Source organism: uncultured Sphingopyxis sp., from assembly GCF_900078365.1.
Taxonomy (GTDB): domain Bacteria; phylum Pseudomonadota; class Alphaproteobacteria; order Sphingomonadales; family Sphingomonadaceae; genus Sphingopyxis.
The window spans coordinates 283,290-397,302 of record NZ_LT598653.1 but is presented as its reverse complement, the minus strand read 5'-3'; the positions used below and the strand labels follow the sequence as shown (position 1 = coordinate 397,302).

Below are 114,013 nucleotides of genomic sequence, written 5' to 3'. Positions count from 1 at the left end.
TGGCTGCACTATCGCATGCTCGACAATTGGGGCGTCGCGCGCCTCGCGCATTTCGAGCGCGAGGAATCGATCGACGAGATGAAGCACGCCGACAAGCTCGCCGACCGCATCCTTTTCCTCGGCGGCCTCCCCAACTTCCAGCTGCTCGGCCGCCTGCGCGTCGGCGAGACGGTCGAGGAGATCCTCAAGGCCGACCTCGCGATCGAGGAAGAGGCGATCCCGCTGCTCAAGGATGCGATCGCGCATTGTGAAAGCGTGCGCGACTATGTCAGCCGCGACCTGTTCGCCGACATCCTCGAAAGCGAGGAGCATCATGTCGACGAACTCGAAAAGCAGTTCGAGATGATCGAGCGCATGGGCATCGAAAATTACGTCCAGCTCCAGTCGAAGCCCGCTGGCGACGATTGATCAGTGTTGAGACATCTTCAGCCCCTCTCCTTCAGGGGAGGGGGCAACGCAGACTTGGCAGCTTGCTGCCTAGTCGCAGTGGGGTGGGGGCCATCGGCCTTGCGCAACCTCGACAGCCCCCACCCCAACCCCTCCCCTGAAGGGGAGGGGCTTGATGTCCCAAAACCGAACCGACTCCAGGAGAATCGTCGTCGCCCCGCGAAGACGGGGGCGACGTGAAACCTGCGGATTCACGTCGTTTCCAGGGGCGCTTTCGGGCGCCTCTTTTTTTGCTTGTATTTGCGAATAATTCTCAATAGCAAGGTGAGGCAGTCCCCTCCTGCCGGCCGCTGCAACTTCAAGCTGCACTCAAAGCGGCCGGCATCTTTTTCCCGAAGAGACGAAACGGACCGGGAGGCTGCACGGGCCGGGAGAAACGAACCTCATGCAAAGCAGCGAGCTGATCCGCCAACTCACCGAACAGCCGCTGGTGCACGACCTCCCGGTCGAAGCCGCGCAGGCCGTCCTCGCGCTCAGATACTGTATCCTCTGCCGCCGCAGCGAGCGCGATCCGATGCCCGAACTCGAACGCCGCTGGGGCAATATCCTCGCGGCGCGCCGCTATCGCCTCGTCGTCGAGGCGATCGGCCATGTCTGGCCCGAACCCTTCGCCGTCGCCCCGCCCTGCTGCCCGCACGTCAGCTTCGACGAAGCGCTGCTCGCCGCGATCGTCGGTGCCGCCTCGCGCCGCGACCGCGTCCACTTCGACTGGCTGGCCGCCGAAATGCTGGGCAGCGACGCCCGTGAAATGCTGTTCGTCGCCCTCGAAAACTTCATCCGCGCGCGGGCGCCGGGGCCGGTGTGATCGGCGGTTTTGGGGGTGATGAGCCGCCGTTGTGGGGTTGCACTGTTTTCCCCTCCCGCTTGCGGGAGGGGCAGCGAGACTTACAAACTTTGTTCGTTAGTCGCAGCGGGGTGGGCAATTGCACCGCCGCTGCCCACCCCCAGCCCCTCCCGCAAGCGGGAGGGGAGAAGAACGGCCGCAATCGGCCGGTCTCAGACATTCGTCATCCCGGGCTTGATCCGGGATCCATTCTTTCCACCCTCGCGTGAATGGACCCCGGATCAAGTCCGGGGTGACGATGAAACATAGGTCCACTTCCGGCCGAAACCGGTTGTTCCGCGAAGACAAATTTGCATCCGCCCTCCCGTCTCCCTACATTGTCCCCTCAACCGCACCGGAGACTTTTCGCCATGGACAGCAACCTGACCGCAACGCCGCCTCGCCTTGCCCCCAGGAAAGTCCATGCCCATGTCTCCCGTCTCCCCCTCGATCACCATCGCCAACCTCGGCTGGTCCACGCCTGACGGCCGCGCCGTCCTTTCGGATCTCGATCTCCATTTTCAGCGCGAACGCACCGGCCTCGTCGGGCGCAACGGCGTCGGCAAATCGACGCTGCTGCGCCTGCTGACCGGGGAACTTTCGCCCACGAGCGGCAGCATCGCCGTGGGCGGCAGCATCACCATGCTGCGCCAGACGGTGCAGGTCGCGGCGGACGAAAGCATCGCCGACCTGTTCGGCGCGCGCACCGGCCTCGCGCTGCTGCGCAGGGCCGAAGCCGGCGAAGCCAGCGTCGAAGAAATCGGCGATGCCGACTGGACGCTCGAAGCGCGGATCGACGAGGCGCTCGCGAGCGTCGGCCTGCCACTTCCAGCCGACACCCCGCTGACCGCGCTTTCGGGCGGCCAGCGCACCCGCGCCGCGCTCGCCGGCGCGATGTTCGCCGGGCCCGATTTCCTGCTCCTCGACGAACCCACCAACAATCTCGACCGCGAGGGCCGCGAGGCCGTGCGCACCCTCCTCGCCGGCTGGCGCGGCGGCGCGATCGTCGTCAGCCATGACCGCGAACTGCTCGAAGGAATGGACGCGATCGTCGAACTCACCCCGCTCGGCGCCACGCGCTATGGCGGCGGCTGGAGCGCCTATCGCGCGCGCAAGGAGATCGAGCAGGCGGCGGTCGCAGCCGAGCTCGCGGACGCCGAGAAGGAACTCGGCCGCGTGCGGCGCCAGGCGCAGGTCACCGCCGAGCGGCAGGCGCGCCGCGACGCCGGCGGCCGGCGCAAGGCGGCGCGGGGCGACGAGCCCGCGATCCTGCTCGGGACGCTCAAGCGCCGCGCCGAAGAAAGCGTCGGTGCGAACCGCCGCCTTGCCGAACGCCAGCGCACCGACGCCGAGCAGGCGCGCGAAGCGGCGCGCGGCAAGATCGAGGTCGTCGACCCGCTGTCGGTCGGCCTGCCTTCGACCGGCCTGCCCGCATCGCGCACGGTCCTCGAACTCGATCGGGTCACCGCCGGCTACACCCCGGACCGGCCGGTCATCGCAGGCCTGTCGCTCACCCTCACCGGTCCCGAACGCGTCGCGATCGCCGGCCCCAACGGCTCGGGCAAATCGACTTTGCTCGCGCTGATCGCCGGAACGCTCGCGCCCTGGTCGGGAACGGTGCGCGTCGGCGTGCCCTTCGCGCTGTTCGACCAGCGGGTCGCCTTGCTCGATCCGGCGCGCTCGATCGCCGACAATTTCCTCATCCTCAATCCCGGGACGACGAACAACCAGTGCCGCGCCGCGCTCGCGCGCTTCCGCTTCCGCGCCGACGCCGCCGACCGCATCGCCGGGACACTCAGCGGCGGCCAGATGCTTCGCGCCGGCCTCGCCTGCGTCCTCGGCACCCCGCACCCGCCGCAATTGCTGATCCTCGACGAGCCCGGAAACCATCTCGACATCGAATCGCTCACCGCCATCGAAACCGGCCTCGCCGCCTATGACGGCGCGCTGCTCGTCGTCAGCCACGACCGGGCGTTTCTGGAGGCGATCGGGGTCGAGCGGGCGCTTGAGTTGGGCCCGGAATAACCCGCGCCGCCTTGGTTTTCGGGCCCAGTCCCTATGGAATCGTCGGCATGTCGAGCCAGATCGTCAGGCCCGGGGGCGGATCGGCAGGCGGCGCATCGGAGACATGGCGCGCGGCGTCGGCGCGCGCGCGATCGAGGATCGCCGGCGCGACGGCCGCCGGATGGAAGACATGATCGGCCTCGCCGAGCAGACGCGCGGCGCGCAGACTGAGGTCGTCGGGATCGGCGCTCGTCAGGCGGATGGTTTCGAGGCGCGACGGCGAAGCGGGCGTTTCGTCCGCGAGCCAGTCCTCCACCGCCTCCGCCGCATCGCCGTCAAGCGGATCGAGCGCGCCGCCCGGCGCGAGCGCGGCGTCGATCGCGCGGCGGCGACCCGCGGCGTCGGGCCAGCGCGCGGTCATCGCGCCGCGCGCGGTGTGGAGCGCCGAAGCGAGCGCGCCGAGGCGTGACGGCAGCAGGGCTTCGATGCGCTGGCGGATCGCTTTCGCGAGCCCCGCCGACGCGCCGCCCGTGCCGATGGCGATCGTCACCGGCGCACGGTCGACGATCGCGGGGGTGGTGAAGTCGCAAAGGGCCGGACGGTCGACGACATTGACGAGCAGCCCGCGCGCGCGCAGTTCCTCGGCGGCGGCGCGCGCTTCGCCTTCGTCGTCGAGCGCGACGAAGGCGATCGTCGCGCCCTCCTCCCACGCCGCGACGATCCGGCCGCCGGCGCGGACGATCAGCCGCGCCTTGGCGTCCGCCGCCGCCCCCTTCCCGACCAGCACGACCGTGCGACCGGCGAGGTTCAGGAAGATAGGGAACTGGTGCATGACGATGTTCTTAGAGCATGGACGGCCACTTAAAAAGCGGTGCGCACCCGCGAAGGCGGGTGTCCATCACCAGCCGCCTGATCTCGCGCCGTCCGGTGATGGGTCCCCGCCTTCGCGGGGACACAGGGGTATTCGGCCGATCTGATTGGGCCCGATCGACTCCTAGTCGATCCAATCCGGCACGCGCTCGGCGGCCATGATCGTGCCCGCGGCGATGCGGTCGGCGACGACGACATAGCGGTCGCCGTCGACGAGCACCTCGGGAACGAGGCTGCGGCTGTTGTAGGTCGACGCCATCGTCGCGCCATAGGCCCCTGCGCTGCGGAAGATTGCGAGGTCGCCCGATTCGACCTTGTCGATCAGCCGGTCGCGCGCGAAGGTGTCGCCGGTTTCGCAGACCGGGCCGACGACCGAGGCGGTCATCGTCTCGCCCGACGGCTTCACCGCGGCGAAATCATGCCAGGCGTCATAGAGCGCGGGCCTGGCAAGATCGTTCATCGCTGCGTCGACGATCACAAAGGGGTGGTTTGCGCCGGGCTTGACCCACAAAACTTCCGTCAGCAGCACCCCCGAATTGCCCGCGATGACGCGGCCGGGCTCGAACATCAGCGTGACGTCCCAATCGCGGGTGACCCGCGCGACCATCGCGCCATAGTCGGCGGGCGACGGCGGAAGGATATTGTCGCCCGCGCGATAGGGCACGCCGAGCCCGCCGCCCAGGTCGACATGGGTGATGCTGTGCCCCGCGGCTCGAAGGTCGGCGACGAGCTGGCCGACGCGCTTGAACGCCGCCTCGAACGGGGCGAGGCTGGTGAGCTGGCTGCCGATATGAACCGCGATGCCGCGCAGGTTGAGCCCGGGCAGCGCCGACAGGCGGGCGAAGATGTCGGGCGCGGCGTCGATGCCGACGCCGAACTTATTCTCGGCCTTGCCGGTCGAAATCTTGGCATGCGTGCCCGCATCGACGTCGGGATTGACGCGCAACACCGCGGGTGCGGTCATGTCCTTGCGCGCGGCGATTTCGGCAAGCGCGACGCCCTCGGGCTCATGTTCGATGTTGAACTGGCCGATGCCGCGATCGAGCCCCTGCGCGAGCTCTGCGCGCGTCTTTCCGACGCCCGAAAAGACGATGTCTTCGGCCGCAATGCCCGCGGCGAGCGCGCGTTCGAGCTCGCCGCCCGAGACGACGTCGGCGCCATAGCCCTGCCGCGCGAGCACGCGCAGCACGCCGAGATTGGGGTTGCTCTTGATCGCGAAGGCGATGTGCTTCTTCGGAATATCCTTCAGCGCGTCGCGAAACACCTGCGCATGGCGCTCGAGCGTCGCGCGCGAATAGACATAGACGGGGGTGCCGATTTCCTCGGCGATCCGCGGCAGCGGAATATCTTCGGCGTGCATCACGCCGTCACGAAGTTCAAAATGGTCCACAAACAGATCCTAATATATGCGCCGTTCGCCCTGAGCTTGTCGAAGGGCCGTCCTGTCCTCTTTCGCGTTCAGAAAATACGGTGCTTCGACAGGCTCAGCACGAACGGAAACAGGAGGGTAGCCTTTGGACTCAGCCCGGCGGGGGCAAGTCGAAATCGTCGGTTTCGCGTTGTTCAGACCGTTTGAGAAGTTCGTCGCTGCGCGCGGGCCGGGCCTGCGCGTCAGGCGTCGTAAGCTCCTCCGTGGTCGGGGCGCGGGTCGCGCCGACGGGAACGACCGGGGCGGGCTGGCCCGCCACCGGCTTCAGATCCTGCTTGCTGCCGCACGCGCCGAGCAGCGCGGTCGCGGCGAGTGTCGCCATGACGAGGTGGTTCTTCACCGTAAATTCGTCCCTTCGAGCGCCGCGCGGGCCGCGGCGACGGCCTGCCTTACCCGTTCGGGCGCGGTGCCGCCATAGCTCATGCGACTGGCGACCGACGCTTCGACGGTCAGCGCAGCGAGCACGTCGGGCGTGATCGCCGCATGGATCGCGGCGGCGTCGGCCGCGGGCAGCGCCGACAGTTCGACGCCGAGTTCCTCGGCGCGCTTCACGCAGGCGCCGACGACATGATGCGCCTCGCGGAACGGCAGGCCGTTTTCGCGCACCAGCCAGTCGGCGAGATCGGTCGCGGTCGAATAGCCCGAAGCGGCGAGCGCGCGCATGCGGTCGGTGCGAAAGGTCAGCGTTTCGACCATGCCGGTCATCGCGGCGAGCGACAGCGCGAGCGCATCGAAGGCGCCGAACACCGTCTCCTTGTCGTCTTGCAGATCCTTCGAATAAGTGAGCGGCAGCCCCTTCACGATCACCGCCAGCCGCTGGAACGCGCCGAGCAGCATCCCCGCGCGCCCGCGCACCAGTTCGGCGGCGTCGGGGTTGCGCTTTTGCGGCATGATCGAGCTGCCGGTCGACCAGGCGTCGGGCAAAGCCACGAAACCGAAAGGCTGGCTCGCCCAGATCACCACCTCTTCGGCAAGACGCGACAGGTGGATCGCGGCGATCGACGCCGAGGCGCAGAATTCGAGCGCGAAGTCGCGGTCCGAGACCGCGTCGATGCTGTTCGCCATCGGGCGGTCGAAGCCGAGCGCCGATGCCGTCGCGTCGCGATCGAGCGGAAAGCTGGTGCCCGCGAGCGCCGCGGCGCCGAGCGGCGATTCGTTCAGGCGGCGGCGCGCATCGGCGAAACGCGAGCGGTCGCGGGCGAACATTTCGACATAGGCGAGCAGGTGATGGCCGAGCGTCACCGGCTGCGCGACCTGCAGGTGCGTGAAGCCCGGCATGATGCTGTCGGCATGTTCGTCGGCGCGCGTCAGCAGCGCCGCCTGGATCGCCTTCAGCCCCGCATCGATGCGTTCGCACGCGGTGCGCGTCCACAGGCGGAAATCGGTCGCGACCTGATCGTTGCGCGAACGCGCGGTGTGGAGCCGCCCGGCGGCTTCACCCACCAGCTCCTTCAGGCGCGATTCCACGGTCATGTGGATGTCTTCGAGCGCGAGGTCGACCGGAACGCCGGTCGCCGCGAACTCGTCGGCGATCTGAGCAAGGCCCCGGTCGATCACCACGGCGTCCTCGGCGGCGATGATTCCGGTCGCGCCGAGCATCGCGGCATGCGCGCGGCTGGCGATGATATCTTCTTCCCACAGGCGCTTGTCGACGGGGATCGATGCGTTAATCTCTTGCATGATCGCCGCGGGTCCGCCACCGAAGCGGCCGCCCCACATGCTGTTGCTGTCCGGAGTATTCGCCATCCGCCGCGTCCCGAATCCGTCCCTTGCGATCCTTGGCCTTCTTCTGGCCGGATCAATCGCGGGCTGCGATAGGGAAAAGGCAAGCGGCGGGCAAGCGGCGCAAGGCCAAGCAAATGTTTCGGCGGGCCAAGCGAAGGGCGTCGGCCAGTTCGAATATGTGATCGACCGGAGCCACAAGGGGACGGCGGCGCCCACCGCGACGTTTCGCGGTCCCGACGATGCGCCAGTGACGCTGGCGTCGTTCCGCGGGCGTCCGCTGCTCGTCAACCTGTGGGCGACCTGGTGCGCGCCATGCGTCGCCGAAATGCCGACGCTCGACGCGCTCGCGGCGAAGAATGGCGAAGCGATGAGCGTGATCGCGGTCGCGCAGGACCTGCAGGGCGCGGCGGTGGTCGATCCCTGGTTCCAGAAAGCGGGGCTCAAGGCGCTCCAGCCCTATATCGATCCCGAAAACGGCCTGCTCGACGCCGCGAACAGCGCGCTGCCGACGAGCATCTATTACGACGCCGAGGGCCGCGAAATCTGGCGCGTGATCGGCGCGATCGACTGGCAGGGCAAGGAAGCGCAAGCCTTGCTCGAAGAAATCTGATCCTCCCCGTCGCGCAGCGATGGGGAGGTGGCAGCGGCGCAGCCGCTGACGGAGGGGCCGATAGCGCGACGGCGCGGCCCCTCCACCACCCTTCGGGCGGTCCCCCTCCTCACGGCTTCGCCGCAGGGAGGATTATGACGCAAAGAAAGGGCGGGTGCCCCATGACACCCGCCCTTCCCTGCGACCCGAGCAGGGCTCGGGGAAATCGGAGGCGTTAGCCGCCGACCGTGACGCGGCCGACGCGATAGCCCTTCCCTCGCATTTCCTTCACATAATCCTTGTCGGCGTCGACGACCTCGACGGTCCATTCGTCCCAGGCGTCCCAGCGGTCTTCGCGGTCGGTCGCATGGCGAAGGTCGCTGTTGAGCTCCTTCTCCGCCTCGAGGATGTCGGCTTGGTAATTATACCAATATTGGTTCACGATGCCCGCGATCGGTTCGGCGCGAATCTGCGGCGCGTCGAAGCCCGGGGGCATCGCATGATAGGGAACGGCGGCCACCGCGGCCGTCGCGGGGAGAGCGGCGAGCATCGCCAGAGTCGTCCATTTTTTCATTTTTCGTCTCCTTCTGGACCCGTTGGACAGGAGAGAAACGAAGGAGCGGCGCCTTTTATTCCCAGCTCGACGATGATTCGGCACGTTTCGCGGTAGAATCATCGGTATCAACGGATTTCAGCCGGGATGCGCCTCGTCGCCGACGCTCGATTTGAGGAGGCCGCGGAAGACGTCGAGCGCGGTGCGCCGGCCCTGCGTCACGTCAAACACGTCGCGCGCGATCGGCATGTCGAGACCATATTTGTCAGCGAGCGCCATCACCGTCGGCGCGCTCTTCACGCCTTCGGCGACCATGTTCATGCCCGCGATGATCGCGTCGATCGGTCGCCCCTTGCCGAGTTCGACCCCGACATGGCGATTGCGCGACAAGGGGCTGGTGCAGGTCGCGATCAGGTCGCCCATACCGGTGAGCCCGGCGAAGGTCTCTGGCCGTCCGCCCATCGCGACGCCGAGCCGCGTGATCTCGGCGAGCCCACGCGTCATCAGCCCGGCGCGCGTGTTGTCGCCCGCGCCGAGCCCGTCGCCCATGCCGACCGCGATCGCGACGATATTCTTGAGCACTCCGCCGAGCTCGCAGCCCAAGAGGTCGGTGTTGGTGTAGACGCGGAACAGCCCCGAGTGGAATATCGGCTGGAGCGCGCGGACGACGATCTCGTCCTCCATCGACAGCACGCTCGCCGCCGCCTGTCCGGTCATGATCTCGCGCGCGAGATTGGGTCCGGTGAGCACGCCGACGGGGTGGCCGGGCAGCACCTCCTCGATCAGCTCGGTCATCCGCTTGCCCGAGGCGAGTTCGAGACCTTTGGTGAGGCTGATCACCGGCACCCACGGGCGCAGATGATTACGCGCCTCCTCCAGCACACTGCGGAAGCTGTGCGAAGGAACGCCCATGACGAGCACGTCGGCGCCCGCGACCACTTCGGCCATGTCGTTCGTCGCGCGGAGCGCCGAAGGCAGCTTGATGCCGGGCAGATATTTGCGGTTCTCGCCGGCGCGGTTGATGCTCTCGACCGTTTCGGCATCGCGCGCCCAGAGCGCGATCGGCGCGTTGCGCGACACCACCGCCGCGACCGTCGTTCCCCAACTGCCCCCGCCGAGCAGCCCCACTTTGAGGCGCATATCGCTCTCCCCCTGTTTCGAGGGAGAGTGGCGGGGGATTTTAGGGTTGGCAAGGCTTCGCACGATACCGTCGCCCCCGCGCAGGCGGGGGCGACGGGGGCAGGTCAGCCAAGGCCGGCAAGAAAGTCCTTCATCACCGCGGCCGTCGCCTTTGGATCCTCGATCATCGGGACATGGCCGACATGCTCGAAGATGTGGCTGCGGCTGCCCGCGATGCCCGCTTCGAGAACCGGCACGCAGCTGACGTCGATCAGCTTGTCGTGGCGCCCCCAGATGATCAGCGTCGGCACCTTCACCTCGCCGAGCCGCCCGTTGAGCGGATGGTCGCGCCCCTCGGTCGCGATCGTCCAGAAAATGCCGTCGAGCTGGTCGCGATAGCGGAGCGCGTCGGCATAAAGAACGGGCTTCAGCCGCGCCGGGATATGGGGCGGCTTGTGGACGACCATCGCCACCAGCCGGTCGGCATCGGCCAGATTGGCAAGGACGAGCGGGTTGTAATCCTCGTTCGCCGCCTGTTTCTGCAGGTCGCTTTCATTCGCGCCGTTGACCCCGGCATTGTTGAGCAGGATCAGGCTGGCGAGCGCATCCGGATAGTCGATCGCATAGCGCAGCGCGATCCAGCCGCCCATGCTGTTGCCGCCGACATGCGGGCGGCGGAGCCCGAGCGCGTCGGCGAACGCCTTCAATCGCGCGGTCTGCGCCTGCAGGTCGTAGGCGAGGTCGGGATTGCGTTCATTCTCGCCGAACCCCGGCAGGTCGGGGGCGATGACATGATAGTCCCGCGTGAGGTAGGGCGCGATCATCGACCAGTTATCCTTGTCGCCCGCGAAGCCGTGGACGAGCAGCAGCAGCGGCTTCGCGGGATCGCCGCCCTCCAGATAGGGCCAGTCGCGGCCGTCGACGGCGACGCTTTTCTGCACCATCCCGCCGCGCTTGCGCAGCGCCCAGCGGCCGAAGGCGACGAGGCGCCCGGGAAAAATGAAATAGAGCAGCGCCAGCGCGATCAGCGGGGCGAAGAGGAGGATGAGGAGGATTTTCGTCATCGGCAGAGCTTCCCTCTCAGTCCGTTCGTATCGAGCGAAGTCGAGACACCCATCGACCTTGCGCCGCCCCGATATGTGTCTCGACTTCGCTCGACACGAGCGGAATCCGAGTTCGCTTCAGTCTTCGACATGCGCGTCGAACCAGCCGACCAGGTCGCCCAGCACCGCATCGCGTTCGGGCTCGTTATAGATTTCGTGGAACAGGCCCGGATAGATTTCGAGGCGCTTGTCCTGCGACGCGACATTGGCGAACAGATAGCGCGATCCCGCGGGCGCGGTGAGGCGGTCGGCTTCGCCGTGCTGGATCAGGATCGGCAGGCGGATTTTCGGCGCGTCGGCCTGCGCGACCGCCATCGCGTCCATGAATTCCTTGCCCAATCGCGCACCGATCTTGCCGTCATAGACGAGCGGATCGGCCTTATAGGCCTCGACGACCGCGGGGTCGCGGCTGACGCCATTGGCATCGAGAGACAGGACGCCGAGGCGCGGGAAGAAGCGCGAGAGGAAGCGGCTGATCCAGACGGTGAAGCGCGACGGTGGCTCGGCCGGCAGGATCGCGGGGCCCGAAAGCGCCGCGGCGACGAACGCCTGCTGGCGCTCGATCAGGAACAAGGTCGCGATCAGCCCGCCCATGCTGTGACCGAGAAGCAGGCGCGGCGTGTCGCCATGGTTGATCTCGACGAGCGTGAGCAGTTCGGCCATGCCGTCGAGAAAGACCGAGAAGCGGGGCACATAGCCGCCCTCGCCGTCCGACGCGCCATGGCCCCAATGATCGACGGCGTAGACGGCATAGCCGGCGCCGGTCAGCCGCTTCGCGACATGGGCATAGCGCCCTGCATGTTCGGCATAGCCGTGGGCGAGCAGCACCACGGCGCGCGGCGGTCCTGCGGGGAGCCAGTGCGTGACGTGGAGCGCCGCACCCGCCCCTGCCGATCCATGCGGCAGAACGAGCGCGCCGGTAGCCATGATCAGCGCACCGCCTTCTTGAGCGCGGCGCTGCGATGGCCCGGGCCGTCGTCCCCCGCCTTGTCTATTTTCGCCAATATCGCTTCGAGCGCGCGGCTGATCGCGGTCTGCGTGCGCACCATCTCGATCTTGGGCCAGGCGGTGCGCATGCCCGTATCGATCAGCTCGTCGATGTCATCCTGCGCGAGGTCCGAGAGGATCTTGGCCGGCGACCAGAATTTGGGCGGGCGGATGATGTTGATGTCGCCGGTATAGTCCTGATTGATCACCGAGCGCGCGAGATTGGCGACGCTGTTGAGCGGCGGGATCAGCTCGAGCGGCTTCTGGAAGATCACCATATTGGCGTTGAGCCACGCCTTGAAGGTCGCCATCGACGCATGCTGGATCGCCTCGATCGGCGCCATCTGCTTGCGCGTGTCGGTCGCGAAGGGCAGCGCGATCGGGTTCGCCTGGCTGACGATATGATGATTGACGCCATAGAGGCGTTCGAGGCGCTTGGCCGGAATGTCGTGCGTCACCGATCCGTCGACCCAGCGCCGGTCGGGCTGATAGGGGACGCGGTTGCCGTCGTCGTCGCGCGCCATCAGCATCACCGGCGGGAACACGCCGGGCACCGCGCACGAGGCGAGCACCGCCTCGCGGATCAGCACATTGGGCGCGGTGATCGCATTGAGGAGCCGGCCGTTCTGATGCTTTTCGGCGGGCGCGACCGAGACGTTGAGATGGCGCCCGCTGATTTCATATGCCTCCTGAAAGGTCAGATCGGGGATCAGCTCGGCGTGGCGCTCGCGCACCGCGTCGGGGGCAAGGCGGCGCCCTTCGGGGTCGCGGTCGGGGTTGGCGAGCCGCTCGCTCTCGAGGAAGGCGCCGATGTCGCCGTCCTTGCGCGTGCAGACGATCGCGGCGACGATCGACCCGCCGCTCGCGCCCGACATGATCGCGGGCAGCACGCCTTCGGACCAGAGCGCCTTAACCACGCCGATGTGAAAGAAGAGGAAGCTGCCCGAACCCGAGAGCAGCAGCGCCGAGCGGCCGTAGCAATGCTGGGCGCGGCGGAAGAAGTCGCGCTTTTCCTCGCGGCCGATGCTGCGCGCGGCGGCGATCTTGTCCAGCGAGGCGACGACCTCGGCGACATAATCCTCGATCAGCTTTTTCGTGCCGAAGCGCGCCTTCTGGTACAGCCGCTCGTGCCCCATGCCGTCGATATTGCCATGGATGCCCTCGTTGAGGACGAAGAGCAGTCCCTTGACGTCGTTCGCGGCGGACAGCTTGCGGAGTTTTTCGAGCCGCGCGCGGATCGCCCTATGGTCGAAATGCTCGCTCTCGTCGGCGTCGCGCCACGCCTGCAATCCCGATTTCTTGTCATGTTCGCGGGCAGCTTTGGACCATGCGGCATAGTCGGGCGCGGTCGCAAGATCGCGGTCGGCGCTGAGCGTCGGGGTGAAGAGCATTCGGTGGTCCTGCGAGAGCATCGTTATTTTCTCGATTCTTGCGGCTTACGTTGCCTTTGGCAACTGTTTTGACGCAGCCCCTTACCCTCGTCACCCCGGACTTGATCCGGGGTCCCGCTCGGCGGCGGTGAAAGCGGGACCCCGGATCAAGTCCGGAGTGACGAAGAGGAAAGCTTTTTCTTTCCTTTTATCGTCGCCTTCGGTTTCGCCTTGGGCTTGCTTGCAGCTTTGGACCGCACCTTGGGCTTCGCCGCCGCTTTCGGCTTCGCCGTAGCGGCTTTGGCCTTCTCCGCCTTCGGCACCGCCGCCATCAGGTCGGCGAAACTTTCGTCGATGCACTCGCGGAAAAAGGCGATGTCGGGCATGATCGAGCGTTCGCAGACGATCGAAAAGGCGATGCGCCCGTTGTAGCTCGGCGTCGCGACGAACAGCCCCATATTGTTCGCGAGCGGCGCCATGCCGTGCTGCTGCACGAGCTGCGCACCCGCGAGATAGAGCGGCACCTGCGCGCCCGGAACGTTCGAGATGAAGAGGTTGGTGCCGCGCACCGCGAACCGCTCGCTGGTGACGAGCCGCGCGACCGCGGCCATCGTCGCGCCGGGAATATGCTGCGACAGGTCGGTCATGATCCGCGCGCTGACCCCGGCCTTGGCCTCCTTCGCCTCGACCGTATAGTCGCGCACCGCCGCGAGCCGGTCGAGCGGGTCCGCGATGTCGGTACGCACCGGCACACTCATCGCCGAGACCTGGTTGCCGGGCGTCGACGCCTTTCCTCCCTTGCCGCGCAAATTGATCGGCGCGACCGCGACGAGGCTCTCCTTCGGCAGTTCCTTGTGCTTCGAAAGATATTTGCGCAGCGCGCCGCCGACGGTGGTCAGCACGACGTCGTTGACCGTCGCGCCGGGCACCTTCTTCCGGATTTCGGCCACGTCGGCGAGCGCGACGGTGGTCGCGTCGAACATCTTGTGCGGGCCGACGGGGACGTTGAAGCGCGTTTCGGGGACGCCCGCCGCCATCCCGCCCTCGGCGATCGATTTGCGCGCCGAAGCGACGATCGCGGGCGACATCTTCATCAGCGCGTTCATGAACTTGACCGGCGACTGCATCGAAGCCGACCAGGCGCGCGCGATGGTTTCGGTGCTCGACGGCGCCGTGCCCAGCTCCTCGACCGGCGGCGGCTCGGCGATCGCCGGCGTGCCCTGCGCGTCGATGTCGCTCATCGCGATGAAAGCGTGCGCGCCCGACGCGCCGTCGACCGCGGCGTGATGGACGCGGTGGAGCATCGCGAAGCTGCCCTTGGGAATGCCCGGAATCCGGTCGAGCCCCTCGATGATATAAATGTCCCAGAGCGGCCGGTTCATGTCCATCGGCTTCGAGAACCAGCGCGCGACCGCGATGCAGAATTGCCGCCAGTCGCCCGGTTCGGGCAACCGCGCGTGGCTCATATGCGCCTCGATGTCGAAATGCTCGTCCTCGACCCAATAGGGATGGTCCATGTCGAAAGGCAGCCGGTGCAGGCGGCGCTTGAACAGCGGCGAGGTGTCGACGCGGCTTTCGACGTGGCGGATGATGTCCTTGAAGCGCACGAAACCGCTCGGCGCGGTCGAAGGGTCGTAGATATAGACGCCCATGATGTGCGTCAGATTGTTCGCGGTCTGCGTGTAGAGGAACTGGGCGTCCTGCGCGCTGAGCTGTTTGAGCATTTGGACCTATCCACTGAAACCAAAAAACATCTCGTCATTCCCGCGGAAGCGGGAACCCAGCGAACTGCCGTTGCAACTGGGTTCCCGCTTTCGCGGGAATGACGAAGGAAGGAAAGTCACGCCCGCTCTCCTGAACCCTGCAATCGATCCGCCAGCGCCACGGTCGAAAGCCGCATCGCCTCCATCACATTGGCGAGGCCGCGCAGTTCGGCGAGCAGCGCGCGGCGCGCGGCGAGAATTTCCGGCGTCGCTTTGCCGGCGAGCCCCATGTGACGCATCAGCGACAGGCCGTTCGCGAAAAGCAATTTGCCGATCGCCGCCTCGCTGCTGATCCGGCGTAGCAAATACGCCTGCCGCCCCTCGACGAGCGCCGCATCGAGCAGCGCCTTTTCATCGACCGTCTCGCCGGGCTGCGCGCGCGCGAGCTGTTCGGCGACGACCGAATAGGCCTCCGTGAACGGAAGCAGGATCGCATGGCCGACGACGGGCTGACAGCGACGGAGCAATTGCGCGATACCGCGGTCGCCGCTCGCGAGGCGGCGGTCCCACACCGGGTCGATGCGCGTCAGCTCGGTCTCGATCGCCGCGCGGTGCTCGTCGCGCGGCGGATAGAAGAATTCGAACTTGAACAGGTCGCGGAGGCGGTCGATCTTCGCCCAGAAAGCTGCGGTTGCGTCGCCCTTGTCGGCGTCGCGCAGTTCGAACAGCGCAAGCTCGATCATCGCGCGATCCAGGAAATGATGCGCGATGATGTTGCGGTAGTAACTCGCCATCGGGTGCTTGGCGGGGTCGATTGAATAGACATTCTCTTGGCCCGCCTCGTAGCGCGTCAGCAGCCCGCTCGCGACGAGCGTATCGACGGTGGCCGACAGCGCGGCATCGTCGCCGCTTTCGAGTTCCCTGCTGAGCCTGATGCCGCGCGCCTGCGCCCAGCCGGTGACGGCGCCGATCGCGCCGAGCAGCTCGGCCGAGGTCGCACCGCGCGGCGCCATGCCGAGCAGGATCAGGCACATCACCGAAGTGACGGTGAGCGGCGTCACGCGGTTCGCCTCGACCGCGACCGCGAAGGCGATCCTTTCGAGCGCGCGCCGGTCGTCCGGGCCCGGCGCCGCGTCGATGACGACGGGCTCGCCGATGTCGAGACGAATGCGGCCCGACGGCTCCTTCAGGCTCTTCATATAGCCGATGAACCACGACAGGCTTTCGGGCTTCTTGTTCCGTCCCGTCTGTTCGGCAGCATATTCCTCGACGTCGCGGATCAGGTCGAAGCTGGTGACGAAGGGCACGAAATGGACGCCGCGCGTCCCGGTCGCATGCGCCGCGTCGAGCACATATTTCATCAGGCCATATTTGGGCGGCATCAGCTTGCCGAGGCGCGAGCGCGTCCCCTCGAACGCCCAGGAGAGCGGGAAACGCTTGGCGAGAAGCCAGGCGATATAATGGCGCAGCACCAGCTTGTAGACCGGCTGGTCCTGAAAGCTCCGCCGGATGAAGATCATCCCCGAGCGGCGGAAAAATTCGCCCATGATCGCGAAGTCGAGGTTCGCCCCGCCGAAGCTGTGGAGCATCGGCAGGTCGCTCTCATAGGCGAGGCGGCTCGGCGTCGCGCCGTCGATATAGGTCTTGTGCGTGAAGAGGATGCAGGTCGGATGTTCGCGCAGGACGGCGCGCAGCTTCGCGAGCTCGGCGGCGTCGATTTCCATGCCGGGCGCGTAGCCGCCGAACATCATGCGGTCGAGCCGGGCGCGCAGGTCGAGGAAGAGCGCCGACGGCCGCGCAATGACTTCCTTCATCAGCGGCCGTGCTTCGCGGAACAGGTCGGCGACCGGACGCCCCGTCTTCTCCGAAAGCTCGGCGAGCGCGGTGCGGAATTTGGGGCTGGTGCGCAAGCTGTCGGCGACGAAGCGCGGCACCTTGTATCGCGTTCCCCGGATGCCGCGTTCGGCGACGTCGAGCGCGAGCGCCGCCTGCCGCGCGACGAAGCCCGCGAATTCGGGGCTGTCGGCGCCCTCGCCGTCGCCGCCTCCGGTCTGCGCGCAGAAGCGTGTCCTGAGCGCGTCGAGTGTCGCCGCCTCGCCGACCAATATCTGCGCGCGGCGCCGGTCGCGGAGCAGGATCAGCCGCGACCGCAGCGGCCCCGGATGCCGCGGATCGCCGAAGATGAGGTGGCGAAACTTGAGCGCGCGACCCTTGTCGAAACCCGGGATACGCCACGCGACGCGCAGCGGCACGACGAGCCGCGAGGACGTATCGCCGAGCCGCGCCTGCAGCGCCTCGACGGGCAACGCATGGTCGCCGTCCTCGATGTCGAGGCTTGCCCAGGCGGGCGTGTCGTCGCCCGAAGTCGCGTGGATCCAGTCGAGCAGGATTCGCCGCTCGACCCCGCCCCGCGCATCGATGATGTAAAGCCGGTCGGCCGCCTGCTCCGCCATGATCAGGGTGCGGGGCGTGCCGTCGGCCACCGCTTATACTCCCTCCGTCATTGCGAGCGAAGCGAAGCAATCCAGGGTTGAGCAGACCGCTCTGGATTGCTTCGCTTCGCTCGCAATGACGATGTGGAACATGCGCTAGGCTTTCCTTCCTTTTCGGGGAGTAGCCTCCTTCTCGGCGGGTCTTTTCTTCGCGGGCGCTTCCTTCACCGCCGCCTTCTTCGCCGGCTTCTCGGCTGTCACCACCGCCGCGACGCTCTCCTCCGCCTGTCCCAGCGTGCGCAGGAACATGTTGCGCACCTCGCGGACATGCGCACCCAATGTCTTGACGCTCCACTTCGACGTATCGACCGGCGGCAGCACGGTCACCCGCACCGTCGCGGGGCGCATGACGAACTCGTTCTTCGGCGCGACGTCGGTCGCATTGTGGATCACGATCGGGACGATCGGCACCCCCGCCTGCATCGCCAGGTGGAACGCGCCCTTCTTGAACGGCTCGAGCTTCGGCGTCAGGCTGCGCGTCCCCTCGGGCGCGATGCAGATCGACTTGCCTTCCTTTTGAATCGCGTCGACCAGCGGCTCCATCGCCTTGATCGCGCTCCTGCCGTCGGCGCGGTCGACGAACACGGTGCCGCCCCATTCCATCAGCTTGCCGAGGATGGGGATGTCCCTGATCTCCTTCTTACCCACTCCGCCCATGTCGCGGCGGATGAGCTTGGCGAGGATCATCACGTCCGCCTTGCTCTGGTGATTGAAGATGAAGACGCAGGGGCGCGACGACCAGAGATAGCGCTCGTCCTCGACCTCAAGCTCGACGCCGGTGATCGCCGTCGCGAAATCACCGAACAGCCCCATCGAGAAATTGACCGCCTCGCGCTGCGAGCGGGTCAGCGCCCAGATCGGCAAGCCGGCGGCGAAGGCGCCGACGAGCGAGCCGGTGGCGTAGATGGTGCGCGTATAGTCGATCCACGATGGCGTCCCGCGGCTCGCGAAACGCTGCACCGGCCAACCCCGCTCGTCGGCGATGCCCTTCAATTTCATATTGGGATTGAGCGGGCGCGGCTTGCCGACGCGTTCGAGCAGTTCGATGTCGTCGTCGCTGTCCGAGTAGAAAAAGCTTTGATCGAGATCGAGGCCATATTCGGCGGCCAGCTCCTCGGCCGCGAGCACCTTGCCCTCGCCGAAGCAGAGCGGCCGGACGATCTCGCCGGTGAAGACGCCATCCTCGATCTCATAGGCCGAACATTTGATGTCGGCGATGCCAAGGTCGCGCGCGGTCGGCTCGATCTGGTAGATCGTCGCCGACGAGATGATCGCGACGCGATGCCCCTTCGCCTGATGCGCCTCAATGATCGCGCGTGTCTCGGGATAGATTTTGCGCGCGATATGCTTCTTGTAGAGTTCCTCGCCGAACTCGACGAAGCTTTCCTCTTCGACGCCCTTCATGAATTTGGCGGCGGCGGTCATCAGGCCCGAAAAGCCGATCTGGCCGAGGCTGTGCTGCGCGAGGACGTTCGCGGTCTCGGCAATTTCCTCGACCGACATTTCGCGGCGCTGGAATTTCTCGCGCAGCATCGCGGTCGCCGAATAGCCCGAGATGATCGTTCCGTCGAAATCGAAGAGCGCGGCGATATGCGGTCCGGGTTCGGACGCGAGGACTTCTTCCAAATGCGGCTGCGGCCTTGGCACGCGCATCTCCCCACCGACGGCTATATTGCAGTTTGTCCCTGCACGATGACAGGTAAAATGGGGTTAATCAATGCGCCCAATTCGTCGCCCCTGCGAAGGCAGGGGCCGCTGGCAACCTGGTGCGAGGCCGATGGAGATCCCAGCTTTCGCTGGGATGACGATTATTATTTGAGCGCCGCCGCCTCGCGCGCCAGCGCCTCGACCCGCGCCGGATCGAGCGGACCCGTCGGGACGACCCAGCTGCCGCCCACGCAGAGCACCGGATCGAGCGCGAGCCATTCGGGTGCGGTCGCGGCGCTGATGCCGCCGGTGGGGCAGAAATTGATCCCGCCGAACGGGCCGGCGAGCGCCTTGAGCGCGGGGATGCCGCCGCTCGTCGCCGCGGGGAAGAATTTGAAGCTGTCGAGACCGATGTCGAGCCCCATCATGATGTTCGACGCATTGGCGACGCCGGGCAGGAAGGGAATGCCGCTCGCCACCGCCGCCTCGCCGAGGCTGTCGGTGAGGCCGGGCGAGACGATGAATTCGGAGCCCGCGTCGATCGCGTCCTTGAGCATCCGGGGATTGAGCACCGTCCCCGCGCCGACGACCGCGCCGGGCACCGCCTTCATCGCCCTGATCGCGTCGAGCGCGGCGGGGGTACGCATCGTCACTTCGAGCACCTTGAGCCCGCCCGCGACGAGCGCCTCGGCCATCGGCACCGCATCCTCGACGCGGTCGATGACGATCACCGGGATGACCGGCGCTAGCGCCATGATCTGTTCGATACCGCTGTCGGACATTCTATCTCACTTTCTTCGTCATCCCGGCGAAAGCCGGGATCTCACCCTATCGTTATAACGCACCATCGAGATCCCGGCCTTCGCCGGGATGACGGAAATTAAATGACGGTCTCCATCGCCGCGAGCATCGCCGACCCGCCCTTCTCGGCTTCGTCGGCGTGGTGGCGGAAAAGCGCGAAGAGTTCGCGGCCGACGCCGAGCGCCGGCGGCGGGGCGGCGGCGGGCCGGCGCGACGTCCATTCGGCTTCGTCGACGAGCGCGATCACTTCGCCCTTCACCGCGCAGACGCGAACGATGTCGCCGTCCTGAAGATAGGCGAGCGGGCCGCTCACCCCGTCGGGGCCGGGCAGGGCTTCGGGCGAGAGGTGGATGACGGCGGGCACCTTGCCGCTCGCGCCCGACATGCGGCCGTCGGTGAGCAAGGCGACGCGGAATCCCTTGTCCTGCAGCACACCGAGCGCCGGGGTCAGCTTGTGCAGTTCGGGCATGCCGTTGGCGCGCGGGCCCTGAAAGCGGACGACGACGACGACGTCGCGTTCGAGCTCGCCCGCCTTGAACGCGGTCAGCACCTGATTCTGGTCGTCGAAAATCCGGCACGGCGCCTCGATCGTCCAGCGATCCTCGGCGACCGCGCTCGTCTTGATGATCGCGCGGCCGAGATTGCCCGCGAGCAGGCGCATCCCCCCGTCGGGCGAGAAGGGCGTAGCGACCGGACGCAGCATCGTGTCATCGCGGCTCGTCGCGGGCGCGGCCTGCCAGTGAAGCTCGTCGTTCACCAGCACGGGTTCGGCGGCATAATCGGCCATCGTCCCGCCGACGGTCAGCACATCGCCGTGAAGCAGCCCGGCGCCGAGCAACTCGCGCGCAACGAAGCCGATCCCGCCCGCGGCATGGAAATGGTTCACGTCGCCCGCGCCGTTCGGATAGACGCGCGCGAGCAAAGGCACGGCGTGGCTCAGCTCGTCGAAATCCTGCCAGTCGATGACGATCCCCGCCGCGCGCGCGATCGCGGGAAGGTGGATCGCATGATTGGTCGAGCCGCCGGTGGCGAGCAGGCCGATCGCAGCGTTGACGATCGCCTTTTCGTCGATGCAGCGCGCGAGCGGGCGATAATCATCGCCGTCCCAGCCGATCTTGGCAATCCGGTGTGTCGCGGCGCGCGTCAGCTCCTGCCGCAGCTTGGTGCCGGGATTGGTGAAGGCGCTGCCGGGGACATGGAGCCCCATCAGTTCCATCATCATCTGGTTCGAGTTCGCGGTGCCGTAGAAGGTGCAGGTGCCCGCGCCGTGATAGGAGGCGGCTTCGGCCTCGAGCAGTTCGTCGCGGCTCGCCTTTCCTTCGGCATAGAGCTGGCGGACGCGCTGCTTTTCCTTGTTCGCGAGCCCCGAGGGCATCGGGCCGGCCGGCACGAGGATTTGCGGCAGATGGCCGAAGCGCAGCGCGCCGATCAGCAGGCCGGGGACGATCTTGTCGCAGATGCCGAGCAGCAGCGCGCCCTCGAACATCGCGTGGCTGAGCGCGATCGCTGTGCCCTGCGCGATATTGTCGCGGCTGAACAGCGACAGGTCCATGCCCGCCTGTCCCTGCGTCACCCCGTCGCACATGGCGGGCACGCCGCCCGCGACCTGCGCGGTGACGCCCGCCTCGCGCGCGAAGAGTTTGATCTGCTCGGGGTAGCGGCCATAGGGCTGATGCGCCGAGAGCATGTCATTATAGGCGGTGACGATGCCGATGTTCATCGCCGCGCCGGTGCGGATGGCGGGCTTGTCCTCGCCCGACGCGGCGAAGCCGTGCGCGAGATTGCCGCACGACAGGTTGCCGCGATTGGTGCCGGCGTCGCGCTGGCGCTCCATGAGATCGAGATAGGCGGCGCGGCGCGGCGCGCTGCGGGCGATGATGCGGTCGGTGACGGCGGCGATGGTGGGGTGGAGAGTGGTCATGACAATTCCAAAACCCTCTCCCCTTGGGGGAGAGGGATGCGCAGACTTGCGAGCTTGCTCGCTAGTCGAAGCTGGGTGAGGGTGTGAACGGCAGCGGCGAAAGCAACGGCGGAGACCCTCATCCAACTGCGCCTAGCGCCTGCGGCGCAAGGCTTCGTATCCTTCTCCCCCAAGGGGAGAAGGTTTGGGGCAGTCTCAATCATGCCAGCTCGCTCCGTCGCGCTCGATCAGCGCGATCGCGCTCGACGGGCCCCAGCTTCCCGCGGTGTAGGTCTGCGGCGCCATGTCGACCGCCGCCCAGGCGTCGCGGATCGAATCGATCCACTGCCATTGCGCCTCGACCTCGTCGCGGCGCACGAACAGCGTCTGGTCGCCCTCGATGAAATCGAGCAGCAGGCGTTCATAGGCGATACGGCGGCGTTCCCCGGCAAAGCTGTGCGAGAGCGAGACGTCCATCGTCACTTCCTTGAGCTTCACCCCCTCGCGGTCGAGCCCGGGCTGCTTCGCCATCACCTTGACCCGGATATTCTCCTCGGGCTGGAGGTTGATGATCATGCTGTTCGCATTCAATTTGCCCGCACCGACGCGCGCGAAGATATTGTGCGGCACCGGCTTGAACTGGATCAGCACTTCGGACTTGCGCTGCGGCATGCGCTTGCCGGTGCGCAGGTAGAAAGGCACGCCCTTCCAGCGCCAATTGTCGATGAACGCCTTCAGCGCGACGAAGGTTTCGGTGTTCGACGGATGGCCGAGCTCGTCGGCATAGCCCGCGACCGCGCCGCCATTGACCGCGCCGCTGCTATACTGGCCCTTGACGCTGTGCGCCTTCACATCCTCGGCGGTCATCTTGCGAAGCGAGCGGAGCAGCTTGACCTTCTCGTCGCGCACCGCGGTCGACGAGACGCTCGCGGGCGGCTCCATCGCGATGATCGCGAGGAGCTGGAGCATATGGTTCTGCACCATGTCCTTCAATGCGCCGACGCCGTCATAATAGGAGACGCGGCCTTCGAGGCCCACCGTTTCCGCGACGGTGATCTGGACATGGTCGATCGCCTGCGCGTTCCAAAGCGGCTCGAACAGCATGTTGGCGAAACGCAGCGCGAGGAGGTTCTGGACCGTTTCCTTGCCGAGATAATGGTCGATGCGGAAAACGCGGTCCTCGGCAAAGGCGTCGCCGACCTGCTCGTTGACGTCGCGCGACGAGGCGAGGTCGTGGCCGATCGGCTTTTCCATCGCGATGCGGCAGTCGGCGCACGCGATGTTCGCGGCCTTAAGGCCCTGCGCGATCGGGCCGAACATCGACGGCGGGGTCGAGAGATAGACGCCGATCGGGCGGCCCATGCGGTCGCCGAGCAGCGCTGCGAGCTCGTCATAGCCGGTGCCCGCGCCGGCATCGATCGCGCAATAGTCGATGCGTTCGAGAAAGCTTTCGACCCCGGCGTCCTCGATGCGGTCGGCGGGCAGATGTTCGGCGAGCGCCTCGCGCACCTGCGCCTGAAACGCCGCGCGGTCCATCTTCGAACGTCCCGACCCGATGATCGTCAGCGCGCCGGCGAGCAGGCCGTCGAGATGGAGATTGTAGAGCGAGGGAAAGAGCATGCGCTGCGCCAGGTCGCCCGTCGCGCCGAACAGCACCAATGTTTCGACTTTCACGCTCACATTCGTCCCCTTGGATAGATGCTCAGAATTGGGGGATACACGAAGCGAATGCAACGCGCATACGTAAGCCGCACCGTCTCGTCATCCCGGCGAAGGCCGGGATCTCGCCCTATCGCCATCACGCACCGGCGAGATCCCGGCCTTCGCCGGGATGACGATTTGTCCGGGCGTGATTCCTTTTCGTTCGCAACGGCGATAAGACCCCGCCATGACCGAACCGCAATCCCCCTATGATGTCATCGTCGTCGGCGGCGGGGTCAATGGCGCGGGCGTCGCGCGCGACGCCGCCGGGCGCGGCGCGCGGGTGCTGCTGCTGGAGGCGGGCGACCTTGCGCAAGGCACGTCGTCGAAATCGACCAAGCTGATCCACGGCGGGCTGCGCTATCTTGAACATTATGAATTCGGCCTGGTGCGCGAGGCGCTGAAGGAGCGCGAGCGATTGTGGGGCATCGCGCCGCATATCATCCATCCGATGCGCTTCGTCCTGCCCTATCGCGACGGGCTGCGCCCGCGCTGGCTGCTGCGGCTCGGGCTCTTCCTCTACGACCATATCGGCGGCCGCAGGAAGCTGCCCGCGACGCGGTCGGTCGATCTCACCCGCCATGCCGCGGGCGCGCCGCTGCAGCCGCAATATGCGAAGGGCTTCGAATATTCGGACGGCTGGGTCGACGATGCGCGGCTCGTGATGCTCAACGCGCGCGATGCCGCCGACCGGCGCGCGCGGGTGCGGACGCGGACGCGCGCCGACATGCTGCACTGCGAGGATGGGCTTTGGATCGTCGATGCGGTCGGCGAGCAGGGACATCATTATCGCTTCGCGGGGCGCAGCGTCGTCAACGCCGCGGGCCCCGCGGTGCTCGACCTGCTGCGGCGCGCCGATGCCGAACCCGACCACCGGATGCGCCTCGTCCGCGGCTCGCACATCGTCGTGCGCCGCCTGTTCGACCATGATTATGCCTATTTCTTCCAGCTGCCCGACGGGCGCATCTTCTTCGCCATTCCCTATGAGCGCGACTTCACGCTGATCGGTACGACCGACCAGGATCATGACGGCCCGGCGGACGAGGCGGAAGCGAGCGACGAGGAGATCGCCTATCTCTGCGAAGGCGCGAGTCTCTATTTCCGCGAGGCGGTGACGCCCGCCGACGTCGTGTGGACCTATTCGGGCGTGCGGCCCCTGGTCGAGGACGGATCGGGGCGCCCCGAAGCCGCGACGCGCGGATACCGGATCGACCTCGACATGGACGAGGGCGCGCCGTTGCTCACCATCTATGGCGGCAAGATCACGAGCTATCGCCATGTCGCCGAGGAAGCGGTCGACGCGCTCGCGGAACATGTCCCCGCGCTGGCCGGCGGGCACTGGACCGCGCGGGCGCCGCTGCCGGGCGGCGATTTTCCGGTCGAGGGCGCCGCGGCGCTCCGGGCCGAATATAAGCTCGCCTACCCCTTTCTTTCCGCCGCGACGGTCGACCGCATCGTCCGGGCCTATGGCACCGACGCGCGCCGCTGGCTGGCGGGCGCGGGCGACTGGGACGCGCTCGGCGGCGAGATCGCGCATGGCCTCAGCCTCGCCGAGCTGCGCTGGATGGCGATGCGCGAATGGGCGCGCACGACCGACGACGTCCTCTGGCGGCGCAGCAAGCTGGGGCTGCTTTTCACGGCGGCGGAAACCGGGCGACTTGCCGGCCATGTCGAGCGCGTCGCGGCCGAAGCGCGGCAGGCCGACACCGAATTTTTCGAGGACGAGCGAACGCGCTAATCGGCGCCGAACTGCTCGGCGAGCTTGGCGCGGCGGACTTTCCAGGTTTCGGCGAGGACGGGCACGTCGCGGAGCGCGCGGAGATCGGCGACGCGATCCTTCGCCTCGCCGCCGATCAGCAGGCCGAAGAGCGAGGCGAGCAGCCATTCGGGATACGGCCGGTCGACAAGCTCGAGCGCATCGCCCGCGCGCACCGTGCCGGGTTCAAGCACGCGATAATACCAACCCGACCGCCGCGTCTTCACCACATCCGCCATCACGCCCTTCGCCCCGAAACGATGGTCGAGCTTCCAGCACGGCTGGCGCGCCTGCGTCACCTCGACGAGCGCGGTGCCGAGGCGGAAGCGGTCGCCGAGGCAGACGCTGTTTTCGTCGAGGCCGGCGGTCGAGATATTCTCCCCGAACGCGCCCGGCGCATCGAGCAGCGGAACCTGGCCCAGCCGGTCGCGCCACCAGTCATAATGGTCGGCGGGATAATGGTGGATCGCCTTGTCGATGCCGCCATGGACGCTGCGGTCGGCCTGCTCATCGCCGACGAGGCCCATCGCATCGATCGCGACCGCGTCCGCGACCGGCAGCTTGCCGATCGCGCTCGGCTCGTCGCCGCGAAAGGGGCGGGCCTTGCCCGTGAGAACGGCGAGGATTTCGGTCTTCATCTCCGCGATTGCATAGGGTGCGCGGCGCAAATGGCAATCGTCATGCTTTGGCGACGAGCGGCGACGCGGCGGGACGCGCCCGCGTCGCGAGCACGATCGCGAGCCCGGCGAGCGCCATCGCCGCGCCCGCGACCGACACCGCCGGATAGCCGAGCCCGAGCCCGATCACCCCGCCCCCGACCGCGGCGCCGACGGCATTGCCGAGGTTGAAGGCGCCGATGTTGACCGCCGAGGCCAGATTAGGGGCATCGGACGCCGCCTCCATCACGCGCATCTGGAGCGGCGGGACGATCGCGAAGGTCGCGACGCCCCAGGCGAAGATGGTGATCGCGGCGGCGAGCGGCTGGAACATCGCGCCCGCGAAGACGACAAGCGTCGCGGCGAGCCCGGCGAGCGAGACGATCAATGTGCGGTCGATCGAGCGATCGGCGAAAACGCCGCCGAGCCAGTTGCCGGCGGTGAGGCCGAGGCCGTAGATCACCAGCATCGCGGTCACGAACAGGGTCCCCGCCCCCGCCGCGCCCTCCAGGATCGGCGCGATATAGGTGAAGACGGTGAACATCGCCGACGATCCGATCGCGGTCAGCGCGAGCGCGATCAGCACCTCGCGGCGCTTGAGCACACCGAGTTCGGCGAGCATGTTGCCGCCCTCGGCACGCGAAATGTCGGGAAGCGCGAAGCGCAGCGCCGCCATGGTGACCAGCCCCCAGACAGCGATCGCGCCGAACGCGGTGCGCCAGCCGAACGTCTCGCCGATCCATGGCGCCAGCGGCACGCCGATCACATTGGCGAGCGTCAGCCCCATGAACATCGCGGCGACCGCGCTCGCGCGCTTTTCGGGAGGCACGATGCTCGCCGCGACGACCGAGCCGACGCCGAAGAAGGCGCCGTGATTGAGCGAGGTGATGACCCGCGCGACCATCAGTGTCGTATAATCGCCCGCGACGGCGGACAGAAAATTGCCGAGCGTGAAGATCGCCATGAGGCCGATCAGCAGGGTACGCCGGTTCATCCGCGCGGTGGTGAGCGTCATCAGCGGCGCGCCGAGCATCACGCCGAGCGCATAGGCCGAGACGAGCAGCCCCGCGGCGGGGATCGACACGCCCAACCCCTCGGCCATGTCGGGGAGCAGCCCCATCGGGGCGAATTCGGTGATGCCGATGCCGAAGGCGCCCGTCGCGAGCGCGAGCAGCGGGAAATTGATTTTCATGGGCTTGGTTCCTGTCAGACCAGCGGCGGGTTCAGGCGCGCGAAGCCCGCCTGCTGCCGGTAGGGGGCGTGCGGATAAGGCGGCAGGACGCCGCTCGCGGCGTCGAGCGCCGCCACTTGGTCGGCGGTTAGCTCCCAGCCGACCGCGCCGAGATTCTGGCGAAGCTGTTCCTCGTTGCGCGCACCGATGATCACCGACGACACGGTCGGGCGCCGGAGCAGCCAGTTGATCGCGACCTGCGGCACGGTTTTTCCGGTTTCGGCCGCGACGACTTCGAGCGCGTCGATCACCCGGTAGAGCAGCTCTTCGGCGACCGGCGGCGCGAACTGCTCGGTTTCATGGAGGCGGCTGCCCGCCGGAATCGGGCGCCCGCGCCCGATCTTGCCGGTGAGACGTCCCCAGCCGAGCGGGCTCCAGACGAGCGCGCCGATCCCCTGGTCGGCGGCGAGCGGCATCAGGTCGGCTTCATAGGCGCGGCCGATCAGCGAATAATAGACCTGATGCGCGACGAAGCGCGGCGCGCCGAGCCGGTCGGCGGCGGCCTGCGCCTTCATCAGCTGCCAGCCGGGATAGTTGGAGACGCCGGCGTAGCGCAGCTTGCCGGCGGCGATCAGCGTGGCAAGCGTGTCCATCAGCTCGTCGACCGGGGTCGAGGCGTCGAAGGCGTGGAGCTGGAGCAGGTCGATATGGTCGGTGCCGAGCCGGCGGAGCGCATCCTCGACCGCGCCGATCAGGCGGCTGCGCGAGGCGCCCCAGTCCTGCGGCCCGTCGCCCATCGGCAGCCCGGTCTTCGTCGAGATCAGCACCATGTCGCGGCGGCCCTTGATCGCCGCGCCCAAAATCTCCTCCGACGCGCCGTTCGAATAGACGTCGGCGGTGTCGAACAGGGTCACCCCGGCGTCGAGGCTGATGTCGATCAGACGCCGCGCCTCGGCCGCGTCGCTCGCGCCCCACGCGCTGAACAACGGCCCCTGGCCGCCGAAAGTCCCCGTTCCGAAGCTCAAGGCGGGAACGCGAAGTCCCGACGATCCCAGCTGACGATATTCCATGATCTACCCTTTCGGTTGCGTTGAACGCATAGATGGACTCGCGGCCTTGGCCGGAGTAGCGCCAGCGCAGGCGAAGGATTTTTGAAATGAACGCAAAGATGGATGGCGGCGGCGACCGTGCGCGATCGATGGAAGTGTTTGCCGCGACCATTGCGGAGGGCAGTTTTTCGGCGGCCGGCCGCTGCCTCGGGCTCACCCCCTCGGCGGTGAGCCGCACGATCGACCGGATCGAGGCGCGGCTCGGTGTGCGGCTGCTGCTCCGCTCGACCCGCGCGCTGACGCTGACCGCCGAGGGCGAGGCCTATCTGCGCGCCGCGCGGCGCATCCTCGCCGATTTGGGCGATGCCGAACAGGCGATCGCCGATCAGGGCGCGCCGCGCGGGCGGCTGCGCGTCAGCGCGGCGCAGGCGCACGGGCGGCTGACCATCGTGCCGCTGCTCGGCGAGTTCGTGACGCTCTATCCGCACATCCTCGTCGACATCAGCCTTGCCGACCGGCTGGTCGATGTTGCGGCGGGACAGGCGGATGTCGCGATCCGCTTCGGCCCGCTCGCCGACAGTCCGCTCACCGCGCGCAAACTCGGCGAGAGCCGCCGCGTCATCGTCGCCTCCCCCGCCTATCTGGCGGCACACGGCACGCCGCGCGTGCCCGAGGAACTGCACGACCACAACTGCCTGAACTTCAACTTCCGCCGTGCCGAGCCGGTGTGGCCGTTCCGCGACAGGGAGCGCGACTATGCGCTGTCGGTGCGGGGCAATATCGAGGCGAATAACGGCGAGACGCTGGGGCAGCTCGCCGCCGCGGGGGTCGGCATCGCGCGCGTCGGCGCGTTCAGCATCGCCAACCAGATCGCCAGCGGCGCGCTCGTCCCGATTCTCGAAGAATATAATCCCGGCGATATCGAGATGATCCACGCGGTGTTCGCAGGCGGCGCGAATACCCCGGCGCGGGTGCGCGTCTTCGTCGATTTCCTCGCCGAGCGGCTGGGGCGCGGCGGTTGAGAGCGGCGGCTTGGCTTCGCGGCGGAGGGGTGAGAGACGGGAATGACGGCGAATGGCCGGGAGCGGCCATAGCTGAAAAGCAAGCCCCTCCCCTTCAGGGGAGGGGTTGGGGTGGGGGCCATCGGCCTTGCGCAAGGCCGGTGGCCCCCACCCGCTGCGTCTAGGCAGCAAGCTGCCAAGTCTCGCTGCCCTCCCCTGAAGGGGAGGGCATGATTTGGATCAACCTCCGTTCCCTACCCCAAAGCCGCCACGCCGGAATGCGCCGGGTTGAGGAAAATCCAGCCGATGGGCTATCATGCCATGATGACTAACGACATGATCGACCTTCCCGTCCGCCGTCTCGGCCTCGCCGAGCCCGGCGATGCGGCGCTGTTCCGCAGCATCGCGGTCGAAGCGCCGGTCTCGGTCGAGGTCGGCGGCATCGGCTATGCGGTGATGATGGCGACGCCGGCGGACCTCGACGATTATGCGGTCGGCTTCGCGCTCGGCGAAGGGCTCGTCGAAACGCCGGAGCAGATCGGCCGCATCGACGCCCACGCCATTGAGGGCGGCTGGGCGCTGCGCATCTGGCTGCCGCCCGAACGCAACCGGATCGCGCTCGAACGCGCGCGCAAACGGGTGAGCGAGAGCAGCTGCGGCCTTTGCGGGATCGAGAATATCGAGGAGGTGCTGCGCCCCCTGCCCGCCGTCACCGCGCGGATCAAAACCGGCCGCCGCGCCATAGCGGCGGCGCTGGCGGCGCTCGGCGATCACCAGCCGCTCGGGCGGGCGACGGGCGCGGTGCATGCCGCGGCTTTCTGTGCGCCCGATGGCGCGATCCGGCTCGTGCGCGAGGATGTCGGGCGGCACAATGCGCTCGACAAGCTGGTGGGCGCGATGGCGCGCGCGGGCATCGACCCGGCGACCGGTTTCATCCTGCTGTCGGCGCGGTGCAGCTATGAGCTCGTCGAAAAGACGGTGCGCGCGGGCTGTCCGATGCTCGTCACCATCTCGGCGCCGACGAGCCTCGCCGCCGAGCGCGCAGCCGCGGCGGGGCTGACGCTCGTCGCGCTGGCGCGGACCGACGCGGCACTGATCGTCGGCGACCCGCACGGGATGATCGCGTGAAGACGCTCGGCGCGGTGCTCGCGGGCGGGCGCTCGCACCGCTTCGGGTCGGACAAGGCGCTGGCGATGCTCGATGGCCGGACCTTGCTGGATCATGCGCAGGACGCGCTCGCGCCGCACTGCGACGCGCTCGTCATCGTCGGCCGCGATGGCGGCATTGCCGACTGGCCGCGCCCCGGCATGGGGCCGCTCGGCGGTATCGCGGGCGCGCTGGAGCATGCGGCGACGCGCGGCTTCGACCAGTTGCTGACGGCGCCGGTCGATTGCGTTCGCCTGCCGGGCGACCTGCGTGCGCTGCTGGCCCGGCCGCCCGCCTTTCTCGCCAGCCAGCCGGTGATCGGACTGTGGCCCGTCGCGGCGCTCAGCGAACTCCGGGCGATATTGGAGGCGGACGGCGACCTTGCGGTCCGCGCCTTTGCGCGGCGGATCGGCGCGCGCGCCGTGACGAGCGATTTCGTGCCGCCCAACGTCAACAGTGCCGCCGACCTCGATAGGTTGGCGGACGGAGCGAGTTAGCGCATCGCGACGACGCGCACCGGGATCGACTTCGCCGCGGGGCAGCCGCTGGTCCGGTCGTAGAAGGCGAGCGGAAGCAGCGGGTTGAGCTCGGGATAATAGCCCGCGACCGAACCGCGCGACATCGGATAGTCGAGGATCGTGAGCCCGTCGACACGGCGCGCGATGCCGTCGGCGCCGATCGTTTCGAGCGCGACCTTAGCGCCCGCGGCGAAGCCGCGGTCGGCGATGTCGTCAGCGTTCATGAACAGGATCATCCGGTCGTTATACACGCCGCGATAGCGGTCGCTGTAGCTGTAGATGGTCGTGTTGAACTGGTCGTGCGAACGGACGGTAGCGAGCCGCAGCATATCGGGATCGTCGACCGGCGCGTTGACCGCAAGCCCCGGCAGCACGAGGAAATTCGCCTTGCCGTTCGGGGTCGCCCACGCGCGGCGGCGCGGCGGGATGTCGAGATGGAAGCCGAGCGGCGCCTCGATGCGTTCCGAAAAGCCTTCGTAGAGCGCGGGATAGACTTGCGCGATCTTGTCGCGGATCAGGCCATAATCGTCGATATAGCTCGCCCAGCCGATTTTGCTCTCGGGCAGCGTCGCCATTGCCATCCGGCAGACGATCTCGGTTTCGGGGAGCAGATGTTCGCTCGCGGGGTCGAGCACGCCGCGCGAGGCGGTGACGTTCGACATCGAATCCTCGATCGTGACGAACTGCTCGCCCGCCGCGGTCTCGATGCGTTCGGAGCGTGCGACGACGGGCAGGATCAGCGCATCCTTGCCATGGACGAGGTGACCGCGGTTGAGCTTGGTCGCGATGCCGACGGTGAGGTTCAGCTTTCGCATCGCGGCATAGGCACGGGTCGTATCGGGGACGGCGCGGACGAAATTGCCGCCGAGGCCGATGAAGACCTTGGCGGTGCCCGCCAGCATCGCCTCGACCGATTCGACCGTGTGGTGACCATGCGCGCGCGGCGGGTCGAAGCCGAAGACGTCGCGGACGCGGTCGAGATAGGCCTGGGCTGGCTTCTCGTCGATCCCGACGGTGCGATCGCCCTGGACGTTCGAATGGCCGCGGATCGGCGAGATGCCCGCACCGGGCTTGCCGAAATTGCCCTTGAGGAGGAGCAGGTTCGCAATCTGCTGGACGAGTTGCGACCCCTGCTGATGCTGGGTCACCCCCATGCCGTAGCAGATGATCGTCGCGTTCGAGCGGATGTAGATTTCGGCGCAGCGGCGAATCTGCGCCTCGTCGATCCCGGCGGCGGCGGCGAGGTCGGGCCAGTGCTGCGCCTCGATGTCGGCCTTCAGCGCCGCAAAACCCTCGGTGTGCTCGGCGATGAAAGCGTGGTCGAGCACCGGCTCGCCCGCCGCCTCGCGCTCGAACAGGGTCTTCATCATGCCCTTGAGGAGCGCAAGGTCGCCGCCGACCTTGATATGCACGAACTCGCTGCTGATCGCTGTCGAGCCGAAGGTCGCCATCTGCATGATGTCCTGCGGCTCGGTGAACTTGATCAGCGCGCGTTCGGGCATCGGGTTGACCGCGACGATCGGCACCCCGCGCTTCCGCGCCTCGACGAGCGGAGTCATCATCCGCGGCGCATTGGTCCCGGCGTTGTGGCCGATCAGGAAGATCGCCTCTGCATGTTCGAAATCGTCGAGGATCACCGTGCCCTTGCCGACCCCGATCGACGGCGGAAGCCCGCGGCTCGTCGGTTCGTGGCACATGTTCGAACAGTCGGGGAAATTATTGGTGCCATATTCGCGCACGAAGATCGAATAGAGAAAAGCCGTCTCGTTCGCCGTGCGGCCCGAAGTGTAGAATTCGGCCTGATCGGGGCTTTCGAGCGCACGGAGGTGACTGCCGATCAGCGCGAAAGCGTCGTCCCAGCTGACCGGCACATAATGGTCGGTCGCGGCGTCGTAGCGCATCGGCTCGGTCAGCCGCCCCTGCATTTCGAGCCAATAGTCCGACTGTTCCATCAGCTCGGTCACGCTGTGCTGCGCGAAGAAGTCACGCGTGACGCGGAACTTCGTCGCTTCGTGCGCGAGCGCCTTTGCGCCGTTTTCACAAAATTCGAGCTTCTTGGTGCAGGTCGCGTCGGGGAAGGCGCAGCTCGGGCATTTGAAGCCGCCGGGCTGGTTCATCGACAGCAGCGCGCGCGACCCTTTGGTGACGACGCTCTGCTCCATCAGCACCTTCGCGGTCGCCGCCGCCGCGCCCCAGCCGCCGGCGGGGCTGTCATAGGTCCTGTAGCGGGGTTTCTGCTCGGCCATCGTCTCCCGAATAAAGCACAGCGGCCGATGTTAATCCACGGATCTTTGGCGTGGAACGGGACTCCCGTTGGTGAACCATTGCTCGCCCGCACCGCGACGGCGCTGCATGATTTCCTCCTGAAATTCGAACATGCCGGGCAGCATATCGCGCTCCGCCACGGGGCGGGCGCCGAAGCGCATGAAATTTTCCGCTTCGCCATAGGCGGGCCATTCCGGCGCTCCGTCGGCCGCGGGGACGCCGTGCGCGGCGAACGCCGTCCAATAGGCGATCATCCGCCGCGCCAGCGCGCGATCCGCTTCGCCCGCCGGCATCGGCCAGTTGGCGAGGCCCCCGAGCGGACCTCCCGCAACCCCGAAAGCGAAGGGCAGCTCGCTGGCGTGGAAGGCGCAAAGGCCCCGCGCCCGCGCCGCGGCGTAGCAATGATCGAAAAGATAGAGATAGGCGGGCTGCCCGGCGCGCGCCTGCCCGCGCACGAGCCGCTCGGTCGCCCAGCCATAGACGGCGTCGCGCGTCGCCGCGAGCAGGCTCTCCTCGCGGTCCGACGCCGGGTAGAGCCGCAGGAAGGCGGGCGCGAGGTCGCCGTAGCGCCGCGCGGCCTCGGCCTCATAGGTCGCGGCGTCGGCCGGCGCGGGGGAGACCAGCGCGCGCTGGCTGCGCACCTCGCCGCTGTTGAAGCCTGCGAGCACCGGGACTTTCACCTGTTCGCCGCGGTCGAAAATATCGACCAGCTGGCCGGGCACGACCGCCCCGTCGACCACCGGCTGCGCGATGAAGCGCACGCGCCGCCCGGCGGCGGCGAGCGCCTGCGGATCGGCGCGCCGGAGCGCCGCGAGGTCGGCGGCGCCCGCGCTGTCGGCGAGCGCGCTTCCGGTCGCCTCGGCCGATGGCAGGCCGAAAGCCGCGTCGCGGAGATGCGGCACGGCGCGCATGTTGGTGCTCTGGACGATCGCTTTCGCGAACAGCCCCTTCGCGCGCGGGCTGGCGAGCAGATAGGTGATGCTGAGCGCGCCGGCCGATTCGCCCATCACCGTGACATTCGCCGGATCGCCGCCGAAAGCGCCGATATTGCGCCGCACCCATGTCAGCGCCGCGATCTGGTCGAGCAGGCCGTAATTGCCCGACACGCCGCCGGGCGATTCGGCGCTGAGCGCCGGATGCGCGAGCCAGCCGAGGACGCCGAGCCGGTAGTTGATCGACACGAAGACGATGCCGCGCTTCGCAAATTCACGCCCGTCGTACATCGGGCCGGCGCTCGATCCATATTGCAGCGCGCCGCCGTGGATCCAGACGATCACCGGCGCGCCCTCGGCGCGTTCGGGCGCCCAGATGTTGAGCGTCAGGCAATCCTCGCGCATCGGGCGCGGCGGCTCGAAATAGACGCTGGCGGCGGGATAGGAGGGCTGGACGCAGTCGGGACCGAAGGCGCGGGCGTCGCGAATGCCCGCCCACTTCGCCGGGGGTGCGGGCGGGCGCCAGCGGCGTTCGCCGACCGGCGGCGCGGCGTAGGGAATGCCTCGGAAGACGCGCAGCCCATCCTCCCACGCGCCCGCGACGCGGCCCTCGGCGATCGTCGCTGTCGGCGCTTCGGCGGCGAAGACAGGACCGCCCACTGCGACCGCGAGCAGGAAAAGGGCGGCGACGAATAGCTGGCCGGACGCCGCGATGTCCTTCATATATCCTCCCCTTCCCTTCCGTTTGACTTTGAAAGGTCCGACGACCCTCCTCGTCACCCCGGACTTGATCCGGGGTCCCGCTCAGCGACGGTGAGAAGCGGGACCCCGGATCAAGTCCGGGGTGACGAAGAAAGAAAAATCACGTCTTGCTTTTCAAACTGCGCCACCAATTCCCTTCGGCGATGCTTGCCATCGTCCCGTACCAGACTTACGCTCACACGTGAGTTAATATCAAGCGCGGGAGAGGCGAGATGACGAGACCCACGCGGCGCGGCTTTCTGGCCGGGGCGACGGCGCTGCCGCTCGCGGGCACGGCGAACGCGCGAGGAGCGGCCACTGCGCCGGACACGGTCGCCGCCGATCTTTCGGCCTATATCGGCTTCGGCAACAAGCGGTCGGGCGGCGCGGGCGACACGGCGTGCGGCGGTTGGCTGGCCGCCGAGCTCGAACGCGCGGGCTTCGCGGTCGAAAAGCTGCCGATCAGCGTCCCGTGGTTCGAGGGAGAAGGCTGCGAGATCGTCGCGGGCGCAGCGCGCGCGCCGCTGCATCCGCAGCCGATCGTCACCCCGACGCCCAGCGAAGGCGCGACCGGGCCGCTCGTCCGCGTCGATGCGCAGGGCAAGGCGGACGCGCCGCTCGCGGGCGCGATCGCGCTCGTCGACCTGCCCTATGGCCGCTGGTCGTCGGCGCTCGCCAAGCCGGTCCGCGCGCCGGTCGATGCCGCCTTCGCGGGCGGCGCAAAGGCGGCGGTGATCGTCACCAACGGCCCCACCGGACAGGTGATCGCGCTCAACGCCGACGGCCGCGCGCCGATGTTCGCGGGCCCCGTCGGCTTGCTCGCGCCCGCCGAAGCGGCGCCCTTCCTCGATGCCGCGATGCGGCGCGAGGCGGCGCGCGTGACGCTGGCGGGCCGCGGCGGGCGCCGCGCGGCGTTCAACCTGATCGGACGGCTCGACCGCGGCAAGGGCCGGTGGATCACCGTGTCGACGCCGCGGTCGGGCTGGTTCGGCTGCGCAGGCGAGCGCGGCGGCGGCATCGCCGCCTGGCTCGAACTGGCGCGCGCGGCGCCCGAACTGCTGCCCGATCACGACCTCTTCTTCCTGTGCAACAGCGGCCATGAATATGAAAATCTGGGCGCCGAGGAGGCGCTCAAGGCCGCCGCGCCCAAACCCGCCGAGACGCATTTCTGGCTCCACCTCGGCGCCAATGTCGCGGCGCGCGACTGGCACGAGGGCCTGTTCGGGCTCGCCCCGCTCGCCGGCAGCGATTCGCAGCGTTACCTGGTCGTCAGCCCGCCGCTGCTGCCCGCCGCGCGGCGGCTGTTCGCCGGGCTGGCGGGTCTCGAATCGCCCTATCCGAGCGACCGCTTGTCGGCGGGCGAACTCACTGCGATCATCGCCGCGGGCTATCCGTCGGTCGCCGGGGTCTTCGGGCTCCACCGCTTTCACCATGTCGCGGGCGACGATGCGCGCTGCGTCGACGCCGCGGCGGTGGCGGCGGCGACGGCGGCGTTCAGGCAATTGCTCGTCACCGCCGCCGCGTAGAGTTTGCCCATTCTTACCTGAGCGTCATCCCGGCGAAGGCCGGGATCTCGCCGGTGCGTCAGGCCGAGGCGATAAGATCCCGGCCTTCGCCGGGATGACGAGCCAAGGAAGGCGGTATTTCGGTCCAGCCCGGTCAGGCCTCGATGTCGCGCTTGTAGGTTTCGGGCAGGAAGAGGATGCCCACGACCGCGGTGACCGCCGCGATCGCGACCGCATACCACAGCCCCTGATAGATATTGCCCGTCGCCGCGACCATCGCGAAGCCGATCGTCGGCATGAAGCCGCCGATCCAGCCGTTGCCGATATGATAGGGCAAGGACAGCGAGCTGTAGCGGATGCGCGCCGGGAACAGCTCGACCAGCAAGGCCGCGAGCGGGCCGTAGACCATCGTCGCGAGCAAGCCGAAGATACAGAGGATGCCGATGACCTTGACCTTGTCCACCTGCGCCGGATCGGCCTCGCCCGGATAGCCCGCGGCGTCGAGCGCCGCCTTCGCCTCAGCGCCGAAGGACGCGACCGCCGCGGCGCGCGCGTCCTTGTCCAGCCCCGCGGGATCGGGAACCGCGACGACCCGGTCGCCGACCCGCACCGACGCGACCGTGCCGGCGGGCGCGGCGACATTCGCATAGTTGATGCCATTCTTCGCCAGATAGGATTTGGCGATGTCGCAGCTCGTTTCATCGAAGCTGTTCTTGCCGATCGGGTCGAACTGGAACGAACATTCGCCGCCATCGACGACGACCGCGACCGGCGCGCGCTCGATCGCCGCCGCCATCGCCGGGTTCGCCGCAACGACGAGCGCCTTGTAGAGCGGAAAATAGGCGAAGACCGCGATGACGCAGGCGGTCATCATGATCGGCTTGCGCCCGATCTTGTCGCTGAGCCAGCCGAAGAAGACGAAGCTCGGGATGATGATCGTCAGCGCGGCGGCGACGAGGAAATTGGCGGTCGCGCCGTCGACCCGCGCGATCCGTTCGAGATAGAAGAGCGGGTAGAGATGCGCGGCGAAGCCGATCACCGCCTGCCCCGCGACCGCGCCGAACAGCGCGATCAGCACGATCTTGAGGTTGCGCCATTCGCCGAAAGCCTCCTTGAGCGGCGCCTTCGAGGTTTCGCCCGCCGCCTTCATACGCTGAAAGACCGGGCTCTCCTCGAGCTGGAGGCGGATCCACAGTGCGACCGACAGGAGCAGGATCGAGAAGATGAAGGGCAGGCGCCAGCCCCATTCGTCGAAGCTGTCGGCATCCATGAAGAGGCGCAGCGACACGACGAAGGTCGAGGCGAGGATGAGCCCGATCATCGCGGTGGTCTGGATGAAGCTGGTATAGAAGCCGCGCTTTCCGGGCGGTGCATGTTCGGCGATATAGACCGCCGCGCCGCCATATTCGCCGCCGATCGCCAGCCCTTGGAGCAGCCGCAGGATCATCAGGATGATCGGCGCCGCAACCCCGATCGTGTCGTAACCCGGCAGGAAACCGACCGCGAAGGTCGACAGCCCCATGATCGCCATGGTGACGAGGAAGGTGTTCTTGCGCCCGACGATGTCGCCGACCCGCCCGAAGACGAGCGCGCCGAACGGCCGCACCGCGAAACCCGCGGCAAAGGCCATCAACGCGAGGATGAAGCCCGTCGTCTCGTTCACGCCCGAGAAGAAATGATGCGACAGGGCGCTGGCGAGCAGCCCGTAGAGGTAGAAATCATACCATTCGAAAACCGTCCCCAGCGACGACGCGCCGATGACGAGCTTTTCGTTCTGTTTCTTGTCCCCGCCGGCCGGCAAGGCTTCCGCGTCGGTAGCCATCTTCCTTCTCCCATCTTGCCCGGCAGCGGCGGCGGACTCTCTGGCCCGTCCGCGCGCACCCCCGGGGAATTTCAGCGCGCGGCCGCCATCGTCGGCGCGGTGAAGCCCGCGCTTGCCAGCTCGCGTTCGGCCTGCGTGAAGCCGTAAGCCGGAACGATTTCGCCGCCGCGATCCACGACGCGGTCCCATTCGGCGGCGACGCGCTGCGCCGCCCCTTCGCCCTGCCCCACGTAGATGCCGCCGGTCAGCGTCACATGCGCTGCCGCGAAATGCCCCGCCCCGGCGCAAAGGATCGCGCGCGTCGGCGCATCTTCGCCCACCAGCGCGAGCAGGCCGGGGCTCACCGCTTCGGGCGCGAGCCGGGCCAGCGCGTCGGGTGCGAGCACGCCGTCGGTCATCGCCGTCGCCGCGGTCGGCGCGAGGCAGTTGACGCGGACATCATATTTCTCGCCCTCGATCGCCAGCGTCTGCATCAGCCCGACGAGCGCCATCTTCGCCGCGCCGTAATTGGCCTGCCCGAAATTGCCGTAGAGGCCCGACGAGGAAGTCGTCATCACGATGCGGCCGTAGCGCTGTTCGCGCATGATCTCCCACACCGCCTTGATACAGTGCACGCTGCCCATCAGGTGCACGTCGAGCACTTGCCGGAAATCTTCCAGGCTCATCTTGGAAAAGCTCTTGTCCCGCAGGATGCCGGCGTTGTTGATCAATATATCGACGCCGCCCCACGCCATCGTCGCGGCATGGACCATCGCCGCGACCTCGGCCTCGTCGGTCACCGACGCGGCGGCGGCCATCGCGAGGCCGCCGGCTTCGGCGATCTCCGCCGCGACGCGTTCGGCGGCGTCGCCGTCGCGATCGTTGACCACGACGCGCGCGCCATGCCGCGCGAGCAACAGCGCATGCGACCGGCCGAGCCCGCCGCCGGCGCCCGTCACGATCGCCACCCTGTCCTTGAGTTCGTCCATCATTCCGCTTTCCTCATTATCATAACTCACTTGTGAGTGAATATATTTCATCTCGCAGTCGGGCCGATGTGCCCCCGCCGCCAAGCCCTTTATGGCTTGGGTAGCCCGAAACTGCCTTTCTTTCCCGTCATCCCGGCGAAGGCCGGGATCTCACCGTCTCGGTCTGAGGCACCGGCGAGATCCCGGTCTTCGCCGGGATGACGGACCGAGGGGGAAGGATCACGCCTAGCCCCTGTCCTGCTTGCGCTGGTCGCAGATTTCGCGGAAGCCCGCGGCCATGAAGCGCGCCATGCGCGTCTTGACCGCTTCATAATCGTCCGAGTGGCAGAGGCCGTGCGACAATTTGTCGATGCGCCCGGTGCGCGCGAGCGTCAGCATCAGCGCGCCGGTGACGAAATGATAGCCCCAGAAAATATCTTCCTCGGCCGCGTCGGGCAGCGCCTTTTTCAATATCTCGATCAGGCGGAGCACGACGGGGTCGAAATATTTGTCCATGAATTCGGCGCCCTCTGGGCTGTTCGACGCCTGCGCGCCGAATGCGCCGTAATTCTTCCAGCCTTCGCCGCCCTGGATATAGAGATCGAGGTCGGTGTCGAGGAAGGCGTGGAGCGCGCCTTCGACCGTCGGCTTGCCGCCCGCCGCGCGGTCGTAATCGTCGAGCGCCTGCATCCGTTTGTCGATCGTCACCACGGCGCGCCGCGCGAACACCGCGTCGAACAGCCTCCTTTTGTCGTCGAAATAATAGTTGAGCAAAGTGTGGTGGACCCCGACCTGTTTCGCGACATCCTTCAGCGTCACGCCGTGAAAGCCGTGCTTCGAAAACAGGAGTTCGGCGGTGTCGAGGATCTGCTCCATCATTTCGGCGCGCTGTTCCGCCTTCGACGGGCGCTTCACCGCACTCTTTGCCTTCGACGCCAAATTCCTGTCCTTCCGCACTTCATCCGCACTTGTCATATCGCGGCCCGACGGGCCTACACCTGACCGTAATCGGCCCGCAATTGCATTTTGTCGATCTTGCCGGTCGGCGCGAGCGGCATCGCGTCGAGCCGTACGATCGCGTCGGGAATCCACCAGGAGGCGACGCGTTCGCGCAGCGGCGCGAGCAGGTCCTCGTCGCTGATCGACGCGCCGTTGGTCTCGACCAGCAGGATCGGCCGCTCGCCCCATTTGGGATCGCTGCGCCCGATCACCGCCGCGAGCGACACCTGCGGCAGCGCGCCGACCAGCGCCTCGATCTCGGCGGGGTTGATCCATTCGCCGCCCGATTTGATCAGGTCCTTCGACCGCCCGGTGATCGTCAGATTGCCGGCGCGGTCGAGCCGCGCGAGGTCGCCGGTGTCGAACCAGCCATCGGCGTCGGTCGCGGGCTCATCCTGCCCGAAATAGCGTTCGACGACGCTCGGCCCGCGGACGCGCAGATGCCCCTCGGCGCCGCGCTGCTCGGCGAGCGCGCGTCCCTCGGCGTCGGTGAGCAGCAGGTCGATGCCGATCGCGGGTTTTCCCGACACGCCGGCGGTGCGATCGGGATCGCCAGGGACCGCCGCGGTGCCGAGCGGCGACAGCTCGGTCATGCCCCAGCTCGTCTGCACCTCGGCGCCCAGCCGTCGTTCGATCCGTTCCATCAGCGCGGGCGGCATCGGCGCGCCGCCCACGAGGATGCGCTCGAGCGTCGGCACGTCGCCCCCCTCGCGCTCAAGATGTTCGACAAGGCCCAGCCACACGGTCGGCACGCCGACCCCCGCGGTCACCCCCTCGCCGCGGATCAGCGCCGCCAGATGCGCGCCGTCGCTGTGGCGGCCGGGCAGCACGAGCTTGCCGCCGGCGGCGGGAACCGAAAAGGGCAACCCCCAGGCGTTGGCGTGGAACATCGGCACCACCGCGAGCACCGCGTCGCGCGCGCGCACGCCCATCACATCGGCCTGCAACTGCCGCATCGTGTGGAGATAACAGCCGCGATGGGTGTAAGTGACGCCCTTCGGCGCGCCGGTGGTGCCCGAGGTGAAGCAGAGCCCCGAGGGGCTGTTCTCGTCGAATTGCCCCCAGGCGACGTCGGCCGAGGCCGCCGCGAGCGCCGGTTCGAGCGCGCCGACCGCGACGCGGCCATCCCCCTCGCCCGCATCGGCTTCGGCGGTGTCGAGCAGCAGAATCCGCCGCACGCTCCCGACATTGCGCGTCGCCGCTTCGGCGAGCGGCAGCAGGTCGGGGCTGACGAGCAGGACCCCCGCTTCGGACTGCACCAGCATCGCGCCGATCTGCGCCGCGGTCAGCCGCGGGTTCAGCGTGTGGCACACCGCGCCCATGCCGATGATCCCGTACCAGCTTTCGAGATGCCCCTGCGTGTTCCACGCGAGCGTCGCGACGCGGTGCCCCGCACGCACGCCCATCGCATGCAGCGCCCCCGACACCGCCCGCGCGCGTTCGTAAAGCGCGGCATAGCCGATCCGCGCGATGCTTCCGTCCGCCGCGGCCGATACGACCTCGGCTTGCGCGTGCCATTTGGCGGCGTGGGAGAGGAATTTGTCGAGCGTCAGGCCATAGGATTGCATCGAACCGTCGATCATTGGCACCCCGCGGCTTTCGGCGGCAGCGGCGGCGAGATGACGCCGACGTTCCAGTTCCACGCTATGTCGCCCGCCGCGCGGCGGCGGCACATCACCGCCTCGTGCAGCGCCGCGGTGCCGGGGAGCAGGCGGTGCCCCGCCTTCGGCGCCTCGACGATATGGAGGAAACCCGCGTCGTCCGAATAGTCGGGCCAGTCGGGCTGGCCCTCCGCCTGCGGGCGGCCGCTGCGCGCGAAGCTCGCCCAATAATCGCCCATCGCATCGGCGAGCCAGCGCTCGGTCAGGTCGTCGGGAATCTTCGGCCACAAGGGCGGCGTCTTGCCCGCGGTGCCGAAAATATAGGGCAGCTCGGCGGCATGGAAGGCGTGGAGATTCCATTCGGCGGTCGCCGGATAGCCATGGTCGAAATAATAGAAATAGGCGCCCTGCCCCAGCGCCGCCTGGTTCGACACCAGCCGTTCGGAGGTCCAGCCATACATCGCGTCGCGCGTCGCCGCGAGCATGCTTTCCTCGATATTCTTCGCCGGATAGCGTGCGAGGAAGGCGTCGGCGAACTCGCCGTAATTGGCGCGGATCGCGGCTTCATAGGCCGCGGCGTCGCCCGGCGGCTTGGGCAGTAGAAAGCGCAGCGAGCGGATTTCACCGGCGTTGAAGCCCGCGAGGATCGGCACGGGCGCCTGCTCGTTGCGGTCGAAGCTGTCGACCAGCTGGCGCGGCACGATTTTGCCATCGACGGCGGGGAACGGGAAATAGCCCGCCCTCGGCGCCTTTTCGGCGATTTCCTTCGCGGGCAGTGCGCGCAGCGCCGCGAGGTCGGCGGCGCCGAGCCTGGCGGCGAGGTCAACGCCCTGCGCCTCGGCGGGCACCATGCCGTTCAGCGGCGCACGCAGCCCCGGCGCCGACACCATATAGGCGCTCTGCGCGACCGCCTTGTGGAACAGCCCGCGCGCGGCGGGCGCGGTCATCAGATACATGACGCTGAGCGCGCCCGCCGACTCGCCCGCGATCGACACATTGCCCGCGCTGCCGCCGAAGGCGCCGATGTTGCGCTTGACCCATTTGAGCGCCGCGATCTGGTCGAGCAGCCCGTAATTGCCCGACACACCGTCGGCCGATTCGGCGCTGAGCTGCGGATGCGCGAACCAGCCGAGCGCGCCGAGCCGGTAGTTGATCGACACGACGACGATCCCGCGCTCGGCGAGCGCGCTGCCGTCGTAGATCGGATCGCCCCCCGACCCGCCGGTCAGCGCGCCGCCGTGGATCCACACGAACACCGGCGCATCCTTTGCTTGCCTGGGCGCCCAGATGTTGAGCGACAGGCAATCCTCGCTCATCGCCGGTAGGTCCCAGGCATAGATGCTGGGACCGCGCGGTCCGGGCTGCATGCACGCCGCGCCGAAGCGCGTCGCGCCGCGCACGCCCGCCCAGTGCTCCGCCGGCTGCGGCGGCGCCCAGCGCAGCTTGCCGACCGGCGGCGCAGCGTAAGGAATGCCCTTGAAGACGCGGATGCCCTTCGTCTCGCTGCCCTCGACCTTGCCCGCGGGCGCGTCGACCACCGGCCCCGCCGCCGCGACCGGCGAGGCACAGAGCGCGGCGACGGCAAGCGCGAAGCCGGACAGGCGGCGGATCATCGGACCTTTCATCTCCTCGCCCCGGTTAGAAGCGGTAGTTGGCGCGGACGCCGATCGTGCGCGGACGCATGCGGGCGTAGCGGCCGTCGAGGAAGGCCTCGGGATGGACATAGGTGATCTTGCTGTCGTCGAAGAGATTTTCGACATAGGCGCCGAGGTCGATCGCCCCCAGCTTCGCCCCGGCATAGAGGTTCACATTGGTCCACGCCTCGGTGAAATCGTAGGTCGGGCTGACCGCAGCGGGATTGCCCGGCACATTGGGGAACTGGTTCGGGAAGGAACCGGCGTGCGATACATTGACCGCGGCATAGGCGCTGTCGCCGCCGCCGATCGCGAAATCATAGCGCAGCGTGCCCGACCCCTGAAAATGCGGAGAAGCCAGGCGGGTGCCGAGCTCGGCGCCCGAAATCGCCGCCTCGCCGGGCGTCAGGTCGGTGACCTTCGCGCGGTTGAACGAACCGTTGAGCGCGAGGCTCAGACCCTGGACGGGCCGCGCGAGAAACTCGAATTCGAGGCCATAGCTTTCGGCGCCGCCAATGTTGGTCGCGAACTGGATCGAGTCCGAGACGCGGTTCGCCTGAACCTGAATATCCTTCCAGTCGATATAATAGGCCGCGATATTGGCAACGAGATCGCCGCCGAGCCAGCGGCCCTTCAGCCCGAGCTCGTAATTGGTCACGCTGTCCGACTTCGCGCCGTCGGGGATGATCAGGTCGTCGGGATCGATCGCGCTGACCAGCCCGGCGCGCGCGTTGACGACCGGCGTGCGGAACCCCGTCGACACCGTGGCATAGGTGGTCAGGCTGTCGACCGGCTTCCACGACACGCTGGCTTTCCACGACAGGCGGTCGTCCTTGACCTTCAGCCCTTCGGAATAGGGAATATCGGTGACGGTGAGCGGGAAATTCTGCACGCCCAGGAAAGCGAGCGTCAGATAATTGCTGTTATAGCCGCCGCCGCGGGTGAAGCTCTGCACCTCGGTGCTGCCGTAGCGCAGCCCGCCGGTGACCCAGAAACTGTCGCTGAAGCGCCCGGTCACTTCGCCGAAGCCCGCGATCTCCTTCTGGTCGGTATAGCTGTTGAAGCGCTGGTAATATTCGTCGGGCAGCCCGGTCAGATTGTTATCGGTCAGATATTCGAGGCTCGAGCGATAGGCGAAATCGACGGTGCGGCGCTTGTCGTAATAGAAGAAGCCCGCGACCCATTCGATCGGCCCGTCGTGGCGCGACACCAGCCGCGTTTCCTGAACGAACAGGTCATCGAAGCCATAGGCATCGAGCGCGAAGGGAAAGGCCTGCGCAAAAGTGCCCGCAAGGTCGACATAGAAGGAGGCGTCATAGTCTGACAGCGTCGTCGAGCTGATCAGCTCGGCGAAATCGAACTCGTAATTGATCGTCACATTATAATTGGTGAGCTTGCCCTGGAACAGGTCGGGGCGGTCCGAATTGCGCACGAACTTGCCGAGCAGCGGGTTGGTCAGCGCCGAGTCCGCGGGCTTGCTGTTCTCGTAGGAGGCGAGCAGCTTGACCTTCATCCGGTCGCTCGGCTGGAGGAGCAGGATCGCGCGTCCGCCGAACGCCTCGAGGCTGTTCGAATCCTCGATCCCGGTGCCGATATTGTCGACCCAGCCGTCCTCGTTGCGGTAATAGCCGGTGACGCGCAGCGCGATCTCATCCTTCATGATCGGCAGGTTCACCATCGCATTATAGCGTTGGCGCACCGAGCTCGACCCGGTGAGGCCGAGGTCGACGCTCGCCGAAGCCTCGAAATCGTCGAGGTCGGGGCTCTTGGTGATGATCCGCATCGCGCCCGCGAGCGAGTTCGACCCGAACAAGGTGCCCTGCGGCCCGCGCAGGAACTCGACGCGCTCGACGTCGTAGAGATTGGGATCGAGGATCGTCGAATTGCCGTTCGCCGAGATCGGCAGTTCGTCGACATAGATGGCGACCGCGCTCTGGAGACCGGCCGAATAGCCGTTGGTGTTGATGCCGCGCGCGGTGAAATTGTTGAAATTCTGCGTCGGCCGGTTGACGACGATGCCGGGCGTATTCTGGGCGATCCCCTCGAACCCGACGATGCCGAGGTCGTCGAGCTCCTCCTGCCCGAACGCGGTGACGCTGAGCGGCACGTCCTGCAAGCGCGCGGTGCGGCGGGTCGCGGTGACGATGATGTCGCGATCATCGCGCTGCTGTTCCTGCGCGGTGGTATCGGCGGATGGCGTCTCCGCCTCCTGCGCCATGACCGAAACGGGCGATGCGAACAGGGCGGCCGCCGAGGCGGACACAAAAAGCTGAGCCTTCATATCAAACTCTCCCTCCCGTCAGCGGTCGTTGCCGCCGATCTGGGCCCAGCTTATCGGCAAGATTCTCACGCGAGTCAATATTCACTATCGCGTGTGTGAATAAAATGGAGAAAGCGGGGAAATTCGTTCCTTATCGTTGAAATTGCATGGAAATTGGCGCCGATTTCCGGCTCAGCCGTTGCAAATCCCCTCTGTGCTCCCGCGAAGGCGGGAGCCCATCTCCGACCGGCGCCATTTTCAACCGACCGGAGATGGGTCCCCGCCTTCGCGGGGACACGCGCGGTTTTTCAAGGATGATTCCGCTATCGCCGTTCCGTCACTCCCCGATACGCGCCAGCCCGTCCATCACCGCGGTCAGCGCCAGCGCATTCTCGCGCTCCATCGCGCTATGTCCGGCGTTGGTCACGACGTAAGTGGCGGGCTCCGCCCCGGCCCCGCGCAGCGCTGCGACGAGCCTTGACGCCTGCGTCAGCGGGCACACCTCGTCGAAGCGGCCGTGGACGATATGGGTGGGAATGCCGGCGAGCGTGGCGATATTGTCGAAGAAATGCCCCGCCGGGAGGAACAGCGCGTTGGCGAAATAATGCGCCTCGATCTGCGCGAAGCAGAGCGCGAAATCGGCTTCGCCGAACTTGCCGGTGTCGGCCGTCTCGGGAATCATGTTCGAAATCACGCCCTCCCACAAGGACCAGGTCAGCGCCGCCTTGAGCTGGCGCTCCGTCTCGGCTTCGGTCGCGGGGACCATGTCGAAGATCGCCTTGTAGGATTTCATCACGTCGCCGCGCTCTTCGGGGGTCAGCACCGACAGGAGTTCGGCCCATTCCGCGGGATATTTCATATAAGCGCCGGGTTCGGTGAGGGCGTAGGGATCGTCGGCCCACGTCGCGGCATTGCCCTGATAGAGATAGAGCAGATCCTCGGGCGCCCCCAGGAAGATGCCGCGCAGGATCAGGCTTGCGCAATGCTCGGGATGCGCGATGGCATAGGCCATCGCAAGCGTGCTGCCCCAGCTGCCGCCAAAGACGTGCATCGGCCCCGCGATCTCCAGCTTGTCGCGCAATTTCTCGATGTCGCCGATCAGGTCGGCGGTGGTGTTTTTCGCCAGCGCCACCGCGGGGCCCGCCGAGGCGACATTGGGCTCGCTCTTGCCGCAGCCGCGCTGGTCGAACAGGATCACGCGATAACGTTTCGGGTCGAAGAAGCGCGCCATGACGGGGGCGCAGGCGCCACCCGGACCGCCGTGGAGGAACATCACCGGTTCGCCCGCGGGATTGCCATATTCCTCCCAATAGATGCGGTGCGCGGGATCGCGGTCGACTTCGAGCCAGCCGAAATTCAGGCACGGCGGCTGCGGATAGACCCAGTCCTCGCCGATCTTGCTCGACGCCTGCAATCGCGAAAAATCCATGTCTTTGCCCTTATTTGTGATCGAGCCGCCGCCCCGAACGGGGCGCGGGGAACTTATGGCGCAGATCATCGTTCAAAAACCACCCCTGATCGCGGGATGGACGACGTGCCGCCGGCCGTGGGCATGGCAGAGATCCCGGGGTTGGGCGCTCGCGCCCGGAAAGCGATTTCCGGCCGTATCAAAAAGGAGTGGTCTCATGCGTTTCCAACCCGTCTTGATAAGCGCGCTCGGCGCGCTCGCACTCTCCGCCTGTTCGCAGCAGGAAGAAATCGCCGCGGCCCCGCCGCCTCCGCCGCCGGGCGCGGTTCCCGGGAGCATCGCCGCCGACCGCGACGGCGACGGCATCATCGATGGCTATTACACCGCCGACGGTATCTATCATCCGAACTACACCCCGCCGCCGCCCCCGCCGCCGCCCGCCCCGACGCAGGTGGGAGAACGCGGCTGATGGCGCCCGTTCGGGGGGCGCGGCGCCGCTGCGCTCCCCTGTTCCTGACCCTGCTGGCGCTCGGCGGCACGCTCGCGCCGCCCGCGCTTGCCGCGCCCGCCGCCCAAAGTGCCCCACTGGCGGGCGCGATCCGCGAGGAGGCCCGCGGCGACGTCAAACGCTTCTATGCCGCGCGCGGCTACAAGCCGCTATGGGTTCGCGCGGGCAAGATCGGGCCCGAAGCCGCGATATTGCTCGGCTATCTTTCAACCGCGCGCTTCGACGGCCTCAAGCCCGCATCCTATGACGTGCGCGATCTCGAGGGCGCGATCGCCCGTTCGCGCGGCGGCGATCCGCGCGCCCTCGCGCGCGCCGAGGTCGAATTGTCAAATGCCTTCGCACGCTATGTCCGCGACATGCGCCGCCCCGGCGATGCGAAGATGGACTATGCCGACAAGTCGCTGAAGCCGAGGAAGGCCGACACCGAAACCACCCTCCGCGCAGCCGCCTTTCCGAAGGATTTCGGCGACTACATGAAAAATATGGGCTGGATGAGCGAACATTATGTCCGCCTCCGCACCCTGATGCGCCGCGCGCAGGGCGGCGGCGCGCCCGAGGAGGTGATGGACCGCCTTCGCCTCAACCTCGACCGCACCCGCATCCTGCCCGGCCCCTACACGCACCATATCGTCGTCGACGCTTCGTCGGGCCAGCTCTGGTATTATGGGTCGGGCAAGCGCGTGGGCGTGATGAAGGTCGTCGTCGGCGCCCCCGAAACGCAGACGCCGATGCTCGCGGGCAAGCTGCAATGGGCGATCCTCAACCCCTATTGGAACGTTCCCGACTATCTCGCGCAAAAGAGCATCGCGCCCAAAGTGCTCGCGGGACGCAGCCTCGCGTCGCTGCGCATGGAGGCGCTGTCCGACTGGGGCCCCAATCCGCGCAAGCTCAAATCGTCCGAGATCGACTGGCCCGCCGTCGCCGCGGGCCAGCAGGTGCTGCGCCTGCGCGAACTGCCCGGCAAGAGCAATTCGATGGGCAAGGTGAAATTCCTCTTCCCCAACGACGACGGCATCTATCTGCACGACACGCCCGATCGCGCGCTGCTCGCCAAGCCCGACCGCCATTTCTCGAACGGCTGCATCCGGCTCGAAAATGCGGCCAGGCTCGGCCAGTGGCTGCTCCACCGCTCGATCAACACCAAGTCGAAGGCGCCCGAACAGGCGGTGCCGCTGCCGGTCGAGGTGCCCGTCTACCTCACCTATATCACCGCCAAGGCGACGGAGCGCGGCATCGCCTTCCGCGACGACGTTTACGGGCGGGACGGGTAGGCACTTTTCCCAAAGCCCGCTTTCGTCATCCCGGACTTGATCCGGGATCCATTCTTCCCGACGTCGCGTGAATGGGCCCCGGATCAAGTCCGGGGTGACGATGGAACGGGCGGTTGACCCGCATCCTCGAAAAGTCCAGACCACCTCCGTCGCAAAAAGGGGAAATATTTCATGCGCAAACTGGCATTGTTCGGGGCGAGCCTCCTCGCCCTCACCGCGCAGATCAGCCTCGCGCAGGAAGAACAGCCACCCGCCGCCCCGCCGTCCGAAGCCGCCGCGCCGGCCGAGCCTCCCGCCGCGATGTCGGCCTCCGCCGTCGGCAGCGCGAGGCTCGCCCCCAACCGCCGCTTCACCGGCGCCGACCTGTTCGACCTCGCGATCGCCGCCGATCCGCAGATCAGCCCCGACGGCCGCCATATCGCCTATGTCCGCCGCGCGAACGACATCATGACCGACCGCGCGGTCAGCTCGATCTGGCTGATCGATACCCGGACCGGCGCGGAAACGCCGATCGCCGGCCGGCAGGGCGGTGCCTTTTCGCCGCGCTGGTCGCCCGACGGCAAGCGCCTTGCCTTCGCGTCGACCGAGGGCGGCAGCGCGCAGCTCTGGGTCCGCTGGATGGACGGCGGCGAAGCGGTGCGCCTCACCGGCCTGCCGACCAGCCCGTCGAGTATCGCCTGGTCGCCCGACGGCCGCTCGATCGCCTATACGATGCTGGTCAAGGACGAGGGACCGAAATTCGGCAGCGCCCCCGCGAACAAGCCCGAGGGCGCGAAATGGGCCGAACCGCTCGAAGTGCGCGACCTCCTCACCTATCGCGCCGACGGCGAGGGCTATCTCGAACCCGGCTTCGAGAAAATCTTCCTTGTCCCCGCGACCGGCGGCTCGCCGCGCCAGCTGACCTTCGGCCCCTATCACGACGGCGGCCCCCTGAGCTGGTCGCGCGACGGCCGCACGCTCTATTTCGCCGCCAACCGGCGCCCCGACTGGGAGAGCGATCCGGTCGAAAGCGAAATCTATGCGCTCGACGTCGAGAGCGGCGGAGTCACCGCGCTCACCGACCGCAACGGCCCCGACGCGAACCCGATCGTCTCGCCCGACGGCGGCAAGATCGCTTACCTCGGTTTCGATGACAAACTGCGCGCTTATGAAAACACCCAGCTCTATGTGATGAACCGCGACGGATCGGGCCAGCGCAGCCTGACCGCCGATTGGGACCATGGCATCGACGCGATCGAATGGGCCGGCGACGGACGCAGCGTCTATGCGCAATATGACGACCATGGCGAGACGAAGGTCGCGCGCATCGCCCTCGACGGATCGGTGCGCACCGCCGCGACCGGCCTGTCGGGCGGCGGGCTCGACCGCCCCTATACCGGCGGCAGCTTCACCGTGTCGGACGACGGCGCGATCGCCTTCACCGGCGGCACCCCCACCCGCCCCGCCGAAGTTCAGCTGGCGCGCGGCGGATCGGCGCGCATGCTCACCGATCTCAACCGCAGCTTGCGCGAAGTGAAATCGCTCGGCGAGGTCCGCAAGATCACCGCCGCCTCCAGCCACGACGGCAAGACGATCGAGGGCTGGCTGACGCTGCCGCCCGGCCATGTCGAGGGCCAGCGCGTGCCGCTGATCCTCGAAATCCATGGCGGCCCTTTCGCGGCCTATGGCCCGCATTTCGCGACCGACAACCAGCTCTACGCCGCCGCGGGCTATGCCGTGCTCTCGGCCAATCCGCGCGGTTCGACGAGCTATGGCGCGGCCTTCGCGAACGAGATCGACAAGGCCTATCCGGGCAATGACTATTTCGACCTGATCTCGATCGTCGACCGCGCGATCGAACTCGGCGTCGCCGACCCGGATGCGCTGTTCGTCACCGGCGGCTCGGGCGGCGGTGTGCTGACGAGCTGGATCGTGGGGAAGACCAACCGGTTCAAGGCGGCGGTCACGCAAAAGCCGGTGATCAACTGGACGACGCAGGCGCTCACCGCCGACGGCCCCGCTTTCTTCGGCCGCTACTGGCTCGGCGCGCAGCCGTGGGAGAATCACGAGCTTTACTGGTCGCGTTCGCCGCTGTCGCTCGTCGGCAATGTCGAAACCCCGACGATGGTCGTGGTCGGCGCCGAGGATTATCGCACCCCGGTCAGCGAATCCGAACAATATTACACCGCGCTCCGCCTCCGCGGCGTGCCCACCGCGCTCGTCAAGGTGCCCGGCGCCAGCCACGGCGGCATCGCGGCACGCCCGTCGCAATCGGCCGCCAAGGCCGCGGCGATCCTCGCCTGGTTCGAGAAATACCGGAAGGGCTGGACGCGGCCGGCGGGGAAATAGGCGGGCGATCGATCGGGTCCGCTTGAGGGTAGGAAGCGGACGTTGCCTATAACCGTCGCCCCCGCGAAGGCGGGGGCCGCCAGCGGCCTTAATCAGCGGCGCCCGCGTAAACCGACAGCGGCCGCCCGCCTTCGCGGGGGCGACAGCTAGTTTCGGCCGTTCGCGCCCTTCACGCCGCGTCGTGGAAGATCAGGCCCAGCGTATGCCGCCGCCCCGACCGGATTTCGCTGACCCCGTGGCGCATCGTCACGCGATAGTCGCCGCGCGATCCCCGCACCGGCCGCGCATTCACCGCGAAGACGGCCGCGTCGCCCTTCCACAGCGGCACGACCGCGGCTCTCGATTGCATCCGCGGCCGCTGTTCGGTCAGGATGAACTCGCCGCCGGTGAAATCGCGTTGCGGCTCGGACAGCAGGATGGCGACCTGCAGCGGAAACACATGCTCGCCGTAGAGATCCTGGTGCAGGCAATTATAGTCGCCCGCGCCATATCGCAGCAGCAAGGGCGTCGGCCGCCGCTGTCCCGCATCGTGGCAGCGCGCGAGGAATTCGGCATGATCGGCCGGAAAGCGTGCCGCCATCCCCATCCGCTCGTGCCAACGGTTCGCGATCGGCGCGAGCCGCGCATAGAGCATGCCCCGCAAAGCCTGAACCAGCGGCGGCAGCGGATAGGCGAAATAACGATATTCGCCGCGTCCGAAGCCGTGCCGCGCCATGAACACATGGCTGCGGAACCCCGCATCCCGCGCATAGAGCGCCGCGGTGCCGTCGCATTCGGGGCCGCTCAGCAACCCCGGCAGCATCGCCCATCCGTCACGATCGAGCGCCGCGGCGATCGGGTCTCCTTTCGGCATTTCGATAGGCGCGCCGATGCGTGTTTCCATGATCTTCGTCATGCGCCGGCAATGCCATTGCGCACGCCGGTCCGCGCTCCGTTTCTTGCTTTCAAACCCGAAGTCCCGGGCCGCGCCACCGTCCGGCGTATCCGGGGCACAGCGGGCCGGATCGGGGCTTCCGCGCCCGCGCATCTTCTCTCTAGTCGGTCGCACGGGGGCGGGTGAAGACAGGAGCAAGGATCATGAGCGCCCTTTCGACCCGGCACGAGCCCGACCCGGTCCGTCACGGCGGCCCGCCGACGGCGGAAGACTACGCACTGGGGCTCCAGTTCTGCCGCGTCGGCCTTCTGTCGCTGACGCGGCTGCAACTCGCGCTCGAACGCGGCGACCGGTCGCGCGCGATGGAGGCGATCGACGACCTGCACGCGCTCGATACCGAGGTCGAACGCCTCGTCGGCGCGCTCCCCGTCTCGTCACACGATTCGCGACAGGCGCGTGTCGCCGGCATTCTCAAGCAAGAGAAGATGGCGGTCGCCTTCGAAAAGCTCGCGCTGGCGAGCGGGATCAGCGGACCCGACCTTTCGTCACGCCCGGGCGTTCCGGAGCGCCTCGCCAACGTGCGGGAGGAAGCCGGTCCCGCTGTCATCGCCGATTGGCCGCCCGCCGAGCCCCGAACGGCGCGCCTCCTGCGCGTCTATGGACCGCGCGTGGCGGTGCTGTTCGCGATCACGGCCGCGACGCTGGCGGCGTTGCTGGCGGCGCTTTAAGCCGAACCCCGCCACACCGCGCGCCCGACAGCCCGCGCCAGCGGTTCACAATGCGCCCTGCCATGCTAAGACCCGGCTTTCCAACCGCCTCGACCGCTGACAAACCGGAAAGCTTCCATGAAAACGCACCTTGCCGCCGCCCTTTTCCTCACCGCCATCGCCGCGCCGGCCGCAGCCCAAACGGGTATCGACGCCGCCAATCTCACCGAAACCGTGCGCACGCTTGCTTCCGACCAGTTTCAGGGCCGCGCCCCCGGGACGGTCGGCGAGGAGCGCACGGTCGGCTATCTGATCGGCCGGCTGGAGGCGATGGGGCTCGAACCCGCGGGCGTCGACGGCGGCTGGACGCAGCCGGTGCCGCTGCTCCACACGCGCCTCGGCGCGCCCGAAACGCTGGCCTTCGGCCGCAAGGGCGCCGCGACGCCGCTGACCTTCGGCACCGACATCTATGTCTCGACGCTCCAGCCCAAGGACAAGGCGGTGGTGGCGAACGCGCCGATGGTCTTCGTCGGTTATGGCGTCAGCGCCCCTGAGCGCGGCTGGGACGATTTCAAGGGGCAGGATTTGAAGGGCAAGGTCGCGGTCTTCCTGATCAACGATCCCGATTTCGTCGCGGCCAAGGGCGAGGATCCGTTCGGCAAATTCGGTGGCCGGACGATGACCTATTACGGCCGCTGGACCTATAAGTTCGAGGAAGCCGCCCGCCGCGGCGCGGTCGCGGCGCTGATCGTCCACGACGCCGAGGGCGTCGGCTATGGCTGGAACGTCGTCAAGAGCGGCGGCGGCGAAAATTACGGTCTCGTCGTGCCGCCCGAAAAGGTGACGAGCCTTGCGCTGCAGGGCTGGATCTCCGGCGAAATGGCGACGAAACTCTTCACCGATGCCGGGCAGGATCTGGAGAAATTGCGCGTCGCGGCGCGCCGCAAGGATTTCACGCCCGTAGACCTCGGCACGAGCTTCGACGCCGCGATCCCCGTGACGCAGGAGGTCGTGCAGAGCCAGAATGTCCTCGCCAAGATTTCGGGCGCGAAACGCCCCGACGAGGTCGTCATCTATGGCGCGCATTGGGACGCCTATGGAGAAGGTCCGCCCGACAGCGAGGGCCGCATCTATCGCGCGGGCGCCAACGACGACGCGCTCGGCGTCGCGGGGCTGTTCGAGATCGCGCGGCTGTTCAAGGCGGCGCCGCCGCCCGACCGCACGATCGCCTTCGCCTTCTGGACCGCCGAGGAGCGCGGGCTGCTAGGATCCGAAGCCTATGCCGAAAAGCCGCTCTTCCCGCTCGAGAAGACCGTCGCCAACCTCGGCCTCGACATCCTTCAGACCGCCGGCCGCGCCAAGGACGTCGTCCTCGTCGGCAAGGGACAGGGCACGCTCGAGGACGATCTCGCTCGCTTTGCGGCGGCGCAAGGGCGCACGGTCAGCGTCGAGAGTCTGCCCGAACGCGGCCTCTTCTACCGTGCCGACCATTTCAGTCTCGCCAAGCGCGGCGTGCCCGTCCTGTTGATGATGGGGATCGCGGGCGCGTCGGATCTCGTCGAGGGTGGCAAGGAAGCGGGACAGGCGTGGGTCGATGCCTATACGGGCAAATGCTATCATCAGGCGTGCGACGCCTGGGGACCCGACTGGAACCTCGACGGCGCGGTGCAGGACATCGAGATTTTCCATCGGATCGGTAATGAATTGGCGCGTTCGGCACGCTGGCCCGGGTGGAAAGCCGGCAGCGAGTTCAAGGCGATCCGCGACAAGAGCGCTGCGGTGCGGAAATAGGGCGTCATGCGCTGAAGACGGCTGGCGGCCGGTAGCGGCCGAAGCGCGATTGCTCTCTCCCCTTCAGGGGAGAGATACGAAAGCTCGCCGGCTTGTCCGGCTAGCCGAAGTTGAGAGGGGTATGAGCCGCTTCGGCCCCCTCTCCCAACCCTCTCCCCTGAAGGGGAGAGGGCTATGGCAACTCCCCACCCCAATACCGCCCCATCTTGCGGCGTCCCGCCCGGAAGATTACTCCGCTCTCCATGAGCGACGACAAAATCTTCATCAGCGCCAACGAACTGCTCGCCGACTCGCTGCGTCTCGGGATGCAGGTGGTGGGCAGCGATTTCAGGCCGACGCACCTCGTGGGCATCTGGCGCGGCGGCGCGCCGGTCGGGATCGCGGTGCAGGAACTGCTCGACTATCACGGCCACCATTGCGACCATATCGCGATCCGCACCTCCTCCTACAAAGGCATCGACCAGCAGGACCCGCAAGTGAAGGTGTTCGCGCTCGGCTACCTGATCGACACGCTCAATCCCGACGACCGGCTGCTGATTATCGACGATGTCTTCGACAGCGGTCGCAGCATCCGCGCCTTCATCGCCGAATTGAAGGCGCGCTGCCGCCACAATATGCCGCGCGACATCCGCATCGCGACCGTCTGGTTCAAGCCGGGGCGCAATGTCACCGACCTCCGCCCCGATTTCTTCGTTCACGAAACCGACCGGTGGCTGATCTTCCCGCACGAGATCGACGGGCTGACGGTCGAGGAAATCCGCCGTCACAAGCCCGAGGCGGCGATCATCCTCGGGCAAGCGAAGGCGCCAAATGCCTGAGGGTTTCGCCTCGCGCGAGGAACGCGCCGCCTTTATTGCGGGCCTGCCCAAGGCCGAACTGCACCTCCATATCGAAGGATCGCTCGAACCCGCGCTGATGTTCGAGCTGGCGCAGCGCAACCGGGTCGCGATCCCCTTTGCCAGCGTCGAGGAAGTGCGCGCGGCCTATGCCTTCTCGAACCTCCAGGATTTTCTCGACATCTATTATCAGGGCATGGGCGTGCTCCACCGCGAGCAGGACTTCCATGACCTGACCGCCGCTTACCTCGCGCTCGCGCATGCCGACAATGTCCGGCACGTCGAGATTTTCTTCGATCCGCAGGGGCACACGGCGCGGGGCGTCGCCTTCGGCACCGTTGTCGCGGGCATCACACGCGCGCTCGACGATGCCGAAGCGAGCTACGGCATGACGTCGAAGCTCATCATGTGCTTTCTCCGCCACCTCAGCGAGGACGAGGCCGAAGCGACGCTCGACGCGGCGCTGCCATATCTCGATCGCATCGCCGGCGTCGGGCTCGACTCGTCCGAAGTCGGGCATCCTCCCGCCAAGTTCGAACGCGTCTTCGCACGCGCGAAGCGACTGGGCCTCAAGACCGTCGCGCACGCCGGCGAGGAAGGGCCGCCCGAATATGTCCGCGAAGCGCTCGATCTCTTGAAGGTCGATCGCATCGACCATGGCAATCGCAGCCTCGAGGACCCCGCGCTCGTCGCGCGGCTCGCCGCCGAAGGCATGACGCTGACCGTCTGCCCGCTCTCGAACCTCAAGCTCTGCGTCGTCGGCGACATCGCCGCCCATCCGCTGAAGACCATGCTCGATGCGGGCCTCAAGGCGACGGTAAACAGCGACGATCCCAGCTATTTCGGCGGCTATGTGGGCGCCAATTACCAGGCGGTCGCCGATGCGCTCGACCTGTCGAAGGACGAACTGCTGACGCTCGCGCGCAACAGCTTTACCGGCTCGTTCCTGAGCGATGCCGACAAGGCGAAGCATATGGCCGCGATCGACGCCTGCGCCTGACTGGCGGCGATGATCGGTTGCGACTAAAATGCGACGCTTGGTATCCCATAACTCGTCATTCCCGCGAAAGCGGGAACCCAGTGCGGGGTCAGCCGACGCACGCTCTGGGTTCCCGCTTTCGCGGGAATGACGAAGATAGGAAATGGCAGCTCTCTACCCCGAACCAGCCATTCACGGCCGCTCGGAACCCTGTCAAGCCGCGATCAGCACGCCGTGATAGGTGCGGTCCTCGAACGCGCGTCCCGCACCCATCGCGACGCACATCAACGCATCGTCGGCGACCGTGACCGGCAGCCCGGTCGCGCGCGCGATCGCCTGATCCATGCGGCGTAGCAGCGCGCCGCCGCCGGTCAGCGTGATGCCTTCGTCGATGATGTCGGCCGACAGTTCGGGCGGCGTCTGTTCGAGCGCCGCGCGCACCGCGCCGACGATCTGCCCGACGGGTTCGGCGAGCGCCTCGGCGACCTCGGCCTCGGTCACCCGCACCTCGGCGGGGCGGCCGGTGACGAGGTCGCGGCCCTTGACGCCCATGACCATGCCGTCGCCCGCCGGCGGGGTCGCGCAGCCAATCGTCATCTTCACGCGCTCGGCGGTCATTTCGCCGACCATCAGATTATGTTTGCGGCGGATGAAGGAGGAGATCATGTCGTCCATCTTGTCGCCGCCGACGCGCACCGAATTGCTGTAGGCGATGCCGCTCAGCGACAGCACCGCGACCTCGGTCGTGCCGCCGCCGATGTCGACGACCATGGCCCCCCTCGGCTCGGCGACCTGCAGCCCGGCGCCGATCGCGGCGGCGAGCGATTCCTCGATCAGTTGCACCGATGCCGCGCCCGCATTGCTCGCGGCGTCGCGGATCGCGCGGCGCTCGACCATCGTCGATCCCGACGGCACGCAGATCACGACATGGCTGCGCTGGACGAAGCGGCTCGCACCGCCCTGCGCCTTGTCCATGAAGTGCTTGAGCATCTGCTCGGCGACGTCGATGTCGGCGATGACCCCGTCGCGCAAGGGGCGGATCGCCTGGATATTGTCGGGGGTCTTGCCCATCATCGGCTTGGCTTCGTTGCCGACGACCTTGACCCGGCGGACGCCGTCGCGCGTTTCCAGCGCAACGACCGAGGGTTCGTTGAGGACGATGCCCTTGTCGCGCACATAGACGACGGTGTTCACCGTCCCGAGGTCGATAGCCATATTGTGCGCGGCCGACGCAAACCGATTAAAAAACTTCATATGCGGGGCGAATGCCTTCGGGGTTTGAATGGAAGAATCAGGCGTGCTGGCCCTTCGGCGCCCTCAACGTCTGGTCCCGTGATCGACTGCGTCGAAGCCGCGAACGCGTCAACGAAAGCGGCCGCCAATACTGCCAGAACGGTTGTTTCTCAGGCTCGGTTGATCGAACGGTTCAAAATTCGGGGTCAGCCGAGCCCGGAAGGCGCAATTTGAGGCCCTGCAGCCTGACGATCCGATCGCCCTCGCACAGCGGCGCCGCGATCAGCCGCATCCAGCGGCGCGGCGCCTCTGCGGGGCAGATTTCGACGTCGAGTGTGAAGCCGCGCCGGTGACGGATCGCATAGGCGCGCAGTTTCTCCATCGCCGCGCGCGATCCCTCGGCATAGAGCCCCGCCGCCTCTTCGCGCCGGACGGACGCCCCGCGCGGGATGCCAAAAATATCATAGACCTCGTCCGACCAGCTCAGCCGGTCATTGTCGGTGAGGTCGCATTCCCACTGCCCGATTCCGATGCGCCCCGGCCCCAGCCGCGCCGCGACATCGACGACGTCGGGGATCGGATCGAGCGTCTCGCACCGATGCAACTGCCCCAGCTCGAAAAAACGCGTGCGTTCGTAGAGCGGCCAGCTGTGATGGACGGGCAAGGGATGGGTTGGCTTCAACGCGCTGGTCTTCCATTGAATCAGCCAAGGATAGGCGACCGGCATTTAACAGTTTGTGAGGCTTTTTGACAGCCTTTCGGCGCTATCGCCCGCGCGCCAGCGCGATCCCCGCCAGATTCTGCGTCCGCTTGATATGACGCACGGCGGGCGCCGGCCCGCCTTCGGCGAGCGCGCGGAAACGGGCGAGATGCTCCGCCGCCCCGCCGCGGGCGCGCACCGCGCCGTTCGCTTGCGCCACCACCCCCGCCGCGTCGCCGAGCAGGATGAAATTCTCCAGCGCCAGGTCGCGCGCCAGCCGCAGCGCCGCGATCAGCGCGAGCCACTCGGCATCCTGGCTGCTGCCGATCCCCGCGTCGCGCACGACGACGGCCGCGCCGCCGGTGACGACGGCGGTTTCCATCCTGCCCGGGTTGGGCCGGCATCCGCCGTCGAAATAGATTTTGATGCGGCGCGCCGTCATATGAATCCTAACATTATCGGGTCAGGCTGAAACACCGTCTTCCTTGTTTCGTCATCCCGGCGAAGGCCGGGATCTCACCATCTCGACCTGACGCACCGGCGAGATCCCGGCCTTCGCCGGGATGACGATTAGGCCAAGACAAGATCAGAGCCCAACCCGTCAGAATGTCCCGCGCACCGAAAAGACGAAGATCGGCCCGATCAGCCGGTCGCGCTGCTCGATGAAGGAAACCGGGCTGTCGCCGCGCACCCCGGTATAGACGGTGCGGTCGCGTTTCGACCGGGCGTTCACCATGTTGGAGATCTGGGCGCGAACGGTGAGGCCGAACACATCCTTGTTCTCGACGAACAGCGACGCCCATATGGGTCCTTCCCAGACCTTGTCGGTCTGGTTGCGGCGGTAATTGGGCTGGTAGTGCGAATATTCGAGGTCGCCGCCCCACGCCCAGTCGCTCGCGGGAATGTCGTGGCGCAGGCCCAGTTCGACGACGGTGTCGGTGAAGCCGCTCCACTGCCGCTTCTCGCCGGTGAAGGGATCGCGCAGCGAGCTTTTCTGCAGCAGCAGGCGCGTGTTGAGCCGCACTCCCTTCAGCCCCGCGGGGTCGAGGTTGATGGTCGAGGTCCAGTCGATCGCGCCCGCCCTCGCCTTCGCGATATTGCCGACCGCCTCGCCCGTCTCGCCGATCGGGATCACGTCGACGCGATCCTCGACGTCGCGGTAGATGAAGATCAGCTTGGTCGACCCCCAGGGACCCAGCTTCTTGTTGATCTCGCCCTCGTAGGTCCAGTCCTGCTGGGGGCGCAGGTCGTTGTTGCTCGCATTCTGGTTGCCGTCGTTGAGGAAGGCGCGCGCGAGAAAGTCGTAGAAGGAAAGCTGCAGCACGCGCCGCCTGAGCTTGACCGATATATCGAAATCGGCCGAGGGCGCCCAGGCGAGCGAAATCGATCCTTTGGGCCGGAAGAAGCTGCGCGTCAGGCCGTTCGCGCCGGTCTGGGTGATCGTCGAATGTTCGGCGCCGGCGATGATCTGGAAATTGAGCTTGTCGGTCAGCTTGCGGCCGAAGCTCAAAAGCCCTTCATAGCGATCCTCGCTCACCCCGCCGGTGCCGCCTTCGAAGGGAATATCGACGAAATCGCCCGAGGGATCGAGCACCGCGAGCGACGCGACATTGTCGAGCGTGTTGAACGCCGCCTCGCCCGAGAGCTGCCAGTCGCCGCCGAACATCTTCCATTGATATTCGCCGCGCCCGATCGTCTCGCCGAGGTCGCCCGTCTGCATGAAGCGGTCGCCGGTGGCGATACCGCCTTCGGGGGTGGTCACGATTTCCTGGCGATAGGGTTCGTGGCTGAAGCGGCGGAGCCCGATCAGCTTGAGCTTCCCCGGTCCGAGCCCGAACTGGTAATCGCCGCCGATCTCGTAATTCCAGCTGTCGGCCTTTTCGCGCACGGTGCGGATGCTGTCGGGCAGCCCCGGGCCGCTGCGCACGCCATCCTCATAATAGCGGTCATATTTGCGCTGATAATGGCCGCCGAAATTGGCGACGGTGTCGCCCGCCGGATCCCATGTGATGCGCCCCGACAGCTTCGGCGTGTCATAATGGGTGTGCCAGATATCCTTGCGCCGCTCGATGATATGGCCCGCGCCATCGTAAATGAGCGTGGGGCCGCCCGCGCCGCTGCGCGCCGAATCGTCGTTGTTGAGCGACGCCTCATATTCGATCTCGCCCGACCGCCCGCGCACCGACACGTCGGCGCGCGTGAACAACGGGTCGGTGTAGTGCGGGCGGAACTGCGGCTTCCACGAAAACTGCCCCGAAATGCCGTCGGCGCGATAGACGATATTGGCGACCTGCCCCGACAAGCCCGGAATATCGAGCGTCGCGCCATCGACGATCTCGATCCGCTCGACATTGCCCGCGGGGATGCGCGAGAGCTGCGTATACATGTCGTCGGCCTTGTTCGATGGCCGCTTGCCGTTGAACAGCACATTGCCGGTCGCCTGTCCCAGCCCGCGCAGTTCCTCGCTGTCGCGGATCTGGAAACCCGGCACCTGGTTCAGCATGTCATACGCGTTGACGGGCGCGTAGCGCGTGAAGTCGGCGGGGGTGTAGACCTGCCGCGCCGGCATGGTCGCGGTGGGCGCGATCTCGGTCGCGGCGGGCGGCGGCGTATCGCCGCTCGGCACCGCCGTCTCCTGCGCCAGTGCCGGGTTGGAAAGCGCGGCAGCGATCGCCGCGAGGCTGGTCGCTCGCCTCACTTGGCGCCCCCCGCCGCGCGGTTCATCGCCTGCGCATATTCGCCCGTCACGCCCATCGCCTTCATGCCCACGACCTCGTCGGCGCTCAATTTGCGATACCCCGCCGCGGCGAGCCCGCGCACATAGGCGCCATCGACGCCGAGCGCCTTGCACGCGATCGCATCCTCGACGTCAGTGAGCACCAGTGCCTCGGACTTGAGGTCGCGCACATATTCGGGCCGCACATCGAGCGCGGCGGCGGCGATCAGGTCGTCGGCGTCCTTCGGCCGCACGCCCTCGCGCGTCAGCCCGTCGGCCAGCTCGATAGAGGCATCGACGAGCAGCATCGCGAGCAGCGACGAACGCTGGTCGGGCGCGAGGCCGCGCTCGGCGAGCTGGCGTTCGAACGCGGGATCGGAGGTGAAACGGCATTCGCCCTGCCCCTCGAAAGCGCGCGTCAGCGTGCCGGTGCAGGACAAGGTGCCCGCGTCGTGCGCGACCCGAAAGCTGACGGGTCCCGGCGTTGTCCGGCGAAGCGCCGCTTCGGCGCCGGCGAAATAGGGGCGCGAGCCATCGAAACTCTGGTCGCTGCTCGATTTCCGGTGCTGGATGCGGATGCGCGGGGCGTCCTTCTTCCCGCTTGAAGGCTCGGCAACCCAGCGCACGTCGGTCAGCACCAGCGGATCGGCGGCGGCGCTCGGCGCCGAACAGGCGAGGATCGACAGCAGCGCGGTACCGCCGGCAAAAAACAGGGCCTTCATATGGTGCACTCCTCCCTCCGTGCGCCAGGCGAGCGTCATCGCTCGCCGCCGCAGCGGCGTTTTTCAAACAAGGTTTCGATCAATCGTCGGCGCGTTCGGACGAACGTCCGGGCGTCAGTCGTCGGGCGCGGTAGGCGGCGCCGGGGGTTCGGGCGTTGCGGGTATTTCGATCCGGGCGATCCGGCCATCGGCGCGGCGCGCCTCGATCACGCCGCGTTCCATGTCGAGGACCGCGACATCGCCGCCGCGCACCGCCTTTGCGACCGGTCGCGGCGTTGCCGGGGGACGGGCCTTCGCGCTGGGCCGGAACGCGCCCACCGCGCGCAATTCGATCGCATCGTCGGCATCGCGCATCCTGACGCCCGACCGCTGCATCTCGGTGACGAAATCGCAGTCGACCCCCATCGCCTTCAGCGCGATCAGATCGTCAATCCCCACCCCCGGAAAATGCGACCGCATGTCGCGGGCAAAGGCCGCATCGACGCCGACATGGCGCGCGCCGACCAGATCGTCGAAGCCGGCGCCGGGAATGATGGCGCGCATCTGCCGGATATAGGCGGGGTCGATCCCGCTTGCCTTGGCCGAGATGATGTCGTCGGCGTCGATCGATCCGCCGCTTTCGCGCAATTTCTCGACATATTCGGGGGTCACGCCGACCGCGCGCATCCCGACGAGCTGTTCGGCGGTCAGCGGCTTCGACGTGGCCGTCGCGGCCCCCTCGACCGTGGCGTCGCTTGCAACCGCAGCCGCCTGCGACGTCGCGCTTGTCTTTGTTGTGGTGGAGGCGGCGACAGCGTGGACATCCGCCGCCGCCTCGGGCTTCGCCGTCGCCGAAAAGGCGGCGAGCGGCGCGGTGACGCCGGCGAGCAGCACGAGGCTCATCAGCATCCAGCTCGCGCTCGCCGGGCCGCGCCGCAGGCTGCCGTCGAGTACGCGAGTGATCCGGCGCTTCAGGCTGTTCTTGCCCGGCGCGACGCCATGCGCGGCGAGCAGTGCGCCCTGATTGTCGTGGCGCGCCGCGCCGACCAGCAGCGTCGCATAGTCGGGGCCGTCGATGTCGGCCATCAGCACCGCGTCGTCGGCGGCTTCCTCGCGCAATTGATGGCTCTCGCGCGCCAGCATCCACACGAGGGGATTGAACCAGAAGACCGCGCAGGCGATGCGCGCGCCGAGCAGCTTCGCCCAGTCGAGCCGCGCGACATGCGCCAGCTCATGCGCGATGATCGCCTCGGCCTCCCCCGCCGCCGCGACGGCTTTCGGGCTCAGCACGATCGTCGGGCGCAGCACGCCCCAGCTGATCGGCGAACGCAGCTCCTTGCTGACCAGAAGCGCGGTGCCATGCTTGAACCCCATCCGCCGCTGCGCTTCGGCAAGCGCCGACAGCCACGAGCGTTCGACCAATATCTCGGCGCGTCCGCGCATCGCGAACAGCCGCACGACCGCGAGCGCCATCACTCCGCACAGCAGGACGAGCGGGACAAGATAGAGAAAGGGGGCAAGGTCGCTCCAGTCGACGACGATCGGCGTCGATCCGGCCCGATCCACCACGACAGGGACTGAAGCCGTGGCGGCGGCCGGATCGATCGCCGATCCCCCGGTTGCCCCTGTTTCGAGAGCGGACGCGGCAAACCAGCTCGCGGGCAGCGGCGCCCATTGCGGCAGCAGCAGAATCGCGGCAGGCAGCGCGAGCAGCGCCGCGAGCCCCGCATGCGCGATCATCGACCGTTCACCCGCCGAGCGCGCCCGCGCGAGGCGGAGCAGCGCCAGCGTCAGCGCCGCGACGACGGCCGATTTCCAGGCGAGGCTCAGCAATATGGCGGCGGTCAGCATCACCCTCTCCCTTCGCGTGCCTTGGCGATCATCTTTTCGAGCTCGTCGAGTTCGTCACCCGTCATCTCGTCCTGCATCCCGAGCAGCGCCGCGGCGGCGCTCGTCGCCGATCCGTTGAAGAAGACCCGCACCACCTGGCTCAGCGCCGATTTGCGCGCGGTCTTGTCCGACACGCTCGGCGCATAGACGAAGCCGCGCTCCGACCCTTCGCGCACAACGAAACCCTTGGTCTCGAGCCGCTTGAGCATCGCGCGGATCGCCGACCCCGACAGCGGGTCGGCGAGCGCATCGCCGATCTCGGTGACCGTGGACGCGCCGCGCTCGTACAATATGTCGACGATTTCGCGTTCCCGCGGGGGCAGACTGGACAGCATTCGAATCACCTCATGCGCTACATTTGTAGCGTGCTACATTTGTAGCGCATGCTTGGCAAGGGGTTTTATTCGAATAATACAGGCGCGGCTGCCCGAAAGCCCGCACCGCCCAAGAAGGAGGGCGATTATATCGATCGCAAACGTGCCGCAGGACGGCGCTTTTGGGGTGGGGAGCGACGTTAGGTTCCATCAAGCCCCTCCCCTTCAGGGGAGGGGCAACGAAGACTTGGCAGCTTGCTGCCTAGTCGCAGTGGGGTGGGGGCTATCGGCCTCGCGCAAGGCCGATGGCCCCCACCCCAACCCCTCCCCTGAAGGGGAGGGGCTTTCTTCTCTCAACGTCCGCTTCCGGCCATACCATTACCCTGTTTGCAAACGACATAATCGCCAAAGAAAGAGCCCGGCGGATCGCTCCGCCGGGCTCGCTGATGTCGTCCGTGTCCGGTCCGCTTATTCGCGGCTGCCCAAGAGGTTGAGCAGGAAGGTGAACATGTTGACGAAGTCGAGGTAGAGCGTCAGCGCGCCCATCACCACCGACTTGCCGACAAAGTCGGTCCCGCGGACATAGAAATACATGCTCTTGATCTTCTGCGTGTCATAGGCGGTCAGCCCTGCGAAGAGCAGCACGCCGATGACGCTGATCGCGAGGCTGAGCGCGGTCGACTGCACAAACATGTTGATCAGCATCGCGACGAGGATGCCGACGACGCCCATGATCAGGAAGGTGCCGAAGCCCGACAGATCCTTCTTGGTCGTATAGCCATAGAGGCTGAGACCGAGGAACGCCGCCGCGGTCGCGAAGAAGGTTGTCGCGATCGACGTCGCGGTAAAGGCAAGGAAGATCGTCGACATCGACAAGCCCATCACCGCGGCATAGACCCAGAACAGCGCCTGCGCGGCGCCGGTCGAGAGCTTGTTGATGCCGAAGCTCAGCACCAGCACGAAGGCCAGCGGCGCGAGCATCACCACCCACATCAGCGGGCTGCCGATCATCGAGGCGGTAAAGCCGCTGTTGAACGCCAGCATCGCGACGATGCCGGTCAGCAGCACGCCCGAGCCCATATAATTGTAAACCGACAGCATGTACGACCGCAGACCGGCATCGACGGCCTGGTCCATTGCGTTCGCGCCGGCCCCGAAACCGGAAGCCGCCATATTGGGGTCGTTCCAATTCGCCATTTTGCATCTCCATAACCGGCCAGCCCATACCGGCCGTGTCGACAATATCGGGGGTTTGCCCGCGGGTTTCAAGCGAAACCGGACGTCAGCAACATTCCAGCAACATTATTGCCCCGCGCGCAAACGGGGGTCGCGGTGCGACGCATCGCCGCCTATGCTGTCGGGCATGTCCACGCACCGCCTGTTCGTCGCGCTGCGCCCGCCGCGTCCGGTCCGCACCCTGTTGCTCGCGGCGATGCACGGCATTTCGGGCGCGCGCTGGCAAAGCGACGAGCAGCTTCACCTGACGCTGCGCTTCATCGGCGAGGTCGATCGCCATCGGGCCGAGGATATTGCCGCGGCGCTGGGCGCGCTTTACGCGCCCGCCGTGACCGCGCGGATCAACGGAGTCGGCCTGTTCGAGCGGCAGGACCGGCCACATATGGTCTGGGCGGGGGTCGAACCGCACGAGTTGCTCGCCGCGCTGCACCGCAAGGTCGATCAGCTGCTCGCGCGCGTCGGGGTCGCGCCCGAAACGCGCGCTTTCGTTCCGCATATCACGCTCGCGCGGCTGAACCGGGCGTCCGGGCCGGTCGCGCCCTTCCTCGCGCAGAACAGCGATCTTGCGAGCCCGCCGTTCGCATTCGGCCATGTCACACTCTATGAAAGCGAAATGGGCCATGGCGGCTCACGCTATCATCCGGTCGCGCGTTATCCGTTGGACGAAAATTCGGCGACGAGCGCCGCGGCGACCGCCGAGACATCGTCCCACGTCGCCGCGAAGCCGTCGTCCCTGCCATAATAGGGATCGGTCACGCCCTCTCCGCCGCGTCCGGGGAGGAGATCGAGCATCAGCCGGAGGTCGGCGGTCGCATCGGCCGGGCGAATCGCCCGCGCGTCGCGCAGGTTCGCCTCGTCGGCGGCGAGGATCAGGTCGAAATCGTAGAAATCGTCCGCCGACAACTGGCGTGCGCGCAATCCCGATATGTCGATGCCGCGGCGCCGCGCCTCGGCCTGCGCGCGGTCGTCGGGCGGATGGCCGACGTGCCAGTCGCCCGTCCCCGCCGAATCGAGCCGGACGTCGATCCCGGCACGGGCGAAAGCGGCGCGCGCCGCGCCTTCGGCGAGCGGCGAGCGGCAGATGTTGCCAAGGCAGAGGAAGAGGATCGCGGGTTTCGCAATGTCTCCATCTTCGCGCATGTTCGATTTGCCTCCGTATAAAGTTGAACCGACTTTCAACTTGCGCCCGCGCCCGGCTCTGCTAGCGATGGATCGCAAACAGATAATGGATGAGGGAGAGGGTTGCCAGATGGCCGATACCGCCAGCGAAAACGACATGTCCGGCGTCCCGGCCCCGGCCGAGCCGAAAGCCACCGGTTACAGCTGGTACGTCCTGTCGGTGCTCGTCGTCGTCTATATCCTCAATTTCATCGACCGACAGATCATCAGCATCCTCGCAGTCGACATCAAGGCCGATCTCGGCCTCTCCGACGGCGACATGGGCTTCCTCGGCGGCGCGGCCTTCGCGGTCTTCTATGCCCTGTTCGGCATCCCGCTCGGCCGGCTCGCCGACAATTGGAGCCGCGTCAAATTGCTGTCGATCGGGCTGACCCTGTGGTCGGCGATGACCGCGGCATCGGGCCTCGCCTATAACCAGCTCACCCTGACCTTCGCGCGCATGGGCGTCGGCGTCGGCGAGGCGACCGCGAGCCCGACCGCCTATTCGCTGATCTCCGACTATTTTCCGAAGCGGCAGAAGGCGACCGCGCTCGCCATCTATTCGTCGGGGCTTTACCTGGGCGGCGGCGTGTCGCTGTTCATCGGCGCGCTGGCCCGGCAAGCGCTCCTCGGCCACCACCTTCCCGCTGTTCATCGGCGCGCTGATCGTCGAGGCGTGGAACAACGCCTATCCCGCGGGCGGGCCCATGGGGCTCGTCGGCTGGCAGGCGGCCTTCCTCGCGGTCGGCGTCCCCGGGCTGCTGCTCGCGCTGTGGGTCGCGAGCCTCCGCGAACCCGTGCGCGGCGCGATGGACGGGACCCCGAGCCCGAGTTCGCCGACGCCCTTCCGCGAATTCGGCAAGGATTTGTCGATGATCGTGCCGCCGCTGACGCTGATCGGCGCCGCGAAGCGCGGCCCCGCGGCGCTGGCGATCAACCTCGGCTTCGCCGCCGCGATCGCCGCCTTCGCCTGGTGGATGATCGAGCTGACGGGCAATCTCCCGCAATGGTCGGCGGTCGGGATCGGCTATTATGCGGTCTTTTCCTGGGCATGCACGCTGCGCGCGCACGACCCCGCGACCTTCCGGCTGATCTGGGGCACCCCGGCGTTCCTCTGCACGACGCTGGGTTATGGCCTCGTCGCGCTCGCGGCCTATGCCATCGCCTTCTGGTCGGCCCCCTATGCCGAGATCGTGCTCGGGCTGCCCAAGCAGGAACTCGCCTTCATCCTCGGCGCGAACGGCGCGGTCGCCGGCTTCGTCGGGGTGATCATCGGCGGCCGCGTCGCCGACGCGCTGCGCGCGCGCAATCCCGCAGGGCGCATCCTGATGATCCTGTTCGGCGTCGTCGCGCCGATCGTCCCGATCTGGATCGGCTATACGACCGCGAACGGCACGCTCTTCTATGTCATGAACTTCCTCGCCGGCATGTTCGGCGCGGCGGCGCTCGGCGCCGCGGCGGCGACGACGCAGGATCTGGTGCTGCCGCGGATGCGCGGCACGGCGACCGCCGCCTTCTTCCTCGGCACCACGCTCGTCGGCCTGTCGTTCGGCCCCTATATGGTCGGGCAGATTTCGGACCTTGCCGGGACCATCGTCGACGGCAAGCCGGTCGGCGACCTGCGCACGGGCATATTGTCGCTGATCGGCGTCGCGCCGATCGCCGTCGCGCTCTTGCTCTATGCCTATCGCGCGGTGCCGGGGGCAGAAGCGACGATCGCCGAACGCGCCGCCGCGGCGAGCGCGCCGGCCTAGGGCCGGCGCGCGGGCGGCGAGTTTACTCGCCGCCGCCGCGGACGATCACGCCGCAGGCGACGCGGCCGCCGCTGTTGCCGCTGGGGTCGGTCTTGTAATCGTCGGGCCCGGCGTGGATGACGAAGGCGGCGCCGTCGGCGTCGAGCAGCCCGCCGTCGCCCTCGAAGCGCGAGCCGACGAGGCGCAGCGTCGCACGGCCGATCTGGTCGGGTTCGATCACGAGATTGGGCAGGTCGCCATGATGCGCGCCCATCGGATTTTCGCGGCCATGCTGTGCGCCGGTCGGGTTCCAGTGCGGGCCCGCGCTCGCGAAGTCGGGCGGAACGCACTGACCCACCGCGTGGACGTGCATGCCGTAAGTGCCGGGACCGAAGCCGCGCGCGACGAGTTCGATGCGCAGGCCCGAGGCGTCGCGATAGATGTCGGCGCGGCCGCGATCGGCGCCCTTCGAATCGGTCAGCTGGGCATGGGCGTCGGCGGGCGGCAGCGTGCTCGTCGCCTTCCCGCCCGTCCCGGCGCATCCGGCGAGCGCCAGCGCCCCGGCGAGGACGAAGCCCCCCGCGATGAAATGCTTATGGTGCGAACGCGTCGTCATCTTGCTGCTCCCTGTCTTGACCATCGGAATCGGAACGCCATGGCGGCGCATTTCGATCCGTTCGCCGACGATGCCCGTATTTGCCGCCGGTTCCAAGGGCATAGTCGGATTTCGGGGGCAGGACGGCGGCGTGCGGATTCCGGATGTTGGGGTCGGCCGGGCTGGAATGGCCGAAAGGGGGGTGGTGAGCGGCCATAGCCCTCTCCCCTTCAGGGGAGAGGGTTGGGAGAGGGGGCCGAAGCGTTTCAAGCCCCTCTCAACTTCGGCTAGCCGGTAAAACCGGCAAGCCTTCGTATCTCTCCCCTGAAGGGGAGAGAGCAATCGCGCTTCGGCCGCTTTTCGGCGGAAAACCGCCATCCGCCCCGAACGCCGCTGGTCAGCTTCCCGCCTTGTCGCTCACCGCCTTGATCACCAGCGCCTTGTCGTCGGCGAGGTAGCGGCGTGCGAGCGCCTGCAGTTCGGCGGGCGTCGCCGCCTCGACCTCGGCTATCCCGTTGCGGCTGCGGTCGAGGCGGTCGGCGTGAGTCGTGGCTTCGGCGACATAGGTCAGCCAATAGCTGTTCTCGCGCCGCGCCTTGACCATCGCCTCGACGAGCGGCCGGCGCGCGCGGTCGATGAGGTCGGCGTCGACCGGCTTGTCGCGCAGTTCCTTCGCGATGGCGAAGATCGCCGCGCGCGTCGTCGCCAGATCCTTGTAATCGACGTTGCTCGCCGCGAAGAGATGACCATAGCCCGGAAATTCGTCGGACAGGCTCGCCGCGGCACGCGGGCTATAGCTTTCGCCGAGCCGCTCGCGCAGTTCCTCGGTCAGCATCAGCTGCATCACGCGCGCGAGCAGGTTGAGCCGCATCGCCTCGGCGAGGTCGCTGTCGTCGCGCGCCGGCCAATAGACGCGCAATTCCGCCTGCTCGGCGGGCCCCTTGTGGATCAGCGTGCGTTCGCTGCGGTCGGTCGCATATTGTCGGACGCGCGCGTCGGCGCGCGGATCGAAGGCGGCGCGACGTTCGGGCAAGGCGCCGAAGGTCGCGGCGATCGCGTCGATCGCCGCCTGTTCACCGATGTCGCCGACGACGCCGATTTCGATCGCGCCATGCGCGAAGCTGTCGGCGATGACGGGTTCGAGCTGTGCCCAGTCGAGCGCCATCACGCTTTCCAGGGGCGGGGTCTGCGACCGCGGATCGTCGTTGGCGAGAATGCCCCCCGCATCGCGGCCGAGCACCGCCGCCGGGGTCGCGTCGTTCGCGGCATATTGCTGCGGCAGCACGCGGCGGATGAGCGCGAGGCCGTCGGCGCGATAGCCGGGGTGCGTGAGATAAGCCGCCATCAGCTTGGCCTGCAGCGCAAAATTCTCGGGCGAGGTCACCGCGCTGCCGCCGAAGCTGTCGGTGGCGTTGCCGAAGACCGGGCTGATCGTCTTGCCCGCGAGGATCGAGCGCAGCTCGTCATAGCTGTGCGCCTCGAGTCCGCCCAACATCAGTGAACCGGCTAGCGCAACTTTGGTCGGATCGTCGCGTGTCGCGAGCAGATTGCCGCCGTCGACGCGCAGCGACAGCATGACCTTGTCCTTCTGGAAATCGGTCGTCTTGATGTTGAGCATCACATTGTTGGCGAAGCGGATGCGGCGGATGCCGAGATCGTCGACGCGTTCGTCGCTGACGATCTTCCCCGGCGTGCCGAAATCATCATAGGCGAAGGCGGCGTTCGCGGCTTCGGTCGGCGCAGCGACCGCCACCTTCATCGAAGCCTGCAGGCCGGCGAGGATCGCGGCGGTGCCGCCCTCGACCGGGACCTTCGTCGTCACGCGCGCGAGCGGCGGGCTCAGCCCCTCCATACGCGCCCGAAAGGCGGCGGTCACCGCGGCGGCATCGAGCGACGGCGCCGCCGCCTCGAACAGCGCCTGCGAGGTTTCGGGGCGCGTGAAGACGAAATCGCCCTCGGCCGCCGACACCAGCGCGTCGGCGAGCGTCTCGCTGCGCCGCGTCGTCACGCCCGCGACGGCATTGCGGAAGGCGGTGCGGCGGATCGCGAGCTGCTCGTCGACCTCGGCCTGGGTGAAGCCATGCTCGACGGCGCGGCGCTGTTCCTGCTCGACGAGCGCGAGCGCCTCTTTCCACGCGCCTTCCTTCGCGACCGCTCCGACGGTGACCTGGTCGAACTTCTTCCAGCCCGACGCGTCGCTGAAATAGCCGGTCAGGATCGGCGAATCCTCGGTGAGCGCGATCTTCGCGAGCCGGCGGCTGACGATCGCCTCGCCGACATCCTCGGCGAGCTTGCGCGCGCGTTTCGCCTTGGTGTCGGGCTCGTCGGCCCAGGGCTTGAAGCGCGCGATCGTCACCGAATCCTGGATCGCGGGGTCGACGAAATCGTCTGCCGCCGCCGCGCGGTCGTAATCGACATCGCCGATGTCGGGATCGGCGCCCGCGGGGCCGCGCCCTTTCCAGTCCGAGAAACGCGCCTTGATCTTCGCCTCGACCGCCGCGGGATCGAAATCGCCGACCATCACCAGCGTCGCACGCTCGGGGCGGTAATAGCGGTCGTAGAGGTCGCGGATGCGCGCGGCGGGCGCGGTGCGGATTACCTGTTCGGTGCCGACGGGGATGCGGCTTGCCACCGTCATTCCCCGCATCTGGAAGTCGAGCTGGTCGATCAGGCTGCGCAGCTGATAGGTGTCGCGCGCGCGCCGTTCGGAAAGGATGATGCCGCGTTCGCGGTCGACCGCCGCCGGGTCGATCGTCAGTTCGCTCGCGGTCTCGCGCATCAGCATCAGCCCGGTGTCGATCAGGTCGTCCGAAGCGTTCGGCAGGTCGAGCTTGTAGATCGTCTCGTCGAAGCCGGTCGAGGCGTTGGTGTCGGCGCCGAAGGCGAGGCCCTTGCGTTCGAGCAGCTTGATCATCTCGCCCTCGGGCACGTTGGTCGATCCGTTGAACGCCATATGTTCGAGGAAATGGGCGAGGCCGCGCTGGTCGTCGGCTTCGGCGAAGCTGCCGACGTCGAAGCGCATGCGGAGCACGACGCTGTCCTTGGGCGTGCTGTTTTTGAGCAGCGCATATCTCATCCCGTTGGGCAGCACGCCGAAGACGATGTTCGGATCGACCGCTATGTCGCTGGCCGCGAAATTCCAGGCCTTTGCGGCCTCGCCCTGCGGGTTGACGGGGGCGCTCGCGGCGGGCTGTGCCGCTTCCGTAGCGAGGAGCGGCGCGGAGCAGACGGCGAGAAGGGCCAGCGGCGACAGCGCGACAGAAACGCGCCGGAAGATGCGGATGGTCATCGCCCCGTTCTGGCTGCCTTTTCCCGGGCGTCAAGGCGCGATCAGGGCTCCGGCGGACGTTTTTCGATGAGCGACATGCGCCACCGACGGGCGATGAGAAGCGGCATCGAAAGAAAAGGACCGCGCCTCCCGCGAAGGCGGGAGCCCATCTCCTGCCGGTTCGATTTTGCGCGATCCGGAGATGAGTCCCCGCCTTCGCGGGGACACACCATTTTCTGACCACAGGGTGAGGCCTCAGCCCTTCTTCTTGCGGTGGCTGTCGAGGTCGAGCACGGCATTCTCGCCGCCCTCGGGCAGCAGGCCGAGCCGGCGCGCGACTTCCTGATAGGCTTCGACCTCGCCGCCGAGGTCGCGGCGGAAGCGGTCCTTGTCGAGCTTTTCGTTCGTCGTCATGTCCCACAGGCGGCAGCCATCCGGGCTGATCTCGTCGGCGAGGATGATGCGGCTGAAATCGCCCTCGTAAAGACGGCCGAATTCGAGCTTGAAGTCGATCAGGCGGATGCCGACCGCGGCGAACATTCCGCTCATGAAGTCGTTGATGCGGATCGCCATGTCCTGGATGTCGTGGAGCTCGTCCTGGCTGCACCAGTTGAAGCAGGCGATATGCTCCTCGGCGACAAGCGGATCGCCGAGCGCGTCGTCCTTGTAGCAATATTCGATCAGCGTGCGGGGCAGCTGCGTCCCCTCTTCGATGCCGAGGCGCTTCGACAGCGTGCCCGCGGCGACGTTGCGCACGATCACCTCGATCGGCACGATCTCGACCTGGCGGATGAGCTGTTCGCGCATGTTGAGGCGGCGGATGAAATGCGTCGGGACGCCGATATTGCCGAGCAGCGTGAAGACATGCTCCGAAATGCGGTTGTTGAGCACGCCCTTGCCGTTGATCGTGCCGCGCTTCTGCGCGTTGAACGCGGTCGCGTCGTCCTTGAAATACTGGATCAGCGTGCCCGGTTCGGGGCCTTCGTAGAGGATCTTGGCTTTGCCTTCGTAGATCTGGCGGCGGCGGGCCATGGCGGTCAACTTTCTGTCGGAACCAAATGAATGACCCCGGCAAGGCGACTCATGGACGAGGCGCGGCGCCGGGGCGGTCGCGCGCCCTATAGCGGCAAAGGTCGGGCGCGTCATCCCCGGCTTCTCCATCCCATCTTTTGTCATTCTCCCCTTCGTCATTCCCGCGAAAGCGGGAACCCAGCAGCAACGTTGGACTGGGTTCCCGCTTTCGCGGGAATGACGAAATTTTAACGACAATCGCCGGTCAATGCCGCCCCTAGCTTTACGTTTACGTAAAGTGCTTGCAATCATGCGCACCGCTTGCGACGCTGACGGAAAGCCAAGGAGAGAGAATATGAGCTTCGACCAGATTCGCCTCGACCGCCACGAAGGCATCGCGCTGCTGACGCTGCACCGCCCCGACCGGATGAATGCCTTCACCACCGAAATGATGCTCGAGATTGTCGCGGCGCTCGACGAATGCGACGCCGACGACGGTGTGCGCGCGGTGATCTTCACGGGGGCGGGCGACCGCGCCTATTGCGCAGGGGCGGATCTGGGTCAGGGCGCGGCGACCTTCGATTATGACAAGCGCACCGACAAGCAGGCGATCCTGCCCGACGGCATGGCGGCGAGCCCGGTGGCGGAGGATGGCACGATCGACTGGTCGCACCCGCTGATCCGCGATTCGGGCGGGCGCGTGTCGATGCGCATCTTCGACTGCAAGAAACCGGTGCTCGGCGCGATCAACGGCGCCGCGGTCGGCATCGGCGCGACGATGACGCTGTCGATGGACGCGCGGCTCGCGAGCGAAACCGCGCGCTACGGCTTCGTCTTCGCGCGGCGCGGGATCGTGCCCGAGGCGGCGTCGAGTTGGTTCCTGCCGCGCCTCGTCGGCATCCAGAACGCGGTCGACTGGTGCTATTCGGGGCGGCTGATCCCCGCGCAGGAAGCGCATGAAAAAGGCCTCGTCCAGTCGGTTCACGCCCCCGGCGCGCTGATCGACGCCGCGATCGCCAAGGCGCGCGAGCTGACCGAGCATAGCGCGCCGGTGTCGGTGGCGCTCACCCGCCACATGCTGTGGCGGATGCTCGGCGCACCGCACCCGATGAGCGCGCACCGCTGGGACAGCCGCGCGATCTTCGCGCGCGGGCGCAGCGCCGACGCCGCCGAGGGCGTGTCGAGCTTCCTCGAAAAGCGCGACGCCAACTTCACCGTCAGTGTCGCGAACGATTATCCCTGGTTCGCCGAATTCGAGGATGCGCCGCCCTATAGTTGAGCCCGCCCAAGCATCCATAACGTCATCCCGGCGAAGGCCGAGATGACGATTCAAGCGACGTTGGCGCTGCCACGCTTCCTGAAATAAGGCCGGAAGAACATGTAAAGGCCCGAGAAGGTCAGCAGGAAGAGCGGCGGGAGCGGCAGGTAATAGACCCACTCCGCCGGCTCGCGCCCAAGGCCGAGCGTCGCGAAAATGGCGAGGACGATCACGGTAAAGAGGATCGATACCCAGCGATGGAACTGCCGTATCCAGAGGTTCCAGTTCATAAGATTCCTTTCTTACTTCGATCCGTCATCCGGCGAAGGCCGGGATCTCACCCTACCGGTATAACGCAAAGGCGAGATCCCGGCCTTCGCCGGGATGACGTAAGAACAATGGTTCAGTCGAGACCGGCCACGACCTTCTCGAGATTTTCGAGATGGATGCGCCAGCCGCTCTTGGCGCCGCCGAAGGCCTGCTTCTGGTCGGGACGGAAGCCGACCTGTTCGAGACGCAGCAGCGTTCCCGCCGCCGTCGGTTCGAGCGTGAACATCACCGTGCTGTCGAGCCGGTAGGCCGGATCGTCATGCGCGTAATTCCAAGTGTAGGAGAGGCTCCGTCCCGGCTGGACCTCGAGGATCTCGCAATCGACATGGCCCCAGTCGCCGCGCAGCTGGAAACGATGGCCGAGGTCGAGGCCGAAGTCGTTCTTCATCAGCCATTCCTCGATCAGGTGCCGCGTCGTCAGCGCGCGCCAGATCTTTTCGGGCGGGTGCGGGATTTCGCGCTCCACGGTAACACTACGCACGTCGGTATTGGTCATTGATCCATCCTTTTGAGCAAATCTTCGAGATCGTCGAACCGCGCTTCCCAGAAGCGGGTCATGCGCCCGGTCCAGTCGACCAGCGGCGCGAGCGCGCGCTGCTGCGCGCTGTAGTGCGTCTGGCGTCCCTCGTGTCGGTCGAGGACCAGCCCCGCCTGCTTGAGTATGCCGAGATGCTTCGACACCGCGGGTTGCGAAATGCCGGCGCCCGCGGTCAGCGCGCCGACCGTCGCTTCGCCGTCGAGGCAAAGCCGCTCGAACAGCGCGCGCCGCGTCGGGTCGGCGAGCGCCCGGAACAACAGGTCGGGTGACGATGTCATTTAATCCATAACTCCTTGGCTATGGATTTTTCATAACCATCTAGTTATGAATATGTCAAGCGTCGTATTTTCGATGGCCGCGCGTCGCCGTCATGCTGTGGGTGCCTTTGAGCCCCGGCCTATGGCTGCGGATCGTTTCGACGCTGTGCCAGTTCGCGGTCACCCGCTCGCGCGTCAGCTGCACGGTGACATAGCCGCGATCCGCGGTGTTCGCCCATTTGAGCTGCGGCGATGCGGCGCGCAGCGCCGACACGCGCGCGGCGTCCGAAATGCCGGGCGTATAGGCCTCGAACCCGGGCGAGGTGACGCTGTGCCCGGCGATCTCGATCCCGGCCGGGCGGCCGCCGTGCGTCAGGTCGAACGCCCATGCGTTGTGGCTGTCGCCCGACAGCATGACGAGATCGGCATCGGCGCGCTGCGCCGCCGCGAGCAGGCGGCTGCGCGCCGCGGGATAGCCGTCCCAGCTGTCCATGTTGAGCGGCAGACCGACGCGGGCCGCGAGTTGCGCCGTCTCGACGCGGCGCCGGACGGTATCGGGCTGGTCGGCCCCGAACCAGTTCCGCGATTCGGGCGGCGTGAACAGGCTGCCCATCACGATCTGCTGCGCGCAGACCTGCCAGCGCGTGCCGTTCTTCACCGATTGCGCCAATCCGTCGAACAGCCATCGCTCCTGATCCGCGCCCATCAATTGCCGCGCCGGATCGCGATAATCGCTATCGGCAAATTGCCTCAGCGCCGCCAAGGGATCGCCCTTGCCCGCCAATATATCGCCGAGGTCGAAGGGCCTGTCGCGCGCGGTGATGCGCGTTTCGGGCAGGAAGATCGTCGCGAGATCGCCGGCCTGATAATGGCGCCAGCGCATGTCGGCGACCGGCATCCATTCGCCATGCGCGCGCTCGGCGGCGGCTTCGCGGACGCGCCAGTCGCCCTCGCCGTCATTGTGATTTTCGGCGCCGCCCTTCCAGACGTCGTTCGCGAATTCATGGTCGTCCCACTGCGCGATCATCGGGAACAGCGCATGGAGGCGCTGGAGGTCGGGGTCGGCACGATAGGCAGCGTAGCGGAGCCGATAGTCGGCGAGGCTCACCATCTCGTGCGTCGGCTGGATGTCGCGGCCGGGCAGCGCGTCCTTGAGCGAGGGATAGTCGCCGGCCCGATATTCATAGAGATAGTCGCCGACGTGCGCGACGAGGTCGATGTCGCCCCGCGCCGCGGCGTGGGCATAGGCGTTGAACCAGCCGAAGGGCAGGTTCGCGCAGGAAAAGAGCGCGATGGTGAAGGCGCGCGTCGGACCGGCGGGAAGCGTGCGGGTGCGACCGGTGACCGACATGGCGCCATCGGGGGCGACGAAGCGGTAGAAATACCAGCGGCCGGACGCGAGCCCGTCGACGACGATCTTCGCGCAATGATCGCGCTCGCCCTTCGCAGTGACGCTGCCGCCCGCGACGATGCGCGCGAAATCGGCGCTTTCGGCCAGCTCGACGGTCAGCGCGGTGTCATTCGCCGCGGCATAGCGCGTCCACAGCAGCACCGAGTTGGCGCCTGGCTCGCCGCTCGCGACGCCGTGAGTGAAACCCTGCGCCAGCGCCGCGGCCGCTGCGCCGGGCAAGGAAAGCGCGGCGAGTCCCGCGGTGCCGAGCTTGATGAGCAGACGACGATCGATCTCGTGCCACAATGGATGCACCGCATGTCCTCCCGCGTCGCCGGTTCTGTGGCCCGTTTTTGTTACAGCTTTCCTGTCTATCCGCTGATCCCGACCGCGAGCAGCAGCAGCATGAACCCGATCACCGCGAACAGGCTGAAATAGAGGAGCAGCGTCGCGCGCACGAGCGATGCGAGCCGCGACGAGCGATAGGCGCCGCGCAGCTGGCGATACATGTGAAAGGGCGCATAGAGCATCGCGAAAAAGGTCGCGAGTTCGCCGAAGATCGTCAGGTTCAAGAGCCGCACGACGACGAACAGCAGCAGCATGAAGGAGATCGAATAGGTGACGAAGACGAAATGATCGTAGGTGTGGAAACGCCGGCTGAACGGAAAGAGCAGCCACATGAAGGGCAGCGACAGCGGGATCAGCGCCCAGGCGAATTTATAGGCGTTCGCCTGGAGCTTGTAGAGGACGAGCGCGGGATTGGCGAACGCCTTTTCGAGCCCATGGTCGATGAATGGCACGCCCGTGTCGACCTTGTTCCGCGAGACGAAATCGACGCTCGTCATCACCTGCTCGGCGGGATTTTTCAGCACCGGCGGACCGGCGGCGCGGTCGGCGTCACGCTCGGCCTTGCTGCGGCTGCGCGCGACGCCGAGATAATCGGCGCTCTTTTGAAGGACCTGGCGTTCGGCCTGCAGCGCGTCGCGCCTGGCGGCGGGCAGGTCGGCCCGCGCCAGCTCGGCGTCGATCCGGTCGACCTCCTCCTGCATGCTGTCCTTGATCGCGGCGGCGCGCGTCTGTTCGGCCGCCTCCCTCGCGATTTCCTCGCCGACCCCGCCGCCGGCACCGACGATCGAAAGCACCGCATAAGTGAGGAAGACCGCGAACAGGAACAGCGCGAGCGGCGAAATGAAACGCGCGCGCTCGCCATGGATATAGCGCCGCGTCAGGTCGCCCGGCCGCCACGCCAGCAAGGGGAGCGTGTTCCAGATCTTGCCCTCGAAGTGGAAGATCGCGTGGACGAGGTCGTGCCCGATCGCGCCGAAGCTGCGATGCACGTCGGCGCGCTGTCCGCAATGGTGGCAATGCGAACCAGTGAGGCTGGTGCCGCAATTGAGGCAGCGTAGCGGCGCGTGCCCGTGCGCTTTGCCCTCACCATGCCGCGATTCGACCGCGCGCGCCGCAAGGCCCGCGGTCACCGCGCTGCCGATACCCTCGATATCCCCTGTCATGGCGCCCTGCCTAAAGCCGCGCGGCGCAGGGCGCAACGGGGCTTTCGGGAGTCGGGCGAAACATGATAGTGGCCGCGCCATGAACGCCGAAGCCCTGACCGCCCCGCCGCTGCCCGGCGATGCCGCCGCCCTGATCGCCGACATGGGCGCGCGCGCGCGCGCCGCGGCGAAACGGCTCGCGCTGACGCCGACCGCGGACAAGGCGGCGGCGCTGCGCGCTGCGGCGGCGGCGATCCGCGCACGGTCGGCCGAGATACTCGCCGCCAATGAAGAGGATATGGCGGCCGGGCAGAAGAACGGCCTGTCGGGCGCGATGCTCGACCGGCTGCGGCTCGACGACACGCGGCTCGGCGGGATCGCCGGCGCGATCGACGCGGTCGCGGCGCTGCCCGATCCGGTCGGCGTCGAGATCGACCGCATGACGCGCCCCAACGGGCTGATGCTGAGCCGTGTACGCGTGCCGCTCGGCGTCGTCGGCATCATCTATGAAAGCCGCCCCAATGTCACCGCCGACGCCGCGGCGCTCGGGCTGATGTCGGGCAATGCCGTGATCCTGCGCGGCGGCAGCGAGGCCTTGCATTCCAACGTGGCGCTGGGCCGCATCCTGCACGGCTTCGGCCGGCAGCGCGGCTGCCTGCAGGCCGGCCTGCACGACGCGGCCGCGCTGTGCCTGAAGTCCGGCAACGCCACCATCCTGCGCGGCGGCAGCGAGGCGGTGCATTCGAACCGCGCGATCCACGCGGCCTTCGCGGCGGGGCTGGTCGAGACGGGCCTCTCCGCCGACGCGGTGCAGCTCGTGCCCACGCAGGACCGCGCGGCGGTCGGCGCGATGCTGCGCGCGCAAGGGCTGATCGACATCATCATACCGCGCGGCGGCAAGGGCCTTGTCGCGCGCGTGCAGGACGAGGCGCGCGTGCCCGTGCTCGCGCATCTCGACGGGATCAATCACCTCTATATCGACGGCGCCGCCGACCCCGCGAAGGCGATCGAGCTCGCGGTCAACGCCAAGATGCGCCGCACCGGCGTCTGCGGCGCGACCGAGACGATCCTGATCGATCACGCCTATCCCGCCCCGCTCGCGATCGTCGACGCGCTGGTCGCCGCGGGCTGCGAAGTGCGCGGCGACAAGGACATCGCGGCGCTCAACCCACATGTCGAACCCGCAAGCGCCGGCGATTGGGACTGCGAATATCTCGATGCGATCGTGTCGGTCGCCATGGTCGAGAGCCTCGCAGGCGCGCTCGCGCATATCGACGCGCATTCGAGCCGCCACACCGACGCGATCGTCACCGAGGATCTGGCGGTTGCCGACCGCTTCCTGACCGGCGTCGACAGCGCGATCGTCATGCACAACGCCTCGACGCAATTCGCCGACGGCGGCGAATTCGGCCAATGGGCGCAGGCCTGCACCTGCTGCACCGCCCGGCACAGCTCGGGCTGGACTCGCACCCCGATTCCGTGCTCGTCTGCGACGGCGGCGAATTCGGCCTCGGCGCCGAAATCGGCATCGCGACGGGGCGGCTGCACGCGCGCGGGCCGGTCGCATTGGAAGGGCTGACTACATACAAATGGCTGGTGCGCGGGGATGGGCAGGTGCGTCCTTGAATCATTTGTATACAAGTGATACAAGCATTTCATGGACTCGACATCGCCTATTACGACGCGGCTGGACGCAGCCACGCTCGAAATACTGGACCGGCTGGCCCAGCGTTATGATCGCTCGCGATCTTGGTTGGTTGCCCAAGCCGTCCGACAGTTCGTCGAACGCGAAGCCGAGATGCTTGCGATCATCGAGGAAGGCGAGCGGTCGGCCCGCGAGGAGCCGCTGATCTCGCATGAGGAAATGCTGCATTTGATCGACGCAAAACGCGCCGAACTGCGCGCGCGTCGAGATAAAGCCGCGGCGTGATCAACGTTCAATGGTCGCAGGCCGCGACCGAGGACCTGCTTAAAAACGCCGACAGCCTTTTTCTGGTGGATTTCGATATCGCCGATGCGCTTTTGACCGAAGCCAGACGTGCAAGTGATTTTCTCGCCCTGACGCCCCATGCCGGATCGCTTGTCGATGCAACGGGGCTTCGCAAATGGCGCCTCGGCCAGCTACCTTTTGCCTTGCTCTACGATGTTAGCGCCGAACGACTCCTCGTCCTGCGCGTGATCCACCTGCGCAGCGACTGGCAGTCGCTCCCATGATTCCCACCGGCCTCCTCGGCGGCAGTTTCAATCCCGCGCATGGCGGGCATCGCGCGATCAGCCTCAATGCGATCGAGGCGCTCGGGCTCGACGAATTGTGGTGGCTCGTCTCGCCCGGCAATCCCTTGAAGCCAAAAGCGGGAATGGGACCGCTTCGCGCGCGGCTCGGTTCGGCGCAGCGGATGGCGCGGCGGTCACCGATCCGCGCGACCGCGATCGAGGCCGAACTCGGCACGCGCTATACGGTCGATACGCTCAAAAAGCTCGTCCGGCGTTACCCGAACCGCCGCTTCATCTGGATCATGGGCGCCGACAATCTGGTCCAGCTGCCCCAATGGCGCGACTGGCGGGAGATCGCGCGATTGATGCCGATTGCGGTGATCGCGCGTCCGGGCTATAATGACCGCGCCCATGCAAGACGTGCGATGGGATGGCTGCGGCGATTTGTCCGGCCCGCAGACCAGAAAAGCCATTGGACAGACTGGAGACCGCCCGCCCTCGTGTTCCTGCGATTTTCGCCCGATGTGCGATCCGCGACTGCGATACGGCAGGCCAACCCCCGCTGGTTCGAACGCTATGAAGGCCGCGCGCTGCGCGACCCGCTGACGCGTTCATGGCTGGTGGAACCGACCGAGAAAGGACGCATTTGATCTCCGCCGACAAGGGTGACGCGCCTGGCGCCGCACCCGCCCCGACGTCTTCGGACGACAGCGTGGACGCGCTCCACGCGCTGATTCTCGACCAGCTGGACGAGGATCAGGCCCAGGAAACCATCTCCATCCCGCTTGCCGGCAAGAGCAGCATCGCCGACCATATGGTGATCGCGAGCGGCCGTTCGACGCGCCACGTCTCGGCGATCGCCGAGAAGCTGGCGCAGCGGATCAAGCAGGAAGCGGGCCGCAGCGTTCGCGTCGAAGGCCTGCCCAACGCCGATTGGGTGCTGATCGACGCGGGCGACGTCATCGTCCACCTGTTCCGCCCCGAGGTGCGCAGCTTCTACAACCTCGAGCGCATGTGGTCGTTCGGCGACGCGCCGCCGGTTGCGGCCGCGAATTGACGCTGCCGCGCTCCTCCGACTAAGGACGGAGCGCAAGCACCAAAAAAGCTCGTCATTCCCGCGAAGGCGGGAATCCAGCTTTTTAAGTGCTCGGACGCCGCGGCGACGCTCGAAACCGCGACGCCGCAAAGCGGGATTCCCGCCTTCGCGGGAATGACGATTGGGGGTGTCATGGACCGCTGTAGACAGCCCGATGGAGGCTGAGACCCCATGCTTCTCCACATCATCGCGCGCGGGCGCATCGGGCGCGGGCCCGAGGCCGAGCTGGTCGAACGCTATATGAAACGCGTGACCTGGGCGCGGAAGATTTCCGAACTTCCCGACACCGGCGGGCGGATGCCCGCCGCGGCTGACAATAGCCGCACGATCCTGCTCGACGAGGGCGGCGAGCAGATGTCCTCGCTCGAATTCGCAAGGCTCCTCGAAAAGTGGCGCGACGGCGGGGTGCGCGAGGCGCGTTTTTGTCTGGGTGCCGCCGACGGCTTCACCGCGCAAGAGCGCGAGGGCGCGGACAAAGTCATCGCCTTCGGCCGCGCGACCTGGCCGCATCTGATGGCGCGCGCGATGCTCGCCGAACAATTGTGGCGCGCGACGAGCATCGTCGCCGGCCACCCCTATCACCGCGAGGGCCGGCAATGAGGCGCGCGTTTGCCGCGCTTGCGACGACCGCCGTCTTCGCGGGCGGTGCGCTCGCGCTCGCGCAGGGCGATATTTTCGACCCCGCGGCGATCGCCGCGCACGAGCGCGAACAGCTGATCGACGCAAAGCAGCAGTCGGCGGCGGCGATGGCGCGGAGCGCGCTGCTCGAAAAACAGGCGGCCGCCGCAAGCAGCGAGGCCGATCGCCTCAAGAAGCGCAGCGCCGCGCTTGCCGCGCGCATCCAGTCGGCCGAGGCCGACATCAGCGCCGGCGAGGCGCGCGTCGCGCTCGTCGCGCGCCGGCTGTCGGCGCAGCGCGCGCGGCTCGCCGAGCAGCAGCAACCCTTGCTCGAACTCGCCGCGTCGCTGCAGCAACTCAGCCGCCAGCCGCCGGTCAGCGTGCTCGCGCAGCCGGGCTCGCTTTCCGACATGGTTCATGCTCGCGCGGTGATCGACGCCGCGATGCCGGTGATCGAGCGCCGCACCGTCGGCGTTCGCCGCGAACTGACGGCGCTCGACACGACGCGGCGGCAGCAGGCGATCGCGCTCAAGGCGCTGTCGGCGAGCAAGGCGCAGCTCGCGCACCGCCGCGACGCGCTCACCCGGCTCGAGAATGAAGGCCGGCTGCGCTCGCGCGAACTGATGAGCAGCGCGCAGCTCGAGGCCGACCGGGCGTTGGGGCTCGGCGAGAAGGCGCGCGACATCGTCGAACTGATGGATTCGCTCGAGGCTGACGGCGCGGTGCGCGCCGAGCTGGCGCAGCTCGCGGGGCCGATCCCGCGGCCGCGCAATCCCGAAAGCAGCATCTCCGCCGCCGCCGCACCGCCTGCCGCGACGGACGCCGAACTCACGCGCGGCGCCTATCGCCTGCCGGTCGTCGGACGCATCGTCACCGGACTTGGCGAAGTCGACGAAAGCGGCGTGCGGTCGCGCGGCATCACGATCGCGGCGCGACCCGGCGGACAGGTGATCGCCCCCGCGCCCGGCCGCGTCGGTTTCGCCGGCGATTATCGCGGCTATGGCAAGATCGTCATCATCGACCATGGCGGCGGCTGGGTCTCGCTGCTCACCGGCATGATCGCGCTGTCGGTGGGAGTCGGCGATACGGTGGACGCAGGCGCGCCGGTCGGCCGCGCGGGATCGGACGACAGCCGCATCACGGTCGAACTTCGCCGCGCCGGGCGCCCCGTCGACGTCGTCGCGATGATCGGCTGATCCTTGGGGTTTGATCATTCTGGATCGAAGCGCCGCCTTCTTCTTCGTCATCCCGGCGAAGGCCGGGATGACGATTCAGGAGTGCTTTTGTCGCTGTCCCGCATGGGGATGCGCCGCTTGACCCGCGCAGATTTGCATAGGATGATGGCGCGCCGGGGTTTATAAGGCGGGCTTGCTCTCGCCCGAGTGAAAGATGGAAATGACCGACTCGACCAAGACCGCCGCTTCTCCGAAACGCCGCTTCGCGCTGTGGCAGGGCGCCGCCGCGCTTTCGACGCTGGCGCTCGTCCCGCTCGCGACCGGCGCAATGGCGAGCGTCGATTCGAAGACGCAGGAAGAAATCGCGCGCTTCATGGACGTCTATCTCGAAGTGAAGGCGAATTATGTCGAGCCGGTCGAGGATTCGAAGCTGATCGAGGGCGCGATCAACGGCATGCTCGCCAGCCTCGACCCGCATTCGGGCTATCTCGACGCGCGCGGCTTTTCGAACCTGCGCACCCAGACCGACGGCGAATATGGCGGGCTGGGCCTGTCGGTGACGATGGAGGACGGCGTCGTCAAGGTGATCGCGCCGACCGCCGACACCCCGGCCGACCGGGCTGGGATCAAGGCGGGCGATTATATCACCCATATCAACAAGGAACTGATCTTCGGCATGACGCTCGACGAAGCGGTCGAGCAGATGCGCGGCCGCCCGGGCACGCCGATCGACATCACGATCGTGCGTGAGGGTCAGGATAAGCCGATGGAGATGACGCTGACCCGCGAAATCATCGACCTGAAACCCGTGAAATGGGAAGTCAGCGGCGACGTCGGCGTGCTCACCGTCACCAATTTCTCGGCCGATGCGACCGCCGACCTCAAGGCCGCGATGATGGCGGTCGAAAAATCGCTGGGCAAGAAGCCGCGCGGCTGGATCCTCGACCTGCGCTCGAACCCCGGCGGGCTGCTCGACGAAGCCGTCGGGATCAGCGACCTGTTCCTCGAACGCGGCGAGATCGTCTCGCAGCGCGGGCGCAAGAAGGGCGACATCGAACGCTATTTCGCCGAGCCGGGCGACGCGGCGGGCGGCGCACCGGTGATCGTGCTGATCGATTCGGGATCGGCCTCCGCCTCCGAAATCGTCGCGGGCGCGCTGCAGGACCAGCATCGCGCGGTCGTGATGGGCGAACGCAGCTTCGGCAAGGGATCGGTGCAGACGGTGCTGCCGCTGAGCGACACCACGGCGCTGCGCCTGACCACCGCGCGCTATTACACGCCGTCGGGCCGCAGTGTGCAGGAAGGCGGGATCGACCCCGACATCGAGGTGCCGCAGCTCAGCGACCCCGACTATGCCTCACGGCCCAAATTCCGCGAAAGCGACCTGCGCCGCCATCTGATCAACGAGAAGAAGGTCGACGACGGCCTGCTCGAAAAGGATGAAAAGGCCGATCCGCGCTTCACCGCGACCGCGGCCGAGCTCAAGGAAAAGGGCATCGAGGACTTCCAGCTCCACTATGCGCTGCAGACGATCGGACGGATCGGCCCGGGCACGGCGCGCATGGCGCAGGCCGGCAAAGCTGGCGCCAAGCCCGCGCGCCGCAACTGACGCCCTCTTTGCCCATGTCCTCCTATTCGTCATCCCGGCGCAGGCCGGGATCTCGCCGGTGCGTCAGGTTGCGAGGTCGAGATCCCGGCCTGCGCCGGGATGACGATCTGATTTCCGGGGTTCTTATATGCTGAAATCGCGTCTCGCCGCGCCCCTCGTCGCATTCGCGGCGCCGCTTTTGCTCTACGGCGGCGCCCTCGTGTCGCAATATGGCTTCGGCCTTCATCCCTGCGAGATGTGCTATTGGCAACGCTGGCCGCATCAGGCGGCGATCCTGCTCGCGGTGCTGGCGCTGCTGATGCGCCGCAACGACAAGGCGATGCGCGCGCTCACCCTGCTCGCTGCGATCGCGATTGCGGTCAGCGGCGCGATCGGCGTCTTTCACGCCGGGGTCGAATATGGCCTTTGGGAAGGCGTCACGACCTGCGCGACCGGCAGCGCGGGGCCCGTCACACTCGATTCGATCATGAACGCGCCGCTGATCCGCTGCGACGCGGTGCAGTGGTCGCTGTTCGGCATCTCGCTGGCGGGGTTCAACGCCATCTTCTCCTTCGCCGCCGCTGCGCTCGTCTTGACCTTGCTGCGCGGCAGGCGCACATCGGCCGCATGACCGAAGCCCCGGAAAAGAGCAATCGGCGCACCGCATCGATGATCCGCGTCGATCAGGCGGGAGAATATGGCGCGACGCGCATCTATGCGGGCCAGCTCGCGGTGATGGGTGACCGCCACCCGATGGCGCGCGAGATCGCGCATATGGCCGAGCAGGAAGAGCGGCACCGCAAATTCTTCGACGCGATGATCGCGCGGCGCGGGGTGCGCCCGACCGCGCTTCAGCCGGTCTGGAACGTCGCGGGCTTCGCGCTCGGCGCGGTGACGGCCGCGATGGGCCCCAAAGCGGCGATGGCCTGCACCGCGGCGGTCGAGACCGAAATCGACCGTCACTACCGGCATCAACTCGACGAACTCGGCGACCGCGACCCCGAACTCAGCGCCGCGGTCGAGGATTTCCGCGCCGAGGAGCTCGAGCACAAGGAAGCCGCGCTGAAGGCGGGCGCCGAAAGCGCGCCGGGCTACCCGATCCTGAGCCTCGCGATTCGCGCGGGTTGCCGTGCAGCCATCGCGCTGTCGAAACGTATTTAGAGCGACGAGCGATTAATATGAACCGTTTGCCCTGAGCTTGTCGAAGGGCTGTCCTTCTTCCGGACGTCTGAAAGAAAGAACGGCCCTTCGACAAGCTCAGGGCGAGCGGATATGAGATTGTTCATTGCTCGTGCAGCGATGACATGCCATCCGGAATGAAACGACCAAGGAAGATCCGATGACCCGCCTCCCCCTGTTCGCGCTGATCCTCGCCGGCAGCGCCGCCGCCCTGCCCGCCGCCGCGCAGGAGGCCACCGTCGAGGCCGAAAAGATCAACCAGGTCATCGTCTATGGCGACGACAAGTGCGAACAGTCGAGCCCCGACGAGATCGTCGTGTGTAACCGCCTGCCCGAAACCGAACGTTATCGCGTGCCCGAAATGCTGCGCGGCAACCCGCTCGATCCGCGCAACGAGGCGTGGGCGAACAAGGTCGTCGCGCTCGAACGCGTCGGCCGCTTCGGCACCGACAGCTGCTCGCCGGCCGGCCTCGGCGGCTTTACCGGCTGTACGCAGGCGCTGCTCGCAGGCGCACGCGCCGAACGGCGCGCCGCCGACAAGACCGACTGGCAGGCGATGATCGCCGACGAGCGCGCCAAGCGCCTCGCGGGCATCGACGCCGCGGCCGAAGAGGTCGAAGCCGCGGTCGTCGCCGAAGAGCGCGCGCTCGCCGAACGGCAGAAGGCGGCCGAGGAACTCGAACGGCAGGCCAATGGCGAGGCTCCGGCCGCGCCGGCCGCTCCCGACGAAGCCGACGCCGAGCCGCTGCCGACCCCGCCGCAGTTCTAGGAAAGGCCCTAACGCTCGCGCGGGGTCCAGAGCCTCGCGCCGCGTCCTTTCCACCAGCGCAGGATGAAACCCAGCGCCACGCCGGTGCCGATCGCGATCGTCAGGTCGGCGAATACCGTCAGCAGCAAGGTGACGAGCAGCAGGATGAGTTCGTCCCGCGGCAGCGCCGCATGTTCGCGCCATTTCCCGGGCTCCGCCATATTATAGGCGGTCACCAGCAGCACCGCCGCCAGCGCGGGCAGCGCGAGCGCGCCCGCGAGCCCTCCGGCGGCGAGCACGACGATCAGGATCACCGCCGCATGGACCATGCCCGCGACCGGCGTGCGCCCGCCCGCGCGGACATTGGTCGCGGTGCGCGCGATCGCGCCGGTGACCGGCAGCCCGCCGAACAGCGGGGTCACGACATTGGCATAGCCCTGCGCCAGCAGTTCGGCGCTGGGGCGGTGCCGGCCGTCGAACATCCTGTCGGCGACGATCGCCGACAACAGCGATTCGACGCCCGCCAGAAAGGCGATGGTAAGCGCGGACGGGAGCAAGGCGACGATCCGGTCCGCCGTCACTTCGGGCCAGTGCGGCGCGGGAAATCCGCTCGGCAACGCGCCGAAGCGCGAACCGACCGTATCGACCGGCAGGTGGAACAGGAGCACCGCGAGCGACGCCGCGCCGACGGCGATCACCAGCACCGGCCAGCGCGGACGCCAGCGGCGGAGCAGCAGGATCGCGGCCACCGTCGCCGCGGTCACGCCCAGCGCCGCGAGGCTGAGCGTGGCGCGCGCCGCCCACAGCGCCTCCAGCTTCGGGATCATGTCGGCGGGGACCTTGCCCGCCGACAAGCCGAGCGCGTCCTGGAACTGGCTGGCGGCTATGATCACCGCGATGCCGATGGTAAAGCCGTCGATCACCGGTTCGGGGACCAGCGCGATCAGCCGCCCTGCGCGGAAGAAGCCGGCCACGATCAGCAGGATGCCCGCCATGATCGTCGCGACGATCAGCCCGTCCATGCCATGATCCTGAATCACGCCATAGACGACGACGATGAACGCCCCGGTCGGCCCGCCGATCTGCACCCGGCTGCCGCTGGTCGCCGAAATGATGAAGCCGCCGGCGATCGCGGTGACCAGTCCGACGAAAGGCGTGCTGCCCGATGCGATGGCGATCGCGATGCAGAGCGGCAAGGCGACGAGCGCGACGCTGATCCCGGCCAGCGCATCGGCGCGGAAGAGCGGCCAGCTATAGTCGCTTGCGGTATCGAGCAATTTGGGCCGGCGCATCGCGTCTCCGTCGATCGAGGGAACGCAATCGCGCTACGCCGCGTCCTGCGGCGCGGTCAAGCCCGCCGCATCCATTCGGCTGATGGCATTTTTCACCCTTCCTGTCGCGCCGGACGGGGCAAATGGTGCCAGATTCGTAGCGATTTCAGCGATCGGGCGCGATTTTGTTACGAATCCGCGCCGAACCGAGTGCAAAAATTAACGAATCACGGGCAAGCTGTCTTGACTTGGGAATTTTTGGGGCAAAACGTGCGGTTCTGGGAATCGCCAGCCTAGGGGGCTGTAATATGGCATCAGCATTCGAACCGCGCCTGTGGAGGCGCACGGCAGTCAGCGTGCCGCCGGCACGAAGCCTCGGCCGCCGGATGACGTGGCATGCCGCCGCTGCCCTCCTCGCCTTCGCCGCGCTGCAGATCTGGCTCGTGATGAGCGTGGTCGCCGCCGGGGCGCCCTCCGCCTTCATCGTCGTCGCGCTGGTCATGCTGCTCGCGCTCGCGCTTCCGGTCGCGCGCTCGACCGAACGGCACTGGTATCATCTGAGCCGCCAGGCGCTCGCAAGCTGGGGCCTGCACGCGCGCTTTCGCCGCGACGTTCGCCGCCTGTGGTTCGCCGCGCTGACCCTGCCCTTCCTGTGGATCAGCGGCGCGATCGCCGCCACCGACGCGATCGCGGCGATCATCAAGTAGGGCTGGAAACATTGCCGTCGCCCCCGCGAAGGCGGGGGCCGCCAACGGTTTTACGCAGCTACGCTGGACAAACCCTCCAGCGGCCCCCGCCTTCGCGGGGGCGACGAAATCACTTAGATTTTGACCCCCGCCCGCGCGCCGTATAGGGCGCGGCAATGCTGACCGTTTCCGAAGCCCTCGACCGCGCGCAGATGCTGTGCGACGCCGCGGCAAAAGCCGGCGCCGACGCCGCCGACGCTCTCTATTACTGCAATGCCGCGACCTCGGTCTCGATGCGGCTCGGCGCGCTCGAGGATGTCGAGCGGTCGGAGGGGCAGGATATTTCGCTGCGCGTCTTCGTGGGGCAGCGCAGCGCGAGCGTGTCGACTGCCGATATGGACGCGGGCGAACTTGCGAAACTGGTCGAACGTTGCGTCGCGATGGCGCGCGAGGCGCCCGAGGACCCCTATGCCGGCCTCGCGCCCGAAGAATTGCTGTTCAAGGGGCCCGTTCCCGACCTCGACCTCGACGACGACAGCGACGCCGACCCGCGGGCGCTGCGCGAAGCCGCGCTTGGCGTCGAGGAGGCGGCGCGCGCCGTCGCCGGGGTCACCAACAGCGAAGGCGGCAGCGCGAGCCACAGCCGCACACGCTTCGCGCTCGCGACGAGTCACGGATTTGCCGGCGGCTATGGATCGAGCGGCCACAGCCTCTCGGCGAGCGTGATCGCCGGCGAAGGCGCCGCGATGCAGCGCGATTACGGCTGGCACAGCGCCCACCACCTCGCCGACCTCGAAAGCGCCGCCGACATCGGCGCCCGCGCCGGGACGCGCGCGGTCGCGCGGCTGAATCCCGGGAAAGCCCCGACCGGCAAGCTTCCGGTACTGCTCGACCCGCGGGTCAGCGGCAGCATCGTCGGCCATCTGCTCGGTGCGATCGCCGGCCCGGCGATCGCGCGCGGGACGAGTTTCCTGCTCGGCAAGGAAGAGGCGATGCTGTTCGACAGCGGCATCGTCATCCGCGACGAACCGCATCGCCCGCGCGGCCTGCGCAGCCGCGCTTTCGACGGCGAGGGCCTGCCGACCGCGGCGCGCGACATCGTCGCCGATGGCAAAATCACCGGCTGGCTGCTCGACACCGCGTCGGCGAAGCAGCTCGGCCTGACGCCGACCGGCCACGCGAGCCGCGGCGGCGGCGCCTCGGGGGTCGGCGCGAGCAACCTCCACCTCGCCGCGGGCAGCGCGACGCCGGCGGCGCTGATGGAGGGCATATCCGAGGGCGTGTATATCACCGAGCTGATCGGCCAGGGGGTCAACCCCGTGACCGGCGATTACAGCCGCGGCGCGTCGGGATTCCTGATCCGGGATGGCGTGATCGCGGGGCCGATCGCCGAATTCACGATCGCGGGCAATCTGATCGACATGTTCGCCGCGCTGATCCCCGCGAACGACCTCGAGTTTCGCCACGGCACCAACGCGCCGACGCTGCGCATCGACGGCATGACCGTCGCGAGCAGCTAGACGCGATGCCCGCGCGCAACCTCGAAGCGATGATCGCCGCGACGCGCGAGGTCGGCGACATGGCGATGGCGCGCTGGCGCGGCGAGGGCAAGGCGGTCGACGTGTGGCACAAGTCGCACGACAATCCGGTGAGCGACGTCGACCTCGCCGTCGATGCGCGGCTGAAGGCCGTGCTCGGCGCGATGGTGCCCGAGGCGGGGTGGCTGTCCGAGGAAACCGCCGACAATGAAGATCGCCTGTCGTGCCGCGCGATGTGGTGCGTCGACCCGATCGACGGCACGCGCGATTTCATCCGCGGCCGTCCGGGCTGGTGCGTCTCGGTCGCGCTCGTCGTCGACGGCGCCCCCGAACTCGGCGTGCTCTACGCCCCCGCGCTCGACGAGCTGTGGGTCGCGCAAAAGGGCAAGGGCGCGACGCTCAACGGCGAGGCGCTGCGCGCCAGCCGCCGCATGATCTTCGACGGATCGCGCGTTCCCGCCGACAGCCTGCCCAAGATCGACCGCGACCTGATCATGGTGACCAAGCCGAACAGCATCGCGCTGCGCATGGCGCTCGTCGCCGACGACCGCGCCGACCTCGTCGCCACGCTTCGCTGGGGTTTCGAGTGGGACGTCGCCGCCGCGGCGCTGATCGCGGCCGAAGCGGGGGCCGCGGTCACCGACGCCTTCGGCGAGCCGCTCAGGTTCAACACCCCGCGCGCGCAGGCGTTCGGCGTCATCGCCTGCGCCCCCGGGATTCACCGGGCAGTCGTCTCCCGCTTGCACGACCGCGCGGTCGCGCTGACGGCGCAGCCCTGATCCACCGCTTATATATCGTCATCCCGGCGAAGGCCGGGATCTCGCCGGTGCGTTTTGCCGATAGGGTGAGATCCCGGCCTTCGCCGGGATGACGATGAAAGGGAAGGCCCGTCTTCAGGCCGCAATCCACCGCAGTTCGCTTGACTTTCCGCGCGACTCACCCTAATTGCGCGAGCATTCCGACAGCCTGACCGGACGGCGAAGCGCCTTCATGCGCATCGTGGTCCGTTTTTTGCGTTGGAAATTCAGACGCTTTGAGATGGGGCCGATTGCCAGCGCGCCCTGTGGAGCAGGAGAAAGTTACCAATGGCACGTATCGCGGGCGTCAACCTGCCCACCAACAAGCGCGTGATCATCGCGCTCACCTACATCCACGGCATCGGCCGCAAGACCGCCGTCGACATCGCCGACAAGCTGGGCATCGACCACAGCCGCCGCGTTCAGGACCTGTCGGACGCCGAAGTCCTCCAGATCCGCGAAACGCTGGACGCCGACCACACGGTCGAGGGCGACCTGCGCCGCAACACGGCGATGAACATCAAGCGCCTGATGGACCTCGCCTGCTATCGCGGCCTGCGTCATCGCAAGGGTCTTCCCGTCCGCGGCCAGCGCACGCACACCAATGCGCGCACCCGCAAGGGCAAGGCGAAGCCGATCGCCGGCAAGAAGAAATAAGGTCGAGCGCGCCTCCCCGGCGCGCTTCCTTGTTTCTTTCCCTGCCGGAGCGCGGCGATCCGTCCGCCACCGGCCATTCAGGATACAGGTTAGGATTTCATCATGGCTCGTGAACCGCAGCGCCTTCGTCGGCGCGAACGCAAGAATATCTCGTCGGGTGTGGCCCACGTCAACGCGACCTTCAACAACACGATGATCACCATCACCGACGCGCAGGGCAATGCGATTGCCTGGTCGAGCGCCGGCATGATGGGCTTCAAGGGCAGCCGCAAGTCGACCCCCTATGCGGCGCAGGTCTGCGCCGAAGACGCCGGCAAGAAGGCCGCCGAACATGGCGTCCGCACCCTCGAAGTCGAAGTCAAGGGCCCCGGCGCCGGCCGTGAATCGGCGCTCCGCGCCCTGCAGGCGGTCGGTTTCCACATCACGTCGATCCGCGACGTGACGCCGATCCCGCACAATGGCGTCCGCCCGGCCAAGCGCCGCCGCGTCTGACGTCCTTTCGGGCGCGCCTCACCGCCGGGGCGCCGCCCGCATAAAACTCCTCGCTGGACAGGCAAGCCGACCCCCGCCCGTCCCGCCCAAAGCAAAGGGAAATCCATGACTGTCAATATCCGGAACTGGCAGGAATTGAAGAAGCCCAGCAACCTGGAAATCAAGGCTGGCAGCGACGGCAAGCGCAAGGCGACCTTCGTCGCCGAACCGCTCGAGCGCGGCTTCGGCCTGACGCTCGGCAACGCGCTGCGCCGCGTGCTGCTCTCGTCGCTCCAGGGTGCGGCCATCACGTCGATCAAGATCGAGAATGTGCTCCACGAATTCTCGAGCCTCGCCGGCGTGCGTGAAGACGTCACCGACATCGTGCTCAACGTGAAGCAGATCGCGCTCAAGATGGAAGGCGAAGGCCCGAAGCGGCTCCAGCTTTCGGCGACCGGTCCCGCGACCGTCAAGGCGGGCGACATCATGGTGTCGGGCGACATCAAGGTGATGAACCCGAACCATGTCATCTGCCACCTCGACGACGGCGCGACGCTGAACATGGAACTCGTCGCCGACACCGGCAAGGGCTATGTCCCCGCGACCGCCAACCGTCCGGTCGACGCGCCGATCGGCCTGATCCCGGTCGACTCGCTCTATTCGCCCGTGCGCCAGGTCGCCTACAAGGTCGACAATGCGCGCATCGGTCAGGAACTGGACTATGACAAGCTGAACCTGACCGTCGAAACCGACGGCACGGTCACCCCGGAAGATGCCGTCGCCTATGCCGCGCGCATCCTCCAGGACCAGCTCCAGGTCTTCGTCCACTTCGAAGAAGCGATGAACGACAGCGGCCTGATCGGCATGGCGGCGCCGTCGGCGGCCGCCGACGAGTCGGACGTCAACCAGCTCAACCGCTTCCTTCTGAAGAAGGTCGACGAGCTCGAATTGTCGGTCCGTTCGGCGAACTGCCTCAAGAACGACAATATCATCTATATCGGCGATCTCGTTCAGAAGACCGAAGCCGAAATGCTCCGCACCCCGAACTTCGGCCGCAAGTCCCTGAACGAAATCAAGGAAGTGCTGTCGTCGATGGGCCTGCGCCTCGGCATGGACATCCCCGGCTGGCCGCCCGAGAATATCGAGGAAATGGCTAAGAAGCTCGAACAGGAGCTGCTGGGTTAAAAATCGCCGTCGCCCCAGCGAAAGCTGGGGTCGCTATCGTGGTGACACACTGCGAGCGATCCCAGCTTTCGCTGGGATGACGATTTCGGGAATGGGTTGCCCCGCAAGCAACCTGGTCTGGGCTACCTCACACGGGCCCTTAACGAACGAAGGAAAAGATCATGCGTCATAAATCGGGTGGCCGGAAGCTGCAGCGCACGAGCGCGCATCGCACGGCCCTGTTCCGCAACATGTCGGCCTCGCTCATCAAGCATGAGCAGATCACGACGACCGTCGCCAAGGCGAAGGAGCTGCGCCCCTATGTCGAAAAGCTCGTCACGCTGGCGAAGCGCGGTGGCTTAGCCAACCGCCGTCTCGCGATGAGCCGCCTGATGGACGACACGCAGCTCGTGAAGCTGTTCGACGTCCTCGCGACACGCTACAAGGACCGCAACGGCGGCTACACCCGCATCATCAAGGCCGGCATCCGCGCCTCGGACGCGGCGCCGATGGCGGTCATCGAATTCGTCGACCGCGACGTCGACGCCAAGGGCCAGGATTCGGGCCCGGTCGAACAGTTTGACGAGGATATGGCGGAAGCCTGAGCTTCGTCACTTCGCTGAAAGATCAAGGGCGGCGTCCGAAGGACGGCCGCCCTTTTTTTATATGCGGCGGTGTCGGCTTTGGGGCGTGAGCGGCCCTTCCCTACCTTCGTCATTCCCGCGAAAGCGGGAACCCAGAGCGTGCGTCGGCTGACTCCACACTGGGTTCCCGCTTTCGCGGGAATGACGAAGTTATGAGATACTCAACGTCCGCTCCCGGCCGGTCTCGGACATTCGTCATCCCGGACTTGATCCGGGATCCATTCCTTCCACGCTGCGTGAATGGACCCCGGATCAAGTCCGGGGTGACGATGTAAGATAGGTCCGCAATCGGTCGAAACCCGCCGCCGCCTCACCCACCGAAAAACTGTCCCGCCACCGGACAGAATCGCTACCCACGTCGCGATTTTAACCCGATATTAGCTATCCCGGCCCCATAGCGGCGCCATGCAACGGCGGGACCAGAGCCGATACCGCTGGCTGGGGGGCCAGTGTTTGCAGTCTGCGCGAGCCTGTATCCTGCTCGTCTGGCTGGCGTTGACGCTTGCCGCCAATCCCGCCGCCGCGCAGACCACGACGACCTACAGCAACACCACCACCGGCACCATCAACGCCGCGACGAGTTGCACCGCGCCGCTCGTGCGCAATTTCACGGTCAGCACAAGCTATGTCGTCGGCGACGTCGATCTCGGCCTGCTCGCGACGCACAGCTGGCGCGGCGACCTGCGCGTCACGCTGCAATCGCCCGCGGGAACGCGCGTCCAGCTCGTCGACGGCGATACGGGTTCGATCGACGGCAATAATTTCAACGTCCGCCTCGACGACGACGCCGCGCAGACGGTCAATACCGACGGCAACGGCACCAATCATGCGACCGGCGCGCCGCCCTATCAGAACGGCTTTCGTCCCAATGCGCCGCTGTCGGCGTTCAACGGCCAGAATAGCGCCGGAACCTGGCGGCTCGAGATCTGCGACCAATATCCGTCGGCCGACAACGGCAATTTCGTGCGCGCCGACCTCTATCTCACCAGCCTGCCGACGAACTATGCCGACCTGTCGCTGACCAAGTCGGTCAGTAACGCGGCGCCGGCGTTCGGGGCGAGCCTCAACTATGTGCTGAGCGTCACCAACGCGAGCGGATCGCCGCTCACCGCGACCGGGGTGACGGTGCAGGACACTCTGCCCGCCGGGTTCAGTTTCACCGGCGCCTCGGGTTTCGGCAGCTATAACAGCGCCACCGGCGTGTGGAGCGTCGGCAGCATCCCGCCGGGGGTGACGCGGGTGCTGACGATCAGCGGCACCGTCGCGGCGACCGCGGGTGCGAGCGTCACCAACAGCGCCGAGATCAGCACCTCCTCGGCCTTCGACTTCGATTCGGCCCCCGGCAACGGCGCGGCGGGCGAGGATGACTCTGACAGCGCGAGCTTCACCGTGTCGGGCACGCGCGTCGCGGGAACGCCGCCGGCGCTCGTCTGCCCGGTCGGCACGACGGCGCTCGACTGGGATGGCGTCGGCTGGCCCGCGGGCACGACGAGCCGCAGCCAGGTGCTGACCGCGATCGGCACGGCGAATGTGAACATTGCGATCAGCGGCGGCAGCTTCCTCAGCAACGCGACCTATGGCGGCCAGTCGCCGACGCGTCAGAATGTCGTCACCGGCGGGCTGGCGCCGGCGCAATATTCGATCTTCGAGATCCTCGATTTCACCAGTCAGGCGGGGACGGTCACTTCGACGATTGCGCTGCCGACCGCGGTTCCGGGCGCGCAGTTCCGGCTGTTCGACGTCGATTACGCCTCCGGCCAGTTCGCCGACCGGGTCACCGTCACCGGCACATATAACGGCGCCACCGTCTATCCCGTGCTCACCAACGGCACCGCCAATTATGTGATCGGCAACAGCGCCTATGGCGACATATTGTCGGCCGACGGCAGCGCCGACGGCACCGTCACCGTGACCTTCGATACGCCCATCGACGGCATCGCCATCGAATATGGCAGCCACGCCCTCGCCCCCGCCAATCCGGGCCAGCAGGGCATGGCGCTCCACGACATCATTTTCTGCCGCCCGACGACGAACCTGGCGATCGCGAAGACGAGCAGCGTCGTCAGCGACCCGGTCAACGGCACGGCCGATCCCAAGGCGATTCCGGGCGCACGGATGCGTTACTGCATCCTCGTCACCAACAATGGCAGCGGCACCGCGACGGGCATCAATCTCGCCGATCCGCTACCCGCCGGCACCAGCTTCGTCCCCGGCTCGCTGCGCAGCGGCACGAGCTGCGCGGGCGCGGCGACGGCCGAGGACGACAATGCGAGCGGCGCCGACGAAGGTGATCCGTTCGGCGCGTCGATCACGGGCGCCACCGTCGCGGCGACCACCGCGACGCTGCTGCCCGCGGCCGCCATGGCGATCACCTTCGAGGTCACGATCAACTGATCTCCGGCCCCGATTGCATTCTATACCGGATAGTCTAAATGCGCGGCATGAGCACGCGCACCGCCTCCGACCGCGACGATCCGATCGTCGAAACCCGCGACCAGCTTGCGGCGCCGATGATCAAGGGCGAAAAGCCGAAGGACCGCTGGCGCATCGGCACCGAGCACGAGAAATTCGTCTATCGCACCGCCGACCACCGCGCGCCTTCCTATGACGAACCGGGCGGCATCCACGACCTGTTGATGGCGCTCACCCGCTTTGGTTGGGAACCGGTGGTCGAGGGCGGAAAGGTCATCGCGCTGGCGGGCAGCGACGGCACCGTCAGCCTCGAACCCGCGGGCCAGTTGGAGCTTTCGGGCGCGCCGCTCGAAAATCTCCACCAGACCTGCGCCGAAACCGGCCGGCATTTGAAACAGGTGAAGGAAGTCGGCGCCGAGCTCGGCCTCGGCTTTCTGGGGCTCGGCATGTGGCCCGACAAGACTCGAAGCCAGCTGCCGATCATGCCCAAGGGACGCTACAAGATCATGCTCGAACATATGCCGCGCGTCGGCACGCTCGGGCTCGACATGATGCTGCGCACCTGCACGATCCAGACCAACCTCGATTATGCGAGCGAGGCCGACATGGTGCAGAAATTCCGCGTCAGCCTCGCCTTGCAGCCACTCGCGACCGCGCTCTTCGCCTCCTCGCCCTTCACCGAGGGGCGGCCCAACGGCTATATGTCGTACCGCAGCCACATCTGGACCGACACCGACCCCGCGCGCACCGGCATGCTGCCCTTCGTGTTCGAAGAGGGCTTCGGCTACGAACGCTATGTCGATTATATGCTCGACGTGCCGATGTATTTCGTCTTCCGCGACGGCAAATATATCGACGCCGCGGGACAGAGCTTCCGCGACTTTCTGAAGGGCGAACTACCCGCGCTGCCCGGCGAGAAGCCGCGCCTCTCCGACTGGAACGACCATCTCTCGACCGCTTTCCCGGAAGTGCGGCTCAAAAGCTTTCTCGAAATGCGCGGTGCCGACGGGGGGCCGTGGAACCGCATCTGCGCGCTGCCAGCGCTGTGGGTCGGGCTGCTCTACGATCAAGGCGCGCTCGACGCCGCCTGGGATCTGGTCAAGGGCTGGAGCATCGCGGAGCAGCAGAGCCTGCGCGACGCAGTGCCCCGCGAAGGGCTCTGCGCTCCCGCGCCGGACGGCGGCACGGTCGGCGAGCTGGCGCACCGCGTTCTCGACATCGCGGCGGCGGGCCTCGCGGCGCGCGGCGAGGTCAATTCGATGGGCGACAACGAGGTCGGCTTCCTCGAACCGCTCCGCCGCATCGCCAAAAGCGGCAAATCGCCCGCGCACGACCTGCTCGACCGCTACGAAGGGTCGTGGAATCACGATCTTTCGAAAATATACGCTGAGTTGAGCTTCTGAGGCTGCGTCGGCTTTTGGGATGGTGAGCGGACGTTGAGGTCGTGAGCTGATTTCCCCTCCCGCAGGCGGGAGGGGCAGCGAGGCTTACGAGCTTGCTCGTTAGCCGCAGCGGGGTGGGCAATCGCAACGTTGCTGCCCACCCCCGACCCCTCCCGCAAGCGGGAGGGGAGAAGAACATCCGCAACCGGTCGACAACTGCCCTCCAGCGCGCAAGCCACCACCGCCAAAAGGAAAACCGGCGCGGATCGCTCCGCGCCGGTTTCCCTCGGGTAATATGTGAAGCCTGACGCGTCAGGCGACGCGGCGCACCTCATTGCCTTCGTCGTCGATGTCGCGAAGGACATAACCGCGGCCCCAGACCGTCTCGATGTAATTTTCGCCGCCGCACGCGAGCGCCAGTTTCTTTCTGAGCTTGCAGATGAAGACGTCGATTATCTTCAACTCGGGCTCGTCCATCCCGCCGTACAGGTGGTTGAGGAACATTTCCTTGGTCAGCGTCGTGCCCTTGCGCAGCGAAAGCAACTCGAGCATCTGATATTCCTTGCCGGTCAGATGCACGCGCACGCTGTCGACCTCGACCGTCTTGGTGTCGAGATTGACCGCGAGCTTGCCGGTCTTGATCACGCTCTGGCTGTGGCCCTTCGAGCGGCGGACGACCGCATGGATGCGCGCGACCAGTTCGTCGCGGTGGAACGGCTTGGTGACATAATCGTCGGCGCCGAAGCCGAACGAGCGCACCTTCGAATCCATTTCGGAAATGCCCGACAGGATCAGCACCGGCGTCTGCACCTTCGCGGTGCGCAGCTTTTTCAGCACGTCATAGCCGTGCATGTCGGGCAGGTTCAGGTCGAGCAGGATGATATCGTAATCATAGAGCTTGCCGAGATCGAGGCCTTCCTCGCCCAGATCGGTCGTATAGACGTTGAAGCCCTCGGTGGTGAGCATCGTGTCGATCGCTTTGGCGGTCGTCGGCTCGTCCTCGATCAGCAGTACGCGCATTGGGCACCCCTTTTTCCCACGATAATCCCGCGAACCGATCGCATGACCATCAAGGATGTCACCGACCAACCCCCGTTGCAGGACTGCCGGAACATTAACCATGAAAGCAATGAAGGGAAAAGGTTAATTTTGATTTAACTCGCGAAAATCCACGAGTCGCGCCCTATTTGCAACAGTCGTCCAGGCGCGTTTCATCCTTTACGCAGCGCCGGATATTGATCGTGCGCGCCGGTGCAGGAGATTTTCAGCGTATCGACCAGATGGTCCGAAAGCGCGCGCACGCGCGCCGGGCGCAGCCGCGAGGGCGGCGACAACAGGTGGAGATGAGCCTGGGGCGGCGACCAGTCGGTGAGGATTGGAACGACCGCCCCCGATGCCAGTTCATCGGCTGCGATGAAGTCGGGCAGCAAGGCGATTCCGACCCCGGCGACGACCAGCGGCACCGCAATATCGCCATTGTTCGCGAACAGCGGTCCGGTCGGCAGCACGGTCGCTTCCTCGCCTTCGCGATGAAAATGGAGCGGCATCGCGCGCTGCCGGTGGCCGTAGCCGATCAGCCGGTGGCCCGCGAGGTCGAGCGGATGCTTGGGCACGCCATGCTTTTCCAGATAGGCGGGGCTCGCGATCACCGAAGCCGCGACCGGTGCGATCGTCCGTGCGAGCAGGCTCGAATCGGCGAGCGGCGCGATGCGCAAAGTCAGGTCGATCCCTTCCGCCACCGGGTCGTTGCGCGCATCGCTCAGCACCACCTCGATCTCGACCGCCGGGTGCCGTTCCAGAAAGGCCGCGAGCGGCGGCCCCAGCACCTTGATCCCGAAGCTCATCGGCGCCGCGAGGCGGATCGGGCCCGCGAGATCGACGCGGTCGCCGCGCGCCGCCTCGGTCGCCGCAGTCGCGGCTACCACCATCGCGCGGGCTTCGTCGAGGAGGCCGGCGCCGGCGGTCGACACCGCGACGACGCGCGAACTCCGGTGCAGCAAGGTGATGCCGAGCGACGTCTCGAGCCGGGTCACCGCCTTCGACACGCTCGCCTTCGACAGACCGAGCGCCGCTGCCGCCGCGGTGAAGCTGCCGCCGTCAGCGACGGCAACGAAACAGGCCCAGCCTTCATAGTCGGGAAGCGCCATATATTTCCTTTCTAGTTCCGTTCGTGCTGAGCTTGTCGAAGCACCGTCCTTCTTCTCGCAACGTCCCAAAAAAAGGACGGCCCCCTTCGACTGACTTGTCAGTCGCTCAGGACAGGCTTCGACAAGCTCAGGGCGAACGGATCGGGTGCGCAAATATCTGCAAATTGGAAACGATGATTTTCCATCTACGCTATTTGCGAAACGATCCCAATGCCTATTTTGTCCTCAACAGATGAACGCCGCGGGGCACCCGAACCCCGGAGTGGCGGCAAGGAAAGGACAAGGCCAATGATCGATATTCGCAAATTCGATACGCTGGGCCACGCCGACCATGGCTGGCTCGACGCCCGTCACCATTTCTCCTTCGCGAACTATCATGATCCGAAGCGGATGGGCTGGGGGGCGCTGCGCGTCTGGAACGACGATGCCATCGCGGCGAGCCGCGGCTTCGGCCCCCACGGTCATCGCGACATGGAAATCATCACCTATGTCCGCACCGGTGCGATCAGCCACCGCGACTCGATGGGCAATGCCGGCCGCACCGCCGCGGGCGACGTCCAGGTGATGAGCGCCGGCACGGGCGTCACACACAGCGAGTTCAACCTCGAGGATGAGGAAACGACGCTGTTCCAGATCTGGATCATTCCCGATCGCGAAGGCGGCAACCCCGGCTGGGGGGCGCGCCAGTTTCCCAAGGCCGACCGGTCGGGGCAGTTCGTGACGCTGGCGAGCGGCATCGAGGGCGATGATGACGCGCTGCCGATCCGTGCCAACGCTCGCGTCGCCGCGGCGACTGTGAACGCCGGCGGACGCGTCTCCTACGACCTCGACGCCGGGCGCCACGCCTATCTGGTCGCCGCCAAGGGTCGCATCCGCGTCAATGGCGAGGAGGCCGACCCGCGCGACGGCATCGCGCTCCGCGATGTCGGCACGATCACCGTCGAGGCGCTCGACGATGCCGAACTGGTGCTCGTCGACAGCCTCTGACGAGCCGCCGGGCCGCCGCCCTCCCCCTCCCCCGGCGGCGGCCCACCCCTTTTCCCCTCCACCAAAGCCAAGGAGCCATGCCATGACCAATATCCTCCGTATCGACACCAGCGCCCGCACCAGCGGATCGACGACGCGCCAGCTTTCGGACCAGCTCGTCAACCATCTGATCGAGCAGGGCTATGGCGCCAGCGTCATCCACCGCGACCTCGCGCTCACCCCGCCCGCGCTGCTCACCGAAAACTGGGTCGGCGCCAATTTCACCGACGATGCCGAGCGCAGCGACGAGCAGCGCGCCGCGCTGGCGGGCTCGGACGAGCTGATCGCCGAACTCGAGGCCGCCGACACGATCGTCATCGGCGTGCCCGTCTATAATTTCGCGATCCCCGCGTCGCTGAAGGCCTGGATCGACCTGATCGCCCGCGCCCGCCGCACCTTCCGCTACACCGAAGCCGGCCCCGAGGGGCTGCTGAAAGGCAAGAAGGCCTATCTCGTCGTCGCCTCGGGCGGCGTGCCCGTCGGCAGCGACTATGATTTCGCGACCGGCTATCTGCGCCACGTCCTCGGCTTCGTCGGCATCACCGACGTCACAATCATCGCCGCCGACCAGCAGATGATGGACGGCGAAGCGATCAGCCGCGCGACCGCCGCGATCGGCGAGCTGAAGCGGGCCGCCTGAACCGATGCGCCGTCTTCCGAGCCTTTTCCTTTCGCACGGCTCGCCGATGATGGCGCTCGAGCCCAGCCCGGCGCGGGATTTCCTCGCCGGGCTGGGTGCCCAACTGCCGCGCCCGCGCACGATCCTCGTCGTATCGGCGCACCATGATGCGGCGTATGAGGGCGGCCGCGCCACCGTCACCGCGTCGCCCGCGCCGCCGACGATTCACGACTTTCGCGGTTTTCCCGACGAGCTGTTCGCGATGCGCTATCCGGCCCCGGGCGACCCTGTGCTGGCGAGCCAAGTTGCCGAGCTTCTCTCGGCCCACGGTCTGGCCGTTACCGCCGACCCCGAGCGCGGGTTCGACCATGGCGCGTGGGTGCCGCTGTCGCTGGTTTACCCCGACGCCGATATTCCCGTGATCCAGCTTTCGATCCACTCCAACGCGTCGCCCGAATGGCACCATGCGCTCGGCCAGGCACTCGCTCCCTTGCGCGACGAGGGCGTGCTGATCGTCGGGTCGGGCAGCATCACGCACAACCTCCGCGCCTATTTCACGACACGCCCGCCGATCGACGCGCCTGCTCCCGCGTGGGTGAGCGGCTTCACCGGCTGGATCGCCGACCGCATGGCCGAAGGCGCGGTCGACGACATTCTCCACGCGGTCGAGCGCGCGCCGCACGGACGCGACAATCATCCGACGCCCGACCATATCCTGCCGCTCTTCGTCGCGATGGGTGCGGGCGGGACGCCGCTCGAGGCCGAGCGGCTGCACGCGAGCACGACCTATGCCGTGCTCGCGATGGACGTTTACGCTTTCGGCGAGGAATGAGGGATTCGCGCGAAGGCGCTGGCGGTGGGTTTCGAGCGGGAGCTGACCTATCTTTCATCGTCACCCCGGACTTGATCCGGGGTCCATTCACGCAGCGTGGAAGGAATGGATCCCGGATCAAGCCCGGGATGACGAATGTCTGAGACCGACCGATTGCGGACCTCTCCTTGTCAAGCCCCTCCCCTTCAGGGGAGGGGCAACGAAGACTTGGCAGCTTGCTGCCTAGTCGCAGTGGGGTGGGGTCTATCGGCCTTGCGCAAGGCCGATGGCCCCCACGCCAACCCCTCCCCTGAAGGGGAGGGGCTTGATGGATCGCAATGGCAACTCACCACCTCCAAGCCGATCTTCCCTTGCACGATTCCGTCGCCGCGGCGGTTTCCGCTTTCGACCGAGCGGCGCGCGCCCTATAGCGCGCCATGCTCCTTTCAGATCGCGTTCTTTTCCTCGATGGCGAGGCGCTCGTCATCGACAAGCCCGCGGGGCTTCCCGTCGACGCGCCGCGCGACGGCAGTCTCAGCCTGGAGAATCATCTCGATTCGCTGCGCTTCGGTTTCAAGCGTTGGCCGCTCGCGGTCCACCGGCTCGATCGCGACACCTCGGGTTGCCTGCTGCTCGCGCGCAATCCCAAGGCGCACGGCCGCTTCACCCGCGCGTTCGAAAGCCGCGAGGTCGAGAAGCAATATCTTGCGATCGTCGATGGCGTACCCGAAGCCGATAGCGGCACGATCGACCTGCCGCTCGCCAAGGTCTCGACCGCCGAGACCGGCTGGCGCATGGTCGGCGATCCGAAAGGCAAGCCGTCGGTGTCGCACTGGGAAAAGCTCGCCATCGCCCAAGGCCGCAGCCTGCTCCGCTTCCGCCCCGAAACCGGCCGCACCCATCAGCTGCGCGTCCACGCGCTCGAAGGGCTGGGCTTTCCGCTCGCCGGCGACCCCGTCTACGGCCGCGGCGGACCGAAGACGCGCACCCTGCTCCACGCCGAACGGCTGGTCGTGAAACGTGACGTCAAGCCGTCGATAATCGCCGAGGCGCCCTTCCCCGACGCCTTCGTCGCACTGGGCTTCGCCGCCCCCGAAGGCGCATCGCCGACCCGTGGCTGACATCCCCGAAAGCGCGATCACCGAGAAGTTTCTCGCGGGGTCGGGTCCGGGGGGCCAGAATGTCAACAAGGTCGCGACCGCGTGCCAGCTACGCGTCGATGTTTTCGCGCTCGGGCTCGCGCCCGACGCCTATCGCCGGCTCAAGACGCTCGCCGGAAGCAGGATGACCGCGGCGGGCGAACTCGTCATCCTCGCGCGCAGTTTCCGCACCCAGGAAGCGAACCGCGCCGACGCACGCGCGCGGCTGAACGAGCTGGTCGATGCCGCGCTCGTTCGCCCCGAACGCCGCATCAAGACCAAGCCGAGCAAGGCCGCCAAGGCGAAGCGCGTCGACAGCAAGAAGGCGCGCAGCAGCATCAAGGCCGGACGCGGACGGGTGCGCGGCATCGACTGACGAAGGACCGATGACGAGCCTATACCGCCTCGACGCCCCCGCAAGCGCGATCGCCGCCGCTTTCAGCGCCGAGGCGGGAGGCGACCCGTGGACGGGCGACTATGTCGCGCCCGCGCGCCCCGCGCCGGTGATCGTCAGCGACGGGCGCGGCGGATCGCGGCGCTGGCTGCGCCCCGCATTGTGGGGCGTGCCGCCCCCGCCGCAGGGCAGCCGGCCGGTCACGCACGTCCGCAACCTGACCAGCCCCTTCTGGATCGGCACCTTGCGCCATGCCGAACTGCGCTGCCTGATCCCCGCGACCGCCTTTTCCTGCTGGTCGGGAAGCGAAGGCGCGCGACGCCAGCTCTGGTTTTCGGTGCCGTCGCAGCCGGTCTTCGCCTTCGCCGGCATCCTGCGGCAAAGCGAGGACTGGCCGTGCTTCGCGATGCTGACGACCGAGGCGAACCGGCTGGTCGCGCATCATCAGCCAAAGGGGATACCGGTGATCCTGCATCCCGGCGATCATGCGACCTGGCTGAGCGGCGAATGGCGCGCCGCGGTGGCGCTTGCGCGCCCTTTTCCCGGCCAGTCGATGGCGGTCGGCGACGCGCCGCCGGTATAGACGAACTTCACCATATCGCTTCACTTTGCGGTAACCAGCGGGCCCGTAAATCCCGCTCGACCAAGCAGGAAAAGCAGGGACCGGATCCGTGTTGGGGAATCGCACCGTTGAAACCAGAAAGGCGCCCAAGGGTGGGCGCGGCGCCGAGCGAGCGCCCGTGACCGCCCGCGCGCGCTTTCGCGAGCCGGGGCTCAACCCTTTCGACGTCGAATTGTTCGACCTGTCGTCGACCGGCTTTCGCATGGTGACGTCGTTCCGGCCGCAGATCGGCAAGCATGTCTGGGTGAACCTGCCCGGGCTCCAGCCCCTCGAAGCGATCGTCCGCCGCGCCGACGGCAATAATTACGGCTGCGAGTTCGTCCACCCGCTCCATGTATCGGTCGCGCAGCATCTGCAGGCGAAATTGCGGCAAGGATAGAAACGGCTCCCTTCCCCCTTGATGGGGGAAGGATATGGAGCCTTATCGCGAAGCGATTAGGCGGAGTTGGATGGGGGTGACGGCGCGTTCGCGCACCGTCGTTTCGGGACGAGGCCCCACCCCCACCGCTGCGACTAGCGAACAAGTTCGCAAGTCTCGCTGCCTCCCCCATCAAGGGGGAGGGAAGCCGGAAACCCCATATCCTCCGGTTCAGCCCCCGGGCTTTTCCGACTTCTTCAAGATATGCTTCCATTCGGCGGGCGTCACCCGCCCGACCGACAGCCGCGACTGGCGGATCAGGTCCATGTCGGCGAGCTTCGGGTCGGCCTTGATCGCCGCGAGCGTCACCGGATGCGCGAGCGCGCGCACCGGCGCGACGCGCACCACCACCCAGGGCGAACCCTCTTCGGCGGTCGGATCGGGGAAGCTTTCCTCGGTGATCTCCATGATCCCGACGCATTCCTTGCCGATATTGCTGTGATAGAAGAGCGCCTCGTCGCCCTTCTTCATCGCCATCATGTTGAGCTTGGCGGTGTGGTTGCGCACCCCGTCCCAGATGCCAGTGCCGTCCTTGACCAGCTGGTCCCACGCATAGGCGTCGGGTTCGGATTTCATCAGCCAATATTGCTTTGCCATGGCGGCGGGCTTAGCCGAAGCGCGCGCGGGGCGGAACCGCCTTTTTCCCTTTAACCCGCGCGCACCAGCGCCTAAATCGGGGTGCATGACGCGCCCGCGGGCGCCGCCTCTTTTTCAGATGGACTTCAATCGCATGACCGCTGCCGTTCCCGTCATTTCCATGTCGCTTCCCGCCGACCGCTTCGCAAAGGATTTCGGGGCGTCGTTCGAACGCTTCGGCTTCGCGATGATCACCGATCACGGCATCGATCCGGTGCTGATCGACGACGCCTGGGCGAGGGCGAAGGCGTTTTTCGCGCTGCCCGAAGAGACGAAGCGCGCCTACCACATCCCCGGCGGCGGCGGCGCGCGCGGCTATACGCCGTTCGGGACCGAGATCGCCAAGGGCGCGAAGGAGGTCGACCTCAAGGAATTCTGGCACGTCGGCCGCGACCTGCCCGCCGGCCACCGCCTCGCCGCGCAGCAGCCGAACAATGTCTGGCCCGCCGAAGTCGACGGCTTCCGCGCCGTCTATGACAAGCTCTTCGCCGAGTTCGATCGCGTCGGCGGCCGCCTGCTGTCGGGGATCGCGCGCTATCTCGGCCTCGCCCCCGATTTCTTCGACGACACCGTCGCCGACGGCAACAGCGTGATGCGCCTGCTCCATTATCCGCCCGTCGAGGCGCCCGCGAAGGGCATCCGCGCCGAAGCGCATGAGGATATCAACACGATCACGCTCCTGCTCGGCGCCGAGGAAGCGGGGCTCGAAATCCTCGACAAGGACGGCAGCTGGCTTCCCGTCTCGCCGCCACCGGGCGCGATGGCGGTCAATGTCGGCGACATGCTCCAGCGGCTGACCAACAACCGCCTGCCCTCCACCACGCACCGCGTTCGCAACCCCGATGCGGGCCGCGCGAGCGTCGCGCGCTATTCGATGCCCTTCTTCCTCCACTTCCGTTCGGACTATGTGATCGAAACGCTCGCAAGCTGCATCGACGCGTCGCATCCGAACCTTTATCCGACGCCGATCACCGCCGACGATTACCTGCAGGAACGGCTGCGCGAGATCGGGCTGAAGAAATAGCGGCGCTGGGTCACCGGGGCTCGAGCAGCACCACCGTTCACCGGCGGGAGTCGAACGTTCGCCGATGACCGGTTGGCGTTCGCCGGCCCCGCTGCAAGAAGGGCCGCTCCTCACCGCGTCCCGCCGACAGGCCGTTCCTGGAGACATTCTATGCGACCCGCCGCCATCTGTTTCGCCTTCGCCGCAGCCCTCGGCGTGCTGCACCCCGTGGCAGCGGCGGCAAAGCCCTCCAGCCTGCCGTGGAGCGCGCCCGCGACGACCGAGGTGGTGACCGAGGATCGCCGGTTCACCAGCGGCGATGCCGAGCTGTCGGGAACGCTCCACCTGCCGGTCAGCGGCAAGCCCGTCGCCGCGATCGTCGTGACGCACAGCGCCTCGTCGCCGCTGCGTTCGGCTTCGCTCTACGATCATCTGAAGACGATCCTGCCCGCGCTGGGCATCGCCGTCTTCACTTACGACCGGCGCGGATCGGGCCAATCGGGCTCGAAAGATGCCGGGGGCGACTTCACCATCCTCGCCGACGATGCGATCGCCGCCGTCCAGAGCCTGAAAACCGATCCGCGCATCGATCCGCGGCGCATCGGGACGTGGGGGCTGAGCCAGGGCGGCTGGATTTCGCCGCTCGCCGCGTCGCGAAGCCCTGACATCGCCTTCGTGATCGCGGTGTCGGCGCCGGTCGTCACCGCCGATGTCCAGATGATCTTTTCCTCGACCAATCATCTGAAGGCCAATGGCTATTCACAGGCCGACATCGACCAGATGGTCGCGGCGCGAAAGGCCGTCGACGATTATATGCGCGGCACGGTAAGCCGCGCCGAGGCGCAGGCGAAGCTCGACGGAATCAAGACCAAGCCGTGGTTCAAATATCTCTACATGGGCGAAACCTTCCGCGACCGCGACGTGTCGGGCTGGCGCAAGGAGATCGAAAATGATCCGCTGGTCAATCTGAAGGCGGTCGCCGTGCCGACGCTCATCCTCTTTGGCGCCGACGATGCGGTGGTCCCGGTCGCCGATTCGGCCGAGCGCCTGAAAGCCATCGCGCCGCAGATGCCCAATATGGAGGTGCATGTGATCGCGGGCGCCGACCATGCGATGCAGATGTCGGTCGACCTCAAGACGTCGCTCGACCCCAAGCACGACGGCACCGAACGCCCCGATTCGCCCGAATATTTCGCGCTGCTGGCGAGCTGGCTGGCGGCGCGGGGCTTCACCGGCGACTGAGGCCTACCCTATCGCCCAGCCCAATAATCGAACACCGCCTGCTGCTGCTCGCGAATGAAGCGCGCCGCCGCGGCGCCCTCCCACGGCCCGTCGTAGCCGAGGAGCAGCGCGGTGCCGCCGACCCACCAGCCCTGCCCCGGCAAGCGATCCGATTCGCGCACCACCAGCACCGCAAGGTCGGGCTCGCCGTCCGCCGCGCTCAGCCGGTCGACCTCTTCGAGCGTCCGGCACACCGCGCGCATCTTGGGCCGGGTGAAACGGAAGCCCAAATCGCCGAGCAGTTCGGAATAGCTGACGCTGCGTCCCGCGCGCGCCGCCTCGATCAGGATCGCGCGGATGCGCGGCGCGTCGCCGAGCGCCGAGACGTCGGCGGGGTTTTCTGCGTCGCCTAACCCTTGGTCTTTGGCGGCCATGGAATGAAGCCCGAGGTGCGTTTGACATAGTCGGCATAAGCGGGCCGCGTCTTGTGCAGCCCCTTTTCGAGCAAGGCCTTGCCCGACCATCTGGTGAGGGTGAAGGTCAGGAAGACCGGCCCGATGACGCTCGCGAGCGCGGGTTCCCAGCCGAGATCGAGCACGACGAGCCAGATGCCCCACCAGCTCAGCGCGTCGCCGAAATAATTGGGATGGCGCGTATAGCGCCACAGGCCGGTGTCGAGCACCCTGCCCCGGTTCGCGGGATCCTTGCGGAAGGCGTCGAGCTGCGCGTCGCCGATGCTTTCGAACGCGGTGCCGGCGAGTGCCGCGGCGGCGCCGAGCCATCCGATAAGACCGACGTTCTGCGGGGTGCCCGCGCTCGCCCAGATACCGATTTGCGCGGGCAGGCAGGTGAGGAAGAGCAAGGGCGCCTGTGTCAGGAAGACGGTAAGCAGCGCGGTCTTCGCCCAGCTCCACTTCCGCTTCTCGATCCGGTTCGCGAGCATTTTCCGGTAGCGCGGATCCTCGCCGTCGCGCGCCCAGCGGATCATGAGGTGGATCGCGAGCCTGAGCCCCCACAAAGTCACGAGGCCGAGGAGCAGCTTCGCATGCGGCGCCTCGATACCGGCCTGCCACGCCGTTCCCCATGCAAGCAGCACCATGCCGAACGCCCAAAAGGCATCGATGAAAGAGACGTCGCGGATCAGCGTCGCGACGCCCCACAACAGCAGGATCAGCGCGAGCAGCCCCGCGAAATTGATCGCGAGATGCAGGATTGCGTCAGTCATGTCCGCCCGTCCGGTTCGTCATCGGCGCCGACTATATCATCGATCGCGCGCACCGCACGCTCGCGATGGCGAAATCTTTACGGGGTTTCAGGCCGCCAGCGGCCGTCGGCGGCCGTCGAACCTCAGCCGACGAAGGCGCGCTCGATCACGAAGTCGCCGGGCGCCGCGTTCGACCCTTCCTGGAAGCCGAGTTCCTCGAAGCGCGCCTGAAGATCGCGGATCATCGCCATGCTGCCGCACATCATGACGCGGTCGGTCGCAGGATCGAAAGCGGCCGGGCCAGTCAGCGGGTGACCGAAGAGCGACCCGTCGGCGATCAGCGCGTCGATGCGGCCGGTGGTGCGGAAGGGCTCGCGCGTCACCGTCGGCAGGTAATGGAATTGCAGCAGCGCCTGATCCTGTACCAGCGGGTCGCCGGCGAGCTGGCTTTCGAGCTCTTCGCGGAAAGCGAGGTCGCTGACCTGCCGCACGCAATGGACGATGACGATCTGGTTGAAGCGGTCATAGATGTCGGGATCGCGCGCGAGACTGAGGAAGGGCGCGAGCCCGGTGCCGGTCGACAGCATGAACAGCCGCTTGCCCGGCAGCAGCGCGTCGGCGACGAGCGTGCCGGTCGGCTTGCGGCCGAGGTAGACGGGATCGCCCGGCTGGATTTTCTGGAGTCGCGAGGTCAGCGGGCCGTCGGGCACTTTGATCGACAGGAATTCGAGCTCATCGGCATAGGCGGGGCTGGCGATCGAATAGGCGCGCAGCAAGGGGCGTCCTTCGCCCGGCAGGCCGATCATCACGAACTCGCCCGAGCGGAAGCGGAAGCTCGGCGGGCGGGTGATGGTGAAGCTGAACAGATGCTCGTTCCAGTGGCGCACCGAGCGCACCTCCTCGACGGTCAGCGAGGCGGAAGGGGCCAGCTTGGCGGCTTCGGCAATACGGTCACTCATCACTTTGGACTTTCCTGATGTGTCATGGCGCCGGCCGCGAGAGCCGGCATGTCGAAACCCGCCGCGAGCAACCGGTCGATCGCGGCGCCCATCGCCTTTGCGATCGGGCCGGCGCTGTCTCCCTCGGCCAGCAAGGCCAGCGTCGCATGGGCATTTGCGGTGCTCTCAAGCGAAATATCGCGCCAGAGTCCAAGCAGAATTGCTTCATCCTCTGAAATCTGGAGGCACGGCAGAGGTGCGAGGACGAGCGTTTCGACGGCGTCGCCGCCGAGCAGCACCATCGCGACATGGAAATCGGGCAGCGCGCGCGCCGCATTCACGGCGGAAAACCCGCGGTGCAGCATCTGCGGCGGACACCGCCCGCGCTCGGCGGCCGAGACCCACGCCCGCATCGCCCAGAGCAGGAAACGCCCGCTGTTGCAGAGGCTTTCCACCGGCCGGTCGACAAAGGCGTACATCGATTCCCTTTCCAACGCGCATCGGCGCAACGTCGGCGGGCTTATATGTTATTGCGAGTCATTTGCAATTTATAATTTGTGGCCGGCGCCTTCATAAGGTGATTGGGGGCGTTCGCGCGGTTTCGATCCGTTGCGAACGTCAAGTTGCCTGATCCGTTCGCATCGAGGACGGTCTGGAAACGAGCGAAGGCGGCCGTTCCCTCACTTCGTCATCCCCGCGAAAGCGGGGACCCAGAGAATGCGTAGGTTGATCCCACACTGGGTTCCCGCTTTCGCGGGAATGACGAACATTGAGATTGAGATTGAGTGTCCGCTCACCACCCCAAGCCGATTTCCTTGGCGGCAAGAACGCGCATGGCCGCCTCTCAGGCCGGCATCACTTGATCTTGTCGCGGTTTACATAAAGCAGCGCGGCGATCACCGCCGCCGAACCGATGCCGAGCCCCGCCGCCGCCGCCGTCTTCCAGCCGCGCTTGCCCTTGGCCGCGTCAGCCGCCTCGGTGGCGTCGGCCGCTTCCTTTTGCTGCTGCAATTCGCGCGCGGCGCGCAGCACTTCATTTTCTTGCCTATCCTCGTTGTGCGGCGGGGGAGGCGGCGCTTGGTCGGTCATCGTCTTTCTATGTCCTTCATGGTCCTGTCAGGCGAGCGCCTGTTCGACAGGCACATAATCGGTTCCGATCGCTTCGGCTACGGCCTCGAACGTCACCTTGCCATTCCAAACGTTCAAGCCCTGCAAAAGATGCGGATCGCGGCGCAGCGCCTCTTTCCAGCCGAGGTCGGCGATGCGCAGCGCGTGCGGCAGCGTGACGTTGTTGAGCGCGTAGGTGCTGGTGCGCGCGACCGCGCCCGGCATGTTCGCGACGGCATAATGGACGATGCCGTCGACGACATAGGTCGGATCGGCGTGCGTCGTCGCATGGCTCGTCTCGAAGCAGCCGCCCTGATCGATCGCGACGTCGACGAGCACCGAACCCGGACGCATCGTGCCGAGCATCTCGCGCGTCACCAGCTTGGGCGCCTCGGCGCCGGGGATCAGCACCGCGCCGATGACGAGGTCGGCCTCGGCGACGCATTCGGCGAGGTTCGCGCGGTTCGAGAAGCGCGTCTTCGCGCGCGCTTCGAAGAAAGTGCCGACGCGCTCGAGCACCTCGGGATCGCGGTCGAGGATGGTGACGTCGGCGCCGAGCCCCGCCGCCATCTGCGCCGCGTTGAAACCGACGACGCCGCCGCCGATCACGCAGACCTTGCCCGGCGCGACCCCGGGAACGCCCCCAAGCAGCACGCCGCGGCCGCCATGCGCCTTTTCGAGCGCGGTCGCACCCGCCTGGATCGACATGCGCCCCGCGACCTGGCTCATCGGCTTGAGCAGCGGCAGGCCGCCGTGCGGGCTGGTGACGGTTTCATAGGCGATGCACACCGCGCCCGACTTCATCAGGTCGCGCGTCTGGTCGGGATCGGGCGCGAGGTGGAGATAGGTGTAGAGGATCTGGCCCTCGCGCAGCATCGCGCGCTCGACCGGCTGCGGCTCCTTGACCTTCACTACCATGTCGCACTGCGCGAAAATCTCTTCGGCGGTCGCGACGATCTCGGCGCCCGCCTGTTCGTAGAAGCGGTCGTGCGCGCCGATGCCTTCGCCCGCGCCGGTCTCGACCAGCACGCGGTGGCCGTGGACGACGAGTTCGCGCGCGCTTTCGGGGGTCAGGCCGACGCGATATTCGTGATTCTTGATTTCCCTGGGGGTGCCGATGATCATGGTCGCTCTCCGGATATGATTGTCGCCGGCGGCCGACAGGGACCGCCGAAAACTTGCCGGCGCTTTTAGCAGAAAAGCGCCGCGAGGTGCTTGCATATGCTGGCCGGATTCGCGAGTAACGCGCACGAATTTTGCGTGAATCGGACCAAGGACGCACAATGATCGACCGGATCGACGCGAAACTGCTCGACTTGCTGCAACGTACCGGTCCGCGCCCCGCGGCGGAACTGGGCGACGTCGTCGGGCTTTCGGCCTCGGCGTGCCACCGCCGCATCCGCGCGCTCGAAGCGGCGGGGATCATCACCGGCTATGCGGCGAGGCTCGATCCCGAACGGATCGGACTGGGGCTCGACGTTTTCGTCGACATCAGCCTGACGTCGCAGAGCGAGGAAGCGCTGACCGCGTTCGAGAGCGCGGTCAAAAGCTTCGACGAGATATTGGAATGCCAGCTGCTGTCGGGCGCCGCCGATTACCGGCTGCGCGTCGCGGCGCGCAGCGTCGCCGATTTCGACCGGCTGCACCGCCACTGCCTGTCGCGCCTGCCCGGCGTCGCGGCGATGCACAGCGCCTTTGCGCTGCGCACGATCAAGGCGTTCGAGGGCTATCCGCTTCCTTCCACCGGTTAACGGCGAATTTACCAATCGCGTCGCATATCCCGTTCACCAGTTTCGCAGGATGAATGCGGGCGGCCGACCCGCGCGTCTTCGGGGTGATCAGGGAAGCAGGATCATGGTGAAGGAAAATCCGATTCATAAGCAGCAGATCGATCCGATTTTGATGTCGGAGCGTTTTCCCTATTACGATCTCGACGGCCATCTCGCCGCCTGCGGAGCGGAAATCCACACGATCATCGCCGGCCGCGAGGATGCGGTCGCGCGCGCCTATTGGGACGCGTTCAACCAGCTGCCCAGCGTCGACCGCAAGGTCGAGGGAGAGCTTTACGACAGCTATGTTCGCGGCAGCGCGCGCCACACGACGGTCAAATATGCCGACGCCGCGGGTCAGGAGGTCGCGACGATCGCGTGCCAGAACACGCATATGGCGCGGCGCGTCAAGCTGCCGCTCGCTTCGGTCATGTCGTGCATCGCCGAGAGCCAGCGGCTGACCATCGAATATGTCGTCGAGGCGTGCATCGGCGATGCCGAGCGGCTGGCGCGGCTGACGAGCGCGATCAACCGGCTCGCGCTGCTCGAATTCGACATCATGCAGCGTTACGCGGCGAAGCTCGACCGCGCGGTGTTTTCGAGCGAACGGCAGACGCTCGCGGGCGACTTCGACCGCTCGATCGCCTCGCTGGTGCAGGACACCGACGGGGTGCGCGAACAGCTCGCGCGGCAGGCGGCCTCGGCCGACCACGCCGCGAAGGGCATGATCGCCAAGACGAGCGAAGTCGCCGCCGCGTCCGAACAATCAGCGATGGCGATGCGCGAGGCCGCGTCGACCGCGGCAGGGCTGATCCGCGCGATCGAGGATGCGCGCAGCGAAGTCGAAGCGTCGGCGAGCGTCGCGACGCGCGCGTCCGAACAGGCGGGCGAAGCCGTCGCCATGTCCGAAACGCTGTCGCACCACGCCGAATCGATCGAATCGATCCTCGGCCTGATCCGCGAGATCGCGGGGCAGACCAATCTTCTCGCGCTCAACGCCACGATCGAGGCGGCGCGCGCGGGCGAATCGGGCCGCGGCTTTGCCGTCGTGGCGCAGGAGGTGAAGAGCCTCGCCAACGAGACCGCGCGCGCGACCGACGACATCGCGGGCAAGATCACCGCGATCCAGCAGGCGACGCGCGGGTCGGTGACCGCCAACCAGTCGATCCAGGCGACGATCGTCGAGGTGCAGACCTCGGCGCAGCGCATCCGCGACGCGATGGACGCGCAGGCGCAGACGGTCACCTCGATCACCGCGGCGGTTGACGAAACCGCGCTCGCCGCCGATTCGATGTCGTCGACGATCGCGAGCATCCGCAACGATTCGGGCATGGTCGCGAACGAGATCAGCGTGCTGAGCCAGGAGTTCGCCAAGATGGGCGGGCGCCTCCAGCAGCTCGAACAGGCCGCGAGCGAATTCAGCCGCCGGGTGGCATAAATTCACTTTTTTCATCGTCATCCCGGCGAAGGCCGGGATCTCGCCGGTGCATCAGGTCGGAGGGTGAGATCCCGGCCTTCGCCGGGATGACGAAT

Annotated in this window: 104 protein-coding genes and 1 pseudogene (1 of these 105 running past the window's edge); 50 read left to right on the top strand and 55 right to left on the bottom strand. The window is 67.0% G+C overall.

Going from position 1 to position 114,013, the window contains the following annotated elements; genetic code table 11:
• The 3 genes from bfr to QZL87_RS01810 form a co-directional block, all read left to right on the top strand.
• Positions 1-408: the 3' portion of a bacterioferritin gene (gene bfr, locus QZL87_RS01820; protein WP_295323048.1), read on the top strand. 75 nt of this gene lie to the left of the window's left edge; only the last 408 of its 483 coding nucleotides appear in the window; its start codon lies off the left edge, out of view; its stop codon occupies positions 406-408.
• Between the two features lie 424 nt (positions 409-832).
• Entirely contained in the window at positions 833-1,252 is a 420-nt protein-coding gene (locus QZL87_RS01815; RefSeq protein WP_295323046.1) for an addiction module antidote protein, read from the top strand.
• A gap of 441 nt (positions 1,253-1,693) precedes the next feature.
• The gene (locus QZL87_RS01810) at positions 1,694-3,295 is read left to right on the top strand and encodes an ABC-F family ATP-binding cassette domain-containing protein (RefSeq protein WP_295323043.1); all 1,602 of its coding nucleotides are present in this window, start codon (positions 1,694-1,696) and stop codon (positions 3,293-3,295) included.
• Between the two features lie 31 nt (positions 3,296-3,326).
• Here the strand turns inward: QZL87_RS01810 and QZL87_RS01805 are convergent, their stop codons facing one another.
• The 4 genes from QZL87_RS01805 to argH all read right to left on the bottom strand — a co-directional run bounded on the left by QZL87_RS01805 (position 3,327) and on the right by argH (position 7,319).
• A complete protein-coding gene (locus QZL87_RS01805; protein WP_295323040.1) occupies positions 3,327-4,106 on the bottom strand; it encodes a bifunctional precorrin-2 dehydrogenase/sirohydrochlorin ferrochelatase in 780 nt (259 codons plus the stop codon).
• Between the two features lie 162 nt (positions 4,107-4,268).
• Positions 4,269-5,534, bottom strand: coding sequence for a diaminopimelate decarboxylase (lysA, locus tag QZL87_RS01800; RefSeq protein ID WP_295323038.1), 1,266 nt, complete (start codon positions 5,532-5,534; stop codon positions 4,269-4,271).
• Positions 5,535-5,664: 130 nt separating this feature from the next.
• Complete coding sequence (locus tag QZL87_RS01795; RefSeq protein ID WP_295327118.1) at positions 5,665-5,895, bottom strand: hypothetical protein; 231 nt, start codon at positions 5,893-5,895, stop codon at positions 5,665-5,667.
• A 14-nt stretch (positions 5,896-5,909) separates the two neighbouring features.
• The gene (argH, locus tag QZL87_RS01790; RefSeq protein WP_295323037.1) at positions 5,910-7,319 is read right to left on the bottom strand and encodes an argininosuccinate lyase; all 1,410 of its coding nucleotides are present in this window, start codon (positions 7,317-7,319) and stop codon (positions 5,910-5,912) included.
• A 157-nt stretch (positions 7,320-7,476) separates the two neighbouring features.
• Between argH and QZL87_RS01785 the strand changes: the two genes are divergently transcribed.
• Positions 7,477-7,908: a TlpA disulfide reductase family protein gene (locus tag QZL87_RS01785; RefSeq protein ID WP_362988327.1), complete on the top strand. Its 432-nt coding sequence runs from the start codon at positions 7,477-7,479 to the stop codon at positions 7,906-7,908.
• Between the two features lie 214 nt (positions 7,909-8,122).
• On the opposite strand, the gene QZL87_RS01780 is transcribed toward QZL87_RS01785, so the two are convergent.
• From QZL87_RS01780 to zwf, 11 genes are all read right to left on the bottom strand, one after another.
• Positions 8,123-8,461 (bottom strand): hypothetical protein, encoded by a 339-nt coding sequence (locus QZL87_RS01780; RefSeq protein ID WP_295323035.1) that lies wholly within the window; start codon positions 8,459-8,461, stop codon positions 8,123-8,125.
• A 117-nt stretch (positions 8,462-8,578) separates the two neighbouring features.
• Positions 8,579-9,580 carry an NAD(P)H-dependent glycerol-3-phosphate dehydrogenase gene (locus QZL87_RS01775; RefSeq protein WP_295323034.1) on the bottom strand — a complete coding sequence of 334 codons (1,002 nt, stop codon included), beginning with the start codon at positions 9,578-9,580 and terminating at the stop codon, positions 8,579-8,581.
• Between the two features lie 104 nt (positions 9,581-9,684).
• Complete coding sequence (locus tag QZL87_RS01770; RefSeq protein ID WP_295323033.1) at positions 9,685-10,623, bottom strand: alpha/beta fold hydrolase; 939 nt, start codon at positions 10,621-10,623, stop codon at positions 9,685-9,687.
• A 117-nt stretch (positions 10,624-10,740) separates the two neighbouring features.
• A complete protein-coding gene (locus QZL87_RS01765; protein WP_295323032.1) occupies positions 10,741-11,589 on the bottom strand; it encodes an alpha/beta hydrolase in 849 nt (282 codons plus the stop codon).
• Positions 11,590-11,591: 2 nt separating this feature from the next.
• Positions 11,592-13,040 carry a DUF3336 domain-containing protein gene (locus QZL87_RS01760; protein ID WP_295323031.1) on the bottom strand — a complete coding sequence of 483 codons (1,449 nt, stop codon included), beginning with the start codon at positions 13,038-13,040 and terminating at the stop codon, positions 11,592-11,594.
• A 146-nt stretch (positions 13,041-13,186) separates the two neighbouring features.
• Positions 13,187-14,743 (bottom strand): wax ester/triacylglycerol synthase family O-acyltransferase, encoded by a 1,557-nt coding sequence (locus tag QZL87_RS01755; protein ID WP_295323030.1) that lies wholly within the window; start codon positions 14,741-14,743, stop codon positions 13,187-13,189.
• 116 nt (positions 14,744-14,859) lie between these two features.
• Entirely contained in the window at positions 14,860-17,205 is a 2,346-nt protein-coding gene (locus tag QZL87_RS01750) for a glycerol-3-phosphate 1-O-acyltransferase (RefSeq protein WP_295323029.1), read from the bottom strand.
• A 105-nt stretch (positions 17,206-17,310) separates the two neighbouring features.
• The gene (locus tag QZL87_RS01745) at positions 17,311-18,867 is read right to left on the bottom strand and encodes an HAD-IB family hydrolase (RefSeq protein ID WP_295323028.1); all 1,557 of its coding nucleotides are present in this window, start codon (positions 18,865-18,867) and stop codon (positions 17,311-17,313) included.
• Between the two features lie 158 nt (positions 18,868-19,025).
• Positions 19,026-19,643 carry a bifunctional 4-hydroxy-2-oxoglutarate aldolase/2-dehydro-3-deoxy-phosphogluconate aldolase gene (eda, locus tag QZL87_RS01740; RefSeq protein ID WP_295323027.1) on the bottom strand — a complete coding sequence of 206 codons (618 nt, stop codon included), beginning with the start codon at positions 19,641-19,643 and terminating at the stop codon, positions 19,026-19,028.
• A gap of 98 nt (positions 19,644-19,741) precedes the next feature.
• Positions 19,742-21,583, bottom strand: a complete 1,842-nt coding sequence (gene edd / locus QZL87_RS01735) for a phosphogluconate dehydratase (protein WP_295323025.1) — start codon at positions 21,581-21,583, stop codon at positions 19,742-19,744.
• Between the two features lie 195 nt (positions 21,584-21,778).
• Positions 21,779-23,182: a glucose-6-phosphate dehydrogenase gene (gene zwf, locus QZL87_RS01730; protein ID WP_295327115.1), complete on the bottom strand. Its 1,404-nt coding sequence runs from the start codon at positions 23,180-23,182 to the stop codon at positions 21,779-21,781.
• A 268-nt stretch (positions 23,183-23,450) separates the two neighbouring features.
• On the opposite strand from zwf, the gene glpD reads away from it, so the two are divergent.
• Entirely contained in the window at positions 23,451-25,001 is a 1,551-nt protein-coding gene (gene glpD / locus QZL87_RS01725; protein ID WP_295323022.1) for a glycerol-3-phosphate dehydrogenase, read from the top strand.
• On the opposite strand, the gene QZL87_RS01720 is transcribed toward glpD, so the two are convergent.
• From QZL87_RS01720 to QZL87_RS01710, 3 genes are read right to left on the bottom strand one after another with little or no spacing between them, the layout of a single operon-like run.
• A complete protein-coding gene (locus QZL87_RS01720) occupies positions 24,998-25,657 on the bottom strand; it encodes an MOSC domain-containing protein (RefSeq protein ID WP_295323020.1) in 660 nt (219 codons plus the stop codon). The two genes, glpD and QZL87_RS01720, sit on opposite strands and share 4 nt — an antisense overlap.
• 40 nt (positions 25,658-25,697) lie before the next feature.
• On the bottom strand, positions 25,698-26,867 hold the full coding sequence (locus QZL87_RS01715) for an MFS transporter (protein WP_295323016.1): 1,170 nt from the start codon (positions 26,865-26,867) through the stop codon (positions 25,698-25,700).
• A 14-nt stretch (positions 26,868-26,881) separates the two neighbouring features.
• Positions 26,882-27,916 carry an aldo/keto reductase gene (locus QZL87_RS01710; RefSeq protein ID WP_295323014.1) on the bottom strand — a complete coding sequence of 345 codons (1,035 nt, stop codon included), beginning with the start codon at positions 27,914-27,916 and terminating at the stop codon, positions 26,882-26,884.
• An 86-nt stretch (positions 27,917-28,002) separates the two neighbouring features.
• Here QZL87_RS01710 and QZL87_RS01705 point away from each other — a divergent pair, with 86 nt between their 5' ends.
• The 3 genes from QZL87_RS01705 (at position 28,003) to QZL87_RS01695 (ending at position 30,539) form a co-directional block, all read left to right on the top strand.
• Positions 28,003-28,917, top strand: coding sequence for a LysR family transcriptional regulator (locus QZL87_RS01705; RefSeq protein ID WP_295323012.1), 915 nt, complete (start codon positions 28,003-28,005; stop codon positions 28,915-28,917).
• 300 nt (positions 28,918-29,217) lie between these two features.
• Positions 29,218-30,024, top strand: a complete 807-nt coding sequence (fdhD, locus tag QZL87_RS01700; RefSeq protein WP_295323009.1) for a formate dehydrogenase accessory sulfurtransferase FdhD — start codon at positions 29,218-29,220, stop codon at positions 30,022-30,024.
• Entirely contained in the window at positions 30,021-30,539 is a 519-nt protein-coding gene (locus QZL87_RS01695) for a molybdenum cofactor guanylyltransferase (RefSeq protein WP_295323007.1), read from the top strand. The genes fdhD and QZL87_RS01695 overlap by 4 nt, the downstream gene beginning before the upstream one ends.
• Here QZL87_RS01695 and QZL87_RS01690 read toward each other — a convergent pair.
• Positions 30,536-32,806, bottom strand: coding sequence for an FdhF/YdeP family oxidoreductase (locus QZL87_RS01690; protein ID WP_295323005.1), 2,271 nt, complete (start codon positions 32,804-32,806; stop codon positions 30,536-30,538). The two genes, QZL87_RS01695 and QZL87_RS01690, sit on opposite strands and share 4 nt — an antisense overlap.
• A gap of 30 nt (positions 32,807-32,836) precedes the next feature.
• On the bottom strand, positions 32,837-34,480 hold the full coding sequence (locus tag QZL87_RS01685) for a carboxylesterase family protein (protein ID WP_295323004.1): 1,644 nt from the start codon (positions 34,478-34,480) through the stop codon (positions 32,837-32,839).
• A gap of 251 nt (positions 34,481-34,731) precedes the next feature.
• Here QZL87_RS01685 and QZL87_RS01680 point away from each other — a divergent pair, with 251 nt between their 5' ends.
• Complete coding sequence (locus QZL87_RS01680) at positions 34,732-36,024, top strand: hypothetical protein (protein ID WP_295323003.1); 1,293 nt, start codon at positions 34,732-34,734, stop codon at positions 36,022-36,024.
• Positions 36,025-36,157: 133 nt separating this feature from the next.
• On the opposite strand, the gene QZL87_RS01675 is transcribed toward QZL87_RS01680, so the two are convergent.
• The 7 genes from QZL87_RS01675 to pip form a co-directional block, all read right to left on the bottom strand.
• On the bottom strand, positions 36,158-37,825 hold the full coding sequence (locus tag QZL87_RS01675) for an MFS transporter (RefSeq protein WP_295323002.1): 1,668 nt from the start codon (positions 37,823-37,825) through the stop codon (positions 36,158-36,160).
• A 71-nt stretch (positions 37,826-37,896) separates the two neighbouring features.
• Positions 37,897-38,796: an SDR family NAD(P)-dependent oxidoreductase gene (locus QZL87_RS01670; protein WP_295327112.1), complete on the bottom strand. Its 900-nt coding sequence runs from the start codon at positions 38,794-38,796 to the stop codon at positions 37,897-37,899.
• Positions 38,797-39,018: 222 nt separating this feature from the next.
• On the bottom strand, positions 39,019-39,711 hold the full coding sequence (locus tag QZL87_RS01665; protein WP_295323000.1) for a TetR/AcrR family transcriptional regulator: 693 nt from the start codon (positions 39,709-39,711) through the stop codon (positions 39,019-39,021).
• A gap of 53 nt (positions 39,712-39,764) precedes the next feature.
• Complete coding sequence (locus QZL87_RS01660; RefSeq protein WP_362988312.1) at positions 39,765-41,414, bottom strand: AMP-binding protein; 1,650 nt, start codon at positions 41,412-41,414, stop codon at positions 39,765-39,767.
• On the bottom strand, positions 41,351-42,985 hold the full coding sequence (locus QZL87_RS01655; protein ID WP_295322998.1) for a carboxylesterase family protein: 1,635 nt from the start codon (positions 42,983-42,985) through the stop codon (positions 41,351-41,353). Before QZL87_RS01655 ends, QZL87_RS01660 begins: the two co-directional genes overlap by 64 nt.
• A gap of 25 nt (positions 42,986-43,010) precedes the next feature.
• Complete coding sequence (locus QZL87_RS01650; RefSeq protein WP_295322995.1) at positions 43,011-45,287, bottom strand: TonB-dependent receptor; 2,277 nt, start codon at positions 45,285-45,287, stop codon at positions 43,011-43,013.
• Positions 45,288-45,603: 316 nt separating this feature from the next.
• Positions 45,604-46,695 carry a prolyl aminopeptidase gene (pip, locus tag QZL87_RS01645; RefSeq protein ID WP_295322993.1) on the bottom strand — a complete coding sequence of 364 codons (1,092 nt, stop codon included), beginning with the start codon at positions 46,693-46,695 and terminating at the stop codon, positions 45,604-45,606.
• 196 nt (positions 46,696-46,891) lie between these two features.
• Between pip and QZL87_RS01640 the strand changes: the two genes are divergently transcribed.
• The 3 genes from QZL87_RS01640 (at position 46,892) to QZL87_RS01630 (ending at position 50,781) form a co-directional block, all read left to right on the top strand.
• Positions 46,892-47,143, top strand: a complete 252-nt coding sequence (locus QZL87_RS01640) for a hypothetical protein (protein ID WP_295322991.1) — start codon at positions 46,892-46,894, stop codon at positions 47,141-47,143.
• Positions 47,143-48,453 (top strand): L,D-transpeptidase family protein, encoded by a 1,311-nt coding sequence (locus QZL87_RS01635; protein ID WP_295322989.1) that lies wholly within the window; start codon positions 47,143-47,145, stop codon positions 48,451-48,453. Before QZL87_RS01640 ends, QZL87_RS01635 begins: the two co-directional genes overlap by 1 nt.
• 171 nt (positions 48,454-48,624) lie before the next feature.
• Entirely contained in the window at positions 48,625-50,781 is a 2,157-nt protein-coding gene (locus QZL87_RS01630; protein ID WP_295322985.1) for a S9 family peptidase, read from the top strand.
• A gap of 169 nt (positions 50,782-50,950) precedes the next feature.
• Here the strand turns inward: QZL87_RS01630 and QZL87_RS01625 are convergent, their stop codons facing one another.
• Positions 50,951-51,634 (bottom strand): 2OG-Fe(II) oxygenase, encoded by a 684-nt coding sequence (locus QZL87_RS01625; protein WP_295327106.1) that lies wholly within the window; start codon positions 51,632-51,634, stop codon positions 50,951-50,953.
• A gap of 224 nt (positions 51,635-51,858) precedes the next feature.
• Between QZL87_RS01625 and QZL87_RS01620 the strand changes: the two genes are divergently transcribed.
• The 4 genes from QZL87_RS01620 (at position 51,859) to QZL87_RS01605 (ending at position 55,989) form a co-directional block, all read left to right on the top strand.
• Positions 51,859-52,383: a hypothetical protein gene (locus QZL87_RS01620; RefSeq protein WP_295322982.1), complete on the top strand. Its 525-nt coding sequence runs from the start codon at positions 51,859-51,861 to the stop codon at positions 52,381-52,383.
• A 117-nt stretch (positions 52,384-52,500) separates the two neighbouring features.
• A complete protein-coding gene (locus QZL87_RS01615) occupies positions 52,501-54,153 on the top strand; it encodes a M20/M25/M40 family metallo-hydrolase (RefSeq protein ID WP_295322980.1) in 1,653 nt (550 codons plus the stop codon).
• A 242-nt stretch (positions 54,154-54,395) separates the two neighbouring features.
• The gene (locus QZL87_RS01610) at positions 54,396-54,971 is read left to right on the top strand and encodes a phosphoribosyltransferase family protein (RefSeq protein WP_295322977.1); all 576 of its coding nucleotides are present in this window, start codon (positions 54,396-54,398) and stop codon (positions 54,969-54,971) included.
• Complete coding sequence (locus tag QZL87_RS01605; protein WP_295322974.1) at positions 54,964-55,989, top strand: adenosine deaminase; 1,026 nt, start codon at positions 54,964-54,966, stop codon at positions 55,987-55,989. Before QZL87_RS01610 ends, QZL87_RS01605 begins: the two co-directional genes overlap by 8 nt.
• Positions 55,990-56,181: 192 nt before the next feature.
• Here the strand turns inward: QZL87_RS01605 and QZL87_RS01600 are convergent, their stop codons facing one another.
• From QZL87_RS01600 to QZL87_RS01565, 8 genes are all read right to left on the bottom strand, one after another.
• Positions 56,182-57,222 (bottom strand): rod shape-determining protein, encoded by a 1,041-nt coding sequence (locus tag QZL87_RS01600; RefSeq protein ID WP_295322972.1) that lies wholly within the window; start codon positions 57,220-57,222, stop codon positions 56,182-56,184.
• Between the two features lie 172 nt (positions 57,223-57,394).
• Positions 57,395-57,883, bottom strand: coding sequence for a hypothetical protein (locus tag QZL87_RS01595; RefSeq protein ID WP_295322969.1), 489 nt, complete (start codon positions 57,881-57,883; stop codon positions 57,395-57,397).
• 82 nt (positions 57,884-57,965) lie between these two features.
• A complete protein-coding gene (locus QZL87_RS01590) occupies positions 57,966-58,343 on the bottom strand; it encodes a reverse transcriptase-like protein (protein WP_295322967.1) in 378 nt (125 codons plus the stop codon).
• 159 nt (positions 58,344-58,502) lie between these two features.
• Positions 58,503-60,599, bottom strand: coding sequence for a TonB-dependent receptor plug domain-containing protein (locus tag QZL87_RS01585; RefSeq protein ID WP_295322965.1), 2,097 nt, complete (start codon positions 60,597-60,599; stop codon positions 58,503-58,505).
• Positions 60,596-61,339, bottom strand: a complete 744-nt coding sequence (locus QZL87_RS01580; protein WP_295322962.1) for a hypothetical protein — start codon at positions 61,337-61,339, stop codon at positions 60,596-60,598. The genes QZL87_RS01585 and QZL87_RS01580 overlap by 4 nt, the downstream gene beginning before the upstream one ends.
• A 114-nt stretch (positions 61,340-61,453) precedes the next feature.
• Positions 61,454-63,169: a M56 family metallopeptidase gene (locus tag QZL87_RS01575; protein WP_295322959.1), complete on the bottom strand. Its 1,716-nt coding sequence runs from the start codon at positions 63,167-63,169 to the stop codon at positions 61,454-61,456.
• Positions 63,169-63,543: a BlaI/MecI/CopY family transcriptional regulator gene (locus QZL87_RS01570; RefSeq protein ID WP_295322957.1), complete on the bottom strand. Its 375-nt coding sequence runs from the start codon at positions 63,541-63,543 to the stop codon at positions 63,169-63,171. Before QZL87_RS01570 ends, QZL87_RS01575 begins: the two co-directional genes overlap by 1 nt.
• Before the next feature lie 447 nt (positions 63,544-63,990).
• Positions 63,991-64,719, bottom strand: a complete 729-nt coding sequence (locus tag QZL87_RS01565) for a Bax inhibitor-1/YccA family protein (RefSeq protein WP_295322955.1) — start codon at positions 64,717-64,719, stop codon at positions 63,991-63,993.
• 166 nt (positions 64,720-64,885) lie between these two features.
• On the opposite strand from QZL87_RS01565, the gene thpR reads away from it, so the two are divergent.
• Complete coding sequence (gene thpR / locus QZL87_RS01560) at positions 64,886-65,500, top strand: RNA 2',3'-cyclic phosphodiesterase (RefSeq protein ID WP_295322951.1); 615 nt, start codon at positions 64,886-64,888, stop codon at positions 65,498-65,500.
• Here thpR and QZL87_RS01555 read toward each other — a convergent pair.
• A complete protein-coding gene (locus tag QZL87_RS01555) occupies positions 65,410-65,898 on the bottom strand; it encodes a low molecular weight protein-tyrosine-phosphatase (RefSeq protein ID WP_295322949.1) in 489 nt (162 codons plus the stop codon). The two genes, thpR and QZL87_RS01555, sit on opposite strands and share 91 nt — an antisense overlap.
• Before the next feature lie 136 nt (positions 65,899-66,034).
• On the opposite strand from QZL87_RS01555, the pseudogene QZL87_RS01550 reads away from it, so the two are divergent.
• Positions 66,035-67,670: pseudogene (locus QZL87_RS01550) on the top strand (MFS transporter).
• A 22-nt stretch (positions 67,671-67,692) separates the two neighbouring features.
• On the opposite strand, the gene QZL87_RS01545 reads toward QZL87_RS01550, so the two are convergent.
• From QZL87_RS01545 to purC, 3 genes are all read right to left on the bottom strand, one after another.
• On the bottom strand, positions 67,693-68,367 hold the full coding sequence (locus tag QZL87_RS01545) for a superoxide dismutase family protein (protein WP_295322946.1): 675 nt from the start codon (positions 68,365-68,367) through the stop codon (positions 67,693-67,695).
• A gap of 274 nt (positions 68,368-68,641) precedes the next feature.
• Positions 68,642-71,533, bottom strand: coding sequence for a M16 family metallopeptidase (locus QZL87_RS01540; RefSeq protein WP_295322943.1), 2,892 nt, complete (start codon positions 71,531-71,533; stop codon positions 68,642-68,644).
• Positions 71,534-71,767: 234 nt separating this feature from the next.
• Positions 71,768-72,544: a phosphoribosylaminoimidazolesuccinocarboxamide synthase gene (gene purC / locus QZL87_RS01535; RefSeq protein WP_295322940.1), complete on the bottom strand. Its 777-nt coding sequence runs from the start codon at positions 72,542-72,544 to the stop codon at positions 71,768-71,770.
• Between the two features lie 334 nt (positions 72,545-72,878).
• Between purC and QZL87_RS01530 the strand changes: the two genes are divergently transcribed.
• Positions 72,879-73,802 carry a crotonase/enoyl-CoA hydratase family protein gene (locus QZL87_RS01530; protein WP_295322938.1) on the top strand — a complete coding sequence of 308 codons (924 nt, stop codon included), beginning with the start codon at positions 72,879-72,881 and terminating at the stop codon, positions 73,800-73,802.
• A gap of 50 nt (positions 73,803-73,852) precedes the next feature.
• On the opposite strand, the gene QZL87_RS01525 is transcribed toward QZL87_RS01530, so the two are convergent.
• From QZL87_RS01525 to QZL87_RS01505, 5 genes are all read right to left on the bottom strand, one after another.
• Positions 73,853-74,071, bottom strand: coding sequence for a hypothetical protein (locus QZL87_RS01525; RefSeq protein WP_295322935.1), 219 nt, complete (start codon positions 74,069-74,071; stop codon positions 73,853-73,855).
• Between the two features lie 113 nt (positions 74,072-74,184).
• Positions 74,185-74,607 (bottom strand): SRPBCC domain-containing protein, encoded by a 423-nt coding sequence (locus QZL87_RS01520; RefSeq protein WP_295322932.1) that lies wholly within the window; start codon positions 74,605-74,607, stop codon positions 74,185-74,187.
• Entirely contained in the window at positions 74,604-74,927 is a 324-nt protein-coding gene (locus tag QZL87_RS01515) for a metalloregulator ArsR/SmtB family transcription factor (RefSeq protein WP_295322929.1), read from the bottom strand. Before QZL87_RS01515 ends, QZL87_RS01520 begins: the two co-directional genes overlap by 4 nt.
• 55 nt (positions 74,928-74,982) lie before the next feature.
• Positions 74,983-76,611: an alkaline phosphatase D family protein gene (locus QZL87_RS01510; protein ID WP_295322927.1), complete on the bottom strand. Its 1,629-nt coding sequence runs from the start codon at positions 76,609-76,611 to the stop codon at positions 74,983-74,985.
• Positions 76,612-76,667: 56 nt separating this feature from the next.
• Positions 76,668-77,807: a DUF3667 domain-containing protein gene (locus QZL87_RS01505; protein ID WP_295322923.1), complete on the bottom strand. Its 1,140-nt coding sequence runs from the start codon at positions 77,805-77,807 to the stop codon at positions 76,668-76,670.
• A gap of 79 nt (positions 77,808-77,886) precedes the next feature.
• Here QZL87_RS01505 and QZL87_RS01500 point away from each other — a divergent pair, with 79 nt between their 5' ends.
• The 11 genes from QZL87_RS01500 to QZL87_RS01450 all read left to right on the top strand — a co-directional run bounded on the left by QZL87_RS01500 (position 77,887) and on the right by QZL87_RS01450 (position 86,425).
• On the top strand, positions 77,887-79,365 hold the full coding sequence (locus tag QZL87_RS01500; RefSeq protein WP_295322921.1) for a glutamate-5-semialdehyde dehydrogenase: 1,479 nt from the start codon (positions 77,887-77,889) through the stop codon (positions 79,363-79,365).
• A gap of 78 nt (positions 79,366-79,443) precedes the next feature.
• The gene (locus tag QZL87_RS01495) at positions 79,444-79,716 is read left to right on the top strand and encodes a ribbon-helix-helix protein, CopG family (RefSeq protein WP_295322919.1); all 273 of its coding nucleotides are present in this window, start codon (positions 79,444-79,446) and stop codon (positions 79,714-79,716) included.
• Positions 79,713-80,000 (top strand): type II toxin-antitoxin system RelE/ParE family toxin, encoded by a 288-nt coding sequence (locus tag QZL87_RS01490; protein WP_295322916.1) that lies wholly within the window; start codon positions 79,713-79,715, stop codon positions 79,998-80,000. Before QZL87_RS01495 ends, QZL87_RS01490 begins: the two co-directional genes overlap by 4 nt.
• A complete protein-coding gene (locus QZL87_RS01485; protein ID WP_295322914.1) occupies positions 79,997-80,650 on the top strand; it encodes a nicotinate-nucleotide adenylyltransferase in 654 nt (217 codons plus the stop codon). The genes QZL87_RS01490 and QZL87_RS01485 overlap by 4 nt, the downstream gene beginning before the upstream one ends.
• Complete coding sequence (gene rsfS / locus QZL87_RS01480) at positions 80,647-81,057, top strand: ribosome silencing factor (protein ID WP_295322912.1); 411 nt, start codon at positions 80,647-80,649, stop codon at positions 81,055-81,057. Before QZL87_RS01485 ends, rsfS begins: the two co-directional genes overlap by 4 nt.
• 210 nt (positions 81,058-81,267) lie before the next feature.
• Positions 81,268-81,696: a 23S rRNA (pseudouridine(1915)-N(3))-methyltransferase RlmH gene (locus tag QZL87_RS01475; protein ID WP_295322910.1), complete on the top strand. Its 429-nt coding sequence runs from the start codon at positions 81,268-81,270 to the stop codon at positions 81,694-81,696.
• Positions 81,693-82,910: a peptidoglycan DD-metalloendopeptidase family protein gene (locus QZL87_RS01470; RefSeq protein WP_295322908.1), complete on the top strand. Its 1,218-nt coding sequence runs from the start codon at positions 81,693-81,695 to the stop codon at positions 82,908-82,910. Before QZL87_RS01475 ends, QZL87_RS01470 begins: the two co-directional genes overlap by 4 nt.
• A gap of 199 nt (positions 82,911-83,109) precedes the next feature.
• Positions 83,110-84,498 (top strand): S41 family peptidase, encoded by a 1,389-nt coding sequence (locus QZL87_RS01465; protein WP_295327102.1) that lies wholly within the window; start codon positions 83,110-83,112, stop codon positions 84,496-84,498.
• A gap of 127 nt (positions 84,499-84,625) precedes the next feature.
• On the top strand, positions 84,626-85,108 hold the full coding sequence (locus QZL87_RS01460) for a disulfide bond formation protein B (RefSeq protein ID WP_295322906.1): 483 nt from the start codon (positions 84,626-84,628) through the stop codon (positions 85,106-85,108).
• Entirely contained in the window at positions 85,105-85,638 is a 534-nt protein-coding gene (locus QZL87_RS01455; protein WP_295322903.1) for a demethoxyubiquinone hydroxylase family protein, read from the top strand. Before QZL87_RS01460 ends, QZL87_RS01455 begins: the two co-directional genes overlap by 4 nt.
• A 178-nt stretch (positions 85,639-85,816) precedes the next feature.
• A complete protein-coding gene (locus QZL87_RS01450; RefSeq protein ID WP_295322901.1) occupies positions 85,817-86,425 on the top strand; it encodes a hypothetical protein in 609 nt (202 codons plus the stop codon).
• Between the two features lie 8 nt (positions 86,426-86,433).
• Here the strand turns inward: QZL87_RS01450 and QZL87_RS01445 are convergent, their stop codons facing one another.
• On the bottom strand, positions 86,434-87,696 hold the full coding sequence (locus QZL87_RS01445) for a SulP family inorganic anion transporter (RefSeq protein WP_295322899.1): 1,263 nt from the start codon (positions 87,694-87,696) through the stop codon (positions 86,434-86,436).
• Between the two features lie 287 nt (positions 87,697-87,983).
• Between QZL87_RS01445 and QZL87_RS01440 the strand changes: the two genes are divergently transcribed.
• The 9 genes from QZL87_RS01440 (at position 87,984) to QZL87_RS01400 (ending at position 97,447) form a co-directional block, all read left to right on the top strand.
• A complete protein-coding gene (locus tag QZL87_RS01440) occupies positions 87,984-88,382 on the top strand; it encodes a hypothetical protein (protein ID WP_295322897.1) in 399 nt (132 codons plus the stop codon).
• A 155-nt stretch (positions 88,383-88,537) separates the two neighbouring features.
• Positions 88,538-89,881, top strand: coding sequence for a TldD/PmbA family protein (locus QZL87_RS01435; protein ID WP_295322895.1), 1,344 nt, complete (start codon positions 88,538-88,540; stop codon positions 89,879-89,881).
• A 5-nt stretch (positions 89,882-89,886) separates the two neighbouring features.
• The gene (locus tag QZL87_RS01430) at positions 89,887-90,678 is read left to right on the top strand and encodes an inositol monophosphatase family protein (RefSeq protein ID WP_295322893.1); all 792 of its coding nucleotides are present in this window, start codon (positions 89,887-89,889) and stop codon (positions 90,676-90,678) included.
• Positions 90,679-90,984: 306 nt separating this feature from the next.
• Complete coding sequence (gene rpsM / locus QZL87_RS01425; RefSeq protein WP_037553668.1) at positions 90,985-91,353, top strand: 30S ribosomal protein S13; 369 nt, start codon at positions 90,985-90,987, stop codon at positions 91,351-91,353.
• A 102-nt stretch (positions 91,354-91,455) separates the two neighbouring features.
• Complete coding sequence (gene rpsK, locus QZL87_RS01420; protein ID WP_003040416.1) at positions 91,456-91,845, top strand: 30S ribosomal protein S11; 390 nt, start codon at positions 91,456-91,458, stop codon at positions 91,843-91,845.
• A 105-nt stretch (positions 91,846-91,950) separates the two neighbouring features.
• Positions 91,951-93,009 (top strand): DNA-directed RNA polymerase subunit alpha, encoded by a 1,059-nt coding sequence (locus tag QZL87_RS01415; RefSeq protein WP_295322891.1) that lies wholly within the window; start codon positions 91,951-91,953, stop codon positions 93,007-93,009.
• Between the two features lie 161 nt (positions 93,010-93,170).
• The gene (gene rplQ / locus QZL87_RS01410; RefSeq protein WP_295322888.1) at positions 93,171-93,593 is read left to right on the top strand and encodes a 50S ribosomal protein L17; all 423 of its coding nucleotides are present in this window, start codon (positions 93,171-93,173) and stop codon (positions 93,591-93,593) included.
• A gap of 492 nt (positions 93,594-94,085) precedes the next feature.
• The gene (locus tag QZL87_RS01405) at positions 94,086-96,026 is read left to right on the top strand and encodes a proprotein convertase P-domain-containing protein (protein ID WP_295322886.1); all 1,941 of its coding nucleotides are present in this window, start codon (positions 94,086-94,088) and stop codon (positions 96,024-96,026) included.
• A gap of 47 nt (positions 96,027-96,073) precedes the next feature.
• On the top strand, positions 96,074-97,447 hold the full coding sequence (locus tag QZL87_RS01400; RefSeq protein WP_295327099.1) for a glutamate--cysteine ligase: 1,374 nt from the start codon (positions 96,074-96,076) through the stop codon (positions 97,445-97,447).
• Positions 97,448-97,738: 291 nt separating this feature from the next.
• Here the strand turns inward: QZL87_RS01400 and ctrA are convergent, their stop codons facing one another.
• Together ctrA and QZL87_RS01390 are read right to left on the bottom strand one after the other, a co-directional pair.
• Complete coding sequence (gene ctrA, locus QZL87_RS01395) at positions 97,739-98,446, bottom strand: response regulator transcription factor CtrA (RefSeq protein ID WP_058457016.1); 708 nt, start codon at positions 98,444-98,446, stop codon at positions 97,739-97,741.
• 191 nt (positions 98,447-98,637) lie between these two features.
• Positions 98,638-99,573, bottom strand: coding sequence for a LysR family transcriptional regulator (locus tag QZL87_RS01390; RefSeq protein WP_295322884.1), 936 nt, complete (start codon positions 99,571-99,573; stop codon positions 98,638-98,640).
• Between the two features lie 288 nt (positions 99,574-99,861).
• Between QZL87_RS01390 and QZL87_RS01385 the strand changes: the two genes are divergently transcribed.
• The 7 genes from QZL87_RS01385 (at position 99,862) to QZL87_RS01355 (ending at position 104,563) form a co-directional block, all read left to right on the top strand.
• Complete coding sequence (locus QZL87_RS01385) at positions 99,862-100,560, top strand: pirin family protein (protein ID WP_295322882.1); 699 nt, start codon at positions 99,862-99,864, stop codon at positions 100,558-100,560.
• 82 nt (positions 100,561-100,642) lie between these two features.
• Positions 100,643-101,239, top strand: coding sequence for an NAD(P)H-dependent oxidoreductase (locus tag QZL87_RS01380; protein WP_295322880.1), 597 nt, complete (start codon positions 100,643-100,645; stop codon positions 101,237-101,239).
• Between the two features lie 4 nt (positions 101,240-101,243).
• On the top strand, positions 101,244-102,050 hold the full coding sequence (locus tag QZL87_RS01375; protein WP_295322877.1) for a class III extradiol ring-cleavage dioxygenase: 807 nt from the start codon (positions 101,244-101,246) through the stop codon (positions 102,048-102,050).
• Between the two features lie 416 nt (positions 102,051-102,466).
• Complete coding sequence (locus tag QZL87_RS01370) at positions 102,467-103,150, top strand: RNA pseudouridine synthase (RefSeq protein WP_295322875.1); 684 nt, start codon at positions 102,467-102,469, stop codon at positions 103,148-103,150.
• The gene (gene arfB / locus QZL87_RS01365; protein WP_295322872.1) at positions 103,143-103,544 is read left to right on the top strand and encodes an alternative ribosome rescue aminoacyl-tRNA hydrolase ArfB; all 402 of its coding nucleotides are present in this window, start codon (positions 103,143-103,145) and stop codon (positions 103,542-103,544) included. Before QZL87_RS01370 ends, arfB begins: the two co-directional genes overlap by 8 nt.
• Before the next feature lie 10 nt (positions 103,545-103,554).
• Positions 103,555-104,145 (top strand): SOS response-associated peptidase family protein, encoded by a 591-nt coding sequence (locus tag QZL87_RS01360; protein ID WP_295322870.1) that lies wholly within the window; start codon positions 103,555-103,557, stop codon positions 104,143-104,145.
• Between the two features lie 88 nt (positions 104,146-104,233).
• Positions 104,234-104,563, top strand: coding sequence for a PilZ domain-containing protein (locus QZL87_RS01355; protein WP_295322867.1), 330 nt, complete (start codon positions 104,234-104,236; stop codon positions 104,561-104,563).
• A gap of 210 nt (positions 104,564-104,773) precedes the next feature.
• Here QZL87_RS01355 and QZL87_RS01350 read toward each other — a convergent pair whose 3' ends face one another.
• Positions 104,774-105,199 (bottom strand): EVE domain-containing protein, encoded by a 426-nt coding sequence (locus tag QZL87_RS01350; RefSeq protein ID WP_295322864.1) that lies wholly within the window; start codon positions 105,197-105,199, stop codon positions 104,774-104,776.
• A gap of 133 nt (positions 105,200-105,332) precedes the next feature.
• Between QZL87_RS01350 and QZL87_RS01345 the strand changes: the two genes are divergently transcribed.
• Together QZL87_RS01345 and QZL87_RS01340 are read left to right on the top strand one after the other, a co-directional pair.
• Positions 105,333-106,262, top strand: coding sequence for a 2-oxoglutarate and iron-dependent oxygenase domain-containing protein (locus QZL87_RS01345; protein ID WP_295322862.1), 930 nt, complete (start codon positions 105,333-105,335; stop codon positions 106,260-106,262).
• Between the two features lie 150 nt (positions 106,263-106,412).
• Positions 106,413-107,483 (top strand): alpha/beta fold hydrolase, encoded by a 1,071-nt coding sequence (locus QZL87_RS01340; protein ID WP_295322859.1) that lies wholly within the window; start codon positions 106,413-106,415, stop codon positions 107,481-107,483.
• Positions 107,484-107,491: 8 nt separating this feature from the next.
• Here QZL87_RS01340 and QZL87_RS01335 read toward each other — a convergent pair whose 3' ends face one another.
• The 6 genes from QZL87_RS01335 to ald form a co-directional block, all read right to left on the bottom strand.
• Positions 107,492-107,896, bottom strand: a complete 405-nt coding sequence (locus tag QZL87_RS01335; RefSeq protein WP_295322857.1) for a ribose-phosphate pyrophosphokinase — start codon at positions 107,894-107,896, stop codon at positions 107,492-107,494.
• Positions 107,872-108,687 (bottom strand): DUF1295 domain-containing protein, encoded by an 816-nt coding sequence (locus tag QZL87_RS01330; protein WP_295322854.1) that lies wholly within the window; start codon positions 108,685-108,687, stop codon positions 107,872-107,874. Before QZL87_RS01330 ends, QZL87_RS01335 begins: the two co-directional genes overlap by 25 nt.
• 122 nt (positions 108,688-108,809) lie before the next feature.
• Positions 108,810-109,625: a ferredoxin--NADP reductase gene (locus QZL87_RS01325; RefSeq protein WP_295322852.1), complete on the bottom strand. Its 816-nt coding sequence runs from the start codon at positions 109,623-109,625 to the stop codon at positions 108,810-108,812.
• Entirely contained in the window at positions 109,625-110,083 is a 459-nt protein-coding gene (locus tag QZL87_RS01320; protein ID WP_295322850.1) for a hypothetical protein, read from the bottom strand. The genes QZL87_RS01325 and QZL87_RS01320 overlap by 1 nt, the downstream gene beginning before the upstream one ends.
• A 376-nt stretch (positions 110,084-110,459) precedes the next feature.
• Positions 110,460-110,693 carry a hypothetical protein gene (locus tag QZL87_RS01315; protein WP_295322847.1) on the bottom strand — a complete coding sequence of 78 codons (234 nt, stop codon included), beginning with the start codon at positions 110,691-110,693 and terminating at the stop codon, positions 110,460-110,462.
• Between the two features lie 27 nt (positions 110,694-110,720).
• Entirely contained in the window at positions 110,721-111,836 is a 1,116-nt protein-coding gene (gene ald / locus QZL87_RS01310; RefSeq protein WP_295322845.1) for an alanine dehydrogenase, read from the bottom strand.
• Positions 111,837-111,994: 158 nt separating this feature from the next.
• On the opposite strand from ald, the gene QZL87_RS01305 reads away from it, so the two are divergent.
• Positions 111,995-112,462 (top strand): Lrp/AsnC family transcriptional regulator, encoded by a 468-nt coding sequence (locus QZL87_RS01305; RefSeq protein WP_295322843.1) that lies wholly within the window; start codon positions 111,995-111,997, stop codon positions 112,460-112,462.
• 103 nt (positions 112,463-112,565) lie between these two features.
• Complete coding sequence (locus QZL87_RS01300; RefSeq protein ID WP_295322841.1) at positions 112,566-113,918, top strand: methyl-accepting chemotaxis protein; 1,353 nt, start codon at positions 112,566-112,568, stop codon at positions 113,916-113,918.
• Positions 113,919-114,013: the final 95 nt, after the last annotated feature.

Bases quoted from the DNA above. Each gene is read 5' to 3' on its own strand.
- QZL87_RS01815 (WP_295323046.1), top strand. From the start codon at position 833: ATGCAAAGCAGCGAGCTGATCCGCCAACTCACCGAACAGCCGCTGGTG.
- QZL87_RS01810 (WP_295323043.1), top strand. From the start codon at position 1,694: ATGCCCATGTCTCCCGTCTCCCCCTCGATCACCATCGCCAACCTCGGC.
- QZL87_RS01805 (WP_295323040.1), bottom strand. From the start codon at position 4,106: ATGCACCAGTTCCCTATCTTCCTGAACCTCGCCGGTCGCACGGTCGTG.
- QZL87_RS01795 (WP_295327118.1), bottom strand. From the start codon at position 5,895: ATGGCGACACTCGCCGCGACCGCGCTGCTCGGCGCGTGCGGCAGCAAG.
- argH (WP_295323037.1), bottom strand. From the start codon at position 7,319: ATGGCGAATACTCCGGACAGCAACAGCATGTGGGGCGGCCGCTTCGGT.
- QZL87_RS01780 (WP_295323035.1), bottom strand. From the start codon at position 8,461: ATGAAAAAATGGACGACTCTGGCGATGCTCGCCGCTCTCCCCGCGACG.
- QZL87_RS01775 (WP_295323034.1), bottom strand. From the start codon at position 9,580: ATGCGCCTCAAAGTGGGGCTGCTCGGCGGGGGCAGTTGGGGAACGACG.
- QZL87_RS01770 (WP_295323033.1), bottom strand. From the start codon at position 10,623: ATGACGAAAATCCTCCTCATCCTCCTCTTCGCCCCGCTGATCGCGCTG.
- QZL87_RS01765 (WP_295323032.1), bottom strand. From the start codon at position 11,589: ATGGCTACCGGCGCGCTCGTTCTGCCGCATGGATCGGCAGGGGCGGGT.
- QZL87_RS01760 (WP_295323031.1), bottom strand. From the start codon at position 13,040: ATGCTCTTCACCCCGACGCTCAGCGCCGACCGCGATCTTGCGACCGCG.
- QZL87_RS01755 (WP_295323030.1), bottom strand. From the start codon at position 14,743: ATGCTCAAACAGCTCAGCGCGCAGGACGCCCAGTTCCTCTACACGCAG.
- QZL87_RS01745 (WP_295323028.1), bottom strand. From the start codon at position 18,867: ATGCGCGTGCCAAGGCCGCAGCCGCATTTGGAAGAAGTCCTCGCGTCC.
- eda (WP_295323027.1), bottom strand. From the start codon at position 19,643: ATGTCCGACAGCGGTATCGAACAGATCATGGCGCTAGCGCCGGTCATC.
- edd (WP_295323025.1), bottom strand. From the start codon at position 21,583: ATGACCACTCTCCACCCCACCATCGCCGCCGTCACCGACCGCATCATC.
- zwf (WP_295327115.1), bottom strand. From the start codon at position 23,182: ATGCTCTTTCCCTCGCTCTACAATCTCCATCTCGACGGCCTGCTCGCC.
- glpD (WP_295323022.1), top strand. From the start codon at position 23,451: ATGACCGAACCGCAATCCCCCTATGATGTCATCGTCGTCGGCGGCGGG.
- QZL87_RS01720 (WP_295323020.1), bottom strand. From the start codon at position 25,657: ATGAAGACCGAAATCCTCGCCGTTCTCACGGGCAAGGCCCGCCCCTTT.
- QZL87_RS01715 (WP_295323016.1), bottom strand. From the start codon at position 26,867: ATGAAAATCAATTTCCCGCTGCTCGCGCTCGCGACGGGCGCCTTCGGC.
- QZL87_RS01710 (WP_295323014.1), bottom strand. From the start codon at position 27,916: ATGGAATATCGTCAGCTGGGATCGTCGGGACTTCGCGTTCCCGCCTTG.
- QZL87_RS01705 (WP_295323012.1), top strand. From the start codon at position 28,003: ATGAACGCAAAGATGGATGGCGGCGGCGACCGTGCGCGATCGATGGAA.
- fdhD (WP_295323009.1), top strand. From the start codon at position 29,218: ATGATGACTAACGACATGATCGACCTTCCCGTCCGCCGTCTCGGCCTC.
- QZL87_RS01690 (WP_295323005.1), bottom strand. From the start codon at position 32,806: ATGGCCGAGCAGAAACCCCGCTACAGGACCTATGACAGCCCCGCCGGC.
- QZL87_RS01685 (WP_295323004.1), bottom strand. From the start codon at position 34,480: ATGAAGGACATCGCGGCGTCCGGCCAGCTATTCGTCGCCGCCCTTTTC.
- QZL87_RS01680 (WP_295323003.1), top strand. From the start codon at position 34,732: ATGACGAGACCCACGCGGCGCGGCTTTCTGGCCGGGGCGACGGCGCTG.
- QZL87_RS01675 (WP_295323002.1), bottom strand. From the start codon at position 37,825: ATGGCTACCGACGCGGAAGCCTTGCCGGCCGGCGGGGACAAGAAACAG.
- QZL87_RS01670 (WP_295327112.1), bottom strand. From the start codon at position 38,796: ATGATGGACGAACTCAAGGACAGGGTGGCGATCGTGACGGGCGCCGGC.
- QZL87_RS01655 (WP_295322998.1), bottom strand. From the start codon at position 42,985: ATGATCCGCCGCCTGTCCGGCTTCGCGCTTGCCGTCGCCGCGCTCTGT.
- QZL87_RS01650 (WP_295322995.1), bottom strand. From the start codon at position 45,287: ATGAAGGCTCAGCTTTTTGTGTCCGCCTCGGCGGCCGCCCTGTTCGCA.
- pip (WP_295322993.1), bottom strand. From the start codon at position 46,695: ATGGATTTTTCGCGATTGCAGGCGTCGAGCAAGATCGGCGAGGACTGG.
- QZL87_RS01640 (WP_295322991.1), top strand. From the start codon at position 46,892: ATGCGTTTCCAACCCGTCTTGATAAGCGCGCTCGGCGCGCTCGCACTC.
- QZL87_RS01635 (WP_295322989.1), top strand. From the start codon at position 47,143: ATGGCGCCCGTTCGGGGGGCGCGGCGCCGCTGCGCTCCCCTGTTCCTG.
- QZL87_RS01630 (WP_295322985.1), top strand. From the start codon at position 48,625: ATGCGCAAACTGGCATTGTTCGGGGCGAGCCTCCTCGCCCTCACCGCG.
- QZL87_RS01625 (WP_295327106.1), bottom strand. From the start codon at position 51,634: ATGCCGAAAGGAGACCCGATCGCCGCGGCGCTCGATCGTGACGGATGG.
- QZL87_RS01620 (WP_295322982.1), top strand. From the start codon at position 51,859: ATGAGCGCCCTTTCGACCCGGCACGAGCCCGACCCGGTCCGTCACGGC.
- QZL87_RS01615 (WP_295322980.1), top strand. From the start codon at position 52,501: ATGAAAACGCACCTTGCCGCCGCCCTTTTCCTCACCGCCATCGCCGCG.
- QZL87_RS01610 (WP_295322977.1), top strand. From the start codon at position 54,396: ATGAGCGACGACAAAATCTTCATCAGCGCCAACGAACTGCTCGCCGAC.
- QZL87_RS01605 (WP_295322974.1), top strand. From the start codon at position 54,964: ATGCCTGAGGGTTTCGCCTCGCGCGAGGAACGCGCCGCCTTTATTGCG.
- QZL87_RS01600 (WP_295322972.1), bottom strand. From the start codon at position 57,222: ATGAAGTTTTTTAATCGGTTTGCGTCGGCCGCGCACAATATGGCTATC.
- QZL87_RS01590 (WP_295322967.1), bottom strand. From the start codon at position 58,343: ATGACGGCGCGCCGCATCAAAATCTATTTCGACGGCGGATGCCGGCCC.
- QZL87_RS01580 (WP_295322962.1), bottom strand. From the start codon at position 61,339: ATGAAGGCCCTGTTTTTTGCCGGCGGTACCGCGCTGCTGTCGATCCTC.
- QZL87_RS01575 (WP_295322959.1), bottom strand. From the start codon at position 63,169: ATGCTGACCGCCGCCATATTGCTGAGCCTCGCCTGGAAATCGGCCGTC.
- QZL87_RS01570 (WP_295322957.1), bottom strand. From the start codon at position 63,543: ATGCTGTCCAGTCTGCCCCCGCGGGAACGCGAAATCGTCGACATATTG.
- QZL87_RS01565 (WP_295322955.1), bottom strand. From the start codon at position 64,719: ATGGCGAATTGGAACGACCCCAATATGGCGGCTTCCGGTTTCGGGGCC.
- thpR (WP_295322951.1), top strand. From the start codon at position 64,886: ATGTCCACGCACCGCCTGTTCGTCGCGCTGCGCCCGCCGCGTCCGGTC.
- QZL87_RS01555 (WP_295322949.1), bottom strand. From the start codon at position 65,898: ATGCGCGAAGATGGAGACATTGCGAAACCCGCGATCCTCTTCCTCTGC.
- QZL87_RS01545 (WP_295322946.1), bottom strand. From the start codon at position 68,367: ATGCCCTTGGAACCGGCGGCAAATACGGGCATCGTCGGCGAACGGATC.
- QZL87_RS01540 (WP_295322943.1), bottom strand. From the start codon at position 71,533: ATGACCATCCGCATCTTCCGGCGCGTTTCTGTCGCGCTGTCGCCGCTG.
- purC (WP_295322940.1), bottom strand. From the start codon at position 72,544: ATGGCCCGCCGCCGCCAGATCTACGAAGGCAAAGCCAAGATCCTCTAC.
- QZL87_RS01530 (WP_295322938.1), top strand. From the start codon at position 72,879: ATGAGCTTCGACCAGATTCGCCTCGACCGCCACGAAGGCATCGCGCTG.
- QZL87_RS01525 (WP_295322935.1), bottom strand. From the start codon at position 74,071: ATGAACTGGAACCTCTGGATACGGCAGTTCCATCGCTGGGTATCGATC.
- QZL87_RS01520 (WP_295322932.1), bottom strand. From the start codon at position 74,607: ATGACCAATACCGACGTGCGTAGTGTTACCGTGGAGCGCGAAATCCCG.
- QZL87_RS01515 (WP_295322929.1), bottom strand. From the start codon at position 74,927: ATGACATCGTCACCCGACCTGTTGTTCCGGGCGCTCGCCGACCCGACG.
- QZL87_RS01505 (WP_295322923.1), bottom strand. From the start codon at position 77,807: ATGACAGGGGATATCGAGGGTATCGGCAGCGCGGTGACCGCGGGCCTT.
- QZL87_RS01500 (WP_295322921.1), top strand. From the start codon at position 77,887: ATGAACGCCGAAGCCCTGACCGCCCCGCCGCTGCCCGGCGATGCCGCC.
- QZL87_RS01495 (WP_295322919.1), top strand. From the start codon at position 79,444: ATGGACTCGACATCGCCTATTACGACGCGGCTGGACGCAGCCACGCTC.
- QZL87_RS01485 (WP_295322914.1), top strand. From the start codon at position 79,997: ATGATTCCCACCGGCCTCCTCGGCGGCAGTTTCAATCCCGCGCATGGC.
- QZL87_RS01475 (WP_295322910.1), top strand. From the start codon at position 81,268: ATGCTTCTCCACATCATCGCGCGCGGGCGCATCGGGCGCGGGCCCGAG.
- QZL87_RS01470 (WP_295322908.1), top strand. From the start codon at position 81,693: ATGAGGCGCGCGTTTGCCGCGCTTGCGACGACCGCCGTCTTCGCGGGC.
- QZL87_RS01465 (WP_295327102.1), top strand. From the start codon at position 83,110: ATGACCGACTCGACCAAGACCGCCGCTTCTCCGAAACGCCGCTTCGCG.
- QZL87_RS01460 (WP_295322906.1), top strand. From the start codon at position 84,626: ATGCTGAAATCGCGTCTCGCCGCGCCCCTCGTCGCATTCGCGGCGCCG.
- QZL87_RS01455 (WP_295322903.1), top strand. From the start codon at position 85,105: ATGACCGAAGCCCCGGAAAAGAGCAATCGGCGCACCGCATCGATGATC.
- QZL87_RS01450 (WP_295322901.1), top strand. From the start codon at position 85,817: ATGACCCGCCTCCCCCTGTTCGCGCTGATCCTCGCCGGCAGCGCCGCC.
- QZL87_RS01445 (WP_295322899.1), bottom strand. From the start codon at position 87,696: ATGCGCCGGCCCAAATTGCTCGATACCGCAAGCGACTATAGCTGGCCG.
- QZL87_RS01440 (WP_295322897.1), top strand. From the start codon at position 87,984: ATGGCATCAGCATTCGAACCGCGCCTGTGGAGGCGCACGGCAGTCAGC.
- QZL87_RS01435 (WP_295322895.1), top strand. From the start codon at position 88,538: ATGCTGACCGTTTCCGAAGCCCTCGACCGCGCGCAGATGCTGTGCGAC.
- QZL87_RS01430 (WP_295322893.1), top strand. From the start codon at position 89,887: ATGCCCGCGCGCAACCTCGAAGCGATGATCGCCGCGACGCGCGAGGTC.
- rpsM (WP_037553668.1), top strand. From the start codon at position 90,985: ATGGCACGTATCGCGGGCGTCAACCTGCCCACCAACAAGCGCGTGATC.
- rpsK (WP_003040416.1), top strand. From the start codon at position 91,456: ATGGCTCGTGAACCGCAGCGCCTTCGTCGGCGCGAACGCAAGAATATC.
- QZL87_RS01415 (WP_295322891.1), top strand. From the start codon at position 91,951: ATGACTGTCAATATCCGGAACTGGCAGGAATTGAAGAAGCCCAGCAAC.
- rplQ (WP_295322888.1), top strand. From the start codon at position 93,171: ATGCGTCATAAATCGGGTGGCCGGAAGCTGCAGCGCACGAGCGCGCAT.
- QZL87_RS01400 (WP_295327099.1), top strand. From the start codon at position 96,074: ATGAGCACGCGCACCGCCTCCGACCGCGACGATCCGATCGTCGAAACC.
- ctrA (WP_058457016.1), bottom strand. From the start codon at position 98,446: ATGCGCGTACTGCTGATCGAGGACGAGCCGACGACCGCCAAAGCGATC.
- QZL87_RS01390 (WP_295322884.1), bottom strand. From the start codon at position 99,573: ATGGCGCTTCCCGACTATGAAGGCTGGGCCTGTTTCGTTGCCGTCGCT.
- QZL87_RS01385 (WP_295322882.1), top strand. From the start codon at position 99,862: ATGATCGATATTCGCAAATTCGATACGCTGGGCCACGCCGACCATGGC.
- QZL87_RS01380 (WP_295322880.1), top strand. From the start codon at position 100,643: ATGACCAATATCCTCCGTATCGACACCAGCGCCCGCACCAGCGGATCG.
- QZL87_RS01375 (WP_295322877.1), top strand. From the start codon at position 101,244: ATGCGCCGTCTTCCGAGCCTTTTCCTTTCGCACGGCTCGCCGATGATG.
- QZL87_RS01370 (WP_295322875.1), top strand. From the start codon at position 102,467: ATGCTCCTTTCAGATCGCGTTCTTTTCCTCGATGGCGAGGCGCTCGTC.
- QZL87_RS01360 (WP_295322870.1), top strand. From the start codon at position 103,555: ATGACGAGCCTATACCGCCTCGACGCCCCCGCAAGCGCGATCGCCGCC.
- QZL87_RS01350 (WP_295322864.1), bottom strand. From the start codon at position 105,199: ATGGCAAAGCAATATTGGCTGATGAAATCCGAACCCGACGCCTATGCG.
- QZL87_RS01345 (WP_295322862.1), top strand. From the start codon at position 105,333: ATGACCGCTGCCGTTCCCGTCATTTCCATGTCGCTTCCCGCCGACCGC.
- QZL87_RS01340 (WP_295322859.1), top strand. From the start codon at position 106,413: ATGCGACCCGCCGCCATCTGTTTCGCCTTCGCCGCAGCCCTCGGCGTG.
- QZL87_RS01335 (WP_295322857.1), bottom strand. From the start codon at position 107,896: ATGGCCGCCAAAGACCAAGGGTTAGGCGACGCAGAAAACCCCGCCGAC.
- QZL87_RS01330 (WP_295322854.1), bottom strand. From the start codon at position 108,687: ATGACTGACGCAATCCTGCATCTCGCGATCAATTTCGCGGGGCTGCTC.
- QZL87_RS01325 (WP_295322852.1), bottom strand. From the start codon at position 109,625: ATGAGTGACCGTATTGCCGAAGCCGCCAAGCTGGCCCCTTCCGCCTCG.
- QZL87_RS01320 (WP_295322850.1), bottom strand. From the start codon at position 110,083: ATGTACGCCTTTGTCGACCGGCCGGTGGAAAGCCTCTGCAACAGCGGG.
- QZL87_RS01315 (WP_295322847.1), bottom strand. From the start codon at position 110,693: ATGACCGACCAAGCGCCGCCTCCCCCGCCGCACAACGAGGATAGGCAA.
- ald (WP_295322845.1), bottom strand. From the start codon at position 111,836: ATGATCATCGGCACCCCCAGGGAAATCAAGAATCACGAATATCGCGTC.
- QZL87_RS01305 (WP_295322843.1), top strand. From the start codon at position 111,995: ATGATCGACCGGATCGACGCGAAACTGCTCGACTTGCTGCAACGTACC.
- QZL87_RS01300 (WP_295322841.1), top strand. From the start codon at position 112,566: ATGGTGAAGGAAAATCCGATTCATAAGCAGCAGATCGATCCGATTTTG.